This is a genomic window from Psychrobacter sp. bablab_jr014 (assembly GCF_016464015.1).
GTDB lineage: Bacteria > Pseudomonadota > Gammaproteobacteria > Pseudomonadales > Moraxellaceae > Psychrobacter.
Window position 1 is genome coordinate 1 of sequence record NZ_JACDXT010000005.1, and the last position, 115,343, is coordinate 115,343.

General features: G+C 48.4%; 100 protein-coding genes and 7 tRNA genes (1 of these 107 running past the window's edge). 62 read left to right on the forward strand and 45 right to left on the reverse strand.

The window, feature by feature from the left end:
* Nucleotides 1-343: 343 nt before the first annotated feature.
* The 4 genes from JIE71_RS01010 (at nucleotide 344) to JIE71_RS01025 (ending at nucleotide 3,386) form a co-directional block, all read left to right on the forward strand.
* Nucleotides 344-1,507, forward strand: a complete 1,164-nt coding sequence (locus JIE71_RS01010; RefSeq protein ID WP_199506876.1) for a homoserine kinase — start codon at nucleotides 344-346, stop codon at nucleotides 1,505-1,507.
* A 196-nt stretch (nucleotides 1,508-1,703) separates the two neighbouring features.
* Entirely contained in the window at nucleotides 1,704-2,024 is a 321-nt protein-coding gene (locus JIE71_RS01015; protein WP_228284483.1) for a hypothetical protein, read from the forward strand.
* A gap of 6 nt (nucleotides 2,025-2,030) precedes the next feature.
* Nucleotides 2,031-2,927 (forward strand): class II glutamine amidotransferase, encoded by an 897-nt coding sequence (locus JIE71_RS01020; RefSeq protein WP_199506877.1) that lies wholly within the window; start codon nucleotides 2,031-2,033, stop codon nucleotides 2,925-2,927.
* A gap of 27 nt (nucleotides 2,928-2,954) precedes the next feature.
* On the forward strand, nucleotides 2,955-3,386 hold the full coding sequence (locus JIE71_RS01025) for a hypothetical protein (protein WP_199506878.1): 432 nt from the start codon (nucleotides 2,955-2,957) through the stop codon (nucleotides 3,384-3,386).
* Here JIE71_RS01025 and JIE71_RS01030 read toward each other — a convergent pair.
* A complete protein-coding gene (locus tag JIE71_RS01030) occupies nucleotides 3,383-3,892 on the reverse strand; it encodes a YchJ family protein (RefSeq protein ID WP_199506879.1) in 510 nt (169 codons plus the stop codon). The two genes, JIE71_RS01025 and JIE71_RS01030, sit on opposite strands and share 4 nt — an antisense overlap.
* Before the next feature lie 26 nt (nucleotides 3,893-3,918).
* Complete coding sequence (locus JIE71_RS01035) at nucleotides 3,919-4,644, reverse strand: metal-dependent hydrolase (protein ID WP_199506880.1); 726 nt, start codon at nucleotides 4,642-4,644, stop codon at nucleotides 3,919-3,921.
* Between the two features lie 42 nt (nucleotides 4,645-4,686).
* Here JIE71_RS01035 and JIE71_RS01040 point away from each other — a divergent pair, with 42 nt between their 5' ends.
* A complete protein-coding gene (locus JIE71_RS01040; protein ID WP_199506881.1) occupies nucleotides 4,687-5,742 on the forward strand; it encodes a DUF3025 domain-containing protein in 1,056 nt (351 codons plus the stop codon).
* A 397-nt stretch (nucleotides 5,743-6,139) separates the two neighbouring features.
* Nucleotides 6,140-8,980, forward strand: a complete 2,841-nt coding sequence (acnA, locus tag JIE71_RS01045; RefSeq protein WP_199506882.1) for an aconitate hydratase AcnA — start codon at nucleotides 6,140-6,142, stop codon at nucleotides 8,978-8,980.
* Nucleotides 8,981-9,107: 127 nt separating this feature from the next.
* On the opposite strand, the gene JIE71_RS01050 is transcribed toward acnA, so the two are convergent.
* The 4 genes from JIE71_RS01050 to JIE71_RS01065 all read right to left on the reverse strand — a co-directional run bounded on the left by JIE71_RS01050 (nucleotide 9,108) and on the right by JIE71_RS01065 (nucleotide 10,834).
* The gene (locus JIE71_RS01050) at nucleotides 9,108-9,758 is read right to left on the reverse strand and encodes a LysE family translocator (RefSeq protein ID WP_199507005.1); all 651 of its coding nucleotides are present in this window, start codon (nucleotides 9,756-9,758) and stop codon (nucleotides 9,108-9,110) included.
* A 274-nt stretch (nucleotides 9,759-10,032) separates the two neighbouring features.
* Nucleotides 10,033-10,108: transfer RNA gene (locus JIE71_RS01055), tRNA-Glu, on the reverse strand.
* Between the two features lie 135 nt (nucleotides 10,109-10,243).
* A tRNA-Ala gene (locus JIE71_RS01060) sits at nucleotides 10,244-10,319 on the reverse strand.
* An 83-nt stretch (nucleotides 10,320-10,402) separates the two neighbouring features.
* Nucleotides 10,403-10,834: an Lrp/AsnC family transcriptional regulator gene (locus JIE71_RS01065; protein ID WP_199506883.1), complete on the reverse strand. Its 432-nt coding sequence runs from the start codon at nucleotides 10,832-10,834 to the stop codon at nucleotides 10,403-10,405.
* A gap of 189 nt (nucleotides 10,835-11,023) precedes the next feature.
* Here JIE71_RS01065 and ctlX point away from each other — a divergent pair, with 189 nt between their 5' ends.
* From ctlX to alr, 10 genes are all read left to right on the forward strand, one after another.
* Entirely contained in the window at nucleotides 11,024-11,944 is a 921-nt protein-coding gene (ctlX, locus tag JIE71_RS01070) for a citrulline utilization hydrolase CtlX (RefSeq protein ID WP_199506884.1), read from the forward strand.
* A gap of 63 nt (nucleotides 11,945-12,007) precedes the next feature.
* The gene (locus tag JIE71_RS01075; protein WP_199506885.1) at nucleotides 12,008-12,448 is read left to right on the forward strand and encodes a universal stress protein; all 441 of its coding nucleotides are present in this window, start codon (nucleotides 12,008-12,010) and stop codon (nucleotides 12,446-12,448) included.
* A 9-nt stretch (nucleotides 12,449-12,457) separates the two neighbouring features.
* Nucleotides 12,458-12,625: a hypothetical protein gene (locus tag JIE71_RS01080; protein WP_199506886.1), complete on the forward strand. Its 168-nt coding sequence runs from the start codon at nucleotides 12,458-12,460 to the stop codon at nucleotides 12,623-12,625.
* Between the two features lie 9 nt (nucleotides 12,626-12,634).
* Nucleotides 12,635-13,978, forward strand: a complete 1,344-nt coding sequence (locus JIE71_RS01085; protein WP_323126902.1) for an alanine/glycine:cation symporter family protein — start codon at nucleotides 12,635-12,637, stop codon at nucleotides 13,976-13,978.
* Between the two features lie 328 nt (nucleotides 13,979-14,306).
* Nucleotides 14,307-15,386 (forward strand): ornithine cyclodeaminase, encoded by a 1,080-nt coding sequence (locus JIE71_RS01090; RefSeq protein WP_199506888.1) that lies wholly within the window; start codon nucleotides 14,307-14,309, stop codon nucleotides 15,384-15,386.
* A gap of 337 nt (nucleotides 15,387-15,723) precedes the next feature.
* Nucleotides 15,724-17,139 (forward strand): Na+/H+ antiporter NhaC, encoded by a 1,416-nt coding sequence (gene nhaC, locus JIE71_RS01095; protein WP_199506889.1) that lies wholly within the window; start codon nucleotides 15,724-15,726, stop codon nucleotides 17,137-17,139.
* Nucleotides 17,140-17,195: 56 nt separating this feature from the next.
* Nucleotides 17,196-18,272, forward strand: coding sequence for an alanine/ornithine racemase family PLP-dependent enzyme (locus tag JIE71_RS01100; RefSeq protein ID WP_199506890.1), 1,077 nt, complete (start codon nucleotides 17,196-17,198; stop codon nucleotides 18,270-18,272).
* Nucleotides 18,273-18,391: 119 nt separating this feature from the next.
* Complete coding sequence (locus JIE71_RS01105; protein ID WP_199506891.1) at nucleotides 18,392-19,354, forward strand: arginase; 963 nt, start codon at nucleotides 18,392-18,394, stop codon at nucleotides 19,352-19,354.
* 198 nt (nucleotides 19,355-19,552) lie between these two features.
* Nucleotides 19,553-20,953, forward strand: a complete 1,401-nt coding sequence (locus tag JIE71_RS01110) for a YjiH family protein (RefSeq protein ID WP_199506892.1) — start codon at nucleotides 19,553-19,555, stop codon at nucleotides 20,951-20,953.
* 329 nt (nucleotides 20,954-21,282) lie between these two features.
* Nucleotides 21,283-22,593, forward strand: coding sequence for an alanine racemase (gene alr / locus JIE71_RS01115; RefSeq protein ID WP_199506893.1), 1,311 nt, complete (start codon nucleotides 21,283-21,285; stop codon nucleotides 22,591-22,593).
* A 136-nt stretch (nucleotides 22,594-22,729) separates the two neighbouring features.
* Here the strand turns inward: alr and gltX are convergent, their stop codons facing one another.
* Complete coding sequence (gene gltX, locus JIE71_RS01120; protein ID WP_416231994.1) at nucleotides 22,730-24,256, reverse strand: glutamate--tRNA ligase; 1,527 nt, start codon at nucleotides 24,254-24,256, stop codon at nucleotides 22,730-22,732.
* A gap of 263 nt (nucleotides 24,257-24,519) precedes the next feature.
* Between gltX and rsmH the strand changes: the two genes are divergently transcribed.
* The 8 genes from rsmH to JIE71_RS01155 all read left to right on the forward strand — a co-directional run bounded on the left by rsmH (nucleotide 24,520) and on the right by JIE71_RS01155 (nucleotide 33,756).
* Nucleotides 24,520-25,530 (forward strand): 16S rRNA (cytosine(1402)-N(4))-methyltransferase RsmH, encoded by a 1,011-nt coding sequence (rsmH, locus tag JIE71_RS01125; RefSeq protein ID WP_416231995.1) that lies wholly within the window; start codon nucleotides 24,520-24,522, stop codon nucleotides 25,528-25,530.
* Between the two features lie 34 nt (nucleotides 25,531-25,564).
* Nucleotides 25,565-25,687, forward strand: coding sequence for a hypothetical protein (locus tag JIE71_RS12480; protein WP_266095939.1), 123 nt, complete (start codon nucleotides 25,565-25,567; stop codon nucleotides 25,685-25,687).
* 37 nt (nucleotides 25,688-25,724) lie between these two features.
* The gene (locus JIE71_RS01130) at nucleotides 25,725-26,198 is read left to right on the forward strand and encodes a cell division protein FtsL (RefSeq protein ID WP_199506895.1); all 474 of its coding nucleotides are present in this window, start codon (nucleotides 25,725-25,727) and stop codon (nucleotides 26,196-26,198) included.
* Nucleotides 26,198-28,282, forward strand: coding sequence for a peptidoglycan D,D-transpeptidase FtsI family protein (locus JIE71_RS01135; protein ID WP_199506896.1), 2,085 nt, complete (start codon nucleotides 26,198-26,200; stop codon nucleotides 28,280-28,282). Before JIE71_RS01130 ends, JIE71_RS01135 begins: the two co-directional genes overlap by 1 nt.
* Before the next feature lie 53 nt (nucleotides 28,283-28,335).
* On the forward strand, nucleotides 28,336-29,952 hold the full coding sequence (locus tag JIE71_RS01140; protein WP_199506897.1) for a UDP-N-acetylmuramoyl-L-alanyl-D-glutamate--2,6-diaminopimelate ligase: 1,617 nt from the start codon (nucleotides 28,336-28,338) through the stop codon (nucleotides 29,950-29,952).
* A 72-nt stretch (nucleotides 29,953-30,024) separates the two neighbouring features.
* Nucleotides 30,025-31,452, forward strand: a complete 1,428-nt coding sequence (locus JIE71_RS01145) for a UDP-N-acetylmuramoyl-tripeptide--D-alanyl-D-alanine ligase (RefSeq protein WP_199506898.1) — start codon at nucleotides 30,025-30,027, stop codon at nucleotides 31,450-31,452.
* A 3-nt stretch (nucleotides 31,453-31,455) separates the two neighbouring features.
* On the forward strand, nucleotides 31,456-32,574 hold the full coding sequence (mraY, locus tag JIE71_RS01150; RefSeq protein WP_199506899.1) for a phospho-N-acetylmuramoyl-pentapeptide-transferase: 1,119 nt from the start codon (nucleotides 31,456-31,458) through the stop codon (nucleotides 32,572-32,574).
* Between the two features lie 255 nt (nucleotides 32,575-32,829).
* Entirely contained in the window at nucleotides 32,830-33,756 is a 927-nt protein-coding gene (locus JIE71_RS01155; protein ID WP_228284486.1) for a putative RNA methyltransferase, read from the forward strand.
* A 4-nt stretch (nucleotides 33,757-33,760) separates the two neighbouring features.
* Here the strand turns inward: JIE71_RS01155 and JIE71_RS01160 are convergent, their stop codons facing one another.
* The gene (locus tag JIE71_RS01160; RefSeq protein ID WP_199506901.1) at nucleotides 33,761-34,543 is read right to left on the reverse strand and encodes a YdcF family protein; all 783 of its coding nucleotides are present in this window, start codon (nucleotides 34,541-34,543) and stop codon (nucleotides 33,761-33,763) included.
* Between the two features lie 273 nt (nucleotides 34,544-34,816).
* On the opposite strand from JIE71_RS01160, the gene JIE71_RS01165 reads away from it, so the two are divergent.
* Nucleotides 34,817-35,134, forward strand: coding sequence for a hypothetical protein (locus JIE71_RS01165; RefSeq protein WP_199506902.1), 318 nt, complete (start codon nucleotides 34,817-34,819; stop codon nucleotides 35,132-35,134).
* A 100-nt stretch (nucleotides 35,135-35,234) separates the two neighbouring features.
* Here the strand turns inward: JIE71_RS01165 and JIE71_RS01170 are convergent, their stop codons facing one another.
* From JIE71_RS01170 to JIE71_RS01180, 3 genes are all read right to left on the reverse strand, one after another.
* Nucleotides 35,235-35,666, reverse strand: coding sequence for a hypothetical protein (locus JIE71_RS01170; protein WP_199506903.1), 432 nt, complete (start codon nucleotides 35,664-35,666; stop codon nucleotides 35,235-35,237).
* 315 nt (nucleotides 35,667-35,981) lie between these two features.
* Complete coding sequence (locus tag JIE71_RS01175) at nucleotides 35,982-37,037, reverse strand: thioredoxin fold domain-containing protein (RefSeq protein WP_199506904.1); 1,056 nt, start codon at nucleotides 37,035-37,037, stop codon at nucleotides 35,982-35,984.
* A 326-nt stretch (nucleotides 37,038-37,363) separates the two neighbouring features.
* Nucleotides 37,364-37,454 (reverse strand) — tRNA-Ser (locus JIE71_RS01180).
* Between the two features lie 184 nt (nucleotides 37,455-37,638).
* Between JIE71_RS01180 and JIE71_RS01185 the strand changes: the two genes are divergently transcribed.
* The 3 genes from JIE71_RS01185 (at nucleotide 37,639) to JIE71_RS01195 (ending at nucleotide 39,425) form a co-directional block, all read left to right on the forward strand.
* Nucleotides 37,639-38,529: a DNA/RNA non-specific endonuclease gene (locus JIE71_RS01185; RefSeq protein WP_228284487.1), complete on the forward strand. Its 891-nt coding sequence runs from the start codon at nucleotides 37,639-37,641 to the stop codon at nucleotides 38,527-38,529.
* Between the two features lie 42 nt (nucleotides 38,530-38,571).
* Nucleotides 38,572-38,823 carry a hypothetical protein gene (locus tag JIE71_RS01190; protein ID WP_199506906.1) on the forward strand — a complete coding sequence of 84 codons (252 nt, stop codon included), beginning with the start codon at nucleotides 38,572-38,574 and terminating at the stop codon, nucleotides 38,821-38,823.
* Between the two features lie 218 nt (nucleotides 38,824-39,041).
* Nucleotides 39,042-39,425 (forward strand): DUF2147 domain-containing protein, encoded by a 384-nt coding sequence (locus JIE71_RS01195; protein ID WP_199506907.1) that lies wholly within the window; start codon nucleotides 39,042-39,044, stop codon nucleotides 39,423-39,425.
* A 105-nt stretch (nucleotides 39,426-39,530) separates the two neighbouring features.
* Here JIE71_RS01195 and JIE71_RS01200 read toward each other — a convergent pair whose 3' ends face one another.
* Together JIE71_RS01200 and JIE71_RS01205 are read right to left on the reverse strand one after the other, a co-directional pair.
* Entirely contained in the window at nucleotides 39,531-41,561 is a 2,031-nt protein-coding gene (locus JIE71_RS01200) for a cation:proton antiporter (RefSeq protein WP_199506908.1), read from the reverse strand.
* Nucleotides 41,562-41,829: 268 nt separating this feature from the next.
* Nucleotides 41,830-41,970, reverse strand: coding sequence for a hypothetical protein (locus JIE71_RS01205; protein WP_199506909.1), 141 nt, complete (start codon nucleotides 41,968-41,970; stop codon nucleotides 41,830-41,832).
* A gap of 44 nt (nucleotides 41,971-42,014) precedes the next feature.
* Between JIE71_RS01205 and JIE71_RS01210 the strand changes: the two genes are divergently transcribed.
* The 6 genes from JIE71_RS01210 (at nucleotide 42,015) to JIE71_RS01235 (ending at nucleotide 47,055) form a co-directional block, all read left to right on the forward strand.
* Nucleotides 42,015-43,445, forward strand: coding sequence for a Do family serine endopeptidase (locus JIE71_RS01210; protein WP_199506910.1), 1,431 nt, complete (start codon nucleotides 42,015-42,017; stop codon nucleotides 43,443-43,445).
* A 293-nt stretch (nucleotides 43,446-43,738) separates the two neighbouring features.
* Complete coding sequence (dapA, locus tag JIE71_RS01215) at nucleotides 43,739-44,644, forward strand: 4-hydroxy-tetrahydrodipicolinate synthase (RefSeq protein ID WP_199506911.1); 906 nt, start codon at nucleotides 43,739-43,741, stop codon at nucleotides 44,642-44,644.
* A 91-nt stretch (nucleotides 44,645-44,735) separates the two neighbouring features.
* A complete protein-coding gene (locus tag JIE71_RS01220) occupies nucleotides 44,736-45,053 on the forward strand; it encodes a hypothetical protein (protein ID WP_199506912.1) in 318 nt (105 codons plus the stop codon).
* Nucleotides 45,054-45,166: 113 nt separating this feature from the next.
* Nucleotides 45,167-45,880: a phosphoribosylaminoimidazolesuccinocarboxamide synthase gene (gene purC, locus JIE71_RS01225; RefSeq protein WP_199506913.1), complete on the forward strand. Its 714-nt coding sequence runs from the start codon at nucleotides 45,167-45,169 to the stop codon at nucleotides 45,878-45,880.
* Between the two features lie 193 nt (nucleotides 45,881-46,073).
* Nucleotides 46,074-46,703 carry a DNA-3-methyladenine glycosylase gene (locus JIE71_RS01230; protein WP_199506914.1) on the forward strand — a complete coding sequence of 210 codons (630 nt, stop codon included), beginning with the start codon at nucleotides 46,074-46,076 and terminating at the stop codon, nucleotides 46,701-46,703.
* A gap of 40 nt (nucleotides 46,704-46,743) precedes the next feature.
* Nucleotides 46,744-47,055 (forward strand): YqfO family protein, encoded by a 312-nt coding sequence (locus JIE71_RS01235; RefSeq protein ID WP_199506915.1) that lies wholly within the window; start codon nucleotides 46,744-46,746, stop codon nucleotides 47,053-47,055.
* Nucleotides 47,056-47,152: 97 nt separating this feature from the next.
* Here the strand turns inward: JIE71_RS01235 and JIE71_RS01240 are convergent, their stop codons facing one another.
* From JIE71_RS01240 to JIE71_RS01255, 4 genes are all read right to left on the reverse strand, one after another.
* On the reverse strand, nucleotides 47,153-47,578 hold the full coding sequence (locus JIE71_RS01240) for a hypothetical protein (RefSeq protein WP_199506916.1): 426 nt from the start codon (nucleotides 47,576-47,578) through the stop codon (nucleotides 47,153-47,155).
* A 780-nt stretch (nucleotides 47,579-48,358) separates the two neighbouring features.
* Nucleotides 48,359-48,562: a CsbD family protein gene (locus tag JIE71_RS01245; protein WP_199506917.1), complete on the reverse strand. Its 204-nt coding sequence runs from the start codon at nucleotides 48,560-48,562 to the stop codon at nucleotides 48,359-48,361.
* Nucleotides 48,563-48,914: 352 nt separating this feature from the next.
* On the reverse strand, nucleotides 48,915-50,246 hold the full coding sequence (locus JIE71_RS01250; protein ID WP_199506918.1) for a D-amino acid dehydrogenase: 1,332 nt from the start codon (nucleotides 50,244-50,246) through the stop codon (nucleotides 48,915-48,917).
* A gap of 75 nt (nucleotides 50,247-50,321) precedes the next feature.
* Entirely contained in the window at nucleotides 50,322-51,068 is a 747-nt protein-coding gene (locus tag JIE71_RS01255; RefSeq protein WP_199506919.1) for a YgfZ/GcvT domain-containing protein, read from the reverse strand.
* A 290-nt stretch (nucleotides 51,069-51,358) separates the two neighbouring features.
* Here JIE71_RS01255 and JIE71_RS01260 point away from each other — a divergent pair, with 290 nt between their 5' ends.
* The 7 genes from JIE71_RS01260 (at nucleotide 51,359) to JIE71_RS01290 (ending at nucleotide 59,127) form a co-directional block, all read left to right on the forward strand.
* Complete coding sequence (locus JIE71_RS01260; RefSeq protein ID WP_199506920.1) at nucleotides 51,359-51,709, forward strand: zinc ribbon domain-containing protein YjdM; 351 nt, start codon at nucleotides 51,359-51,361, stop codon at nucleotides 51,707-51,709.
* Between the two features lie 60 nt (nucleotides 51,710-51,769).
* Nucleotides 51,770-53,074, forward strand: coding sequence for a glutamate-1-semialdehyde 2,1-aminomutase (gene hemL / locus JIE71_RS01265; protein WP_199506921.1), 1,305 nt, complete (start codon nucleotides 51,770-51,772; stop codon nucleotides 53,072-53,074).
* Nucleotides 53,075-53,334: 260 nt separating this feature from the next.
* Nucleotides 53,335-54,867 carry an exopolyphosphatase gene (gene ppx, locus JIE71_RS01270; protein ID WP_199506922.1) on the forward strand — a complete coding sequence of 511 codons (1,533 nt, stop codon included), beginning with the start codon at nucleotides 53,335-53,337 and terminating at the stop codon, nucleotides 54,865-54,867.
* 190 nt (nucleotides 54,868-55,057) lie between these two features.
* Complete coding sequence (locus JIE71_RS01275; RefSeq protein ID WP_199506923.1) at nucleotides 55,058-55,864, forward strand: acetyl-CoA carboxylase carboxyltransferase subunit alpha; 807 nt, start codon at nucleotides 55,058-55,060, stop codon at nucleotides 55,862-55,864.
* Between the two features lie 52 nt (nucleotides 55,865-55,916).
* On the forward strand, nucleotides 55,917-57,383 hold the full coding sequence (gene tilS, locus JIE71_RS01280) for a tRNA lysidine(34) synthetase TilS (RefSeq protein WP_199506924.1): 1,467 nt from the start codon (nucleotides 55,917-55,919) through the stop codon (nucleotides 57,381-57,383).
* Between the two features lie 226 nt (nucleotides 57,384-57,609).
* Nucleotides 57,610-58,440: a pyrroline-5-carboxylate reductase gene (proC, locus tag JIE71_RS01285; protein WP_199506925.1), complete on the forward strand. Its 831-nt coding sequence runs from the start codon at nucleotides 57,610-57,612 to the stop codon at nucleotides 58,438-58,440.
* A 117-nt stretch (nucleotides 58,441-58,557) separates the two neighbouring features.
* Nucleotides 58,558-59,127, forward strand: coding sequence for a YggT family protein (locus JIE71_RS01290; RefSeq protein WP_199506926.1), 570 nt, complete (start codon nucleotides 58,558-58,560; stop codon nucleotides 59,125-59,127).
* A gap of 158 nt (nucleotides 59,128-59,285) precedes the next feature.
* Here the strand turns inward: JIE71_RS01290 and JIE71_RS01295 are convergent, their stop codons facing one another.
* A complete protein-coding gene (locus JIE71_RS01295) occupies nucleotides 59,286-60,071 on the reverse strand; it encodes a hydroxymethylpyrimidine/phosphomethylpyrimidine kinase (protein WP_199506927.1) in 786 nt (261 codons plus the stop codon).
* 319 nt (nucleotides 60,072-60,390) lie between these two features.
* Between JIE71_RS01295 and JIE71_RS01300 the strand changes: the two genes are divergently transcribed.
* The 3 genes from JIE71_RS01300 (at nucleotide 60,391) to JIE71_RS01310 (ending at nucleotide 61,766) form a co-directional block, all read left to right on the forward strand.
* Nucleotides 60,391-60,480: transfer RNA gene (locus JIE71_RS01300), tRNA-Ser, on the forward strand.
* 170 nt (nucleotides 60,481-60,650) lie between these two features.
* Nucleotides 60,651-60,727 (forward strand) — tRNA-Arg (locus tag JIE71_RS01305).
* Between the two features lie 400 nt (nucleotides 60,728-61,127).
* Nucleotides 61,128-61,766 (forward strand): RDD family protein, encoded by a 639-nt coding sequence (locus JIE71_RS01310; protein WP_199506928.1) that lies wholly within the window; start codon nucleotides 61,128-61,130, stop codon nucleotides 61,764-61,766.
* Between the two features lie 85 nt (nucleotides 61,767-61,851).
* On the opposite strand, the gene JIE71_RS01315 is transcribed toward JIE71_RS01310, so the two are convergent.
* Nucleotides 61,852-62,835 (reverse strand): calcium/sodium antiporter, encoded by a 984-nt coding sequence (locus JIE71_RS01315; RefSeq protein WP_199506929.1) that lies wholly within the window; start codon nucleotides 62,833-62,835, stop codon nucleotides 61,852-61,854.
* A gap of 275 nt (nucleotides 62,836-63,110) precedes the next feature.
* Between JIE71_RS01315 and JIE71_RS01320 the strand changes: the two genes are divergently transcribed.
* The 4 genes from JIE71_RS01320 to JIE71_RS01335 all read left to right on the forward strand — a co-directional run bounded on the left by JIE71_RS01320 (nucleotide 63,111) and on the right by JIE71_RS01335 (nucleotide 68,058).
* Complete coding sequence (locus JIE71_RS01320) at nucleotides 63,111-64,691, forward strand: ABC transporter substrate-binding protein (protein WP_199506930.1); 1,581 nt, start codon at nucleotides 63,111-63,113, stop codon at nucleotides 64,689-64,691.
* A gap of 128 nt (nucleotides 64,692-64,819) precedes the next feature.
* Entirely contained in the window at nucleotides 64,820-65,749 is a 930-nt protein-coding gene (locus JIE71_RS01325) for an ABC transporter permease (RefSeq protein ID WP_199506931.1), read from the forward strand.
* Between the two features lie 81 nt (nucleotides 65,750-65,830).
* A complete protein-coding gene (locus JIE71_RS01330) occupies nucleotides 65,831-66,634 on the forward strand; it encodes an ABC transporter permease (RefSeq protein ID WP_199506932.1) in 804 nt (267 codons plus the stop codon).
* A complete protein-coding gene (locus JIE71_RS01335; protein ID WP_199506933.1) occupies nucleotides 66,631-68,058 on the forward strand; it encodes an ABC transporter ATP-binding protein in 1,428 nt (475 codons plus the stop codon). The genes JIE71_RS01330 and JIE71_RS01335 overlap by 4 nt, the downstream gene beginning before the upstream one ends.
* Nucleotides 68,059-68,313: 255 nt before the next feature.
* Here the strand turns inward: JIE71_RS01335 and panD are convergent, their stop codons facing one another.
* From panD to JIE71_RS01380, 9 genes are all read right to left on the reverse strand, one after another.
* A complete protein-coding gene (gene panD / locus JIE71_RS01340; RefSeq protein WP_199506934.1) occupies nucleotides 68,314-68,694 on the reverse strand; it encodes an aspartate 1-decarboxylase in 381 nt (126 codons plus the stop codon).
* 157 nt (nucleotides 68,695-68,851) lie between these two features.
* On the reverse strand, nucleotides 68,852-69,433 hold the full coding sequence (pth, locus tag JIE71_RS01345) for an aminoacyl-tRNA hydrolase (RefSeq protein ID WP_199506935.1): 582 nt from the start codon (nucleotides 69,431-69,433) through the stop codon (nucleotides 68,852-68,854).
* Between the two features lie 226 nt (nucleotides 69,434-69,659).
* On the reverse strand, nucleotides 69,660-70,322 hold the full coding sequence (locus JIE71_RS01350) for a 50S ribosomal protein L25/general stress protein Ctc (protein WP_199506936.1): 663 nt from the start codon (nucleotides 70,320-70,322) through the stop codon (nucleotides 69,660-69,662).
* 213 nt (nucleotides 70,323-70,535) lie between these two features.
* Nucleotides 70,536-71,480, reverse strand: coding sequence for a ribose-phosphate pyrophosphokinase (locus tag JIE71_RS01355; RefSeq protein ID WP_199506937.1), 945 nt, complete (start codon nucleotides 71,478-71,480; stop codon nucleotides 70,536-70,538).
* A 95-nt stretch (nucleotides 71,481-71,575) separates the two neighbouring features.
* Nucleotides 71,576-71,651, reverse strand: a tRNA-Gln gene (locus tag JIE71_RS01360).
* 189 nt (nucleotides 71,652-71,840) lie between these two features.
* Nucleotides 71,841-71,916 (reverse strand) — tRNA-Gln (locus tag JIE71_RS01365).
* A 173-nt stretch (nucleotides 71,917-72,089) separates the two neighbouring features.
* A complete protein-coding gene (ispE, locus tag JIE71_RS01370) occupies nucleotides 72,090-73,031 on the reverse strand; it encodes a 4-(cytidine 5'-diphospho)-2-C-methyl-D-erythritol kinase (protein WP_199506938.1) in 942 nt (313 codons plus the stop codon).
* Between the two features lie 208 nt (nucleotides 73,032-73,239).
* Entirely contained in the window at nucleotides 73,240-73,863 is a 624-nt protein-coding gene (gene lolB / locus JIE71_RS01375; RefSeq protein WP_416231992.1) for a lipoprotein insertase outer membrane protein LolB, read from the reverse strand.
* Between the two features lie 163 nt (nucleotides 73,864-74,026).
* Nucleotides 74,027-75,889: a hypothetical protein gene (locus JIE71_RS01380; RefSeq protein ID WP_228284488.1), complete on the reverse strand. Its 1,863-nt coding sequence runs from the start codon at nucleotides 75,887-75,889 to the stop codon at nucleotides 74,027-74,029.
* Between the two features lie 377 nt (nucleotides 75,890-76,266).
* Here JIE71_RS01380 and hemA point away from each other — a divergent pair, with 377 nt between their 5' ends.
* Nucleotides 76,267-77,634 (forward strand): glutamyl-tRNA reductase, encoded by a 1,368-nt coding sequence (gene hemA, locus JIE71_RS01385; protein WP_199506939.1) that lies wholly within the window; start codon nucleotides 76,267-76,269, stop codon nucleotides 77,632-77,634.
* Nucleotides 77,635-77,793: 159 nt separating this feature from the next.
* Here the strand turns inward: hemA and JIE71_RS12545 are convergent, their stop codons facing one another.
* Complete coding sequence (locus JIE71_RS12545; RefSeq protein ID WP_416231993.1) at nucleotides 77,794-77,901, reverse strand: hypothetical protein; 108 nt, start codon at nucleotides 77,899-77,901, stop codon at nucleotides 77,794-77,796.
* Between JIE71_RS12545 and JIE71_RS01390 the strand changes: the two genes are divergently transcribed.
* The 3 genes from JIE71_RS01390 to JIE71_RS01400 all read left to right on the forward strand — a co-directional run bounded on the left by JIE71_RS01390 (nucleotide 77,900) and on the right by JIE71_RS01400 (nucleotide 80,117).
* Nucleotides 77,900-79,039, forward strand: a complete 1,140-nt coding sequence (locus JIE71_RS01390) for an aminotransferase class V-fold PLP-dependent enzyme (protein WP_199506940.1) — start codon at nucleotides 77,900-77,902, stop codon at nucleotides 79,037-79,039. The genes JIE71_RS12545 and JIE71_RS01390 overlap by 2 nt on opposite strands.
* Nucleotides 79,040-79,195: 156 nt before the next feature.
* Complete coding sequence (locus tag JIE71_RS01395; RefSeq protein WP_199506941.1) at nucleotides 79,196-79,630, forward strand: YeeE/YedE family protein; 435 nt, start codon at nucleotides 79,196-79,198, stop codon at nucleotides 79,628-79,630.
* A gap of 64 nt (nucleotides 79,631-79,694) precedes the next feature.
* The gene (locus tag JIE71_RS01400) at nucleotides 79,695-80,117 is read left to right on the forward strand and encodes a DUF6691 family protein (RefSeq protein WP_199506942.1); all 423 of its coding nucleotides are present in this window, start codon (nucleotides 79,695-79,697) and stop codon (nucleotides 80,115-80,117) included.
* Nucleotides 80,118-80,140: 23 nt separating this feature from the next.
* Here the strand turns inward: JIE71_RS01400 and JIE71_RS01405 are convergent, their stop codons facing one another.
* On the reverse strand, nucleotides 80,141-81,793 hold the full coding sequence (locus tag JIE71_RS01405) for an AMP-binding protein (protein WP_199506943.1): 1,653 nt from the start codon (nucleotides 81,791-81,793) through the stop codon (nucleotides 80,141-80,143).
* 496 nt (nucleotides 81,794-82,289) lie between these two features.
* On the opposite strand from JIE71_RS01405, the gene JIE71_RS01410 reads away from it, so the two are divergent.
* A complete protein-coding gene (locus JIE71_RS01410) occupies nucleotides 82,290-84,434 on the forward strand; it encodes an NADPH-dependent 2,4-dienoyl-CoA reductase (protein WP_199506944.1) in 2,145 nt (714 codons plus the stop codon).
* A gap of 68 nt (nucleotides 84,435-84,502) precedes the next feature.
* Here JIE71_RS01410 and JIE71_RS01415 read toward each other — a convergent pair whose 3' ends face one another.
* From JIE71_RS01415 to JIE71_RS01430, 4 genes are all read right to left on the reverse strand, one after another.
* Complete coding sequence (locus JIE71_RS01415) at nucleotides 84,503-85,072, reverse strand: carboxypeptidase-like regulatory domain-containing protein (protein WP_199506945.1); 570 nt, start codon at nucleotides 85,070-85,072, stop codon at nucleotides 84,503-84,505.
* On the reverse strand, nucleotides 85,059-85,607 hold the full coding sequence (locus tag JIE71_RS01420; RefSeq protein WP_199506946.1) for a hypothetical protein: 549 nt from the start codon (nucleotides 85,605-85,607) through the stop codon (nucleotides 85,059-85,061). The genes JIE71_RS01415 and JIE71_RS01420 overlap by 14 nt, the downstream gene beginning before the upstream one ends.
* Before the next feature lie 15 nt (nucleotides 85,608-85,622).
* A complete protein-coding gene (locus tag JIE71_RS01425; protein ID WP_199506947.1) occupies nucleotides 85,623-87,092 on the reverse strand; it encodes a PAAR domain-containing protein in 1,470 nt (489 codons plus the stop codon).
* Between the two features lie 208 nt (nucleotides 87,093-87,300).
* The gene (locus JIE71_RS01430) at nucleotides 87,301-88,317 is read right to left on the reverse strand and encodes a lipoate--protein ligase (RefSeq protein ID WP_199506948.1); all 1,017 of its coding nucleotides are present in this window, start codon (nucleotides 88,315-88,317) and stop codon (nucleotides 87,301-87,303) included.
* A gap of 488 nt (nucleotides 88,318-88,805) precedes the next feature.
* Here JIE71_RS01430 and JIE71_RS01435 point away from each other — a divergent pair, with 488 nt between their 5' ends.
* Nucleotides 88,806-89,918 (forward strand): alkene reductase, encoded by a 1,113-nt coding sequence (locus JIE71_RS01435; protein ID WP_199506949.1) that lies wholly within the window; start codon nucleotides 88,806-88,808, stop codon nucleotides 89,916-89,918.
* 123 nt (nucleotides 89,919-90,041) lie between these two features.
* On the opposite strand, the gene JIE71_RS01440 is transcribed toward JIE71_RS01435, so the two are convergent.
* The gene (locus JIE71_RS01440) at nucleotides 90,042-91,019 is read right to left on the reverse strand and encodes a pirin family protein (protein WP_199506950.1); all 978 of its coding nucleotides are present in this window, start codon (nucleotides 91,017-91,019) and stop codon (nucleotides 90,042-90,044) included.
* Nucleotides 91,020-91,295: 276 nt separating this feature from the next.
* Nucleotides 91,296-92,570, reverse strand: coding sequence for an NAD(P)/FAD-dependent oxidoreductase (locus JIE71_RS01445; RefSeq protein WP_199506951.1), 1,275 nt, complete (start codon nucleotides 92,568-92,570; stop codon nucleotides 91,296-91,298).
* Between the two features lie 392 nt (nucleotides 92,571-92,962).
* On the opposite strand from JIE71_RS01445, the gene acs reads away from it, so the two are divergent.
* From acs to JIE71_RS01465, 4 genes are all read left to right on the forward strand, one after another.
* Entirely contained in the window at nucleotides 92,963-94,930 is a 1,968-nt protein-coding gene (gene acs / locus JIE71_RS01450) for an acetate--CoA ligase (protein WP_199506952.1), read from the forward strand.
* A gap of 152 nt (nucleotides 94,931-95,082) precedes the next feature.
* On the forward strand, nucleotides 95,083-96,219 hold the full coding sequence (locus JIE71_RS01455; protein WP_199506953.1) for an NAD(P)/FAD-dependent oxidoreductase: 1,137 nt from the start codon (nucleotides 95,083-95,085) through the stop codon (nucleotides 96,217-96,219).
* 358 nt (nucleotides 96,220-96,577) lie between these two features.
* A complete protein-coding gene (gene pgsA / locus JIE71_RS01460) occupies nucleotides 96,578-97,243 on the forward strand; it encodes a CDP-diacylglycerol--glycerol-3-phosphate 3-phosphatidyltransferase (protein WP_199506954.1) in 666 nt (221 codons plus the stop codon).
* 402 nt (nucleotides 97,244-97,645) lie between these two features.
* Entirely contained in the window at nucleotides 97,646-98,383 is a 738-nt protein-coding gene (locus JIE71_RS01465; RefSeq protein ID WP_228284489.1) for a hypothetical protein, read from the forward strand.
* A 99-nt stretch (nucleotides 98,384-98,482) separates the two neighbouring features.
* Here the strand turns inward: JIE71_RS01465 and JIE71_RS01470 are convergent, their stop codons facing one another.
* A complete protein-coding gene (locus JIE71_RS01470) occupies nucleotides 98,483-98,977 on the reverse strand; it encodes a pyridoxamine 5'-phosphate oxidase family protein (RefSeq protein WP_199506956.1) in 495 nt (164 codons plus the stop codon).
* A gap of 443 nt (nucleotides 98,978-99,420) precedes the next feature.
* Here JIE71_RS01470 and purL point away from each other — a divergent pair, with 443 nt between their 5' ends.
* Nucleotides 99,421-103,410, forward strand: coding sequence for a phosphoribosylformylglycinamidine synthase (gene purL / locus JIE71_RS01475; RefSeq protein ID WP_199506957.1), 3,990 nt, complete (start codon nucleotides 99,421-99,423; stop codon nucleotides 103,408-103,410).
* A 122-nt stretch (nucleotides 103,411-103,532) separates the two neighbouring features.
* On the opposite strand, the gene JIE71_RS01480 is transcribed toward purL, so the two are convergent.
* The 8 genes from JIE71_RS01480 to JIE71_RS01515 form a co-directional block, all read right to left on the reverse strand.
* The gene (locus JIE71_RS01480; RefSeq protein ID WP_199506958.1) at nucleotides 103,533-104,024 is read right to left on the reverse strand and encodes a hypothetical protein; all 492 of its coding nucleotides are present in this window, start codon (nucleotides 104,022-104,024) and stop codon (nucleotides 103,533-103,535) included.
* 38 nt (nucleotides 104,025-104,062) lie between these two features.
* Nucleotides 104,063-104,707: a hypothetical protein gene (locus tag JIE71_RS01485; RefSeq protein WP_199506959.1), complete on the reverse strand. Its 645-nt coding sequence runs from the start codon at nucleotides 104,705-104,707 to the stop codon at nucleotides 104,063-104,065.
* A 493-nt stretch (nucleotides 104,708-105,200) separates the two neighbouring features.
* Nucleotides 105,201-106,031, reverse strand: coding sequence for an N-acetylmuramoyl-L-alanine amidase (locus JIE71_RS01490; protein ID WP_199506960.1), 831 nt, complete (start codon nucleotides 106,029-106,031; stop codon nucleotides 105,201-105,203).
* Nucleotides 106,032-106,074: 43 nt separating this feature from the next.
* Entirely contained in the window at nucleotides 106,075-106,821 is a 747-nt protein-coding gene (locus tag JIE71_RS01495) for an MOSC domain-containing protein (RefSeq protein ID WP_199506961.1), read from the reverse strand.
* Between the two features lie 406 nt (nucleotides 106,822-107,227).
* Nucleotides 107,228-107,629, reverse strand: coding sequence for a ribosome silencing factor (gene rsfS / locus JIE71_RS01500; RefSeq protein WP_199506962.1), 402 nt, complete (start codon nucleotides 107,627-107,629; stop codon nucleotides 107,228-107,230).
* A gap of 130 nt (nucleotides 107,630-107,759) precedes the next feature.
* Nucleotides 107,760-108,506, reverse strand: a complete 747-nt coding sequence (nadD, locus tag JIE71_RS01505) for a nicotinate (nicotinamide) nucleotide adenylyltransferase (RefSeq protein ID WP_199506963.1) — start codon at nucleotides 108,504-108,506, stop codon at nucleotides 107,760-107,762.
* 115 nt (nucleotides 108,507-108,621) lie between these two features.
* Nucleotides 108,622-110,769: a phosphate acetyltransferase gene (pta, locus tag JIE71_RS01510; RefSeq protein WP_199506964.1), complete on the reverse strand. Its 2,148-nt coding sequence runs from the start codon at nucleotides 110,767-110,769 to the stop codon at nucleotides 108,622-108,624.
* Between the two features lie 113 nt (nucleotides 110,770-110,882).
* A complete protein-coding gene (locus JIE71_RS01515; RefSeq protein WP_199506965.1) occupies nucleotides 110,883-112,094 on the reverse strand; it encodes an acetate/propionate family kinase in 1,212 nt (403 codons plus the stop codon).
* 781 nt (nucleotides 112,095-112,875) lie between these two features.
* Here JIE71_RS01515 and lptM point away from each other — a divergent pair.
* From lptM to dapF, 3 genes are all read left to right on the forward strand, one after another.
* On the forward strand, nucleotides 112,876-113,133 hold the full coding sequence (gene lptM / locus JIE71_RS01520; protein ID WP_199506966.1) for an LPS translocon maturation chaperone LptM: 258 nt from the start codon (nucleotides 112,876-112,878) through the stop codon (nucleotides 113,131-113,133).
* A gap of 136 nt (nucleotides 113,134-113,269) precedes the next feature.
* Nucleotides 113,270-114,613 carry a diaminopimelate decarboxylase gene (gene lysA / locus JIE71_RS01525; RefSeq protein WP_199506967.1) on the forward strand — a complete coding sequence of 448 codons (1,344 nt, stop codon included), beginning with the start codon at nucleotides 113,270-113,272 and terminating at the stop codon, nucleotides 114,611-114,613.
* A 417-nt stretch (nucleotides 114,614-115,030) separates the two neighbouring features.
* Nucleotides 115,031-115,343, forward strand: partial view of a diaminopimelate epimerase gene (gene dapF / locus JIE71_RS01530; protein WP_199506968.1) — the beginning only. It continues 575 nt past the right edge of the window; only the first 313 of its 888 coding nucleotides appear in the window; its start codon is at nucleotides 115,031-115,033; its stop codon lies off the right edge, out of view.

A 115,343-nucleotide genomic window follows, 5' to 3' on the forward strand; every position in this document is an offset into this window, starting at 1 on the left:
ATTGTTCCAGACAAGGCGCAAAGCGACGATAATGCAGATGCCTTAGCGAGATTTGTAACGCAGTATGGGGCAATTTTAGCATCAGCCCGCAGGGACAGGACTCTTTTTTGCCGCTTCATCGTTAAAAATAAACGCTTAGAGTGACTAAACTTATTATTTTTAACCTCGAATCGCCTAAAAAATAGTCGCTGTCAGTGCCATGGTCGAATGTTCAACACGCCCTAATCCTAATAAGCAACAAAAACACACCCTAGTATGCCGCATTGCCGCCATGTATTATTAGCCCTTACAATCCTTATTTATACGCTTCGTTTACCTTTTTAACCATCATAAGTGAGTTGTTATGTCCGTTTATACCCAGTTGACTGATGATCAGTTTGCCGCTTTTTGCCAAAGCTTTGGTGTGTCTTTTGCCCGTGCGATTCCGATTACCCAAGGCGTAAAAAATTCCAACTGGTTTATTCAGACGACCGATGATGCAGACGGCAGCTACTCATACGTGTTTACCTTGTTCGAAGAGCGACCGCCAAGCGATATCGAAAAGATGGCAGTGATTTTAAATCAGCTGGCGGGCAAATTGCCTGTCGCCGCGCCGCTGCCTGTGCTGAGCAGTAAGAGCGAGGACGTGCAGCGTTACGTGATGCGTTATGAAAACAAAGCCATCACCGTCGTGCCCTGCCTAGCAGGGACGCACCCGACGCGTAACAGCGCTGCCATGTGCCGCGATATGGGCGCAGCGCTCGCGGTATTGCATAAAACCTTGCAAGACTTGACGCCCGCTGAAGACTATGGCGTGCCGCTGTATCCGTGGGCGGACGTGCGTGACCGCGAGATGCAATATATGCCAAGCGATGAAGCAATGCTGATGAGCGACATTTGGCAAGCCTATAGTGACTTACCGCTCGATACCTTACCGCAAGGGCTGTGCCATTTGGACATGTTTGCGGACAATACCTTGTGGGACCTACAAACAGGCGATGAGCGCTTGACAGGTTTGCTCGATTTTACCGAAGTCAGTGTCGAGCATTACGTGATGGACATTGCCATTACCATCAATGATTTTTGTACCACGTGGGGCAATGCCACCGAAGGCGAATCGGTCGATTTTGACCGCCACAAGATGCGCGCCTTTTTAGAAGGCTATGAATCAGAGCGTCCTCTGAGTGCTGCCGAGCGCCGTACCTTGCCGATTTTCTTAGCCAAAGCGGCCGTGATTTTTTGGTTATTGCGCCTCAACGTCATCCATTACAACCGCACCGAAGGGCGCACGGGCGACAACATTATGGTCAAAAACCCTGACCTGATGAAACGCCTTGCTGCCTATCATTGGGCGAATGTGGAAAAAGCGCACAACAGCGTCTTTATTCTGCTCGCAAAAACGGATGCAGATGCGGCGGGCAACATCATCGGCGTGTTTAGCAACAAAGCACAAGCTGAGGAAGCACAAGCCAAACTCGGCAGCCACAGCGTGATTGAAGAGCACACGCTCAATCAAGCCATCGCATAATATTTATAACTCATATAGTCAAAATGATTTGAGAAAAAATAGCGAAATGAAATGAATTTTTTGTAGCATCAAAAGACGAAGTCACAGCAAGCAAAAAAATTTATTTCATAGAGCGGTTTATAATTTTTTATCTTTTTCTTCAGGTTTGATTATATAGTAGATATTAGAAAAGCATCATCATAAAAGGGGATAAGCGATGAGTACACACATTGACGACTGGCAAAAGCTGGCACAATACGATACCAATCTGCAAGGCGAGCTGCACGCCACCTTGCTACAAAACAACGGTATCCGCGTCTCAACCCAAGCGCTCAGCGCCATCCCTGGTATGAATTCAGGCGCGGTGCTGTGGGTGCAGGACACTGACTTGGCGCGCGCGCAAGCCATTTTGGCAAACATCAATACCGATAGCGTTGTCGATTTGGATGATGTTGACAATGAAGATAATGACAGCGATGACATTGATTTTAATAGTGTCGGTTTTGAATCGCATGACGATGTGCAAGGAAAAGGGTAAGTGGTTATGTGTCAGCTGTTAGGAATGAACTGTAATACCCCAACCGATATTGGCTTTAGCTTTGCAGGCTTTCGTAAGCGCGGCGGCATGACCGACCGCCATGAAGACGGCTTTGGCATCGCCTTTTTTGAGCGCAGCGAGTGCGGCGATGATAATGCCTCGACAGGGCTGCGGATGTTTCATGACAATCGCCCAAGCTATGAGTCGCCCGTTGCCGACCTTGTCAATCATTATCCGATTAAGGCAATGAACGTGATTGCCCATATCCGTAAAGCCACGCAAGGGCAAAACTGCCTTGCCAACACGCACCCGTTCGTCCGCGAAGTGTGGGGCGAGCAGTGGGTGTTTGCGCACAATGGGCAGATGAACAAAGAGTTCATCAAGCGCTGTCAGCGTCTGCAAGACAATGGCAACGCCGCGCACTGTCAGCCCGTTGGCTCGACCGATTCAGAAATGGCGTTTTGTTATTTGATTAACCGCCTCAAAAGCAGCTTTAAAACCCGCCCTGATGACAAGACCTTGTTTAACTTTTTGACCACTCAGTGCCGTTATTTGTCCGCCAATGGCTTGTTTAATTGTCTGATATCCAATGGACGCTGGCAGCTGGCGTACGCGGGCAGCTTGCTGTTTTATCTCACGCGTAAAGCGCCTTTTGGCGAGGCAAAACTCTCTGATGACGAGCTGGCGATTAACTTTAGCGATGTCACCACCGATACCGATAAGGTGACGATTTTGGTGACCGTGCCATTGACTGAAAATGAGAAATGGCAGCAGCTCGCCGTCAATGAATGCTTAATCTTTCGAGATGGTGACGTCATTTATAAAGACAGCCCAAGTCAGCGCAAGTTTTTGACCGTTGAGGAAGGGATTGCGATTGCAAGGGAAGTTGGGGCGAGTGTTTAGGAATGATATTTGGCAATAGGCGTCTTAATGATTGATTTTTTTGTAAAAGAAGCCATTAGCGATGAAAGGGCTAGTTTGTTACTACAGAAAACTTTCGGCTTACCAGAAAATAAGGTTACGGTATTAAGCTTGCAAGAGATGGAAGCCTTAGAAAATCAACTTCCAAAATCTTGCGACTGTCTCGGAGTAAAAAGTCTTATAGAGGGTGATGCTTGTACACTATTACAAATTCATCGAATTGACATTCCACTTGATATTTTTTTGGAAAGACTCCAATCTTTTTGCAAGGCTGAGTCTATAACCTGCTACGTACCCTCTGAAAGCGTTTATGCCAATAGTTACTACAACTACTACGAAATTACACCAGATTGCGAAATGATTGAAGTATCTGAATGGCTTAAAGACGACAACGAAGATAATAAACAAATATATTTTCATAATAAGTTAACAAAAAACTAATCCAAATAACCCCCACAACACCGTTTAAACTTCTCCCCTGAGCCACAAATACACGGCTGTTTTTGGCTCATATTCATACGCACCGTCGGGTCGATAAAGTACCAGCGTGCTTGCTTGTCTTTATCCATAATCTTCACAAAGGCTGACAGCTCGTGATGCGCCTGCACACCGCTATCGGTATGAAAATAGGCTTTAAACTCTACCTGCGCGTGGCGTTTGCCCAGTTTAGGTCGATGCTGCACAATCTCAAGTCCCGCCCAGTCCGTGTCTTTGCCCCATTGCGCTATCGCGTCCCTATCCAGCAGCGCTTGTTGCGTGGGCACGGTGGTCGCTACGATATATTCAGGCAGCTGCAACACAAAGGCGCTATAGCGGCTGCACATCAGGCGCTCGGCATCGGGCGCGGCAAGTGATTCGTGATATGGCTGGCAGCAGTCTTCATAAGACGCGCTGCTATCTTGCGTACTAACAGACGGCGGCGTGATACGGCAGGGACACACGGGCATAAGCGCTCCTTGATAGATGAATAAAACTAGCCTTTGTGCGTCCACCACGTCTCAAGCAGTGTCGGCAGCAAGCCTTGGCGCAACTGTTGCCAGTGGGTGGGGTCACTGACATCGTCCACAAACGGCGCAAAAGGCGGCGCGGCATAAATCAGTAATGCCAGTACGCCATAAATCAGCAGATACCACCATTTATCCTTGTGCTGATAAAACTTCATCGCCGTGCCAGCTGAGCGTTTGAGGCGCATGCCTGTCAGATTGACGCTGTAGATTTCATCCAGTGCCAAATGCACCATCGCGCCACCGAACACAAACAGACCATAAAACCAGCTGTCGCTCAAATCCGCCTCAAAGCCATAATAACAAAGCCCTGTCAGACCGAGACCCAATATTGCCATATACGGCACGGAATGTATCACCCCGCGATGCACGGTCATCTTAGTAAATACATGAAACACGGTGTAGCGGATAAACACATAGCCCGCTATCCACAGTACGATAAGGGACACGAGGCTGAGCGTACTGCGCCAATGCATCACCAAACCAAAGGCAAACACCAGCGCCCCGATATCAAAGCCAAGTTTAATCGGTGTGGAATGGTCGGAGTCCAAATCAGGCAACAAACCGCCCGCCGTGCCGAGCGCGACACAAATCAAAAACTCGCTATCATCAATCAAGCCTGCCTTGTATATCGTCAGCGCGACCGTACTGCTGATTAAAAATGCGCCGTTTAAATGGGTGTTAAAGTTTGCCATAGCAAGAGAGAACCTAGCGGTAAAAAAGCGCATTATGATACCATGCTGCCGCCCGTCGTACCTAAAGCTTTGCTTGTGCTTGACGGGGACTTTGCTGGCGTTGTGTTACTGCGCGCACAGTTCGCCACCGCTATTTTTATTTATTCACGCGCCATAGAGAAGTTGGTTATGAATGATGTTGCCAAACCCGCAGTTGTTCCGTTAGACCCGATATTTACCCAGATTGACTGGTCAGCGCCATGGCTACAGCATTTATGCGCCCGCGAGATATTGGCAAATGGTGTGCAAACGTATACCACAACCGAGGCAGCAGACGCGCCGCCCGCCATTATCGCCAGCATTTTAAATCAAGCGCGCACGCTGAGCGAAACTGCGCTTATCACTCAGCCAACTGCTGGCGAGTCAGCGCACAAGATTGAATTTGTGGCGCAAGATGCTTTACTTGAGGGCATGGCGTACGAGACCTTTATTGCTAAGACGGGCAACATTCCCACACGCGACAATCTGCATGATTTGTTTAACGGCAGTATTTGGCTCAGTTTTCCTAAGACCAAAGCGCTGCTGAATCATCATCACATGCGCCACATGGCGGCAAGCGTCGATATTGCAAAGACAGGTCGCGGGCGGGTGCGCGATACGATTACCGTCTTTGATGAAAACGGTGCGATTTTGGTAACTTGCCGCCCTAAGATTGGGCAAGCGCTTAAAGGCTTTGATTGGCAGGCGTGTTTGGTTGCGCCGCGTGCGCTGTGGGATGATATTAGCGCTCCACGTGCTGACGCCAGTGCGGCGGTATATGTGTTCGGGCATGCGCTGCTTGAGCAGCTGATTGCCCCGCGTAAGCCCTTATGCGCGCACAGCGTGATTATCAATGTCACGCCTGACTTTTTTGCCTTATCATTGGCGGCGCGGATGCAGGTACTCGATGACAAATTGGCAGCATATATGGACGAATTGCTGTCCGATGCGGATGTCAAACCGTGTGATTTATCACCGTTACCAATTTTGGGTGTGCCGCATTATGCTGCGGACAACCGCGACCCTGCCTTTTATGAGGATAGCTTTGTGTTTCGCAGTGGTCGGCGTAAAAAGCAATAGGCAGCGCTTCTTGCTGACATCGAATTTTATGATGCGTGTCGTCACTTTTATTTTCTTATCATAAAGACCAGCGGTCAGATAACGCGCCTTATCGTGCTTCTTGCTGCCATTTTCCTGCCTTTTGTTACGTTTTTCCCACGATTTATAACGACTCACTACCCAATCTAGCGCGCATATTTGTTACGGTAAAGACTACTTATACTTGATAGGTAATAAACATGTGCAGTCGTACTTACCGCCTGCCGTTTTGACAATTTTATAATAACGAACTGAACCTATAGTTTTTAACATCAGCCACTTACTCACCGCATTTTTTGGTATTGGCTTGTCTGCCATGTTTTGATAATAAAAGCGATAACCAAAACCCACCAATGATGCGCCAGACAAGGAAGCGATTATGAGCGACATTTTTAATATCAAAGACACCTTAGACGTCGATGGCAAAAGCCATAATTACTATAGCCTACCCAAGCTCACCGAAAAGTACGAGCATATCAATACCCTCCCATACTGCATGAAAATCGTCCTAGAGAACCTGCTGCGTAATGAAGACGGCGGGCAATCGGTCGGTAAAGAGCATATTGAAGCGGTCGCTAATTGGGATGCAGGTGCTGCGCCAAGTAAAGAAATTGCCTTTATGCCCGCGCGTGTGGTTCTACAGGATTTTACAGGCGTGCCATCGGTCGTTGACCTAGCGGCGATGCGTGATGCAGTTGTAAAATTAGGCGGAGAAGCGGAGCAGATTAATCCATTTATCCCAAGCGAACTGGTCGTTGACCACTCAGTGCAGGTGGATGTGTATGGTCGTGAAGACGCGCTTGATTTAAACAAAAAAATTGAATTTAAACGCAATAATGAGCGTTATGAATTTTTGCATTGGGGTAAGCAAGCCTTTGAAAACTTCGTCGTCGTGCCACCTGCGACAGGTATCGTGCATCAGGTCAACCTTGAGTATCTGGCACGCGTAGTAATGGCTGCAGAAGTCGATGGCGATAATGGTAAAGAGCTGACCGTATATCCAGACACAGTATTTGGTACAGACAGCCACACCACCATGATTAATGGTATTGGCGTGCTCGGCTGGGGCGTGGGTGGTATCGAAGCTGAAGCGGCAATGCTCGGCCAGCCATCATCGATGCTGATTCCGCAAGTGGTCGGCTTTGAGTTGACAGGTGCGCTGTCTGAAGGCGTGACCGCAACTGACTTGGTACTGCGTGTAGTCGAGATGCTGCGCGCGCATGGCGTGGTAGGTAAATTTGTTGAGTTTTATGGGGACGGCCTGCACAACATGCCGCTTGCTGATCGTGCAACCATCGCTAACATGGCACCTGAGTACGGCGCGACCTGTGGTATCTTCCCAATTGACCAAGTGGCCATTGAATATCTGCGCCTCTCAGGTCGTGAAGAAGCGCAAATTGAATTGGTCGAAAAATATGCCAAAGCACAAGGCTTGTGGCACGATAGCGACACGCCAAACGCTACCTATTCAAGCAATTTATACTTAGACCTTGGCACTGTTGAGCCATCGCTTGCAGGGCCAAAACTGCCCCATCAGCGTATCGCTTTGTCAGACATGCATCAAAGCTTTGGCGACACACTTGCCAGCATGACCGAAGATCGTAAGGCGGAAGTAGAGGGCAAAGTACGCTTTGACCAAGAAGGCGGTGAGCAAGAGCAGGCGGAGCATCTAGCGGCTGAACCTACCGAGATGGAAACAGGCGATAAAGAAGATGCGCCAGTAAAAGACGTCTTTTCAACCGTTAATATCAATGATAGCGAGCACGAATTGCGTGATGGCTCTGTCGTTATCGCAGCGATTACTTCTTGTACCAACACCTCAAACCCAGCAGTGATGATTGGTGCAGGTTTGGTTGCCAAAAATGCAGCAGAAAAAGGGCTTAAAGCCAAGCCGTGGGTAAAAACCTCACTGGCACCTGGCTCTAAAGTGGTCACCGACTATCTTGAGCGTACTGCATTGATGGACGAGCTAGAAAAAGTTGGTTTCTTCCTTGTCGGTTACGGCTGTACCACCTGTATTGGTAACTCAGGGCCACTGCTTGAGAGCATCGAACAGGGTATCGAAGAGAATGATTTGGTAGTCGCTTCAGTGTTATCAGGTAACCGAAACTTTGAGGGACGTATTCACTCACATGTTAAGACCAACTATTTGGCATCACCACCGCTGGTCGTCGCGTACGCACTGGCAGGTACAGTCAATATCGACCTAACCACCCAGCCTATTGGGCAAGACAACGATGGCAACGATGTGTATCTAAAAGACATCTGGCCAACCTCTGCTCAGATTGATGAGCTGATTGCCAAAAATATCGATGCCGATATGTTCCATAAAAACTATGGCGAAGTCTTTGACGGTAGTAACGAATGGAACGCCATCACCTCAGCGGACAGCCAGCTGTATCCGTGGGATGAATCGTCTACGTATATCAAAAACCCACCGTTCTTTGATGGCATGACTATGGAGCCAGAAGGCATTCCTGATATCAATGATGCTCGCATTTTGGGGCTATTCGGTGACTCTATTACCACAGACCACATCTCACCTGCGGGCAGTATCGACCCTGATTCGCCAGCAGGTCAATACTTGCAGTCGCGCGGCGTTATGGAAGCGGACTTCAACAGCTATGGCTCACGCCGTGGTAACGATGCGGTGATGACTCGCGGTACCTTTGCCAATATTCGCATCAAAAACTTGATGATGAATGGCAAAGAAGGCGGCTACACCTATTATTTTGATGGTGACAGCGCAAGTCTTGATGACGGACAAGAAATGCCTATTTATGATGCGGCGATGAAGTATAAAGAAGAGGGGCGTACACTGGTCGTCTTAGGTGGTGAGCAGTACGGTACAGGCTCTAGCCGTGACTGGGCAGCTAAGGGTACGATTTTACTTGGTGTAAAAGCAGTATTGGCAGGCTCATTCGAGCGTATCCACCGTTCAAATCTTGTTGGTATGGGTGTCTTGCCATTGACCTTTAAAGATGGTGAAAGTATCCAGTCGCACAACCTTGATGGCTCAGAAGTGCTCAGCATTACAGGTCTTGATAATGGAGAAAGCCGCACAGCAACCGTTACTGCAACGCGTGCCGATGGCTCAAGCGAAACCTTTGAGGTTAACGTTATGCTACAAACGCCAAAAGAGCGCGAGTACGTGCGTCATGGTGGCGTGTTGCATTATGTCTTGCGTCAATTGGCGAGTGATAGCAAAGATGCGGCGTGATTGAGCACATGACCGCTTAATATTTTAAAAACAATAAGAAACCGAGCCTTGTGTGATACAGGGCTCGGTTTTCCTACATTCAATGGCTCAGTCATGCGTATAATTCTTATAAAACCTTAGTTGCACTTTACGCCTTCTCAGTAAGCAACTTGATCCCCAAGCCAAAAAACACCGCGCCGCTGATTCGGTTCATGATGGTTTCGATAGCAGGATTGGCACGCATGCGGGCACTAAAGCGTGAAGACAATAAAGACAAGCACACACACCATAAAAATCCCATCGTGGCAAAGGTTAAGCCAAGCAGTAAAAAAGACAGCGTGCTGTGCGCATAGCTTGGATTGATAAATTGTGGTAAAAAGGCAAGGAAAAACAGCGCTACCTTTGGGTTTAAGACATTGGTCAACACGCCTTGTCTATAAATATGCCAGCCTGTATTGGTCACGGTGGTTGTGCCTGTATTTTCTGCCAAACCCATAGCTATCGCGCCAGATTTGGTACTAACAATCATCTTTAGACCCAAATAGCACAAGTAGGCTGCCCCCAAATACTTAACAATCATGAACGCCAGTGGCGAGCTGGCGAGCAGTACTGACAGACCAAATGCCGCCAGCAGCGTGTGTACTAAAATGCCCGAAGTAATACCGAAAACAGAATGTAACCCTGCGCTACGCCCTTGCGACACACTGCGAGTAATGATGTAAATACTGTCTGTACCAGGCGTGATATTAAGAATAAGCGCGGCGATGATAAAGCCAAAATAGTTTTCGATACCGAACATAACGCGTCCCTGTTTAATAGAGTCCATAAGATAGCAGCGCTACTTACATATAGGCGTGAGAAGGATTTTAAAGCATCATGGTTGATAGTAAAACGGATAAATAATAGTGGCAATAGACGTTATGGTATAAATGTAGATTTTGGATAGGGCAGTCACGACAACTGTAGTCAAAGGAAACAAACACAAAAAAGCCCAATCAAACGATTGGGCTTTTTTGTTAGCGTGTGGATAGTCTTATCTGTCTAAAACAGTGCTGACCATTGACGCCGAATAGTGGCGTCCCCACGGGGATTCGAACCCCGGTTACCGCCGTGAAAGGGCGATGTCCTAGGCCTCTAGACGATGGGGACGCAATAGAGATTATAGAATATATCTATAATAACAATATCAGACTGCTATAAAAGCGTTGCCTAGGTGCTGATACTGTACTGTTAACTATAATTTACATTATATTAGCAAGGCTAACCTTAAAAGTAAATAGTAGATGGTGGAGCTAAACGGAGTCGAACCGTTGACCCCTTGCATGCCATGCAAGTGCTCTACCAACTGAGCTATAGCCCCTCGCTAACAGTGATGCGTATTTTAGGGAAAGGCGTATAGATTGTCAACACTTTATTTTAAAAAAATCACGATTTTTTGATTTTTTATAAACTGGACAGCAAAACGCTGGTTTCGCTGTTCAAAATACCATCCACTTCGCGCACTTGGCGCAGTACTTCATCGAACTCACTCAGGCTGGTGGTGTGTATTTCCGCTACCAAGTCCCACGCACCGTTTGTGGTATGTAGCTTAATCAGTTGCGGTATGCCGCGTAGCTTTCTAATGACTTGTGAAGTAGATTTTCCCGTTACCTCAATCATCATCATGGCTTTGATAGTTTCTTTATCCAGTGCCTCATGCACACGGATGGTAAAGCCCAAAATAGCGCCGCTATGTATCAACCTATCTAAACGGTTTTGTATCGTGGCGCGAGAGACTTTGAGCTTTTTTGCTAAATAAGAGACAGTTGCTCGACCATCTTGGCGCAGCTCAGCGATAAGTTCGTTGTCTAGAGAGTCGTAAATGTAGTGTCCCATAGAAGTGTCCTCGTTGTTAACTTATAAGGTAATAATAACTGTATTTTTGCAAAGTGCTAATTACATTCTTTCAATATGTCAAAAAAACATATCTATTTGATGACTTATTGACATTTTAACTTTCAGACTAGCTTGATACGATATTTTTATCTTAATCGATTCAACCATTAAAACGAGAAGGAGTGTGAAATGATGTTGTTGGAAGATTCAGTACAAGCCCCTAATGCCGTTATTATGATACGACCTCATCATTTCGTTTCTAATCCAGAAACAATGATTGACAATTCATTCCAGAATCGTCGAGTCGATAACAGTATTACTTTGTCTGCAAAAGCATTCAATGAAGTCACACAGGCTGCTAAAAGATTGAGTACTCAAGGTATAGAGGTTCATTTATTTGAAGACCAGCTAAAAGATACGCCCGATTCCGTATTTCCAAATAATTGGTTTAGCACGCATCATGACGGGTATTTAATCAAATATCCTATGTACGCTAAAAACCGTCGATTAGAATATCGTCAGGATGTTATTGATTTAATTAATAAAAAATATGGTGTGAGAGAAGAGGTTGACTTAAGAAGCTATTCTAATGAAGGTGTGTATTTAGAAGGCACAGGATCAATTGTATTTGATCATAATAATAAACTGGCTTATGCTTGCCGATCTAAACGCACCGATGAACATCTCCTAGATATGGTGTGTTACAAATTAGGTTATAGCGCAGTAGTTTTTGATGCTTTTGATAAAAATGGTATCCCTATCTATCATACAAATGTACTTATGTGTATAGGTACAGATTTCGTGATGATCAGTTTAGACATGGTTGCTGATCATGATAAAACAAGATTGGTCAATATTTTTAATACAAACAATCAAAAAATTATTGCACTGTCAGAAAGTCAGATTCAAAGATTTTGCGGCAATGCTATAGAATTACAAGGTAATAATGGGTTGGTATTAGCGCTGTCACAGACAGCCTATAATGCGTTGACGCCATCTCAAAAGCAAGACTTGGAAACTTTCGTAACTTTGGTTCCTCTTAACGTACCAACAATAGAGTCAGCAGGTGGGTCAGTACGCTGTATGATTGCAGGAATACATCACGCCTAAAGACAATAGAGCACTATCTGTTTTGACAAACAGGTAGTGTTTTTTTTAGAAAAGGACTTCATTATGAGAATGATTTACGTCGTAGGAGTAGACGGTAGCGAAGGAAGCCATAGAGCATTAGATTTTGCTAAAACACAAGCAAAACTAATGAGTAAGGATGTGGACTTGATTCTAGTATGCGTCGTCGAATGGTCACCTTATCAATTTCAAACACCTGAGGAAAATGAAAATAGGAAGAGAAGGAAAATAGAAGAAGTTGAGTTTGCTAATAAAAGAGTGATAGCGCCTTTAATGGAAATGCTTAGAAAAGAAGGCCTTCAAGCAGAAGCCTTTGTCGCTCATGGTAATTTCGTTGATGTGTTGAATGAGATTGCGGAACAAAAGAACGCGAGTCAAATATTTATATCTAAATTTTCTGCAAAAAAACGTAGACAAAGAATGTTTGGTGATGCTACCGCACAAATCATTATTAATACCAATATACCCGTTACTATAGTGAACTAAGGATGCTATATGAAAAAGTATGTATTACAATTTCTATTTTTAATTGCCTTTTTTATTAATAATCCAGCCTTTGCAGAATCTGCTTTAGAAAAAAGTATCAATGAAAACTTTGCAACATATACAGGGTGGTTTGTTAGTCTGATCTTTGCACCTCTACCAGGAACAGAGTTTCCCTAGATTGTTTTGGTGCTTGTTACAGGAGCTGTATTGTTTTCCCTGTATTTTGGTTTCGTTCAGTTCCGATGGATGAGACATTCAATAAGGCTGGTACGTGGAGATTTTTCGGATCCAAATGATGCAGGTGAAGTAAGTCACTTTCAGGCGCTAACAACGGCATTATCCAGTACTGTTGGTTTGGGCAATATTGCAGGTGTTGCGGTTGCTATCAGTATTGGTGGACCTGGCGCGACATTTTGGATGATACTGGCAGGACTTCTAGGGATGGCGTCGAAGTTTGTCGAATGTACACTAGCGGTCAAATACCGTATTGAAAGTGCTGAAGGGAAAGTCTCTGGTGGTCCTATGTACTATTTAGCCAAAGGCTTTAAAGAGCGAAATTTACCTTTTGGTGGTGTGCTATCCTTTTTATTCGCTATATTCTGCGTCCTTGCCTCTTTTGGTGGGGGAAACATGTTTCAATCGAATCAAGCCCATCAACAACTGACTGCTGTATTAGGCAGTTATCCGAGTTGGATCACAGGTTTGGTTTTTGCCGTACTGGTGTTTGCAGTTATCGTTGGTGGTATTAAATCGATAGCTCGTGTTAGTGAAAAAATTGTTCCCTTTATGGCGGTGCTTTATGTGGGTACATGTTTGGTGATTCTAGTAGCGAATGCTGGTGCTATTGGGTGGGCATTTGGACAGATTTTTGAAGGTGCTTTTACAGGTTTGGGCGTTACAGGCGGTTTCGTTGGTGCACTGATTCAGGGTTTTAAGCGTGCTGCATTCTCCAATGAGGCAGGGGTTGGGTCGTCTGCTATTGCGCATGCCGCTGTGAAAACCGATAAGCCTGTTACTGAAGGATTTGTCGCGCTTTTAGAACCTTTTATCGATACTGTTGTTATTTGTACTATGACAGCTTTGGTAATTATTATTACAGGTCAACTTGTTATTGACCCTCAGACACATTTATATGTTTTAAACGAAGCAGGTCATATTCAAACAGTGGGTGGCTATAGTGGTGTTGCACTAACTTCTGCTGCGTTTTCTAGCGTGTTTGGTTGGTTTCCGTATGTATTAATGGTTGCTGTAGTACTTTTTGCTTTTTCTACAATGATCAGCTGGTCATATTATGGGCTAAAGGCTTGGACATATTTATTAGGGCATAGTACAAAAAGCGAATATGCTTATAAGATTATCTTTTGTTTGTTCTCCTTCATAGGTGCTATTGTCAGTCTTGGACCAGTCATTGATTTTTCAGACTCAGTGTTGTTTTCAATGGCTGTAGTTAACATCATTGGATTGATATTCCTTATGCCTATCGTTAAAAGGGAGCTTCATGAATATAAGATGCAAATAAAGAAAAAATGATATTTCTATATAAAGGGCAGTCGGTCTTCATAGATCTGACTGCCTTATTTTTTGATAAGCCGAAATAAAGCTCAGTAATGTCATAAATTTGCTCAATCTCATACTAAGCTACCTGCAACTCAAGTATTTTCTTAAAAGTGGATAAAAGTTTATAAGTATACATATTGTAATACAATTGTTATCAAAATGACAAAAAAAGATGCTTATTTTACTAATTGTTGACATTTTAACTGGCATTTATAGTTGCTAGCATATTGTTTATGGATTCAATGAAAATTATTTATGAAACATCAGCTATTCATAGCTGCTATGAAAAGGAGTCAGACATATGTCTAAATTTATCGTTTCACAAAAAGAAGGTGTCCCATTCGTCAGTGTTGAAGCCATGGCTGCTTTGATTCGTGAGCATGGCATCGAGCAAACCATCACCGAACTGGTCGATGCTTTAGAAAAAGATTTTGCTCGTTGGGAGGACTTTGAAAAATCCAGTCGCTTTGCGTCACATTCAAAAGATGGTGTCATTGAACTGATGCCTGTCAGTGATGGTGAGATGTTCGCATGCAAATACGTTAATGGTCATCCCATCAATACCAAGCGCGATTTGCAAACCGTCGCAGCCTTTGGCGTCTTATCTGATGTCGATACAGGCTATCCGATTTTACTTACCGAAATGTGCATTTTGACCGCGCTGCGTACTGCGGCCACCTCGGCACTTGTTGCTAAACACTGCGCACAAAAAGACGCGCAAACACTGGCGCTCATCGGTAATGGCGCACAATGTGAGTTTCAGGCACTGGGTATGAAAGCCGTCATCGGTATCTCAAAAGTACGTCTATATGACGTGGATGCTGATGCTACCAAAAAAGTAGCAGACAACCTTGCTGATTCTGGCCTAGACATCACCATCTGCAACAGCGCAGAAGAAGCGGTTGAGGGTGCGGACATCATCACTACCTGTACGGCGGATAAGAAAAACGCCACCATTTTGCGCGATGACATGATCAAAAAAGGCGTGTATCTGAATGCTATTGGTGGTGACTGCCCAGGCAAAACCGAGCTGGACGCCGATATTTTACGCCGTGCTGATCATGTGGTTGTAGAGTTTGAACCACAAACACGTATCGAAGGTGACATTCAACAGCTCGACGCTGATTTCCCTGTGACCGAGTTTCACCATATCGTCAAAGGTGACAAAGCTATTCGCAGTACCGCTGATAACTTGGTCGTGTTCGATGGGGTGGGCTTTGCCTCAGAAGACTTTACCGCCCTAGTGTACTTGCGCGACCTGATTAAAGAAAAGCAGCGCTATGAATTGCTAGACCTCATCACGCAGCAACAAGACCCAAAAAACTTGTTTTCTGTGGTTAGTGGAACAACAAGCTCTCAAGAACTTCCTCTTTGTGGTTAGAGAAGTAGAGTAAGTGCAGGGCAGTGTTTTTTGTGACATGTCACACTTTATTGTTGTGACTCCCCGTTGTTTAGTGTCTCGCTTAAAGATGCGTTGAAATAGGAGTTTTTAACGTATCCCATGTAAATGAGGCACCGCTAAGTAAGCTTATTTTTTATTTTATTGAGTTAGGTGGGTGCAGTACTGATGCCCACCTATATTTGAGCCGATGTTTCACTGTGTAGGGTTGGGCAAACACAGTAGCTTGTATAACGCATATATGTGGCTTATTTTGCATTTATTGATTACTTGTTCAGGATGAAGCGGCTCATAAGCCAAAATATAGGGATTTATAGTAATGAATGTTGATAAAAACATACCTTTCTTTTGGGCAGTCTTGCCCATTATAGCGATGGTAGTTGCAATGTTGATCACCATCGTTGTCTTTGAAGGCGCACCGCATGTGCCCCTAGCCTTTGGTACTATAGTCGCATCATTAGTAGCATGGCGACAAGGTTTTGAATGGCAAGAGATTGAATCAAGTATCTACAAAGGTATACGTCTAGCATTACCCGCTATCGTGATCATCATTTTAGTCGGTCTAGCCATTGGTGCGTGGATGGGCGGTGGTGTAGTAGCGACGATGGTCTATTACGGTCTAAGCTTACTACGTCCCGATTTATTTTTAATCTCCATAACCTTAATGTGTGCAGTGGTATCTATAGCAATTGGTAGCTCATGGTCAACGATGGGTACGATAGGTATTGCAGGTATGGGTATTGGTGCAGGCATGGGTATTCCAGCAGGAATGATTGCAGGTGCGGTCATTAGCGGGGCTTATTTCGGTGATAAGATGTCACCATTATCAGACACGACTAACCTTGCCTCAGGCTTGACAGACACCGATCTATTTGTACATATCAAAAACATGTTTTATACCACTGTTCCAGGGCTGTTAATTGCTTTGGGCGTCTACTGGTATTTGGGTACAAGCTTTTCAGGAGCAGCAGAGCTGACCAATATTGCCAATACAATGACCGCTCTAGAACAAAGTTTTGTCATTTCACCTTGGTTACTGCTTGTACCTCTTATCGTTATTGTCATGGTTGCTAATAAAATTCCTGCGCTGCCAGCACTGACCTTTGGTATCTTTTTAGGTTTTTTATGCCAAATCTTTGTTCAAGGAGATACGACCGCCGTATCTATGAACACTTTACAAAACGGCTATGTCATTGAAACAGGCAACGACGTTATTGACACACTATTTAATCGCGGTGGTATTGACTCAATGATGTATACGGTGTCTATGACTATCGTAGCCATGACTTTTGGCGGTGTGCTCGAAAATACAGGCATGCTCAATTCCATTGTTAAAAAAATGGCAAGCCTGACCAAGTCTGCTAAAACACTCATTCCGACTACCATTGCTTCTTGCTTTATTACTAACGCTACGTGCTCTGAGCAGTACATATCTGTCGTTGTCCCTGCACGTATGTTCTCAAATGTCTATCGTGAGCGCGGGCTAGCCTCTAAAAACCTTTCTAGAGCCTTGGAAGATGGCGGCACACTCACTTCGGTTTTCATTCCTTGGAACACCTGTGGGGTATTTATCTTAGCGACTTTAGGTGTCGGTGTCGTAGAGTACGCTCCTTATGCTGTTCTCAATTTCACTGTACCTATTATTTCTATCTTATATGCGATTACAGGTTTTTCAATTGCCAAAATTAAGCCAGAAGAGCAATCGCTTGTTTCAGCAAGTAGTAAGCAATCGTAAAGCAGCGAGACTTATAAACAATAGCTTATGTACGTTGAAAATATGAGGTGATTGCGGTGAAAAAGTATCCAAGATTGCTGTGGAATGAAAAAAAGCTCCGTGCCAATGTGCGTTTTTTGAATAATTTGTTCAACTCTTATGAGAATCCTATCAAATGGATACCTGTGACCAAGGGTATCTGTGCTTACCCCGATATTATCCGCGTATTGATCGATGAAGGGGTATCAGAAATTGCTGATTCGAGAATAGAGAATATAAAAGTTATTAAAGAAGTGGCAGCATCGTGCAAGACACTGCTATTGCGCTTACCAAGTATTTATGAAGTACCTGAAGTGATTGAGCACGCAGATATTAGTTTGGTATCAGAAACTGAGACTTTATTAAAATTACAAGAGAGTGCCAAAGCAGTAGGCGTTAAGCACAGTATTATTTTAATGATAGAGCTGGGTGATTTACGCGAAGGTATATTACCTGATGATGTATTAGCAATGGGGCGTTTTATTTTGCAACAGGACCATCTGCAGTGGTTAGGAATTGGAACAAATTTGGCTTGTTACAGTGGTGTTTTACCTACACGCGAAAAAATGGAGCGCTTAGTTGAGATGAAGAGAAACATTGCTAATGAGTTGGAGCACGACCTCATGGTAGTTTCGGGGGGTAACTCCAGCACATTGTCACTGATGCTTGAACATGATTTGCCAAAAGGCATCAACCAGCTACGTTTAGGTGAGTCATTGTTGCTGGGTAACGACACAGCATCAGGACGTCCTATTTTAGGTATGCATAGCGATGTATTCAAGCTTGAAGCTGAAGTGATTGAGGTCAAGGTAAAGTCATCAATGCCGCAAGGTAAACAAGGTAAAAATGCGTTTGGTCATAGCGTTGTACTTGAAGACCTTGGTCAACATAGTCGCGCTATTGTTGCCATTGGCAGGCAAGACGTTGTTATAGAGGACATTGAGCCGATAGATGAGCGCATAAGAATTCTTGGAGGCAGTAGTGATCATATGATTTTGGATGTGCAAGAGGTTGATATCAAAGTGGGTGATATTGTGGCATTTAGTATTCGTTACTCATCCTTATTACAGGCAATGACCTCGCCTTATATCCGAAAAGAAAAGCTTATTACTTAGTAATGCTAGAAAATTACACAGTATAACTTTGAGTATTTACAGCTGTGTCTTTTTGAATACTAAGACATTTATTTTAACACGTTAAATGATACAAAAATCTATTCATTAAGGAGAAAGCCATGAATGATCTCGCTAAAAACGTACGCATCGTCGAAGTGTATTCAGACGTCGCAGGACATAAAAAAGGGGCGTCACTCGGTATCGATGCCTTGCGCGATTCATCAAAAGCCATCAACGCTGAGTACTATGAAACGCTGCAATTTGACCGTATCAAAAACGACTATATCGAAGAAGGCGGCGAGTCACGCTTTAAACACGCCAAATACGCTGACGTGATTGAGCCTGTCATCTCAAAGCTTGCACACAAAATCAAAGACATTCGAGACGAAAAAAAGTTTCCTATCGTCATTGCAGGTGACCATTCTAGCTGCGCAGGCACGATGCATGGTCTAAAAATGGCGCATCCTGATGCCGAAATCGGCGTGATCTATATCGACGCGCATGCTGATATCCATTCGCCCTATACCAGTGGTTCAGGCAATATGCACGGCATGCCGCTCGCGATGGCGTGCGCGATTGACAATCTAGAATCTCAGCGCAATGAGCTGTCTGATGAAGAAAAGGAATATTGGGAGCGCTTAAAACATATGGTCTCTGATGAGCCGTCTATTAAGCCTGAAAATATTGTCTTCTGTGCGGTGCGCGATTATCAGCAAGAAGAAATGGACTTAATCAAGCGCCATAAAATCCCGCTATACAGCGTGGCGGAAATTACTAAAAAAGGCATCAGCGCGACGGTCGAAGAAATCTTTAAAAAGCTCGAATACTGCGACCATATCTACGTGTCGTTCGATGTGGACAGCGTTGACCCCTTGTATGTGCCAGGCACAGGAACGCCTGCGCGTAACGGACTGTCATACGAGCAAGCCATGCAGCTCAACATTGAGCTGATTAAAAACGAGAAAGTGTGCTGCTGGGAGATGGCAGAAATCAACCCGCTGTACAACAACTCACAAGACGACTCAGACCGCATTTTTAAGATTTTAGAAAGAGTCACGCAGTCTTTGTTAAACCACTATTAACACACGTCTTAAATATAGGGATATAGGGTATTTATAGTCAGTACGATACAAAGAGAGATGGCATTTAATGGTGTAAATGCGTTAAAGTGTGTCCTTTTTTATTTAGCCCTGACTATAACATGAGTTAAAACGCCAGCACGGCGCGTTTACCCACAACGCGCCTTACTGGTTAAAGGCAGACAGGGAGTCGAAGGTAACATGGATATCAAAACTCATGCGTCAGATAAAACGCTTAGCAGTAATAGCATTGGCAAGTTTTTAAGGTTCTTTATCCCCTCGATGTTGGGGCTTTTCATTTTTGTTTTTCCCATTCCGTATATCGATGGCAAGTTCGTTAGCTATGCTGACGGCTTTACCATTCCCATCGCTGTGCTCAAAGACATTATCCAAGGCTATTTGCATGACTTTTTGCCGCTTTTGGTGGTCATCTCCATCATGACGACATTGGTCGGTAGCTTATATACCAAAATTTTCAAACCTGATTTTATTGTGAATAACCGTTTTTTAAACAATTTGCTCAATGTCAAAACCTCGTGGCTGATGCTGCGTATATTGGGTGCATTTTTTGCGGTAGCGACGTATTTTCAATACGGCTCTGAGATGATTTACTCGGACAGTATTGGTGGTTTGGTACTGTATGAGCTGATGCCGATTTTGTTTATCGTGTTTTTCTTAGCGGGTTTGCTGCTGCCGTTGCTGCTTGATTTTGGCCTGTTAGAATTCGTCGGTGTGCTATTGAGTAAAGTCATGCGCCCTTTGTTTGGCTTGCCAGGACGCTCATCGGTGGATTGTCTCGCGTCATGGCTTGGTGATGGTACGATTGGCGTGCTGCTGACCGACAAGCAGTTACAAAGTGGCTTTTATACCAAGCGCGAAGCGGCGATTATTGCTACCAGCTTTTCGGCAGTGTCGGTGACGTTTTGTTTGGTGGTCATCTCGCAGGTCAAGTTAGAGAGCTACTTTCTCAATATGATTGGTGTGGTCGCGCTGTGCGGTATCGTTTGCGCGCTTGTCGTGCCCAAGCTGTTTCCGTTATCGAGAATTGCTGATACTTATATTGTCGATAATAACGATGCTAACAGCGAAGCGATTCCTGAAGGTAAAAAGCTGTTCAACCATAGCTTAGATATGGCGGTCGAAAAGGCTGAGAAAAGCCCAAGTGTCGGCACGTTTTTAAGCGATGGGCTAAAAAATATCTTAGATATGTGGATTGGCATTTTGCCTGTCGTGATGGCCATCGGTACGCTTGGTTTGATTGTTGCAGAAAAGACGCCTGTTTTTGATTATTTGGGCATGCCGTTTATCCCGTTTTTAGAATTGCTGAACATTCCATTTGCCCAAGAGATGTCCAAGACCATTATGGTTGGCTTTGCTGATATGTTCTTGCCTGCGATTATTGGCTCATCGATTGAGTCGGAGCTGACGCGCTTTGTGATTGCTTGCTTGTCAGTATCGCAGCTGATTTATATGTCAGAGGTGGGTGGGCTGATTTTGGGTACAAAAATCCCTGTAAGCTTTTTTCAATTACTGATCATCTTTTTGTTAAGAACGCTGATTTCCTTACCGATTATTGCCTTGTGCGCGCATATGATTTTCTAAATGGGATTTTCTAAAAAATGGATGCATTAGGTCTGAGCAAAAAACCAGCAGTAAAATCTAGCTATAGTTAAGTCTAAATAAAAGAGATACAGGACAGTACATTTGTTTGATTCAACGCTATTTTTCTTGCTTGCAGTGACTACGTCTTTTGATGCTGCGAAAAATAACGTTGAATCTCCTTATATCGATTTTGTAGTGAACTGACTATATCAATAAAAATACGTTACCTTTGAATTTATAACCACTGCGTTAAGCTAGATAAATGGTATGATAACTTTTGTTTTTATCAGTTAGCCAGTTAATTTATTAATCAGTAATCAAGGATGATGATGACCACATTGAATATTAAACCCCGTTTTTTATCGCTTGCCATTGCCGCAGTTGCTTACGGGGTAAGTGTGCCTTTCACTTTTGCCCACGCCGCACCAGCGTTAACTTATACTGGCGACTCTCCACAGACCAATACCCATCATATCTATAATTCCCACAATACTCGCGCGCTTAATATCAACAATGCCAATGCTTGGCTTGAGGTGGACGCTGACGCTTATGGCGACAACATTGAGGCCATGCGTCATCACTTAAATGGGCAGGCTGAGATTTGTGCCATATTAAAGGCAGATGCTTATGGGTTTGGTATTAACAACTTAATGCCCACTGTCATACAGCACAATGTGCCGTGTATCGGCATTTCCAGTAATGAAGAGATTCGCATTGCTCGCAGCCATGGCTATAAAGGGCGCATCATGCGTGTGCGCGCTGCTACCAATGCTGAAATTGAAGACGCTATGCAATATGGCGTTGAAGAGTTAATTGGCAGTCTAGAACAAGCAAAAATTGTCAATGAGCTTGCTAAAAAGGCCAGTAAAAACATTAAGTTTCATATGGCGTTAAACGCTGGCGGCATGGATCGTAACGGTATTGATCTTAGCATTAACCGTTTGCAGCAAGATGCTATCGCGATAACCAAGATGAGTAACCTTGACATTGTTGGCATTATGACTCACTTTCCCGAAGAAGATCGCGAAGATGTGCTAAAAGGGCTAACAACTTTTAAACAGCAAACCGATTGGCTGATAAAAGCCGCTAATTTAGATAGAAATGATTTGACAATTCACGCCGCCAACTCGTTTGTGTCATTAAATGTGCCAGAGGGCTGGTTTGATATGGTGCGCCCAGGGGCGATATTATTTGGCGAGCCATATTTTGAGCGTAAAGATTTTAAATTTATCATGAGTTTTAAAAGCCGAGTTGCAAGCGTTAATTATTACCCCAAAGGCTCAACGGTTGGCTATGACCGCACTTATAAATTAACACGCGACAGCTATTTAGCAAACTTGCCATTTGGTTATTCTGATGGCTATCGCCGTACCTTTACCAATAAAGGGCACGTGCTCATCAATGGTCATAAAGTACCAGTGGTAGGCAAAATATCAATGAATACCACGATGGTGGATGTAACCGATTACCCAGATATTAAATCGGGCGATGAAGTGGTCATATTTGGTAAACAAGGCAATGTGGAGGTGACTCAAAACGAGGTGGAAGACATTGTAGATACCTTATTTACCGAAATATATGCCAATTGGGGCAATGCCAATCCTAAATTTTTAAAAACACCCACAGCAACCATGCCTTAAGCTTTAATTAGGGTAGGTCAGCTAATATAACCGTTTATGAAACATAAACGATACTGCCTTCATATATCAAAAAAGGGATTCTGCCACTGCAAAATCCCTTTTTTATTACACTTACTTAGATAATATGTCTTATCGATTACTCAGCCGCCAAAAAATCAGGCAGCTCTGCCGCTTGTTTCTCTAGCTTTTTCAGTTTTTTCTTGCCGAGACCGCCAAGCACGTCAACCGCGTGACGCAAGCGGGTCAAGGTCATGTCCGCGCCGATGATGGCCATGGAGTTCATGACAGGCGTCGATGAGGTGCTGCCCGCGATGGCGATAAAGAACGGCGCCATAAAGTCGCGCATCTTGATATCGAGCGCGCCCGCCAAGCCTTTTAGCGTGGTGTAGATGTTGTGCTCTGACCAAACAGGCAAGGTCTCCAGCTGCCAAAGTGCCAGCTGTAGCAGCTCGGTGATTTGCTCAGGGGTCAGTGATTTGTGCGCAAAGTCTTCGCTGGTAATCTCAGGCAGATTTTGGAAATAAAAACCGCCCCAGTTGACCGCGTCAGAGAGCAGCTCGATACGTGGCTGAATCGCCGCCGCGATGGCAGTCAGCTTGTCACTGTCGCTCGCCCAATCGAGGATTTTTTGCTTGAGCACTTCAGGAGGCAATTCGCGCAGCCATTCAGCGTTTAACCAGCTGAGCTTTTGCGTGTCAAAGATAGGTCCGCCGAGCGAGACGCGCTGCACGTCAAAGCTGTCAATCATTTCTTCTAAGGTGAACTTTTCGGCTTCATCGGGCAGTGAGTAGCCCATACGACCTAGGTAGTTGAGTAGCGCTTCTGGCAATACGCCTGCATCACGATAGTAGGTGATGGAGGTGGGGTTTTTGCGCTTAGACAGTTTTGATTTGTCAGGGTTGCGCAGTAGCGGCATGTGGCAGAGGGTCGGCATTTCCCAGCCAAAGTAGTCATATAGCAGCTGATGCTTGGGCGCCGAGTTGAGCCATTCTTCACCGCGCAATACGTGGGTAATTTCCATCAAATGGTCATCGACGACGTTGGCAAGGTGATAGGTGGGCAGGCCGTCGGTTTTTAAGAGAACCTGCATATCAACTTGCGCCCATGGAATCTCAACCGTGCCGCGCAGCATGTCGTGGACTTTACAGATGCCTTCAGACGGTACGCGCATACGGATGACGTAGGGTTTGCCCTCAGCGACGAGTTTGTCTGATTCTTCGCGTGACAAGTCAGCATAGCGTCCGTCATAGCGCGGGGTTTCGCCATTTGCCATTTGAGCGGCGCGCATCGCGTCCAATTCTTCAGGTGTGCAAAAACAGCGGAAGGCGTGACCTGCGTCCAATAGTTGCTCGGCGTACTGTTTATAAATGTCAGCGCGCTCGCTTTGCCGGTATGGCGCGTGTGGTCCGCCGATGTCTGGACCTTCGCTCCAATCCAAGCCAACCCAGCGTAGCGCGTCCAAAATCATCTGTTCTGATTGCGCGGTGGAGCGCGTTTGGTCGGTGTCCTCAATACGCAAAATAAACTCGCCGCCATGTGATTTGGCAAAGGCTAAGTTAAATAGGGCGATATACGCGGTGCCGACGTGCGGAAAGCCTGTGGGGGAGGGGGCAATACGGGTGCGAACAGGGCGCTGGGTGGTCGTTTCTGTGGTCTGTGTCATCATGGTCTCACGTCATGTTTTTTTGGGTGAAAGAAAATCAAACTCAAGAATCTGCCTAGTATAGCAGGGATAGGCAATATTTTTGTCGAAAACACCAGTTGCCGCTTGACTACAGGCTTATCCTTGCGATAATAAGACGAGAATAAATGATAACTTGTTTATTTCTCTCCGATTATTGACCGTTTCGGTCATCACTTACTGAGTAGCTTGTGTCCCCATTCAATGCCGACGCCCATTCTGCCCCTACCGCTGACAATACCGCTATGCCCGCAACTGATATGCCAACCTCAAAAGACACTGTAATGCCACCTGAATTCATACACGATACTGTCCTGCTGCATGAGACGGTTGCCGCTGTTTTGGGCAAAAAATCCTTGCCAAAGACGCCCGATGCCGTACGCAGCAGCGGGGTGTTTATTGATGCGACCTTTGGTCGTGGCGGGCACAGCCGCTTATTACTCGAGCACTTAGCAGATGATGCGACATTGATTGTGTTTGATAAAGACCCTGAGGCAATTGCCGTTGCCGAGGCGCTGGCGCGTACCGATGCGCGTGTGCGTATCGTACATGACAGCTTTGCCAGCATGACGGACAGCCTAAAAGCATTGGGCATCGAAAAAGTTGATGGCATTATGGCGGATTTAGGCGTATCGTCGCCGCAGCTCGATGATGGCAGTCGCGGTTTTAGCTTTATGCGTGATGGCGCGGTGGACATGCGTATGGACACCAGTCGCGGTGAGCCTGTTTCCGCGTGGCTTGAGCGTGTCGATGCCGATACCTTAGCCGATGTGCTGTACGAATTTGGCGAAGAACGGCACAGTCGCCGTATTGCGCGTGCGATTAAGGCGATGGACAGTTATGATTCGACTTTGGCACTGGCAGCGGTGATTAAAGAGGCGCATCCGAATTGGCAAAAGGGCAAACACCCTGCGACGCAAAGCTTTCAAGCGCTGCGTATTTTTATTAATAATGAGCTTGGTGATGTCGATGACTTTTTGGCACAGAGTATCGGCGTGCTTGCCGAAGGCGGACAGTTGGCGGTGATCAGCTTTCATTCATTAGAAGATCGCCGTATTAAGCAGTTTTTGCAGCGTCACAGTAAAGGACAATACCCTGAAGACCAAGCGCTGCCAATGCCGCCAAAACGTCCGCGTTATTTTAATAAACCGTTTCGCGTTGCGCCGAGCAGCAGCGAAGTGAAAGGCAATCCGCGCGCCCGCAGTGCGTGGTTACGTGGGGCGATGCGTAGCGCCACCGAGTACGTGCCAGAGTAAGGCTGGGTACAATGCACAGCGCAGGTGACGCAGCGTGGGTGATACAACACCAACGCGACTGTTAAAAAGCGGTAAGTATCGACTGGTAGGCTCGCCGATTGGTTGCCTACTGTCACCGATATTCGGTGATAGTGGCGCAAGTATGGGCTGGGTTTGATTTATCTTTTGTATTTGGGTTCATTTTTGAGATCGTCATGGCAATATCTGGCAAACCGAACAACCGTCACCGCGCAACTGCACCATCGTCTACTGATGTCGGTGAGATTTTCGTTCAACGCTTTCATGTGGTGCGTATCTATGCCGTCATCATGTTGGTGCTTGCGGTCTTCATTATTTGGACAGGCATCAAGACGGCAGAGTCGGTGCAGCAGTATCATCAAGATTATAAAAGCTTGCAAGATATGAAAAAGCAAGAGCGCAAACTACAAATCGAGCGCCAGCGTCTGTTGATTGAGCAGCAAACCTTCAGCGCCACCCCGCAAATTGCAGGTCGCGCTGTGGCAGAGCTTGGCATGTACAGCCCCACTTTAAAAGACAAACTCATCATCCAACCTGGCGCGCCTGTGCGTCCTCTCGTGCCTGAGACTGCCATCGAATCTGATGATCCCGAAGCCGAAAAGCCTGAGACCATTGGCAATACTGATTTGACTGAAGCAGAGGGCGCATAATGAGCGATAAGCAAGATAAAAAACCGAACAACAAAGGCACCAGTAAATCATCCAGCGCCCGCGTCACCAAACCACTACGTCGTCCAAGTCGCAAAAAGGCGGATGATAAAAAACACGACACCCAAGGCAACAAGTCGCGCTCGGGTAAGCTGGGTCGTTTGGGCAAGAATAAAAACAAAGCAGATGGCGCGTATAGCAGTGTCAAAAATCCAAAAAAAGGCGTATTTAACAAACCCTCAGGGGCGTCCTCACGTGGCGGTGTCGAAACCGACAAGAACCGCTTTCGTACCGTTTGGGGCTTGGCACTCGTCGCGCTGGTTGCCTTGATTTGTCGCGCCTTTTATTTGCAGGTAGCCAATGCGCAGTTTTATCAAGACAAGGGCGATGAGCTGATCACCAGCGTGCGCATGCAAAAATCCTATCGCGGTATGATTACCGACCGCAATAACCAACCACTCGCGGTCAGTGCGCCGCTTGCGACCGTGTCCTTTAGTCCGCACGATTATGCGCGCGAATATTATGAGCTAAATCGTATTATCGTAGCGAACCCTGACAGTCCAAAAATGCAGGCAAGAATGCAAAAGCGCTTGGATGAAATGGACTTAAACCGTTTGGCGGCAGCGGCCAATGTGCCTGTGGCTGATTTGCAAAAGGCTGTCGCGTTACGCAGTGATATCGACTATACCGACGAAGACGCGGTAAAAGCGGCGCTGCCTTCAGGTGCAGGCTCGCATTATTTCCCGCTACTGACCAAAGTTACCCCCGAGATTGCCCAAAGCGTCAGCTCGCTGGACTTTGTGGGTGTATATGAAAAGAATTTCTTTCAGCGCTACTACCCGCAGCCGCAGCCAAACGCACAGCTGCTCGGCTTTATGGGGCAAAATGCCAGCGACCCTGAAGGCGGCTATGTCGGTCGTGCGGGCATTGAACGTCAGTATGAATCAACGCTGTCGGGCGAAGACGGCAAAGTCTTGGTATTAAAAGACGCCAAACAAAACAGCCTAAAAGAACTCAAACAAATCAAGCCTGAAGTGGCGGGTCAAGACATTGCCTTAACCATCGATTCACGCTTGCAATATATTTTATATAAAGAATTGGAGGAAGCGGGGCGCTTGCATGAAGCGCGCTGGGCGACGGGTATGGTCGTTGATGTGCAAACGGGTGAAGTGCTCGCGCTCTCAACGTGGCCGTCGTTTAACTCGAACAACTTAAACGAGATGACGGGCGAAAACCAGCGTAACCGTGCGCTGCTTGACGTGTTTGAGCCAGGCTCCGTTATGAAACCTTTTACGGTCGCTGCGGCGCTCGACTCAGGACTCTATAGCCCAACCTCTTTGATTGATACCAACCCAGGCTATATCCGCGTCAAGGGCTATACCATCCGCGACCACACTAACTATGGCATTATTAACTTTAGTACCTTACTACAAAAATCAAGTAACGTCGCCTCGACCAAAATTGCACTGTCATTGCCGCCTGATGGCATCAGTAAAATGCAAAAAGAATTTGGCTTTGGTAAAAAGACCGCGCTGAAATTCCCAGGCGAAGGCGTAGGTATTGTCGCGACCCCCAAAGAAAAAGAAACCTCGCGCCGTGCGACCATCAGTTATGGTTATGGCCTACAGGTAACGCTCGCGCAAATCGCACAGGCGTACTCTACCCTTGCAGCAGGCGGTGTTGAGCATCCTTTAACCTTGGTCAAAGATGATGACAAGCTGCCAGAAAGTCGCCGCATCATGGCGCACGACAAAGCCATGTCACTGGTCAATATGCTAGAAACCGTCACCGAACCAGGGGGCACAGCGACCGCTGCTGCCATTGATGGCTACCGCGTAGCAGGTAAAACAGGGACGGCGCGCCGTATCAACCCTGAGGGCGGCTATTATACCAATCAATACCGCAATACCTTTGCAGGTATAGTGCCTGCCTCCAATCCGCGTTTGGCGGGTGTCATATTGGTTGAAGACCCACGCGGCCTACATTATGCTGGCTTGACCGCAGCGCCTATCTTTCATAATGTCATGAAAGAGGCCTTGCGTCTGTACAACGTACCGCTCGATAAACCCTTAAAAACCAAAGATTAACATCGCGTCAGCCGTGTTTTATGACACGGCTGTTTTTATGATTGCCATAGGATATGCCCATGACCGCAGATGCCCCCGCCTCCCTTGTTTCTTTGCAGCAGCTTTACGATAGCAGCAGTGACCCGCGAGTATTATCTCTATTGGCAGCATTACAAGAGGCGGCAGGCAGTGATGGCTGGATGGCGCTAAAAGATATCGGTTTTTACGATTTTGGTTTAGACAGTCGCCAGATTGAGACAGGCACCGTGTTTGTCGCCCTAAAAAGCCAAACCCAGCAAGACGATAACAAAAGCTTTGGCTATTTGCAGCAAGCTGCGCAAACGGCCGCCTTTATCCTCACTGAAACCCTACCGACGGGAGCATTTGCCAATGAGGCCGATGCCTTGCAAGCGCTAGACACGCTGCCGTGTCCTGTATTGTATGTACCGAGCATTCGCACAGGATTGGGCAGTTTGATTCAGGCGCATTTACAAGCGAAACACGCGGTCACGCTGCCGCGCGTGGTCGCGGTGACAGGCACCAATGGCAAAACGACAGTGAGCCAACTGATTGCCCAACTGATGGCATTGTCGGGCAGTAGTAGCACGGTGATGGGTACGGCGGGCAATGGACGCTTGGGCGCATTGACGCAGGCCAGTCACACCACAGGCGATGCGCGTGCGGTGCAGCAGTTCTTATACAACATGGGCGAGGAGGGCGCGGACATTTTGGCGCTGGAAGCCAGCTCGCATGGACTTGACCAATCGCGCTTGCAAGGCGTGCCTGTCCAAGTGGCGGTCTATACCAATCTGAGCCGCGACCATTTGGACTACCATAGCGATATGGATGACTACGCGCGCGCCAAAGCGAAGCTGTTTGACCGCAGTCACTTTCCGACATTGACCCATGCCATTATCAATAGTGATGATGACTACAGCTCTGTCATGCAGGCGCAAGCGCAGGCAGGCGACGTGACGGTATGGACATATAGTCTCACTGACAGTGGGGCTGATTTTTATATTGAGTCTATGACACCAAGCCTCGACGGCGTACAGTTGCGCATTTACAGCCCCTTTGGCGTCTTGCGTGTACACAGTCCGTTATTGGGCAAATTTAATGTGGCAAATTTGGTCGCCGCATTGGCAGCGGCGGCGGCATTGGGCGCGGATATTGATGCGTTAAGTGACCAGCTTGAAAAGTTAAAAGGTGCGACAGGACGCATGCAGCGCGTCGCCTCAAAAGACGGCTGCTTTATCGTTGATTATGCGCACACGCCCGATGCCTTAACCCAAGTGCTTGCCAGCCTAAAAACGCATTGTGAGGGCAAACTGTGGGCGGTGTTTGGCTGCGGTGGCGACCGCGACACAGGCAAGCGTCCCTTAATGGCGCAAGCGGGACTCAGTGGCGCAGACTGTGTGATTTTGACCGCCGACAATCCGCGCAGCGAAGACCCGCAAGCAATTTTGGCAGACATGCAGGTCGGTATGAGTGAGGCGCAATATCAGCGCACCCATATCGAGCCTGACCGTGCGCACGCCATTGAATACGCCATTCGCCATGCTGGCACGGACGATATCGTGGTCATCGCGGGCAAAGGTCACGAAACCTATCAAGAAATCTGCGGCGTGCGCCACGACTTTGACGACAGTCAGGTAGTGATGCAAGCGCTAAAACGCTTTGAGCGCGTTTAATCACATATTATTCAAACACCGCCTACGGTAAATCACGATAATAGACAGACTAAGAAACACAAGGTACCTTTTATGAAAGCGGACAACAATCTACTACAGTCGCAAGGGCTGTACGTCTGGCAGGCCGATAACCTGCAAGACGCCACAGCATCCTTGGATAGCCATTGGCAAACGAGCGACAGCGCGCAGCTGACGCACTTGACCAGCAACCGTATCGCCACCGACACCCGTACCATCAATACGGGTGATATCTTTTTGGCATTAAGCGGCGATAACTTTGACGGTCATGATTACATCAATGTCGCCGCGTCAAAAGGCGCGGTCGCCGCCATTGTCTCGCGTCCTGTGTCCAGTAGTATTCCGCAGCTGGTGGTGACCGATACTCGCCTTGCCCTTGGGCAACTGGGCGCGTATCGTCGCAGCCAGCATCCGAATTTAACCGTCATTGCCATTACAGGCTCGAGCGGCAAAACCACGTGTAAAGAAATGCTGGGCAGTATCTTTGGGCGCTTAGCACCGACGCTCATCACGCGTGGCAATCTGAACAACGACTTGGGCGTGCCCATGATGCTGCTTGAGATATCTGACCATCATCGCTATGCGATCATGGAGCTGGGCGCCAACCATATCGGCGAGATTGCCTATACCACAGAGATGGTACGTCCTGATGTGGCTTGTATTTTAAATATCGGCACCGCGCATTTGGGTGAGTTTGGCAGCCGTGAAGGCATCTGCCAAACCAAGGCAGAGATTTATCATACCTTAAGTGACACGCAAGTGGCTGTTGTCCCCGATAAGGACGACTTTACCAATCAGCTGCGCCGTATTGCTGAAAAATATACCGACCGCGTGATTGGCTTTGGTAGCACCGATGTCAGCGCCAGTCACTTAGATGTAGAGCCTGAGCGTAGTGAGTTTAAGCTACACATCGGCAGTCAGGTCAAAGACATTCAATTGCCACTGGCAGGCGAGCACAATGTCAATAATGCATTAGCGGCTGCGGCCTGTGCTTATGCGCTTAACATTGATGTTGACGACATTGTGACGGGACTTGAGAATGCGCGTCCTGCCAAAGGTCGTCTGAACACGCAAATGCTTGGCAACCACCGCTTGATTGATGATACCTATAATGCCAATCCGCATTCGGTACGTGCGGCAGCAAAAGTGTTAGCAGCGCAGACAGGCACGCAAGTTATGGTCTTAGGCGATATTGCCGAACTTGGCGAAGCGGCGGTCAGTGAGCACCAAAGCCTTGGACGCACGATTGCAGCGCTTGGTATTGATGTGCTTTTATGCGTCGGTCAATATGCCAAATATAGCGTTATGGGCGCCAAAGAAGTCGGCAACATTGATGCACACGCGTTTGCAGACAAAGACAGCTTGCTTAAGCATTTGCAGCAGCAGCTACAGGCGCAGCAAACCGAGCCTGCTACGGTACTGTTCAAAGGGTCGCGCTCAATGGCGATGGAAACCCTCATTGATGCGCTAATAAAGGAGTAAGCGGTGTTAGTTTGGTTGTTTGGCTGGCTTGGTCAGTATTATACGCCGTTTTCTGCGGTGTCATCTTTAACATTACGGGCGCTGCTTGCGGTCGTCACCGCGCTTGGCTTTAGTATGGTCTTTGGCCGCCCTGTGATTAATCATTTGCGCGAGCTGAAATATGGACAGGCCATCCGTAACGATGGGCCTCAGTCGCACTTGTCAAAGACAGGCACGCCGACGATGGGTGGGGTGCTTATCTTGAGTGCCATTGGTGTTTCCACCTTATTGTGGGCGCGTCTGAACAATCCTTATGTCTGGATTCTTCTTGTCGTGATGGTCATCTTTGGCGCGGTCGGCTGGGCGGATGATTGGCTCAAGATTAAGTATAAAAACCCCACAGGTCTGGTTGCGCGCAAAAAGTACTTTTGGCTGTCGGTCGGCGCCCTGTTCGTCGGCGCCTCGCTGTATTACATTGCCACCCAGCAAGCAGACATGGTGACCACTAAAGAGATGCAGGACTTGTTGTTTCCTGTGTTTAAAAACTGGATGATTCCATTTTCGGCGATTCCGTTTGGCATTGGTTTTATTATCTTTACCTACTTTGTCATTAATGGCGCGTCCAACGCGGTCAACCTCACCGACGGCTTGGACGGCTTGGCGATTTTGCCAGTCGTATTGGTCGCCGCAGGTCTGGGCGTGATGTCGTATGTCTCAGGCGATGTGCGCTTTGCCGATTATTTGCATGTGCCGTATATCGCGTACAACTCCGAGGTGACCATTGTCTGCGGCGCGATGATTGGCGCAGGCTTGGGCTTTTTATGGTTTAACGCGCACCCCGCGCAGGTCTTTATGGGTGACGTGGGCGCATTGGCATTGGGCGCGATGCTCGGTACGATTGCAGTCATGACCCGTCAAGAGATTGCCTTTGCCATCATGGGCGGCCTGTTCGTTGCTGAAGCCTTGTCAGTTATGCTGCAGGTCGGCTCGTACAAACTGCGTAAAAAACGCGTGTTTCGTATGGCGCCCTTGCACCACCATTTCGAAGAAATTGGCTGGAAAGAAACCCAAGTGGTGGCGCGTTTTTGGATTATCGCCATCTTACTTGTGGTTTTGGGTTTGATGACCTTAAAGCTGCGCTAAGCCATCATCAATGTATTAACAACCATCCTTATCGAGGGTGGTTTTTTTATGCATGTTGTTAAAGGTTTTGTTAGGATGCAGTCGCGTTTAAATAACATTGCTATGACATAATCAAGCCAGTCGATTAAAGGCTATATTGAATAAGTATAAGACAAGCAGCGCTGCCTAAAGTGGGCAGATTTTGCTAAGATGCGGGTGTCTGACGGTTGCTGTCTTTTCACCGTATGTTTACCTTTTTTACTTTTGAGGCGAGTTATGTTTGTCTGTCCCTTGTGCCCATCGCCCTTAACGACTGATGCCAAAACGTGGCGCTGCGATGGTAGCGGCAACGCCAAAGGCACGCGCCATCCGTTTGATGTGGCGCGTCAAGGCTACGTCAACCTGCTGCCTGTACAACAAAAAAAGTCCAAAGCCCCAGGCGATAGCGAAGCCTCGATTGCTGCGCGTCAGCGGTTCTTGGCAGCGGGACATTATGCGCCCTTGCAAACCCTGATTTGTAATGCGCTAAAAAATTTGCATGTGAAAGATGGGAGTAATACAAGCATCAACGGCAGCTGGCTGGATATCGGCTGCGGGGAAGGGTACTACACCCAAGCGATTGCTCAGACGCTGGCGCAGACAGCTATAGCAAGCAGCCTTATTGGGCTGGACATCAGCAAACCTGCGGTCAGCACCTTTGCTAAAGCCGCCAAACAAACCCAACACCTTTGGTATCAAGTGGGTACAACCAACGCGCATTTGCCCATTTATCCGCTGGTGGCAAGCGCTGCGCATTTGCCTTTGCAGGCGGGCAGTGCGGTCGGCATCAGCAGTATTTTTAGCCCAATTTTGCCTGAAGTGTTTACCAAGGTATTAGCGGACAATGGCTATTTATTGATTGCCAAGCCCGATCACGGTCATTTAAGTGAAATGCGCGCCGCCTTATTCGATGACGTGCGCGAGCATGATTCAGACAAGTTTTTACCCAGCCTCACACCTTTTTTTGAGCTGATCGACACCCAGCATATCAGCGCGCCGCTGTCGTTGTCGGCGGCAGATTTGGCGGATTTAATGACCATGACGCCGTACGCCTACCGCGCACATGGGGCAAAGCGTGCGGCATTGCTAGCGCGTACTGCGGATACGCCATTTGTCACCGAAGCGAAGTTTGTCTTATACCTTTTACAAAAAAAGGCCGCTTAACCGTTTAATATTCGTTTAGCAGCCAACCACTAATAAAGGCAAAATACTCACGAAACCACGCGTTGTAACGGATAGATAACGGCGTCTCGCTCGCCACCGTCACCGTATTGCTAAAGCCCTGATGCCGTGCAATCGCAGCGGCGCGCACGGTATGAAAATCATTGGTCACAATGGCAATCGGCGCGTCTTTATCAATGCCATGCTCAGCAAGTAGCGGCGCACTGTAAGATAAATTGGTCTCGGTACTGGTACTTTTGCCCTCAATCAAAAGTCGCTCATGCGCGATGTGATGCGTATCTACCAGATAGCGCGCCATGACCTCGCCTTCGCTTTGGCTGCGCCCAAAGCCCAGTCCGCCACTGGTCACTACCCAAGCCGCTGGCTGCTGCTTTGCTAAGCCTGCTGCGGCGTCCAAGCGCGCAATGAGTGCTGCGCTGGGTTTGCCATCGACCGTGCCTGTACCGAGTACAATCATTGCATCAATGGGCGGTTGCGTGCCGCGACTCGCGTCAATACGCTGCTGCAATATCACAGCAAACACTATAAAGCTGATGAGCCATAGCCCAAATACGCCCCATGATGCCTGCCAGATGCGTCGAAGCGCTCGATTACGCGACAAAATCGTGCGAATCTTTGACCAGCCTAATCCATGAGCGACAAAAATGACGCCAATCAAAAACGGCAGCAGCGTCCCAAAATTAAACTTGTCTGCCGTCATCAGTGTCAAACACTGAAGCACAATCACCGCTCCAATGACGGTGAATAAAATACGCAGTAACGTAACCATACCCTCTCTTTTTTATTATCAAGTGCTTATTATCAAGAAACCGTTATTCATCGCTATAAAGCTACGCCAGTGACCCAAACGTAACCAATGACACGCGCTGCTATATATGCAAGCAACAATCGCAACCTTTCTTTAGTTTTCATAAGCCTACTTAATATTGCCATCCCATACTATAGGTGTTGTTGATAGGCATCAGCCGCAACCACCGCTAAACGTGATTGCAGCACAGGTCTATATCATTACTGTTTAATGTGGATTTAATAGGAAATACTTATGAAAAAAATAATTCTTGCCTCAATCTTAGCCGCGACTACTTGCTTTACCATGACTACCCAAGCCAATGCCGCGCCAAACAACCCCCATCACGTAGAAGAGCAGCAGCACAACAAAAAGGTTGAGCCAAAGAAAAAACAAGTCCAGCATAAAGCTGAGGCTAAAAAAAAACCAGCTCAACCCAAAGCAGCACCAAAAAAAGCGCAACCTCACAAAGTAACGCCAAAAAAAGCAGCCCCAAAGCCCGTACCACAACAGAAAAAAGTAGAACCAAAGCATGACCAGCAGCCCTCTAAGCCATTCGATGAGCGTCGCTAGTCAGACGGTATACAGTTTCTAATCTCCCAAAAACGGCATCTGTTATAGATGCCGTTTTTGTATAAGTAAAGAGTGTGTCAAAGAGTAGGCAGTCTTCAAACTAACGGATACGGCTCTGCGTTGGTGCGTCATCCATCTCAATGATTTCGATGTCCACATGGTCGTCATAGACATCAACGCTCAATAAAGGATTATTATCAATAATGGCTCGCTTGGCATAGGTAGGAATACTGCCCGCGCTCAAAAAGCGCTGCATCGTCGCGCGGGCATTTTTGTCTGCAAACGCGCAATCGCGCTCATCTTCGCTGTTAGTATAGGCAGAATAGACATAAAAGTTTGCACGGTCTTGGCGTAAAATATTGGCAACTGCGGTATTGGTATAGCCATTACCCAGATACTTACCTTGAGAGTTGTATTTGTCTTCTTCAGAAATGCGTGCCGTGTAATTGCACAAGTAATTGCTGGCAAGAGCGCTCGTGGTGGTGGCAACAAGAGCAGCAGCGATTGTCAATGCGCGAAAATAAAAAATCATAGTGGGGGGTCTATATCATAAATTTGGCAAACAATATTAAGGTATTCTTGATGAAAAACCAAACTAAAAGTTGTCAGATTCTTTTTATAAAAGTACTTTATGTTCTGAAAATAGATATTCCATTTACATTTTAGATAGCGGTGCAGTGTTACCGCCACTATAGTAAATCCCAAATAAAACTGATATAGCATCATAAACACACTCGATTAAATACTATTTTCCTTGCTTGCTGTGACTTCGTCTCCAGAGGCTGCGAAAAATAGTCTTTAATCTCTTTGTATCATTTTTAAATTGACTTGACTATACCAAAATATCCTAATCCACACCCAAGAACTCTAAAAATTCAGGACGCGCAAAGTTGGCTTGATACAGTACGCCATCGGCGCGGTAAATAGCGGGTGTCGCCATGATGGCCAAGCCAGCGGCGATAGTGCGATTGGGTGTAATGTTATCTGCATCACAACTGGCAGTCGCTGGTGGCATTGCGCCTAACAGCATGGCTTTATCAAACGCTTGGCGTCGACGTTTTGCATCGCCTTGGCACCAAATACTGCGCATCTGTTCTGGCGACTGCTCATAAATGGGGTAGCCTATCACATTGACCGTCACGCCTTTCGCGTTGAGCGTGGGTATCTGCTGATGAAACTGACGGCAATACGGACAGTTGACATCGTCAGCGACATAGATTACCGCCTTTTCGCGACTCGTTGCAGGATATTGAATCAGCTCCTTCGTATCGAGCGCCGCCAATACCGCTTGGTTTTTGCGCTGCTCAAACGTGGTATCAAGACCCATAAATCGACCGTTTTTAATGACCGATATCTCACTGTCGGTAATAAACTGCGCATCATCAGAGATTAAAAAGGGCACACCCTCTAACGTGGCGCCCCAAATCACACCGGGTACTGCCGTATAAAAAAACGGCGTTTGATCACTGATATGCTTAAGGGCGCTGGTGTTGGCAACTAAGGCGGATTTGACCGCTGGGCTGACGGGTTGACCAAGCTGTGAGGATTGACTGCGTGACGCAGGTTTGCCTACGGCTTGTTGGCTGGGGTTTTTCTGTAGTGCGCCTTGAATCACATATTTACCGTCTTTGGTGATATGTAGTGGAGGCTGTCCTACCAAATTGACTTGATACATATTGGGTAAGCCAGAGGGGACAATCGAGGTGATGTTGGCTTTGATACCCGCCTGCGTGAGCACTTGACGTAAGTGACTGTCCGTGACTTGGCTGACGGCGGCACTATTTTGCGTACTTTGCATTGTGTTTTGATGGGCAGTCGGCAAGTCGTTAGACTGCGCGCACGCCGTAGTCGCTACAGACGCCATACCCATCAGGCAGGCAAATTTAAGGGTAGATACACGCACAACAATCATCCTATATAGACCAAAAAATAAACAGCAAAAGGTTTAATAGAATTAATAATATTATATAAAATAATATATTAATTAAGATGATATAGAGTGTAGCATGAAGTAAAATTCTTATAGCGTGTAAGCGGCTACTTTTGCAAAGTGACTACGCTAAGACTACGGTATTTTAAGATAAAGGCAACACGATCTGTTCAGTGATATGATCAAGGTTATGACTGATTAGACATTATCAGAGGACAATGGACAAAATCGATAATATGGTATGAGTAGAAACCTTCTAAATAAGAAGATTTAAAAAGTCGGACAGCTTTTTTTAAGTTTGGCGGTGAAGGAGGGATTCGAACCCTCGATACGCTATTAACGTATACACACTTTCCAGGCGTGCGCTTTCGACCACTCAGCCACTTCACCCGCGCATATATCAGCGATAGAGATAGGCAGGACGCCTGCGCTGATTTAAGACGAACTAGTATAGCCGATGCGCGTGCTAAAGTCACCACCCGCGTGCCGCGTTTTTCATATCGCGTCAAGCTTTTCTTATCCCAGCGACACTGCTACGATAGCGCTATGCCTTTTGATTGCGATGCTTGCACTTATGATTCATGCCTTAACCGACCGCCCTTATCGCCTATTGCTCGCCAGTTTTAGCTTACTGTGCATAAGCATGCTGCCCGCTCATGCCGAGGGGTTTAGCGACTGTAGCGAGACTTTTTATAGCGGTATTTATCCTGAATTTACCAATACCAAGCTGGCGGCAGACACCCAGCCCTTATGCTTTGATGGTTTTGCGGTCATGTATTCGGCGCGCAGTCGCACGCCTTTGTGGTCAGCTGAACACTTGACCCGCGCGCGTATCGCGCAAGCCAAAACCATCGACCGCCAAGACAGCTTTCATGAAGAGAGCCGCCTGCCGCGCTCCGCCCGCGCAAGCTTGAGCGATTATTCAGGCTCAGGCTACGACCGTGGGCATCTGGCGCCCAATGGCGACATGGCGACCCGCAGCCAGCAGTACGACAGCTTTAGCCTTGCCAATATCGCGCCGCAGTCGCCGCGCAACAACCGCTATATTTGGCGCAATTTAGAGGAGGCGACCCGCGACCTTGCCGAGCAATACGGCGAGGTGTATACCGTTACAGGCGTGGCGTTTTTAAATGCGCAAGTGACCCAGCTTGATAAGCGCGTGCTCGTGCCCAGCCACTTTTACAAAGTGGTATACATTCCCACGCTAGACAGCGCAGGCGTGTATTACGCACCCAATGATGAGTCCGAGCGCGTGGAGGTGATTAGCCTTGATGACTTAGAGTCGCGTATTGGCGTCGATGTGCTGCCAGTATTGGCAGGGGCGCGCCGTGATGAGGCATTAGATTTGCCATTAAAGGCGGGGGAGCCGATGGGCGCACCGACCACAGAGAGTAGCGAGACGCCAAGCTGGATGCTTTTTGTCGCCGCCTTGTTAAAATGGCTGATTCATCAGCTCAGTGCTTAACGCCTTTTTGCCTTTTATTTCATTTTAGTCAAGGAGCTTCCCATGATTGACCCTTTTGCCAACAATCACCAAAGCATGCAGGTCGGCAACTTGGTGATTGAAAACCAAACCGACAAAGTCACTATTTATGGCGATATCGACATCACGCGGGATGAGGCAGGACGCGAAGCGATTGAAGCGCTGCATCAGCTCACGAGCGCTATTTTAAACGCGCTAGATACGCAAAATTTGGATGCGCCGTCAAACGATAATAATGACCGCAGCGATACGACTATCGCCAATCCTTTCTTGTAACTGTTTGATATAGTGGTGTTTCTACAGCAATAACGTTTTAAAAAAAATTACTGGGCAAAGGCAGTATTTTGTCTATACTAGGATTGAGACAAGCGCTTTTGGCTGTTACTGCTCATTATTCATAGTCAGCAACAGGCATCATAAACGCAGTACCCACTCACAAATACGGCTTGGGTTATTGCCAAAGGCGTTCACTATCGCAGACAAGGAGTCGTATTATGAAGCTATTCACCAAAACCGCACTGGCCGCGACCACCATGGGCATCGCCAGTATGGCATTCGCAGCAGACCCACTTGCCAACACCACATGGCAAACCTATGACGAAGGTCAACCAAAAGCCGTCATCAAAATCACCGAATCAGGCGGCGTACTGACAGGTAAAATCATCAGCACCGCGACCGAAAAAGGTAAAAAATACGTCGGCATGACTGTGATTACGGGGCTAAAAGCCGATGGCAATGGCAAATACAGCGGCGGTAAAATCACTGACCCTGAGAAAAACAAAGCCTACCGCATGACCGCAGAAGTGAAAGGCAACACCATGGACGTCAAAGGTCATTTAGGTCCATTCTCACGTACGCAAACGTGGAAGAAAAAATAACTTGAGCAAGCTGCCCTAATAGATGAACCGAAAAAACCCAGCTTATATATAAGCTGGGTTTTTTTATGAAAGCGAATAAGGCGTGACGGTTTATTTTAGCAGCACTTACTCTTTATCCTTAGTCGTGTTATCGGTTGTTTCCGTGTCAGGCAGACGACTTGGGTCAAGGTTGCCGTCTTTGGTTTTTGGTGCGCTCGCGTCTTTTTCGGCCGCTTTATCCGCCGTTTTTTCAGTAGGTTTATCGCTTGCCGTGTCGGGTGTTTTGATCTTCTCTGGCGCTTTACTGTCCGCTTCAAACTGCGCATCCGCGATAGCGCGCGCTTGTTCTTGCTTGGCCGTTACGTCCACAGGTTTTGGTTGCACGTCGTCATCGACCACCAGCGCGACAAGCTTACGATCACGCGGCACATTGCCATCGAATTTATCGGTAATCACGCTCAGCTTACCTTCTTTATCGAGCGTGTATAGCGGCACGAATTGCTTGTTGTCCGCCTTATACTGTGCATAGCTATAACTGTCGGTGATGTTGGTAATTTTGATGCGTGCCTTTTTGGATATCATGCTGGCAAGCTTGGTATAAGTAGCATCCTTACCAAACAGCCACTGCGATTGAAAATTGGACTGCTTGTCTTCGCGCTCGCTTTTGGTCTTTTCGTCGCTAAATTTTAGGCGGTAAATTTTTTGTTCACCAAACTCATGACGGTAATGAATCTCAGATAAGGTGTTCAGCTCCTTATCCATACTCATGGCGAATAAGTGCCCAATACCAATCAAATCAAGGTTATGATCGGCATGGTCAGACACAGGATTGCCAAAATAAGTACGCAAACCGCTCATACGCGCGCGCGCAATGTTGGTGTAGTTGTTGTGTGCGACCACCACGTCAAAGCCTTGGTCTTTTAAGGAATTGGCGACCATCAGCGCCACAGGGTTGGAGCCAACGACCAAAATACCATTGGTGGCAGGCTCGCGTACGCCCAAGAAATTGGCGACCATTTTTGCGCCCAAGCCCTGAATCATTACCGTGCCGATGATGACCATAAATACCAGCGGTACGAGCAGTTCAACGCCTTGCAAATCATACTCTTGCAAACGAATGGCAAATAAGGACGAAATCGCCGCGGCGACAATACCGCGCGGGCCAATCCAGCTGATCATCATCTTTTCGCTGGTCTTAAGATTGGAGCCGATAGACGACGCCCAAACGGCTAAGGGACGCGCCACAAACATCACAATGGCGAGCAGCACCAAGCCCGCAAAGCCGACACTTAATAGGCTCTCTAACTGTACGCGCGCGGCAAGAATAATAAACAGTACCGAGATGAGCAGTACGGTCAACGACTCATTAAATTCCAAAATGGTATCGCGCGGGAACTTAGGCCAGTTGGCAAGTGCCACACCAAGGACGGTCACTGTCAATAGACCCGATTCGTGTTCGATATGGTTAGAGATTGAGAACAGCAGCAGCACATAGGCGAGAGTAAAGACGTTATTTAAGTACTCAGGCACCATGTGACGGCGCATCAAAAACGCCAGCACGTATGCGCCGACCATACCGAGTACGGTCGCCAGCACCACAATCTTGGCAAACAGTAAGATACTGCTCGCCTCACCGCCTGAGATGATGTACTCGTACACCAAAACCACCGCAATCGCCCCGATAGGGTCAATGATGATGCCTTCCCATTTAAGGATATTGGAGATGGTTTTGTTGGGGCGCACACTGCGCAGCAGCGGCACAATCACCGTTGGCCCCGTCACGCACACAAGCGAACCAAAGAGCAGGGCAATGAGCGGATCAACGTCAAACAACAGATAGGTTGAGAGCGCAACCACCGCAATGGTGATGAGCACCCCGACCGAGACCAGCATTTGTACCACCGTACCGTGCTGCTTAATCTCATCAAACTCCAAAGTGAGCGAGCCTTCAAAAAGAATAATCGCAACGCCCAAGGAGATGATGGGGAACATCAGCTCGCCGAGTACCAAATCGGGATCAAAATACCCGAGGACAGGACCGACAATAATACCAATCAATAATAAAAACAAAATGGACGGTTGCTTTAAATACCAAGCCAACCATTGGGCGGCAATACCAATCCCAACCACGCCGGACAATAACAGGGCGGTATCCATAGAGGAAATCCTTTTATACACTTGACATATTTAGACATAACAGCACATCGCTGATATGTGTTGACGACGACAGTACAGTGCATCCATACCGCGGACATCGTACAGAAAACGCATACAACCTATCAGTAACAATCCGCAGGCACAGCGCCAGCACCGCACTTTTCGCGTGTGCTGATGGTAGGAATATCAATATGATAGCCGACCATCATATCACGAATTGATTTTCCTTGTATGACAGGCGCGCTGTAGGCGTATGGATAGGCTATGGCTATAACAAGTAGCGCTCACCAAGCAGACGATACGCACGAAAGGCAAATATTGCAATAAAGATACCAATCAAAACGTGAATGGGGGCATCTTCCCCTATAGCAACCGTTGTAGAATGCGGTATGATAGGAACCAATATCATTACCCGCTCTGTATAAATACAAACGCCACTTATAAGAGGACATTATGGATACTGCACCGACTTTTACTCTGCCGCGCTGGTTTGTCAGTGGCGCATTGTCATTAGCGCTAGGTACCAGCGTATTTACTGGCGGTAGCTTGACTTTGCAAACCGCACACGCTGCTGTGCAGACCGCTGACTTTTCAGACTTGGTACAACAAGTGACCCCAGGGGTGGCACGCGTGAATGTGACCAAAACGGTAAGCGCAGACGAGTTGGTACAAGCGCAAACGGCCGAGCTCTTGCGTCAGTTTTTTGGCGATAGGGTGCAGATTCCTGAGCAGCAAACCCCTGCGATTGAGCACGCCTATGGCACAGGATTTTTTGTGACGAGTGATGGCTACATGCTCACCAACCACCATGTGATTGAGGGCGCGGACAAAATCACAGTGACCCTAAACGACCGTACCGAGCTGGACGCCAAACTGATAGGCAGCGATGAGCGTTCGGATGTGGCGGTGCTAAAGATTGATGGCAGACTGTTCCCCGCGCTACCGATTGGCGACTCCAATCAGCTCAAAGTTGGCGAGCCTGTGCTGGCTATTGGCTCGCCGTTTGGCTTTGATTATTCTGCGTCATCGGGCATTGTCAGTGCCAAGTCGCGCAGTTTTTCGCGCGAGACCAGCGTGCCTTTTATCCAAACCGACGTGGCGCTCAACCCAGGCAACTCAGGTGGCCCTTTATTTAATCAAAGTGGCGAAGTGATTGGCATCAACTCACGTATCTTTAGTGGTACTGGCGGCTATATGGGTTTGTCGTTCTCGATTCCGATTGATGCGGCGATGGATATTTATGAGCAGTTAAAAGACAATGGTAAAGTGGCGCGCGCATATATGGGTGTTTATCCGCAAGATATCGACCGCAACTTGGCAGAAGCCTATAAACTTGAGCGACCACAAGGCGCACTATTGACCCGCGTGTCGCCCGACTCACCCGCGCAAAAGGCGGGACTAAAGGCAGGGGACATTATCCTAAGTTATAATGACCAAACCATCATGCGCGCCTCGGACTTATTAAACTTACTCAATCGCGCACGACCGAATGACCGCTTTAGCGCCGTGGTTCAGCGCAATGGCAAGTCCATGACCGTACGTGGCACGCTCAGCGATGCACCTAATGATGTACAGGCCAAAGGCAAGCAACAAGACAACGAAATCCGCTTGGGACTGCGTCTACGTAACTTGACGCGCGAAGAGCTGGCGGACATTGCTAAAGACGATCAAACAGGCGTACTGATTACCGCTGTAGATCCAACAGGACTGGCAGCGCGCTCAGGACTACAAGCAGGTGATGTGATTACAGCGTTACATCAACAGCCGATTGAGAGCGTTGCGGATGTCTCGGACGCAATTTCGTCTCTGCCAAAGACAGGCGTAGTAACAATAGAAGTGATTCGCCAAGGCATTCCTGCCATTATTGGTTTGCGCATTGAATAATGGGTGATGGGCGCTACTGATAGACCGTAAAGAGCAAGTAACGAATCAATCTATACGAGTGATAAATGGTGATAAAAAAGTCGCCAACAAAGCTGTCACATACAAGTTGTAATTGGCAATGGTGGGCATATTAAAATATGCTACACTAGCAGACAGTTTTTGGTCATGATTGCTGGGTACTGCGCCATTCATGCAGCGTGATTGACCGTTAATATACGACAACAATGAATCAAGGTTTTGTCCTTGTCCACGACCTATCTTTAATAGCTAGGATAATAGAGTAAGGCACGGTTATGAGCACAGCATACGACGATATAAAAACCCGACTACAAGGCTCGATGGTAGCCTTGGTGACGCCCATGCATCCTGATGGCGAGGTCGATTATAAACGTCTGGCTAAACTTATCGACTGGCAAATTGAAGAAGGCACGCACTGCCTTATCGCTGTGGGCACAACGGGCGAGTCTGCCACGTTGTCTGTCCAAGAGCACAGTGATGTGATTCGCTTTTTTATCAAGCACGTTAATGGCCGCGTGCCTGTCATTGCAGGTACAGGCGCGAACAGCACGGCTGAAGCCATTGCCTTGACCAAAGAAGCAGCAGAAGCGGGCGCAGATTGTGCGCTACTTGTTGCCCCTTACTACAACAAGCCACCTCAAGAAGGTCTGTATCAGCATTTTAAAGCGATTGCCGAAGCGGTCGATATTCCGCAGATGCTCTATAACGTTCCAGGACGCAGTGTCGTTGACATCGCTCAAGAGACCGTCCTGCGCTTAGCCGATATTGACAACATCGTTGCCATCAAAGATGCAACGGGTTCTGTAGAGCGCGGCGCACAACTGATTAAAGCAGTTGGCGAGCGTATGGTGGTGTTGTCAGGTGATGATGGCACGGCGTTTGAGCTGATGCGTCATGGCGCAAAAGGCAATATCTCAGTGACCGCCAACATCGCCCCAAAAGCGATGAGCGAAACATTCTCAGCCGCGCTACGTGGCGATTTTGATGCTGCTGAAGCCGCGCACACACCGATTGCTCATCTGCATCGCGACCTATTCATTGAATCTAGCCCCATTCCCGTCAAGTACGCCCTACATAAAATGGGTCGTATCGACACTGGCATTCGCCTGCCATTGGTATGGCTAAACAGCAAGTATCATCAGACCATTGATGATGCGTTGACTCAGGCAAATTTGCTATAACGCCCTTCGGCAGCCCCTCGCAGCGCTTGTAAATAGCTATCTATAATGCATGCGCTGCTTGCCATCGAAAGTAGACTGTAGAGATACCACGATGAACACATCATTTACCCAAAAACGTACTTTATCTGCGCTGACGTGTATTTTACTTGGCAGCACCCTTGTATTAAGTGGCTGCCAAACAGCAAAAGGCTGGCTCGGTCAGCGCGATGATGGCAGCCTTGATTATCAAGACAGTCAAAAGCTTGCGCCAATTGAATTGCCTGCTCAGCAGCCCGCTGCGCCATTTGTGCCGTTATATCAGACGCCAAATGTCGGCAACAATACGCTGCCGCTGACCAACGAATCAGGCAAACAATATCAGTTGCCACGCCCAGAGCGTACGGTGAGCGTCGCTCCTGCTGCCGAATAAGTCATTCCTTATGGTCACACGCGCCCGAGAATTCATTGCAACGCTGCGATGTACGGACGCGGTGGCCGTTTCTGCGTTGTATCCTTTAAGCTTGAACGAACAGGACCTCTCTTATGCAAAAACAACAACTGCTCTATAAAGGTAAGGCAAAATCTGTCTATGAGACCGATGAGCATGACTATTTGATTCTTCATTTCCGTGATGACACATCTGCCTTTAATGGCGAGCGTGTTGAACAGCTGGCGCGTAAAGGTCAGGTGAATAACCGCTTTAACGCCTTTATCATGCAAAAACTGGCAGATGCTGGCATTGAGACGCATTTTGAAAAGCAGTTGTCAGAAGATGAAGTATTGGTTAAGCGCTTGGACATGATTCCTGTAGAGTGCGTGGTACGCAACTTTGCCGCAGGCAGTATTGTGCGCCGTTTGGGTCTTGAAGAAGGCCAAACCCTAAATCCACCAACGTACGAGCTGTTTTATAAAGACGACGCCCTTGGTGATCCACTGATTAACGAATCATTGTCATTGTCTCTAGGCTGGGCGACCGAAGCACAGCTTGAGCAAATGAAAGCGCTTACCTTTAAAGTCAACGAAGTATTGACCGAGCTGTTTGCTGCAGGCGATATGCTGCTTGTTGATTTTAAACTTGAATTTGGCGTGTTCCACGACCGCGTGGTCTTGGGTGATGAGTTCTCACCAGACGGCTGCCGTATTTGGGACAAAACCACCAAGAAAAAACTCGATAAAGACCGTTTCCGCCAGTCACTCGGCGACGTTATCGAAGCCTACGAAGAAGTGGCGACCCGTATTGGTGTGCCATTAGACTAAGCTATTGATGCTTTGTGTCAAATAAAAAACTGAGCCTTGTGCTCAGTTTTTTTTGTTTAAAATTCACGTGCAGCTGTTTGAATAAACACAAACCTGCCATATCCTTACAGCGTCTTACGGTATTGAATCTTAAGCTGTGCTAGCGTGATAACCATCGCTTTGATAATAATTATAAGACAACTAAGGACACGCTATGAGCGCAAACCCAAACATATTAGCCCCCAACTGGTTTATCCGCCCAACCTGCGTGGTCGCCGCCGACCTTATCGGCAAAATACTGTGCCGCCACATGACCGATACGGACGGTCAGGACAAAGTACTGCGTATGCGTATCACCGAGACCGAGGGCTATATCGGACTACAAGACACCGCCTGCCACGCGCATGCAGGCACGCGTACCCCGCGCACCGAGATTATGTACGCTGAGGGCGGCGTGTTTTATATTTATCTCACCTATGGCATCCACCATATGCTGAACTTAGTCACCAGCGAAGCCGAATCACCCGAGTCGGTGCTGATACGGGCAGGGTTTTTGACTGAGGAGAGTAACCGCTTGCTTGATGAGATGGATAAGTCACCGCGCGAGCAACTGACACACCCTAGCCAATTTGCAGGGCCAGGGAAATTGACCAAGCGCCTAGCGGTCAGCCGCGACTTATCGGGTTTGCCGATTGCGCCTGAAACAGGATTATGGGTCGAAGATGATGGCTGTCGACCACCTGTCGCCTTGCGCCCACGTATTGGTATTGATTACGCAGGGGAGGCAAAAGATTGGCTACTACGTTATATATGGCCTGAACACCCCTCATTATCCAAGCCATGATTTATATTCAAAATACCACTCAAACAAAAAAGGAAAAAATATGTATAAGCTGACCGTATTCATCCCTGATGACGCGCTAGAGACCGTCAAGTCCGCGCTGTTTGCCGCAGGGGCGGGCAAGATTGGGAATTATTCTGACTGCTGCTGGCAAGTCAAAGGCACGGGACAATTTAAACCACTAGCAGGCAGTCAGCCGCATATTGGTGCGCAGGACAAGATTGAACAGGTGGAAGAATGGCGGGTCGAGATGGTGGTGTCTGATATCCATATTCATACAGTCATCAAGGCATTAAAAGACGCGCATCCATACGAGACACCCGCCTATGACGTCATCAAAGTCATTGATATTTAACCCATCAATACAATAAAAACAACCCATAAAAAAAGGTCAAATAAGCTAAGGACAACTTATTTGACCAAGAAAAGCGTTAAGAGTGTGCTAACTAATATTAGTGATGCTTGTTGCCGTGTTTGTGGCCTTTATCATGCTTATGACCGTTGTTGTGCTTGTTACCGTGTTTTTTACCGTTTGAGCGGTCATAAGCGCGGCCACTGACGAGACGTAGCGATGGATAGGTGTAAATCATTTCATAATCTTGGTTGTTTCTGCGTGCATGTGCCAAAATGCGGTCGTTATTGCCTTTGACCTTACGCACGTCCATCACTTTATAACCACTACGTTCTAAGCGAGCGCGTAGCTCTTGGCTGACGTGACCGAAATTCGCTTTATTACCATCTCGATAGACCCCGTTACCGTCATATTTATCATGACCATCATAGTAGGGCGTACTGACACACCCTGCGGTAATACCCAGTAGGGCAGTCATGCATCCAGTGGCCACCATCTTGGGCAGTGAAATATTAAAAAAGGACATGGTACATACTCCTACAGTATATTAACAATAATGTTCTCGGCAGCACGTTGCTGATTTTATACGTACGCTATGCTGTGTATCTTGTTATTATGTTAAGGGTAAATGCTTGAAAATACGTGTTATTAGCGTTAAAGAGTTGTAACGGGTGGCGCTGATTTAGTGATTATGTGATGGTTTTCTATACTCCTTTGTTACCAGAAACGGTTCAAAAACTTATCTATGTAAGCATATGCTTACAAGCAATGACGAAAATGCGACTTAACATTCGTTACGCATTTTGACATTATAGTCACACGGCATAAGGGACTGTGACTCAAGGATTGAGTAGACCGTATTAAGGATAATGACTTATCTATCAGCGTCAGGAAGATACTGATACATAAGGTAAGGACACACCCTATACCCAATGACAAACGATTTGTTCACGGGTGCTGTAATGAAATGGGGCAGGAAGCCCGACTATCGCAAGCAGTAGAATGTCATGCAAGGATGTATGAAAATTCATCGTGATAGGTAATAAGGATGGTTAACAATAAAACCGCATAACAATCTACTTGCTATGCGGTTTTATTGTCTTTGCTGTACGTATGGCTTTATTATTGTTTTTATATCAGCCAAGCGGCTTATCAAATAACTATAGTGTATAAGTGTCTTAGATTTCAGTTTAACAATATAATACATCTTTTAAAAAAGACTGCCTTAACAGCCTTTTTTATACTTAATCAGTTATAAATAAATGATTGATAAAATATTGTATTGCTTGTCTTATTTTAATAACGATTAGTAGTCGTTAGTGGCACGCCAGTCATCCACTTCGCGCTCTGCTTGGTCTTGGGCGTGACCATAACGTTCTTGCAAACGGCCAACCAGTTTATCACGGCTGCCTTCAATGTAATCTAAATCGTCATCGGTAAGCTCACCCCACTTTTGCTTGACTGAGCCTTTCATTTGGTTCCAGTTACCTTTCATTATGTTCTTGTTCATGATTATCGTCCTTATTTTAATTTTATAAAAACAGACATTATCAATAGCGTATTTAAGATTATTGATAATTGGGCGTTAAACATTTTATGCCTAACTGCTTATTAAGTAATATAAAAAAAATCAGTAAGCCTGTCTGTAGGCGCAATGTTTGTAGTGTATCTTAATAACGGGTAAATGCGAACGAATGTTATTAATCGTCTTTGAATGTAGCAAAGGGCGCACCTTATGCTATAAATAAGTAAATGACGCATGAGTTGGCATGGTTTTTTAGTCTGTGACCGTTATCAACTCTCACAGTATAAGCGGCCACAAACCAAAAATATCAATAATAAAAGGCACTTAGCTAAAAATCCTACTGCGCTACAAAATCAAAGTCCACATCAGGGGTTTGCCCTTGTATCAAGAGGCTAATGGCTTTGGCTGAGCCGCAAGCGTGTGTCCAACCGAGTGTACCGTGTCCTGTGTTTAACCACAGATTGTCGAAGCGGGCAGGCTTTTGCTGCTGCTGTGCGTAGCTGCCGTGCCTGACCTGCCCTATATGCGCGCGCCCAATCAACGGCACATTTGAGGGGGTCATTGGGCGCAGTCCTGTCCAGTATTGCACTGAGGAGGCGATGATGCCTTTTGGGAACAGCTGCTGCACGCGCCTTGTAATCGCTTCGCAGCGGGTGGCATTCAGCTCTAAATTAAAGCCGTTAAATTCCGCCGTGCCTGCCACACGCAATTTGTCACCGAGGCGTGACATGACGAGCTTATATTCATCATCAATCATACTGACAAAGGGTGCAAGGTGCGGGGCGCGGGGATTGACCTGATAGGTGGCGGAGTAGCCTTTGGCGGGAAAGATGGGCAACTGAATGTCCAGCGGCGCGACCAGTTCAGGACTGTAGCTGCCCAAAGCCAGCACGTAGCTGTCCGCGCAAAAACTCTGCGCGTTTTCACCCTTTGGACGAATGGTCAGGCTATGAACGCGCGGCGTATTGCTGTCCGTATCTTTATTTATTGCCACAATCTCGGTGTCGTACAAAAACTGCACGCCTGCATCCGCGCAGTGCGCCGCTAGACGCTGGGTAAATAAGTGCGCGTTGCCCGATTCGTCATTACTGGTATAGGTTGCGCCGACCAGCTTGTGCGCGATGGGATAAAGCGCAGGCTCAAGATTAACCGCATTATTAATGTCAATAATCTGTCGCTCACATCCAAGACTTTGCATGCGCATGGTGGGCGCGATAGCCGCATCAAACTCGGCCTGACTGGTATAAAAGTGCATGATGCCGCGGGTTTGCTGCTCATAGTCAATACCGATATTGGCGCGCAGCGCTTGCAAGGCGGCACGCGAGTACAGACCCAAATGTACCATTTGCACAAGATTGGCATCGGCACGATCGGCGCGGCACTCTTGCAAAAACTGTATTGCCCATTTCATCTGCGCTTTGTCCGCTCGCAAACGAAAGAGTAGCGGTGCGTCTTCTTTTAACAGCCATTTTAGGGCTTTTTTTGGTGTGGCGGGGGTCGCCCATGGTGTGGCGTGCGAGACTGAAATCTGCCCGCCATTGGCAAACGAGGTCTGCATTGCGGCAGCAGATTCGCGCTCTATCACGGTCACATCATAGCCTGCCTGACGTAAATACCATGCGGTGGTCACACCCACCACGCCTGCACCCAATACCGCAATATGTGTCATAGTTGCTCACTCATGTAGACGATTGGTCTTAGTGGGCGCCATACAAGCGCCGTATAAGACACCAACGATAAAAAATTACTTACTGCGTGCCACGTCTGCTTGTAGCGCAGCAGGCAAGTCCAGCACTTGCAACTCACTGTCAGCCAGCTTATCAGGACGGGCGGTCACTAAAGCGACAAAACCATCATCAACAGCACGGACATTGACCACGTGGGCGTGTTCAAGTTTGTCGCCCGCGTTTGGTGCTGCGCCTGTGCCCTTAACATAATGCAAAAAGGCTTTGGGTGCGGCTTTAAAATAAATGCGCGCAATCACTTCTTGCCCCAAGTAGCAGCCCTTATCATAATCGACACCGCCGCGCTGATGCAGGCGCAGCTCTTGCGGCTGGAACATGTCTTGGGTCGCGGCAGTAATCCAATAATTGCCCGTCTCAAGGCTACGCGCCACCCATGCCGCTGTGTCCTCTGCGCGGTTGTGGTCTTCAAGATGGCTAAAGGTTGGCTCACCGCTCAACACACACGGGTAAATAGGCTCAGGCGCGCTGGTGGTAAATTTAGAAAACGCACCAAACTTACGCAAATGCTGCTGCAGGGCATCGCCACAGTCGGCGCTGATGACAATATCAAAGTGCTTTTCGGCTTGTTTTTTAATCCAAATGCCAAAGCTGATGCGGCCTTTTAGATTACTAATCGCGGTCGGCTGATAGCTCAAACCCAATTTGCTGACATCGCAGGTCAATTGCCCTTGCAAAAACTTTTCAGCATCTTCGCCTTGGAGACTTAATTGTACAAACTGAGGTTGCTCGGCGGTTATATCATTCATAAATCGTGTCCTTATTGTCTTATCATTCTTGTGCGTACGCTAGATGTACTATGATGGGTATCAATGACGCAAAATCCATATTAGCGGCGCAAAAAATCTGTGCGCTCTATCATAACAAAATATGATAACAAGATATGGACGCTAAAATGCGCTGAATTGGTGAAAGCGCGCCACATAGGCTACAATAAGCGCATAACCATACCGCCATTGGGGCGGTCAGTTCTTGCTCTCAGCGTCCGCTGTCAGCCATTTTTAGCAGTCACTTTAATTGAAAAACTATCGAGGATACTATGAGTCTACCAGCCTGTCCTGCCTGCGCGGCAACCTATACCTACGAAGACGGTACGCTACTGGTGTGCCCGATGTGCGCCCACGAGTGGACGGCAGCGGATACTGACAGCGCAAACGACGACGCTGAGGCGGTGATTCGTGATGCGGTTGGTAATGTGTTACAAGATGGTGACGCAGTAACCGTGATTAAGGATTTAAAAGTCAAGGGATCGTCCACACCTATTAAGGTAGGCACAAAAGTCAAAAGCATTCGCCTGCTACACGACGCGCCCGATGACCACGATATTGATTGTAAAGTCGATGGCTTTGGCGCTATGAAGCTAAAGTCTTCGGTGGTAAAAAAGGCGTAAACCCTACTCATGCCTTAATCTGGCAGCACATCATTTAAGACAAACGATAAGAGACGCATTATGAGCACCAAGAACGAACAACTCTTTGCCCAAGCCCGTAAGCACATTCCAGGCGGCGTGAATTCACCTGTCCGCGCCTTTGCCGGGGTTGGTGGTACGCCGATTTTTATTCACCGCGCTGAGGGCAGCAAAATTTACGACACCGAAGACAATGCCTATATTGACTATGTTGGCTCGTGGGGGCCTATGATTTTGGGTCACGCCCATCCAAAGGTGATTGATGCGGTGAAAAGCGCTGCTGATGATGGTTTGAGCTTTGGTACGCCAACGCCGTTTGAAACCACCGTCGCCGATAAAATTTGCGAAATCGTTCCCAGTGTCGAGATGGTACGTATGACCAACTCAGGCACCGAGGCGACCATGAGCGCGATTCGTTTGGCGCGTGGCTACACAGGGCGCGACAAGATTGTCAAATTTGAAGGCTGCTATCACGGGCACTCAGACAGCTTATTGGTCAAGGCAGGCTCAGGCATGCTCGATATCGGTGAGCCAACGTCAAAAGGCGTACCTGCGGATTTTGCCAAGCACACCATCACCTTGCCATATAATGACCCGCAAGCCATCAAAGAATGCTTTGAAAAGTGGGGCGATGAGATTGCTGGCGTCATCGTGGAGCCTATCGCAGGCAACATGAACATGATTATCCCTGAGCAAGACTTTCACGACACCTTGCGTGAGCAATGCACCACACACGGCGCGGTACTCATTTTTGATGAAGTCATGACGGGCTTTCGCGTGGGTCTGGGCGGCGCACAAGCGCACTTTGGTATTGAGCCTGACTTGACGTGCTTTGGCAAGATCATTGGCGCAGGCCTACCCGTTGGTGCGTTCGGCGGTAAAGAAGAAATCATGTCGTGCATCGCGCCCCTTGGCGGCGTGTATCAAGCGGGCACACTCTCAGGCAACCCACTTGCCATGCGTGCAGGCATCGCCATGTTTGAAGACTTAACTGTTGATGGTTTTTATGACACGTTAGCGGCGAAAGTCGAGCAGCTGGTATCGGGCATCCAAGCTGCCGCTGACCGTCATGGCATTGCCCTGCGCACTAATACATTGGGCGGCATGTTTGGCATGTTCTTCGTGCAAGACGAAAACAGCGCCACGCCGAGCAACTTTCATGAAGTCACGCAGTGCGACATGACCATTTTTAATACCTTTTTCCATGGTATGTTAGAGCAGGGTATCTATCTTGCGCCATCGGCGTACGAGGCGGGCTTTATCTCAAGCAAGCACACTGATGCCGATATCGAAGCGACCATCAACGCGGCGGATGCGGTGTTTGCGCGTATGGCGAGCGCAGCGTAATTATCCTTTAATCTTGAGCAATGAGTAAAAGCAGCACTTATTAAGTGCTGTTTTTTTGTGTGCGCATGTAGCCGCTTGATTACCCGTGCCATTGCCTGCTTGCCTGTATTTGGTAGAAATGCTTTAATGACCAAACTTACCGCGCTTCGGTAGGCTGGGCGGCGTTAACATTAAAGCGCTTCCTGTCATTGTGGTCTTGATTCCCAACCTGCGCAAAGTTTTGCTATTGTTGCGCCCTTGATTAGGTGACCCCTTTAGTTATGCATACTCTTGACTCTGCTACGACGCCGCTTGATGATGACGAGCTGATGGCCGCCATTGATATTGGTTCTAACAGTTTTCACTTAGCGATTGCACGCCTTGACCATGATGAGGTCAGAAAAGTCGTGTCTATGTCCGAAAAGGTACAGCTGGCAGCAGGTTTGGATGCCAACAACTATTTGACTGACGAAGCCATCACCCGCGGTATTGATTGCTTAAAACGCTTTAGCGCCCAGCTGGAGTCTATTGCCCCAACCCGCATTCGTATTGTCGCGACCAATGCCCTGCGCCGTGCCAAAAACGCCGCCGAATTTATCAAACAAGCCAATGCCATTTTGCCAAAGCCCATTGAGGTGATTGCTGGGCGTGAAGAGGCGCGTTTGATTTATTTGGGTGTCTCGCACACCAATGCCAGTAGTGATAAGCGTCTTGTGTTTGATATTGGTGGCGGCTCGACCGAATTTATTATTGGTCAAGGTTTTGAGCCGATTTTGACCGAAAGCCTGCAAATGGGCTGTGTGGCTTTTACCAAGCAGTTTTTTGCGGACGGCAACATTACTGAATCTGCCTTTGCCCACGCTTTTGCCGCGGCGCGCCGTGAAGTGTTGGTGATTCATGGGCAATACCAAAAGGCAGGCTGGAGCAGCGTTGTTGGCTCAAGTGGCACCATCAAAGCCGTGCGCAACGTGCTCGTGGATAAAGGCTGGGCAGATGACCAAGAGTGCGTCACCTATAGCGGCGTTAAAAAACTTGAAAAGCTGCTGCTAAAGATTGGTCACACCGATAAGATTGATTTGGTCGGCGTTAAAGAACACCGTAAAGCGGTCTTTCCCGCGGGTGTGGCGGTACTGCGTGCGACCATGGAAGTCTTGGGTATCGAAGCGCTCAGCTATTCAGATGGCGCGCTGCGTGAAGGCGTGATGTACGACATGCTTGGGCGTTTTGCCAGTGAAGATGTGCGCGACCGCAGTGTCGAGGCGCTGATGACCCGCTATTCGGTGGATAAAAAACAAGCCAAACAAGTGGTACGAACCAGCCTGCGCCTGTTTGAACAGGTCGAAGACACGCTGAATCTCAGCCAAGATGATAAAGATTTACTGCGCCGTGCCGCGTTTTTGTATGAGATTGGTCTTGCCATCAGTCACAGCAACTATCATCGTCATGGCGCGTATTTGTTAGAGCACGCGGACATTCCAGGGTTTTCGCAAGTCGACCAAAAGCGCATGGCACAGCTTGTCTTGACCCATCGCCGCAAGTTAAAAGCCGATATTTTAGAGCAAACCCAAGCTGCAGGCGGCAAGTCGCTGGTTTATTTGTGTTTGCTGCTCCGCCTTGCTGCACTGACGCATCATAGCCGCACCCGTTATAAGCCGCCCATTATGACCCTTACTGTCACCGACGAGGGCGTATGGCAGGTGCGTGTCAATACTGACTATGAGCATCATCGCTTCTTGTTGTCTGATTTAACGGCAGATATTGAGCAGTTTGCCAAATGGGGCGTGACGTTGTGCGTCGCCAACGCGGACAGCTAAGCGCTTTTTGTATATCAGCCAGCGACTGTGCGGCTGATTGGCAACAAAAGCCAGCAGCCGAGTAATGCCTCGGCAAATGAGATATGCTACTATAGGCCATATTGAGTTTACAGTTGTACTTTTTTAATCGCACATCATCTTGTTACCAGCGCCTTATTTGCCGCGCTGCTACAATAAAAAGGAATCGTCTATGAGTACCGTCTGGGATAGCGTTCAGCTGGCACGTCATGCCAAGCGTCCATTGTTTATGGACTACGTTAATAAGCTGTTTACAGAGTTTGACATGTTACACGGTGACCGTGCGTATGCCGATGACAAAGCCATCTTAGGTGGCCTTGCGCGTATTGATGGCAAACCTGTCATGGTGGTCGGTCAACATCGTGGTCGCAGCACCCGCGAACGTATTGAGCACAACTTTGGTATGGCGAACCCTGAAGGCTATCGCAAAATTATTCGTCTCGTCAAAATGGCAGAGCGCTTTAACATTCCTGTGATGACCTTTGTTGATACCCAAGGCGCGTATCCTGGTGTGGGCGCAGAAGAGCGCGGTCAAGCGCAAGCGATTGCTGAGAGCATTGCGGTATTCTCAAGTCTAAAAGTACCTGTGATTGTCACCGTGATTGGTGAAGGCGGCTCAGGTGGCGCGCTGGCTATCGGTATGGGCGACAAAATCAACATGCTACAAAACAGCATCTATTCGGTCATCTCACCAGAAGGCTGCGCCTCTATTCTTTGGAAAACTGCAGAAAAAGCCCCAGACGCTAGCGAAGCGCTCAAGCTAAACGCCGTCAACCTGCACGACTTGGGTTTGATTGATGAAGTCATCAACGAAGGCGAAGGCGCGCATGTGCATCCTCAGCCTGTGATGGATGACCTAAAAGCGTTACTGCTAAAACAGCTGGATGAATTGATGGATATGGATGCCGATGCCCGCTGTGAACAGCGCTATCAGAAGTTTAAAGCCTTTAATTCTGACGTGATGTTGACGAGCGCATAAGGCGTTCGCGCAGTCAATACAGCAGTGATAGGTAGGGTGAATGATGAACAGCATGAGCAGCATCCTGCCATATCCTATTAAAACGCACGCCAATACGATGGATGTACAGCATCCTCTAGCGCGTGCGTTGTTGCGTAGTTTTGCTGAGAACCATGACATGCTGCGCGGTCGGCGTGTCTGGCTTGCATGTAGCGGTGGGCGCGATTCTATGGCGCTTGCGGCGGTGTGTGTGGCATTGTACCGTCAAGGGGCTTTGCCGTTTTTGCCGCAGATGCTCCATGTCGACCACGGTATGCAAACTGTCAGCAAAACGTGGGCGATGCACGTGCAAGCATGGGCGGAGGCACAAGGGCTGCCGTGTCGCGTTCTCTGCACGCACGTCTTAGGTCATGATGAACAAGCGGCGCGCCATGCCCGCTATCATGCGATGCAGGCGCACATGGCGAAAGACGATGTGCTGATGCTTGCGCACCACAGCGATGACCAAGCCGAAACCCTGCTCATGCGTTTGATACAAGGCGCAGGCGTGCAAGGGCTGGCGGGTATGCAGCCATGGCGTGTACAAATGACGGACGCAGGCCGCTATCAGCTGTGGCGACCGTGGCTTAACGTACGTCGTGATGATATCAGCGACTATGCCAAGCTGCAGCAGCTTCCCTATATCAATGATCCCACCAACGACACAGGCGATAATCAGCGCAGCCAGTTGCGCCGTCATATTATGCCTGCATTGACCGCGCTCAATCCCCAAGCCATTGACAATATAACCCGCAGTGCTGCGCTGTTACGTGATGCAGCGGATACCGTACAGGCGCAAGCCGATACAGACATCGAGCAGGCGGCGCTTCACTTTATTGAGCATCCGCCTGTGCAGCGCGCTTTATCTGTGCCTGCTTTGCAGCTTTTGCCAATGTCGCGTTTGCGTCAATGTTTGCATACATGGCTATCGTTTGATGAGCCGCTACCACCGTCAAAACAGCGCGTGGATGATGTGATTGCTTTAATACAGCGAGAGAGCAGCAATCATCAGACCGATATCTATTGGCAAGGTGCCAAGCACAGTTATCATATCCGCCGTTATCAAGATACCCTTTATCGTTTAGACCATACATGGCTGGCATGGCTGGATATGCCTATCAAGCCGCAGCAATTTGACCTAGATGATGCTTTTGACCACAATCAATCTGCTTTGATTTTACGGGCAGATGATAAATACCGCTGGCAAATCAGCGTGCAACCTGCCAAGGCCATCACAGACAGCCGCGTACATGTTCAAGCGCTAACGCGACAAACCAAAGTACAAACCATCTGCATGACCCATCCCCAACGCGGCAAAAAGCTGTATCAATATTTGGGCATTCCTGCCTGGCTGCGTGATAGCGTTGCCATCATCAGCGTAACGAACGCTCACGGTCAGCACCTACCGATTGCCCTTGTCAGTCCTTACCAAACGTGGCCTTTAATGAACAAAGCGGCTGCGCCTATTGCTTACAACAATGACCTTTTAATAGCGCCTTAATGGCTTACTTCCTTGTTTGCCTTTGATTTATCTCATTTTTACCACCATCATTTAAAGTGAAGACACGCCCTAGTCTTATACACATGAAGCGCTAATGAATAGCGTGATTCTGTGTCTGACAAGCTGCCAAAACATCGATAAGCGTCATATCGATATGCTACACTAAGTGTCATTTTATAACGCGCTGTGGCGTGCACTTTTTTATATTTGCCAATAGGGGACAGCTATGTCAGTACTAGATGACAAAAAAATCAGCTTTATCGGTGCAGGTAATATGGCACAAGCACTTATCAGTGGTCTTGTGGCGTGTGGTGTGAAGCCAAGTAATATTACTGCTGCCGATCCGAGTGCCGACGTGCGCGAGCAGCTAGCTGCCAAAGGGCTACAAACCGTTGACCCAACCGCCGACGCGACCAAAGCTGTGGTTGATGCCGATGTTGTGGTGCTGGCAGTGAAGCCCCAAGTCATGAAAGCAGTTGTCAGCGGCTTTAAAGACGTGCTGGACAAGCAACTGATCGTATCGGTTGCCGCAGGTCTGTCTACTGAGATTATCTCGGACATGCTTGGCGGATATCAGACCATCGTCCGCGCCATGCCTAACACGCCATCAATGATTCAGATGGGCGCGACAGGCTTGTATGCGACAGATGATATCACTAGCGAACAAAAAGACCTTGCTGAAGCGGTCATGGCGGCGTCAGGTTTGGTCATGTGGGTAGAAGACGAAGAGCACATGCACGCGGTAACGGCAGTGTCTGGTTCAGCGCCTGCGTATATGTTTTACTTTATCGAATCCATGGTCGATGGCGCGGTTGCGCTTGGCTTAAACAAAGAACAAGCCTCAGCCCTAGCGATGCAAACCATGCTGGGTGCGGCGACCATGAGCCTACAAAGCGAAGACAGCCCAGCAGAACTGCGCCGTAAAGTGACCTCACCAAACGGCACGACCCAAGCGGCCATCGAATCCATGCAAGCGAACGAAATCGGCCGTCAGATTGCTGAAGCCATGACTGCTTGCTATAAGCGCAGCCAAGCGCTGAGCGAAGAGATGAAGTAAACTATCTATGGCGTATGGTGAGGTAGCGATAGGCGCTAGGCTCACTGTTTAAAAGTCTTACTGTGATGCGCTCGCAAAGCTAAGCGCAGCGCATCATAGTGCATTGAGTAGCTATTCATGAATGACGTGTTATTAACGACTTTTGATTTGGTAACCACCTTAGCGATGATGCTGGTGTTTATCCGTTTTATGCTGCAATTTGCAGGTCTGGACGCGCGTGACCCTGTCGCGCACGCGGCCTATCGTGCGACGCATATTGTCGATGTGTTCGGACGGATTTTTCCGACGGTCGGTCATGGGCGCATCAATACCGCAGCGATTGTATTGATGTTTTTGATTCGCTTGATTGATATTTCAGGCAAAGCGGCACTGACCCATCACGGTATCGGGCCAATCTCGCTATTCTTTACAGGCACGCTTAGTCTGATACTCGACTTTTTGCAGATGTGCCGCTATTTGGTTATTGGCTCCATTATCGTCAGTTGGATTGTGGTATTGACCAACAACATGCACCCGATTTTGGGACTGATTATCCGTGTGGCAGAGCCAATTTTGGCGCCGTTTCGCCGCATCACGCCCAATCTCGGTATGATTGACTTATCGCCAATGGTCGCATTTTTTGTATTTTATTTGCTTGAGATGATTATTGGTAGCATTGCAGGCAACATGATGCCAATGCTCGGTTAAGTATTAAATTTCTTAGAATCAGATAAATATTAAAAGCAAAAAACGCGCTCAGTGATTGGGCGCGTTTTTTATTTATCCAATTATATGTAGCAGCAACTGCCATGCAAAAGAACACCGAGCGCCACAAAAATAGACGTAGCAGCTTCCTAAAAACGGCCTTAAAAGCGCATTGGAATCTTTTGTGCGTCCAAATCATTAGGATGCGGTACATCAGCGGCTTGCAAGGTGGGAATAATCCATGCGTCTGCTGCCTTAATAGCATCCACGAGCGTGTCTCCAAGAGCCAAGCGCCCCGCGATAAAGCTGGCAAGTGAGCAGCCTGATCCATGAAATTCCCCTGCCAAGCGTGGCAAAATACTCTCGTGTACCATCTTGCCTTGGATATACAGGTATTGATGAATGTCGCCGCTGTCGTAGTCGTGCGAGGTCTTGACCAGCACCGCATGTACACCGTTATCACATAAATGCACTGCCGCCTCGTGCAAATCCTCTTTGCCCGATAAGGCACGCAGCTCATGCGAATTTGGCGTGATGACGGTCGCGTAGGGCAATAATGGCTCAAAGGCTTGTACCAACGTCTCAGGGTCACCCAAACTGCCGCCGCTATTGGCGACCAGTACAGGGTCGAGCACAAATGGTGTGCCCGCCTTGATAATTTCCTCAGCAAACAGTTGGGTCAACAGCTCGATATTGTCGGTCGTGCCCAGCATCCCTGATTTAATCGCTGCCACAGGCAAATCATCAAGTACGGCAACCGCTTGGGCACGCACATCGGCGGCTGATGTCGCGGTGAAGCCAAACACCGCTTGCGAGCTTTGAAAGGTGAGTGCCGTACAGGCGATAGCCGCATGCGCACCTGACTGCCCAATCGATTCAATATCGGCCTGTATCCCCGCACCACCTGAAGGGTCGAGTCCTGAAAAGCACAGCACCACTGGACGCATGATTGCTCCTTGTTGTTAAAGAAAGTTATTAAAAAAGGGCTATTAAAAAATTGGTGTTAAAAAGAGAACAAAACAATAGCCCCAGTCTAGCACACGCCATCTGTCTACGACATCTGTTGGTACATCGTTTATTTGCTATAAAAGATGACGACGACCGCAGGTAAAGACACCGTCTATAAGGGTTTTGCTGTTAACTTTAAAATAAGGGCAAAAGAAAATACCGACAGCGCTTGCATTTTATTTTTGCTTTGATATAATCATTGCCCACAACGTAGGACGTATCTTTAGCAAAGATGCACAAAAAGTCTTATCTTGTTTCGGTGAAGTGGGTGAGTGGCTGAAACCAGTTCCCTGCTAAGGAACCATACGTTAACGCGTATCGAGGGTTCGAATCCCTCCTTCACCGCCATCATTTAGCTGTTATGGCACTGAATAAATGATTGGAAACACCATTTTTATTAAAATCAAAAAAATCTGACTTTAATAAAAAAAGTGATTGACAATAAAAATATTCACTATATAATAGCCAACGAAATTTACAAGAAGTGGTTAACACAGACGGTAAATACGATGCAAAAAGCGCCTGTAGCTCAGTTGGATAGAGCACTTGGCTACGAACTAAGGGGTCGGGAGTTCGAATCTCTCCAGGCGCACCATTGCATTGACAGCGTTTTTAACGCACTAAATGAATCGCCATGTCAAATGACATTAAGGCGATTTTTTTACGTCTGTCGTTTTTGTTTTTATTCCCCATCATTTTTTGCCTGCTTTTTTCTTTTATTGCCAACTCATTTTAAAATGAATACAGTTATGCTGGCATAACTTTTACGAGGCCTCTGGAACGGCTAGCGTACAGCAAGCGAGTAAAATTTGTGCCAGCAGCCCGCCATAATGTTGTACTACATATTATCGTCCCGTTTGTTTTACAGCAGCTCACCGTTTTTTATTTATCCCCCATTTGCGTCAGTGGCACTTACCCGCGCTATAGTTACCGATAGCGGCGCAAAATACGCTACAATATCCGCCATTATTTATTGCTGGTAATGAGCTTGTATCATGTCAAAACGTAAATCTGCCGCCAAAGCCAAAGCGCCGCGTGCTACCAAAGCCCCTATCGAAGAACCTGTCATCGCCAAACCGACGACGCGGGTGGTGGCGATTGTTTATGACGGGATGCTGATTTTGGCATTGCTGTTTTTGGTGGGCACAGTGCTGACGGTCATCGGTACGCTATTGACCATGCAAACGGGAGTCAGCTCAGATGAGGCGCGCACCTTGCCCACATGGTATCAAAATGTGGTGATGACGCCTGCGTTTGTCTTAACCTTGGTGGGTTTTTATGGGCTGTTTTGGCGACGCGGCGGACAGACGCTCGGCATGCAGACGTGGCAGCTTAAGACAGTTAATGAAGAAGGCAAGCTACTATCGTGGGGCGCGGCGTTTAAGCGTATCTTGGCGGCGTGTTTGATGCCTGCGATTTTTGCGTTTATTGGCGGTTTGGTTGATGGTTCGCGCGCGGCGATACTCACCAGTGCGTTTTTGGGCTTTATGTTTAACTATGTGTTTTGCCGATTTAATCGCCGAGGTCTTGCGGTACAAGACATGCTGTCCAACACGGTAACCCTGAAAATGCCCAAGCAGGCGCATGAGGGTTTGTGGAAAACCATCCGCAACCGTAAAGAAACCAAAGAATAAGCGCATCAGCAACAGCGCATAAAAAAAGCCGTCCTCATAATATAGGATGGCTTTTTTGTTTGGGCGTCTTTATGATGGCTTATGCTTATAAGCTTACGCTTTGTATCAGCCATGTGGTGTAGCCCAAAAAGCACAGTAGCAGCGTAGAGCCTGAGAGGCGACCAAAGCGGCGCTTGGTCATCACAGCAACCGCACATAGGCCGAGCAGTAGCAGCGTCAATCCTGCCATCACCAGTACATCACGCGAGAACATGGCGCTGCTGACTGAAATGGGGGCAATCACTGCTGCCAAACCCACCACGCCTAAAGTGTTAAAAACATTCGAGCCGACGATGTTGCCCAATGCCATGCCATGCTCGCCACGGCGGGCAGCGGTGATGCTGGCGACCAGTTCGGGCAATGACGTCCCAACAGCAACAATGGTCAGACCAATAATCAATTCACTCAGACCCCACAAGGTCGCAAGCTCAATCGCACCCCAAACCACCGCGCGCGAGCTGATAACCAATAACAGCAAGCCAATCACGAGCGAAACGGTACTGCTTTTTACTTGCGCTTCAGACAGCTCATTTGCAGGCTCGGCAGTCGCTGTGGTATCTGCAAGTTGTGCGGCTACTTGTTCACGCTTGCCCAAGACAATCTGCATGCCAAGCACACCTATCAGCATCAGCACCAGTAGCACACCATCTACCAAAGTCACGACACCATCATATAGCTGCCATGCGGCCACGCCTGTCACGATTAACAATAAAGGCAAATCGCGTTTTACCACACCGCGCTCAACCAGCACGGGACTAATCAGCACGGTCAAACCAAGTATGAGCGCAATATTCATAATATTGGAGCCATAAGCATTACCCAGCGCCAGCTCAGGGCTGCCATCCAAGGCGGCTAAGGCTGAAACCACCATCTCAGGCGCAGAGGTACCCAGCCCAAGAATCAAAACCCCAATCAAAAAACTGGGGACATTAAACTTTTGGGCAATCACGGTTGCCCCATCAATGAATTTATCCGCACTCCAGACCAGTACTGCCAAGCCTGCCACGATGGCAAAGACCGCAAGCCCCATGAGATTTTTACTCCTTATTACGCTGCTTTAAATACAGTCAGTGTCAAGGCGACACCAAACTATGAAAAATGGTTAAAAACAACAACCTATGTGTTTGAAAACCGATAATAGCACGACTATTTGTATCGCCTTTTACATAAGCGTAAGTTTTTTGCTAACGATGACCTCTTTACTTATTTATCACGATTTTACTTTTTATCTCTTAAATATTTCTTTTTTAAAAATTTTGATATAGTATAACATTGCTTTTATGTTATGTTATAACGGAACTAAGTATGAAAAAAACGGTCATTGTGTCTGCTTTACTGATACTGGCAGGGCTAGCGTGGTATGTGCTGAGTATGAACAGTACCGCAAAAACAGAGGCGGACAATACAAATACCGCTACAACAAAAACAAAGACAGGTAGCGAACAAGACTTGATTGTGGTCACGCCATGGGAGTTGACCTCACTCGAACCCAGTACCACAGGCTTTATTTTTCAGCGGATGCAGCTGGCAGAAACCTTAGTCGATGCCAATCAAGATGCCCAGTTGCAACCGATGCTGGCAAAAAGCTGGTCGAGCAATGAGGCAGGAGATGTGTGGACGTTCGTACTGCGTGATGGCGTGCAGTTTCATAATGGCACGCCGCTGACAGCAGATGATGTGGTCAAAAGCTTGACCGTCGCGCTACAAAAACCGACCGCGCTCAAGGCAGCACAAATTGCCGATATTCGCGCTGTTGATGATAAGAGGGTCGAGCTGACATTGGGCAAGCCACTGATGTCGTTGCCCGCCTATTTGGCTCACGCGACCAGCATTATTTTGGCAAACGAATCGTTTGCAGATAACGGCGAAGTCACAGAACTGATTGGTACAGGCCCGTATCAATTGATGGCCTTTGAGCCACCACAAAAGCTTGAGCAGCAAGCATTCGCCAACTATTGGGGCACACCTGCCAAGATTGGAAATATCAGCTATTTGGCCAACAGCCGCAGTGAGACGCGTACCCTGCTGGCACAAAGTAAGCCCAACTATTTGGTATTTACCCTAGATCCTGCGAGCCTCAACCGCCTGCAACAAGACCCCAATGTACAAGTGCTGTCCAAGTCATTGGCACGCACCATTCAGTACAAAGTCAATGCCGATAATCCGCTGTTTAATGATGTCAACGTGCGCCAAGCGCTGAGCGATGCCATCGACCGCCAAGGTATCGCCCAATCCGTGATGCACTCTAAACAAGCCGTTGCCGAGCAGATTTTGCCATCTATTTTTGCCGATTGGCAAATCCAACCCTCAACCAAACAGCCTGACCCTGCCGCGATTAAGCAGCGCCTCATTGATTTGGGCTTTACTACCGATGACCAAGGCATGCTACAAAAAGACGGCAAGCCCTTTAAATTCACCTTGCGCACTTTTTCGGACCGTCCTGAGCTGCCATTGATTGCCACTGCCTTACAAGCGCAGTGGAAAAAAATCGGCGTTGCAGTCGATGTGTCGGTAGGCAACTTTTCTGAGATTCCTTCAGGGCATCAAGATGGCAGCCTAGAGATGGCGCTGTATGCGCGCAACTATGGCATGACGCCCGACCCTGTTGGCTCGCTGCTTGAAGACTTTGCGCCCGCGGGTAGTGATTGGGGCGTCATGAACTGGCAGTCGCCAGAGCTGACCAAAGATTTGCAGGTCTTAGAAACCAGCAAAGCGCCTGAAAAGGCAATCAAACAGCAGGTCTCCAAGATCATTTATGAGGCGCGCCCTGTCACGCCTGTGGTGTATTACCAACAAAACGCCGCCGCGCATAATTCTTTACAAGGCCTCGAGATTGACGCGTTAGAGCGCAATTTTTATCTAAACAAGTTGTCGTGGGCAGAATAGTGCTTTGAGCAGCACAGCGTCTGTATGTAGGTAATACAACGTACAGACGCTGGTATGCATGGATATTCAGACAAGCCAAGTCAAGCATAAGTGGATAAGAACCAATTAAAAACAAATGATGGGATGCTATGCCAAAGCTCATTTTACGTTATGTATTACAGCTGCTGCTGGTCGTATGGTCGGTGGGGACGCTGACCTTTGTGTTGACGCGCAGCTTGCCTGGCGATATGGCATATCGCATTACCGCCAGTCGTTATGGCTATGATCAGACAGATGCCGCTGCCGCCGCGCTGGTGCGCTCGGAGCTGGGACTGGATCAGCCGTGGTGGCACAGCTATATCAGCTGGTTTGGGGACTTGCTACAGCTCAAACTCGGTAACTCTTTGGTCAGTGGCGACCCTGTATGGGCGGAGATTGCGCATCAGTTTGGGCATACGCTGGCGTTGGCGCTCGTTGCGCTAGCAATGTCATTTTTTATTGGGCCGCCGCTTGGGCTACTCGCCGCGCAAAAGCCTAATGGCATCATTGACCGTTTGAGTTTGGTGGTCAGTACGGTGGTGCGCTCGTCACCGATTTTTATTGTCGGTATTGTGCTGATGTTGCTCTTTGCGGTGGAGGCCAAATGGCTACCTGCGGCAGGGTACGGCACGCCTGAACATTATATTTTGCCTGCACTGACGTTGGCCATTGGCTTATCGGCAGTGTCGATGCGTGTCAGTCGGCATGCGATGGTACAGGTACAGACCTCGGAGTATTACACGTTTTCGCGCTTAAAGGGGCTGAGCGAATGGACGACCTTTTGTCGCCATGGTCTGCGTAACGTGGCGATTCCAATTTTGACATACCACGCAGTGCAGCTGGTATTTTTGATTGAGGGCGTGGTGATTGTCGAGAGCCTGTTTGCGTGGCCAGGTAGTGGACACGCGCTGGTACATGCCATCGTTGCGCGTGATGTGCCGATGATTCAGGGTACAGCGCTCGTGATGGGGGCGATGTTTGTGATACTCAACATCGTGGTGGATTTACTCAGTGCGCTGATCGACCCGCGTGTGGCGTGATATATATGCCGCTGATGCCTTTATTTTTTTATCTTCTTATCAGTATGCGTTGATTAAGACGCTGAGGTTATGACTGTTTTGATGACTGCTTTTATTTCTATCAAAGACTTGTCCTTTGGCCAAAAGGTAGGTGGCGGGTTGTTCTTACTGCTGCTGGCATTTGCTTTTTTGCAGCCGCTGTATTATCCCATGGATGCCAGTACGCAAAATCTGGATAACACACTACAGGCGGCGAGCGTCAATCACTGGCTGGGTACTGACCATTTTGGCCGTGATATGCTGGCGCGTATTGCCTCGGCGATTCGTTTGTCGCTGACACTGATTGTACTGTCGGTCAGTTTTGCGCTGTTTTTTGGTTTGTTAGCAGGCGTGACCAGTGGCTATTTTGGCGGCTGGATAGACGCGGGGTGTAGCTTTGTGTGCGATATCATTATGGCACTGCCTGGGCTATTGTTTGTATTGCTGTTCGCTGCCATCGCGCCCAATTCGTTTTGGGCGATGTATTTGGGCATCTCGCTCGTGCTGTGGGTGGAGTTTTTTCGTATGGTGCGGGCGATGACGCGCACCATTGCCAAAAGTGGCGAGGTTGAATGCTCACGCCTGATGGGTATGGACTTTTTGTACTGTTTTAAGCGCCACTTTTTGCCCAAAATCTTACCTGTATTGGCGACGCTGAGCGCTTTTGCGGCAGCCAATGCAGTGCTGGCGTTGGCGACTTTGGGCTTTGTCAATGTGGGCTTGCGTCCACCGACTGCCGAGCTGGGTCTGATGATGACCGAGCTGTTTCCTTATTATTACCAAGCGCCGTGGGTATTTTTGCAGCCCATTATTGCGGTATTTATTTTGGTCTTTAGCCTACAACTACTCTCAGGAAAAATACAATGACATCAATCAGCGATACGGTATTGGTCAGTACGGACACGCTGACTGTACAGACGAGGGCAGGACAAGTACTGGTTGAGCCAATCAGTGTGACGCTACATGCGGGACAAAACCTGACCATTTTGGGGGAGACAGGCTCGGGCAAGAGCTTGCTGGCACAGGCGATTATCGGGGCATTGCCAAGCGAGCTGGTGACGACGGGGCGCATCTTGATTGAAAATCAGGCGTTAAGTGCCCGCCAGATGCGTGCCTATTGGGGCAGACGTATGGCGATGCTGCCGCAAGAGCCGAGCCGCTCCTTAGACCCGACCATGACCATTGCCCATCAGGTGTGGGAAAGCTGTCATTTGGTCGCCAAGCACAGCGCGGCAAAAAGTCGCACTTTGGCACAAGACAAGCTCACTGCGTTGGGGCTGGGCAAATTTACCCATTATTATCCGCATCAGCTCTCAGGCGGCATGGCGCAGCGCGCTTCTTTTGCCGTGACCATGGCGGGCGACGCGTACATCGTGATTGCCGATGAGCCGACCAAGGGGCTGGATGAAGCGAACAAACAAGCGGTGATAGCGCTGCTCCAACAAGTCGCCAAAGACGGCGGCACACTGCTCACCATCACCCATGATATTGATGTGGCAAAGGCGTTAAGCGCGGGTAGCAATGACCGCATCATGGTGATGAAAAAGGGCAAACTCTTGGAGCAAGGTCTGGGCGCGCAAGTGTTAGAGCATCCGACCTCAGACTATGCCAAGCAGTTAATGGCAGCTGCGCCACACCGCTGGCAAGCCCAAGACAAGACGCGTACCGAAGCGTCGCCGCTATTAGAAGTGCGCGACTTGGCGTTGGCACGTGGTAAGCGGGTATTGTTTGATAAGCTAAATATCACTCTGCGCCCCTCTGAAGTGCTGGGCGTGGTCGGCGGTAGCGGTATTGGCAAAAGCTCCTTTGGTGATGCGCTGTGTGGACTCTTAACCCCAGCAGGTGGCAGCATTGACTGGCAACAGCGACCCAAAGCACATCAAGTGCTCAAGCTGTATCAAGACCCGCCTGCCGCCTTTGCCCCGCACGTACCGCTACAAACCTTGCTCGATGATGTCATCCGTAAGCACAATCTAGACGCCAGCCGCATACCGTCCTTACTTGCCGCGCTCAAGTTGGACAAGGCTATTTTAAGCCGTAACGCGCTGAACGTGTCGGGCGGTGAACTACAGCGGGTAGCGATTTTGCGCGCGCTGTTGTTTGAGCCTGTCTTATTGTTCGCCGATGAAGTCACCTCGCGCCTTGATCCGATTACCCAAAAAGAGACGCTCGATTTGCTGATAGCACAGTGCCAAACGCAAAACTGTACGCTGGTGCTGGTCAGTCACGACCATGACGTGCTCAGGCACTATTGTCATCAGCTGATAGATTTGGAAGCGCTGGCGGCGTAGCTATATAGTTAAGTCCTTGTAAAGTGGAGATAGTGAGATTAAACGCTGTTTTTCGCAGCATCAAAAGACAGAGCCACAGCAAGCAAGAAAAGCAGCGTTTCATCGCGAGTATCTGTCTTGAGGTAGCTTTTTATTTACTGCTGACTATAAAAACCCAGCATAAAAAATGATTAATATAAAAAAAGGGACGCACTCCATCAGAATGCGCCCCTTTATGTTTCATCCGATTTTTAGCACTTTTAGCAATAAACCGTCTTATGCCACTTGTACAGGAATGATGTTCGCGGTGTCTTTGACCGTGTTGTCTTCATTGCAGTACACCAGCTTTGGCAAATGCTGGTCGGCTTCGGCTTCATCCATCTGCGCGTAGGCACAGATAATCACGATATCGCCAAGGTCTGCCATGTGCGCCGCAGCGCCATTTAGCGAGATGATGCCTGAGCCTGCTTCAGCGCGGATGACGTAGGTGCGAAAGCGCTTGCCATTGGTCACGTTGTAGATATCAATCGATTCATTCTCACGCAGACCCGCGAGGTCAAGTAGGTCGCTGTCGATACCACAAGAGCCTTCGTAGTGCAGCTCGGCATGGGTCACGCGTGCGCGGTGGAGTTTGCATTTCAGCATGTTTAAAAGCATGGCTAACGTCCTTTGTGTCACAATGTTTAAAACAGAGGTCAAAAGTAATAGGAACCAGTCCTAAATAAGTCGAGATTATACGCAGCCTATGCCCAACACGCCAGTATCACCGAGCGCTGTCTATGGGCGGGCGCGTCACCCTCGCCATCATAGCGGGTCAGTCAGGCAGTTTAAAACCATTAATCTGTGAGCGCGCACGTTCAGTATCACCATGGAGCAGGAGCGGCAAGGCATCAAATGCCGCCGTCAAGGCGCTATCAATCGCCGCTTGCTCGCCCTCAGGCGCTTTGGATAATACATGACCGCTAACCTTGGACTTGTGCCCAGGATGCCCAATGCCGATACGCAGACGATGAAAGTCACTGCCAATATGCGGCGTGATGTCGCGTAGCCCATTATGCCCGCCATGTCCGCCGCCCGTTTTTAGCTTAATGCTGCCCGCTGGAATGTCCAGCTCATCATGGGCAATCAGTAGCTGACTGTTATCAATGTCATAAAAATTGACCATCGGCACGACCGACTGTCCCGACTTATTCATAAAGGTCAAGGGCAGCAGCAAACGCACATCATGCCCATGTATGCGTCCACGTCCAGCAACGCCATGGAACTTTTTTTCAGGGGTCAATTCAATATTGAACTGGTGTGCCAAATGCTGCACAAACCAAAACCCAGCATTGTGGCGGGTATACATATACTGCTGACCAGGGTTACCAAGACCGACGATGAGCTTTAAAGACATGACAATACTCTATGGCTGGAGGGTGAATAAAATGAGCGAACAAAGACAATTAAAAATAGGGGCGTGTATAGAGCGTGTCTAATAAGATATTGATAGCATCAAAACCTACACGCTAAAAAAAACAGCAGGAGAGATTATCCCCTGCTGCCATGACAAGCCAAAGCTTGTCGTATGACGCATGACCTGTGGCAACAATGTGCCGCCACAAGACCATATTGTGACGTGATTACTCTTCGTCGTTTTGCTCAGTAGCAGGTACGTCATCAGCATCAACGTCGTCAGCATCGTCTTCAACAGGCTCAACCGTTGGTGGCTGCATGTTAACGATAGTGCGGTCAGTACCGTCTTCTAGCTCAAGCTCATGAATCACAGTGCCTTCTGGCAATACGATGTCTGATAGACGGTAAGTGTCGCCGATTTCCATGTTAGACACGTCAACTTCTAGGTATTCTGGAAGTTGTGATGGTAGGCAAACCACTTCAACGTCAGAAACAAGCGTAGATAGAACGCCGCCGTTTTTGGTGCCTGGTGCGTCTTCTTTACCAACGAAATGAACAGGTACGTTCATGTGGATGGTCTGACCCTTAACGATACGTTGGAAATCAACGTGCATTGGGTAGCCTTTTGCTGGATGACGCTGCAAGTCTTTGATAACGGCCTGATGTACTTCGCCGTTGACTTCGATTTTTAGAATGTGTGAGAAAAAGGCTTCGAATTCTAGCGCTTTTACCAATTCGTTGTTACGCAAAGCGATAGCGGTAGGCTCAGCGTCGCCACCGTAGATGATTGCAGGAACTAGGTTCTGCTTACGTAGGCGGCGGCTCGCACCTTTACCTTGCTGCTCAACAGAACGATCAACTGCAGTGAGTTCAAAATGATTCGTGCTCATGGATATAATCCTATAAAAAATAATAAAAGCGGCGCTTAAGGCTGCAAATTTGCGACCAATTCGACAGCGGGCGCGCTAAGATGTGCTGCAACCGACCAAATGGTCAGTACAGGCGCGCATTATACGCGTTTTTTTAACAAAAATAAAGGTTTAAAGCCCCGAGAGCCATGTGGCCATCGAGGCTTTTTACACAAAGTATGTTCTCAGTGCAGCTTATTCAAACATCGCGCTGATAGATTCTTCGTTGTTGATACGACGTAAGCTTTCAGCCAGCATCGAGGCGATAGATACTTGGCGGATTTTGCCGCAAGCTTTTGCTGCATCTGATAGTGGAATGGTGTCGGTCACAACCACTTCGTCGAGCGCTGACTCGTTGATGTTGTTTAGCGCATTGCCTGACAATACAGGGTGCGTGATGTAGGCAAGCACGCGGCGCGCACCATTGTCTTTTAGCGCGGCAGCAGCTTTGCACAGTGTACCTGCAGTATCGACCATGTCATCGACGATGACGCAATCACGGTCACGGACATCACCAATGATGTGCATCACTTGTGATTCATTGGCACGGGCACGGCGCTTGTCAATAATCGCCATGTCAGTATCGCCCAGTTGTTTCGCCATCGCACGCGCCCGCACCACGCCGCCCACGTCAGGTGAGACGACCATGATGTTGTCGTATTCTTGCTTTTTCAAATCATTCAATAGCACAGGCGTGCCGTAGATGTTGTCTACAGGAATATCAAAGAAGCCCTGAATCTGATCTGAGTGCAAATCAACGGTCATGACGCGGTCGATGCTGACGATGTTTAGCATATCGGCGACGACTTTAGCAGAGATAGGCACACGGGCTGAACGAGGACGACGGTCTTGACGCGCATAACCGAAATAAGGAATCACGGCAGTGATACGGCCTGCGCTAGAGCGGCGCAAGGCATCCGCCATCATCATGATTTCCATCAGGTTATCATTGGTCGGTGAGCAGGTCGGCTGCATGATAAAGACGTCTTTACCACGAACGTGCTCTTTGATTTCTACGGCGATTTCGCCATCAGAAAAGCGGGTAACATCTGCTTTGCCAAGCGGAATGTGTAGATGGTCGGCTACGGTTTTCGCTAATTCAGGGTGAGCATTACCTGTAAAAATCGCCAAATAAGGCATGACTGAAGTCCTATTGATTGACTCAAGCAGCGACCGCTAAGCAGTGACAAACTGCTCAAATTAAGAAAGAAAAGATGGTGAAGTACTGCAGAAAATGGCAGGGGTAGCTGGACTCGAACCAACGGATGTCAGGATCAAAACCTGATGCCTTACCAACTTGGCTATACCCCTGTATTGTATACCGCTTTAATGATAAGTCGTGAGGATGTCTTATCATGCAGTGTTTGCCGTAGTTTACGGCGTTCCCAAACAGTATGACGTTCGTTGCGAACTATACCGAAGATGAGAAGGTGTTGTCAATTGCTATCCAAAGATTGCTACAAAAAGCGGCAATCAAGGCAATAGCAATAAAACAAAATATGGCAGGGGTAGCTGGACTCGAACCAACGGATGTCAGGATCAAAACCTGATGCCTTACCAACTTGGCTATACCCCTATTGTGGCGACCTATTATAAGTAAATTTTTAGATTTTGCAACCCATTTTTGATTTTTTCTGGGATTTCTTTATCGTTATCAGATGATGGCGTCAGTTTATTTTCATACAACTTGAGAATTAACAACAGTAAGATGAGCTGTACTTAGCGCCTCAAGTTACAAAAATGCGTATCTTACAAACTCCCCACCACATAACCCTGACAAGGCGCGTCTTTTACCCATCTTGCCAGTAGCGCCTTATCGTCCGCAAGATGCGCAGCAATCGGCAAAAATACCGCGCTGCCTGAGCCTGTCATGCGCGCGTGACCACCTGCTGTTGCCTCAAGCGTATGCAAATAATCGAGCGCCGCTTGTACAGGAGGCGCAAGCTCAGTCACGACAGGGGTGAAGACATTGTGATAGCGTGGACTGAGCGCCTCAGTAAACTGAGCTGTTTCGCTGATGACCGTTTGCGTATCAATCGGGGCAATATCGCGGCGCAGTTTGGGATGCGCGAATAGGGCAGCGGTGCTCGCGTGCGCGTTGGGTGTTAATAATAAATAGGTCTGCGCAGGCAAATCAATCGGCGTCAATACCTCGCCAATACCTGTGGCAATCGCGTCTTGACCAAAGATAAATATTGGCACATCTGCGCCCAAGCTGCGCCCGATGCTCAGTAGTGTCTCTGTCTGATACTTTAATTGCCACAAGGTATTAAGCGTCTGTAAGGTAGTCGCGGCATTGGACGAGCCGCCGCCCAAACCTGCGCCCATGGGCAAGCGCTTATCAATGGCAATCTTGATGGTAGCAAGGGTATCGGGTAAGCGCTTATCTTCAATAGCAGTACGTAATAAAGCGTGCGCTGCCTTAAAAATCAGATTATCACCGATATTTTGAGTAATAGCTTCTGCGCCGTCAATCGTGACGAGAGCGCGGCATAATGCCTCACTGTCGTTTATAAAAGGCTGGGTCGCCCCCGTATCACCGACCGTAAACTGCATCGTATCGCCAAAATCTAGCAGCCGAAACACAGTCTGTAAGTCGTGATAGCCGTCACTACGCTTGCCTGTGATGTGCAAAAACAGATTGATCTTGGCAGGAGAAAAGCGGGTGATAATGCTTGGCGTGCGGTTCATAGCAGTCGGTAGCCCAAATAATAGATATGGCAAAAAGAAAGGTGAGAAAAGATTGTAACCGCTTCGCGCGGTGGGGCAAAGATACAACGGATAAAAAGCGTGAATAACAAAAATACCAGTATAAAAAAGGCAGCCGTTTATATAAAGGCTGCCTGTTTAATCACATTTTTTAGCGCGTGTTTGTACAAACTTGGCTGAGTTTTGCCAATCAGTTTTGATGGTTAATGGTCATCACAACTTTATAGCCTTGGCTTTGACGCGCCGTAATTTTGCTCGGCTTGGTGTCGTTGCCTGAGTAGCTAAAGCTCGCTTGCCATTCGCCATTGACTGCGCTGATGAGGCGGTTTTGCGCGTCAGTCTCGCTATTGCTATCTGAGGGTGCGGAGCGACCAGAAATCCAGTACGGCATTTGTGAGATGGGCGCTTGCCAGCCAGTAGCTTTTTGCAGCAAGGTTTCAGGGTCGTCTGCGGTCATCGTGCCTGTTTTTTCGCTGACAAGGGTTGCCGTTGAGCCATTGTATTCGATGTTGGTTTTGCCAATGCCCAGTGCGCCAATCAGCTCGATGGCAAAGCGGTCATCCTCTTGCGCCCACGCATAAAACGCACTGCCGCCTGTAGTGCCACTGTCACTTGGTACGGTCACGCCGATTTTACCATTGATATTAAAGTTCTCTAGCTTTTGCGGAATGCTGGTGGTGGGTGCGGTGGTGGCTTTGCCTGCCTGCATGGACTGACAGCCTGCAAGGGTCGCGATGGCTAATGTACCCAGCAAAACATGACGACAAAGACGCGCGGGCGTCCGCGCCACAAAAGTAGATAGATTCTGCTGCATAATCGTTCCTCAAAATGTTATCAAGTTCTTATAAAGTAATGCATTAATAGAATATTATTCAGCTTAGCCTACGCGGGTTTTGTTGCGCGGTTATGCGTGAGTGTTTATTTTTTTTGTATTGCCAGCATCATAAAATCTCCCAGCATGCTCAAACCATGCCAACTTAATACTGTTGCACGCGGTCATTGATATTGTGCTGACCAAACGCAAAGCGCCGCTGCAAATCTTCGAGCAGACTTTGCACTTTGGCCGTCTCGCCCATACCTTGATAAGCGCGCAGCAACAACACGCCTGAGCTTAAGGTGGGTAAGACATCGTACGGCGTTTGTAGATAGTCGATGACCTGCATATAGTCTTGCTGATTAAGCGCATTTTCGGCGAGTAGGTTGAGCGCTTCAAGATGTAAATTGCTGTCATAGCGCGGGTCGTCATAGCGCACATTAATGATGCTTTGGGCAATGGTCAGCCCTTGTGATATGGTGCTTTCATGCGCCATGAGCAGCTGCGCGTAGCTGAGCTGATAGGCAAGATTGCTTGCATCAATATTTTGTAGATGCTGCAGCAAAGCGCGCTTAATGACATAGTCTTGCTGATTGTCCAAGAGCTGTACGCGAGCAAACAAAATCATCTCATTATTAGGATACTGACGATTGGCTACGGTCAGTAGGTGCAAAGCCTCATCGGTTTTTTGTCGTTGGCGCAAAATATCAGCTTGCAAGACATAGGTGTCAGGCGCAAAGACGCTAAATTGTGCCCGCAGCTTAACCACGGTAGCGATGGCCGCATCGAAGTTGTCTTCTAACAGCTCAAACGCCACCACTTTTTCACGCGCCGCCAGTACCAAGTCTTCACGCATCACCGCGTTTAAATAACGCTTTGCCATATCAATATTCTGCTGACGCTCGGCACTGATACCCAGATAATAATAGGCTTGGTCGGTATACATAGGCTGAGATACTAAGGTGTTGAGCAGCTGCTCAGCGCGGCGGTATTCTTCAATATCAAGTCCCACCAAAGCAGCAAGTAAGGTAATCTCAGCATCGTCGATAAAGCGCTCGTGCGCGTTTAATAACAGCGCCCACGCCTCGTGACTGCGCTTTAAATCAAGCAAATAGCGAATCTGATACAAGTACAAGCTCTTGCTGGCAGGATTGCGCAGACGTGCTTGGTCGATATAGGACAGCGCAGCATCAGGGCTGTCCATTTTGCGCAAAATATCGGTTTTTAAAGTAATAAAGGGTGCGTAATTGGGCTGGCGTGCTAAGGCACGGTCAATATGTACCAGTGCGTCTTTGGGTGCGTTTGCTTGTAGCAGCAGACCTGCTTTTAATACCGATAGCGAAGCGTTTTGGGTACTGTCAATCGGCTCTAAAGCGATAAGTAGGGCGCGTTGGTCGGCTTCGGTAGTTGGGTAAATACCAATGAGAATCTCGCTCAAATCGGCGCGTGGGTCATAGCGTAAGATGCGATTCAAGGTTTTGCCCGCCAGCTCGTAATTGTGCGCCTTTAATGCCAAATGCGCGACATAAAACCACGCTGGCACGTGGTCGGGGTTTCTGTCCTGCCATGCTTTGGCAAAACGCAGCGAGGTGTTGACATCATCGTATTGCAGCGACAAGCCAAGCGCGCGCTCAAACACGGCTGTAGCGTCCTCTTTTAACGATTGCTGCTTGTATAATTGTAAGGCGCGCTCAGGGTCGCCGCGGTCGGCGGCAAATTCTGCCGCTAACAAAGCATAAAGACTGGGTTGATTGCTTGGGTCACTGTCTGTCATTGTCTCGGCATTAACAACAGGCTCAACAGGCGCGGGCGACTCTACAGGCGCAACCGTACTACTGGGCGTTTTATGACCCAGTAGGCTACTTAACAAGGACGCATGCGCAGGCGCACTACAATACAGCCCTAATGCCAAAGCAAAGGCGCTAGGACGCTGAACTTGTGTGGCTAAAAATGACCAGATTTGCGCTTTGGTAACCCAGCGCGTCGAGGTACAGACGGTATACCACAAAGACCCAAGAGGCATCATAACTCGCATTCTTTATCAAAAAAACAGTGCAATAACAAGATTATAAAAGTTTAATGACACATTAAACAATGGTACTCGTGTTACATGCTTTGGTCATCTGTGTTACAAGTGCGACACATATAGGTGGTGACGATAGACGCGCAGGAGTATTAAATAAATCTGCCAATAATGCTATAATATTCCGCTTTATACACATCTTATACTATCTATAGCCACCCATATCTCCGATGTCTGGACGCCGCACATGATTTGCGCGCTCGGCAGCAGGCGATAGCGGTGGCTTATGTATCACGCATACGCATATCGGACGCCGCTACCAAGCTATAGGATTGGCTGGCGAGGCGATACCCCCGCGTTACAGTTATGGTTTATCAATAATGAGATTAGTGGTCATTGGCGTCAATCACAAAACTGCACCAGTCGCTTTGCGTGAGCGCTTGGCGTTTGTGGGTGACGAGGTGACAGAGGCGCTGAGCGGCCTAAAAACCCGCAGTGACGGCAGCGTCATTGTCTCGACCTGTAACCGTACTGAGCTGTATGCACTCGTACCGTATGAACAAGACAGCGATACAGACAGTGACAGCAATACATCCCGCCATAAAAAAAGCACGCAAAGCGCAAGTGGTAGCGTCAGTCATGCTGCCATGCAGCGGCATATTGGCCTATTAAAGCAGTGGCTGGCAGACTTTAAGCATTTGGCACTTGGTGAAATTGACCCTTATCTGTACGTTTATCAAGACACGCACGCGCTGACCCATTGGCTACGTGTGGCAGCAGGTCTGGACTCGATGATACTGGGTGAGCCACAAATCTTGGGGCAAATCAAAAAAGCAGTACAGACTGCGCAACAAGAGCAAGCGCTTAGCAATCAGCTCGGTTGGGTGATTGACCAAATGTTTGCCGCAGCAAAACAAGTGCGTAATGATACCAGTGTCGGCGCGCAAGCAGTATCGCTCGGCTTTGCAGCAGCGAAATTGGTCACGCAAATCTTTGATGATATGTCAAAGCGCACGCTGCTCGTGGTCGCGGCAGGCGAGATGAACCGTCTGGTCGCCACGCACATCGCGGGGCTGGGTGTTGGGCGCGTGATTATCTGTAACCGCAACCCTGAACGCGCCGAACTCCTCGCCGCCGAGTTGCGCCAAGCGGGGCGCGAGGTGCGTACCGAGCCGCTATCGGCATTGCCTGAAGTGCTGGCAGAAGCGGACATCGTGAGCAGCTGTAGCGGCAGTATGGACGCGCTGATTGACAAAAGCATGACCCTGCGCGCTCTAAAGCGCCGCCGCTATCAGCCGATATTGATGATTGATTTGGCCGTGCCGCGCGACATCGATCCGACCATCAGCCGCATTGATGATGTGTATCTGTACTCGGTTGATGATTTGCAGCACGTGATTGCGGGTAATATCGAGCAGCGCCGCCAAGCCGCTGTAGACGCCGAGCTGCTGGTCAGTCAGCTGGTGGTAGAAATTGAGCGCCGCTTTCAGGTGCGCCAAGTGGGCAAAGACATTCAGCAATACCGTGAGCGCACGCACCAGCAGGTCGAAACGATTCTGAGTGCGGCACTGGCACAGTTTGAACAAGGCGACAGCCAAGCTGAAGACATCGTGACCGAGCTGTCCCGCCGCCTGACCCAAACCTTGACCCACGCGCCATCAAAGCTGATGCGCAAAGCGGCGCGCGAGGGCGACAGCGAGCTGTTGGACTTTGTGGTCTCGGGGCTGAATGATGCTTATCGCCGCTAACTGTTAATGTGTCGTTTCCTTTTTTAATTTTGCTTATACGCTGCTTTTTTATCGCAGCGTTTTTTATTTGTGCCCGCTGACCTTTCTTCTTATCTATACCTTCTTTTCTTAACCTCAAAATGATAAATGCCCAGCGTGTAACCGCCAGTCACGCGGCTCTCAATTGTCATGCCTAGCTATCGGTGCTACCATCAAAGACGCAATAAATGACGATAATTGTCCCTTAATAACTTTCCGAATAAACAATGAAAACAAGGAGTGTGCCATGCCTGCGTTACGCCACGATGTTGATCCTGATGGCTTGTTAGAATATTCCGTGGTCTATACTGACCGCGCGCTCAACCACATGTCGGCGATCTTTCAGACGGTGATGACTGATCTGTCACGCGAGCTAAAATCGGTGTACCACGCGGCGGGCGTGGCGATTGTGCCAGGCTCGGGCACGTATGCGATGGAGGCGGTGGCGCGCCAGCTGGCGGCGGATAAGAAGTGCTTGATTGTGCGTAATGGTTGGTTTAGCTACCGCTGGACGCAGATTATTGAACGCGGCAAGATTACGGACGACACCACCGTACTGACTGCCGAGCGCAAGGACGATACCGCCCAAGCGCCATTTGCACCTGTCGAGATTGACACGGTGGTCGCGTGTATTAAAGCGGACAAGCCTGCGGTGGTGTTCGCGCCACATGTGGAGACCTCGGCGGGCATTATCCTGCCTGATGACTATATTAAGGCACTGGCAGAAGCGGTACACAGCGTGGGCGGGCTGCTGGTCATTGACTGTATCGCCTCAGGCTGCGTGTGGCTAGATATGGAGGCCTTGGGCATTGATGTGCTGATTAGTGCGCCGCAAAAAGGCTGGAGCAGCACGCCGTGCGCGGGATTGGTGATGCTAAGCGAGCGGGCGATTGAGGCAGTGGACACGACCGAATCGGACAGCTTTAGCATTGATTTAAAACAGTGGCTAAACATCATGCGCGCCTATGAAAACGGTGGTCATGCCTATCACGCGACCATGCCGACCGACGGCTTGCGCCAGTTCCGTGACGTGCTGATGGAAGCAAAAAATATCGGTTTTGATAAGCTATATGACGCGCAGTGGGCGCTTGGTGAGCGTATCCGCGAGCGCTGCGAAGCACAAGGCTTTGCCAGTGTCGCCGCCGATGGCTACCGCGCGCCTGGAGTGGTGGTATCATATACCGAGCGCGAGGACATTCATAAGGGTCGCGCCTTTATTGATGCAGGCGTACAAATCGCCGCTGGTGTACCGCTAAAATGTGACGAGCCTGAGAGCTTTCAGACCTTTCGCATTGGGCTATTTGGTTTAGACAAATTGACCGACGTGGACGGCGCGGTACAGCGCTTTGCTGATGCGCTTGATACGGTGTGCGCTTCTGCATCTTGATACGCCGCCTTATTTTTCTGATGATTAAAAAATAAAAAGTACCAAGTCATACAGGCTTGGTATTTTTTTACTTTTATATTATACTTTATTATATAATGTATTATTATAATACGTTAAAATAAACGATGTTAAGACAAGCAATCTGAGGGTAGCGCGATGATTGAAATAGACTGGCAAGCCTTTACGCCCACCTCGTTAGTGGGCGGACTTATTATAGGTGTCGCCACGGTACTGCTACTGCTCGGCATCGGGCGCGTGGCGGGTATTAGCGGCATTACCGCAAGTCTGCTCAAGCCCAAGCGGGTCGAGCTGTGGCAGGTATTGTTCGTGCTAGGGCTGTTCTTATCGCCATGGTGGTATACCCTGAGCGCGCCATTGCCTGAGGTGACGGTGACTGATTCGATGTGGCTGCTGATTGTCGCAGGACTGCTCGTCGGCTTTGGCACGCGCCTTGGCTCGGGCTGTACCAGCGGGCATGGTATCTGCGGCAATGCGCGTCTGTCGCCGCGTTCGATGGTGGCGACACTGACCTTTATGCTGCTTGGTATTTTGACCGTGACTGTGATGCGTCATGGGCTGGGGATACTATGAATAAGGTCATGCAAAAACAAATAGCACAGCACAAAGTTAGCCTAAACAGTAAGGAGCGCGGACAATGCTAAAAAATATCATCGGTTTGGTGGCTGGCTTGGTGTTCGGTTATGGTTTGCTGATATCGGGGATGACAGACCCTGCCAAGGTACGGGGCTTTTTGGACGTGTTCGGAGCGTGGGATATTTCCTTGGCGCTGGTGATGGGTGGAGCGCTGATACCCGCATTTATCGGCGTATGGCTGGCGCGGCGACAACAAGTCAGCTGGGCCGGCGAGACGATTGAGCTGCCCAGCAAGCGTACCTTGAGCAAACCTTTAATCCTCGGTGCGATGCTCTTTGGTATCGGCTGGGGGCTGGTTGGCATCTGTCCTGGACCTGCGTGGGTACTGCTCGGCACAGGACAGTGGCAAGCGCTGGTGTTTATCCCCGCGATGCTGGCAGGGATGCTACTCTATCAATGGCTTGAACCGCGTATCAGTGGCTAGGGCGTGTCTTAGTCTACATGACGCTAAGCACTCGTCTCGGCGGTATAGTCAATGGACTTGGCGGCTTGTCTGAGCTCAAATTTTTGTACCTTGCCCGTGCTGGTCTTGGGGATGGTGGCAAAGACAATGTGCTTGGGCACTTTAAAGCCTGCCAAGTGTGCGCGGCAATGCGCTTGTACCTCATCGCGGGTCAGATGCGTGCCTTGATGCAGCTCAATAAAGGCAACGGGCACTTCGCCCCATTTGTCATCAGGGGCAGCGACCACCGCGCAGCTTTGTACTGCAGGCAGGGCGTACAATGTATTCTCAACCTCGATGCTGGAGATGTTCTCTCCCCCTGAAATGATGACGTCTTTGAGCCTGTCCATGATTTTGATATAGCAATCGGGCTGTTTGACGCCCAAATCCCCTGTACGAAACCAACCGTCCGCGAATGCCGCTTCAGTTGCTTTACGGTTTTTTAAGTAGCCTTTCATCACCAGATTGCCGCGTAAAGCCAGCTCGCCGACTTCTTTGCCGTCACTTGCTACAGGGTTACTCGTGCCTTGTTGAAACACCTCAAAGCCCGCCATCAGATGCGATACCATCCCTTGGCGCGATTTTTTTTGCGCGCGCTCGGCGGTAGTTAATGCTGCCCATTCAGGATGCTCGGCGCAAATGGTCACAGGGCCGTATACTTCGGTTAAGCCATAAACGTGAGTGATGTGAAAGCCCATCGCCTCCATATTGCTCAGCATCGCCTCAGACGGTGGCGCACCTGCGACCCAGCCTTTGACAGGGTGGCTGATGGCGTCTTTTAATGCCTGATCGCCACTGGCAATGATGCTGTGTACCACAGGCGCGGCGCAATAATGGGTCACGCCATACTTAGCAATTAGGCGCAAAATCGTATCGGCATCAATCTTACGCAAGCAGACATTGACGCCCGCGCGCTCGGCGATGCTCCACGGAAAGCACCAGCCATTACAATGAAATAGCGGCAGCGTCCACAGATATATCGGATGCTTAGGCATGTCCCAATCTAAAATATTCGATAAGGCGTTTAACGTCGCGCCGCGATGGTGATACACCACGCCTTTAGGCTTGCCCGTCGTGCCTGAGGTGTAATTAAGCGCAATCGCGTCCCACTCATCTTGCGGCAGCTCCCAATTGTCCAAATCGGTTGCGCTGGCTACCAGCGCTTCATAGCTCATTAGCCCAAAGTCGTCCGTCTCAATCGCCGCATCGGTCGCTTGAATGATCATCAGCTGCGGAAAAGTTTCGGTCAGTAAGTCCACATAATCGGCAAACTCACTGTCGAGTATCAAGACCTTTGCCTCCGCATGCTGCAAGCAAAAACTGAGCGCATTGATATCCATGCGCGTGTTCAGCGTACACAGCACCGCGCCCGACATCGGCACGCCAAACGCACATTCCACCATCGCAGGCGTGTTCGGCAGCATTACCGCTACTGTATCGTTTTTATCGATACCCAGCTGCCGTAGACCGTCCGCCAGCTGGCGACAGCGCGTGTACGTCTCGCCCCATGTCTGCGTCAGCGCAGGATGGGTCAAATCATCATAAATAATCGCCGTCTGCTCAGGGTAGACCTGCGCGCTACGGATAAGAAAATCAATCGGCGTTAAGGGTTGGTAGTTGGCGTTATTTTTGCCAAGCGCGGTATGAAAGTCGGTCATGGGACAGTCCTTTGTCAATGAATATAAGCAGTCCGTTGCTCAAAATAGGTCACCATGGGTAAAGTATAGAGGTCAAATCGCAAACACGGCAAAAACCGCAGCACAGCGCGTTGTCTCCTTTTTTAACCAATGGCTACTCTCTACTGTGCGTAAATTTTTTGATAAAAACAACCAAAAATAGTCGATTCACGGTGTTATAAAAAAATGTTTTTTATCATAAATAAAAATAATGCAGCAGAACGGCTACACAACATCGCGCCGCACTCCTTATAGTAAAGAGTCACAAGACAAAGTAAATGCAGCGAAAACAAATATAAAAAGCATACATTACTGTGCCGCAAAAAAATACTCACTCGCCAGTCGTTTAACACCATAGTGAGCCTTGTAGTCGCTATGCTAGGATAAAATTAAGTTAACCAACGACAATAATCCGTAACGACAGGCAACGCCAAAACCGCGCCATTACCATCAACTTCGGGACGATAAGGACATCATCATGGATGCACGCTCAGCTGCTCAGGCAAACACCGCCGCCAACGACTCGCACATACCGACGCACAACAGCGACTACCCGCATCTGTTTACACCCCTTGACTTGGGCTTTACCACCCTAAAAAACCGCGTGGTCATGGGCTCGATGCACACAGGATTAGAAGACCGCTTTTATAATTATGGCAAGCTCGCCGCTTACTTTGCCGAGCGTGCCAAAGGCGGCGTGGGTATGATGATAACGGGCGGCATCTCGCCCAATCGCGAAGGCTGGCTATTGCCCGTAGGCGGGACGATGAACACCAAAATGGACGTCATCCACCACCAGCGCTTAACCCGCGCGGTACACAAGCACGACAGCAAAATCTTGATGCAAATCCTGCACAGTGGGCGCTATGGCTACCATCCGTTTGTGGTCGCGCCAAGCCCGATTAAATCGCCCATCTCGCCCTTTAAACCGCGCAAAATGAGCGCAAAAAACATCCAGCAAACCATCAGCGATTACGCCCGCGCCGCCACACTCGCTAAGCAAGCAGGCTATGACGGTGTCGAGGTCATGGGCTCAGAAGGTTATTTAATTAATCAGTTTTTATCGCGCCATGTAAATAAGCGCAAAGACGAATACGGCGGCGATATTGACGGGCGCATGCGCTTTGCTGTAGAGATTGTGCAGGCGGTGCGTGCGGCGGTCGGTGAAGATTTTATTATCGTCTTTCGCTTGTCCATGCTCGACTTGGTCAAAGACGGCAATACCATGGCAGAAGTCATTGCTGTGGCGCAGGCATTGGAAGCGGCGGGCGTGACTATTATTAACACAGGCATTGGCTGGCACGAAGCGCGCGTGCCGACCATCGTCACCAGTGTCCCGCGCGCCGCGTTTGCCGACTTTGCTGCCGAAGTGCGCCGCCATGTCAGCATCCCTGTGATGGCAGCGAACCGTATCAACATGCCGCACACCGCCGAGCATATCGTACAGTCGGGGCAGGCGGATTTGATACAAATGGCGCGCCCACTACTCGCCGACCCCAACTGGGCGAACAAAGCGCAAGCGGGACAAAGCGAGCGCATCAATACCTGCATCGCTTGTAACCAAGCCTGCCTTGACCATACCTTTGAACACAAGCGCTCGACGTGTTTGGTCAATCCGCAAGCCTGCTATGAAACCGAGCTGGTCTACAAAAAAGCCAAACGTCCCAAAAAAGTCGCCGTGGTCGGTGGTGGAGTTGCGGGCATGTCGGCGGCGTGCGTTGCCGCCCAGCGCGGGCACGAGGTGACGTTATATGAGGCAAAATCGCGCCTCGGCGGGCAGTTTAATTACGCCAAAGTCATTCCTGGTAAAGAAGAGTTTTTTGAGACCATTCGCTACTATCGCAATGAGCTTGAGCATCTTGGTGTTGAGGTTAAATTAAACACCGCGGTCGATAGCGATATGCTGGAGGCGAGCAACTATCATCACGTCATCATTGCCACAGGCGTCGTACCGCGTAGCCTTGAGGGTAAGCTGGAGGGCGCAGAGCTGCCGCATGTCTTAAGCTATGCCGAGCTGCTGTCAGGAGAGCATGAGACTGGCGCGACGGTCGCAGTGATTGGTGCGGGCGGGATTGGCTTTGATGTCAGTGAATACTTGACCGCTAAGCATACGCAAGTGCTGACTGATACCATGCTTGCAGACCCAAGCTACCGCCCCAAACCCCAATCGGTGGCAGAGTGGCGCGAGGAGTGGGGCGTCACCCAAGACGCTGATTACGACAGCGCAGGCGGACTGCACAAACCTGAAGGCATTACACCAAAACGCCAAGTCTACTTGATGCAGCGCAGCAAAGGGCGCTTGGGTAAAGGACTCAACAAAACCACAGGCTGGGTACACCGCGCGCACATCAAATCGCACGGCGTCATTGAAATCTCAGGCGTGAACTATGAAAAAATTACCAACGAAGGCATCTGGGTGACCAACGCACAAGGGCACAGCCAACTGCTACGCGTGGATAATGTCATCGTCTGCGCGGGGCAAGAATCGGTGGTGGACTTGATGCCCAAAGTTGGGGACGCGCCCAAAGCGCAATATCACGTCATCGGCGGGGCAAAGCTTGCGGCTGAGCTGGACGCCAAACGCGCCATTCGTGATGGGGCAGAAGTCGCGGCGGGGATTTAGGGTGTAATATGATACTAGACTTTTACTTTAATCATTCATAAAGCAGTTTAGATGATAAGTAAAGAAGACTATTCTACAGAACGATTTGGACTAACTTGCTTATAAGTTTTACCTTCTGGTACGGGTATGCAATCGACTTCTTTTTGAGACTCAGTAGGTTTACAGTATCTCATCGTCTTAGTATATTGATATACCCTATCATAGACATGCTCACCTGCTGCTAGTGGCGTAAGGTATACACTACCCATATTTATTGACACTGGTGTATTGATATCCAAAGCTGGCGTAAGTAAAGCTATGCCATCCACGTTAAATAAGCGACGCTGATATCCGTCGCCTTCAATCATGATATCAGCGTATTCATAAATGAATTGCAGCTGTTCTCTATTGCGTCTATGTCTTTTATCATCTGAGACGACCATGGGTGGCAAGGTAAACTTGCCTGTGCTGTCAGAAGTCGTTTGATGTTCATCCGTTAAGTAAATACTTACATCAGCAACAGGTTGCTGAGTTTCACTGTCTAGCAACTGGCCTGAAAGTGCTGGCGTGACGTAGTAATCAGTAGGCTCTAGTATCAAGCAAGCACTTAATGGAACCGTTAGCACACCGATAAAGGCAAATAGTTTATAAGGCTTCATTTGTAACTCCATCTGGTAGTGGCATACAGTTGACTTCTTTTTGAGACTCATTAGGCTGACAAAATGTCATGTCATCAATGTACTCATCTTCAACATCGTTAATATCCACACCTTCTGGTAGCGGCTCTAAAAACACCTTACCCAAATGAATATGATATGGTACTTCTTCGGTATACTTTACTTCTAAAAATTTGAAGCCAGAATTGCTAAAGACTTTTCTTCTATAGCCTTCTTTATATAAATCCAAACCACCTTCAGTCATGAGGTTTATCCCCCTGCCAGTATCAGAGGTGGTATAATCCTCTTTATAAGAAGGTAGTCTAAAGTACCCATTATGATCAGTCATTGTTGTATCTGCACTGGTTTGTAAAAGAGAAACGTTTTCTATGGGCTTATTGGTGGTTTTATCCAAGACTTGCCCAGTAATAATTGGGGAGGCATAGCCATAGATGTCTTGTCCTGCTGAGCAGCTTAAAATACACAAAGAAACAAAAGTGCCAATAATTAAACTGCTTGATGTCCTAAATATGCTCATAAACGTGCTACCTTTTTATAAAGTAAGTTGCGATATCGCTAATAATCCAAGTACATCTTCTTCACTAGCGACCACTTTATCGTCATAATCCTGTGGATTCTGTTCAGCATATTTCATTAAATCATACTCACTACCTGTAGCAGTGTATGTGCCATTCACTGCTTGTAAGATAGTAGACGAGCCTTTATGAGTTTTGGAATAATGCTGCCCGCCATTGGCCAGTAATATCTCATGACCTATTTCATGTGCAAATACTCTTTTGAAAATCTTATCAGCGCTACTTTTCTGCCGAAATCTCCATACTTGCTTACCGTGCGAATCAGTGAGTAGCAAATATCCAATATTATAATAAGTCATCCTTGATGCTTCCCAGTATCTAGAGCGTCCAGGTACACTATTAGTATTAAAGATAATATTCATTTTAGGCATGCTATTACGATCAGTAATCTCACACTTGGTAGATACTTGAAACTTCTCTCCATGAACATCGATATCAAGTCGTTTACTTTTAATTGTATTGTGCTGACGGCTCCAGTAGCGGCTGACGCCTTGCTTAACCAAACTCTCAACCTCACTGTTGGTCAAATAATCAGACATCTTATCCCTAAAGATTATAGGTCTATTGAGTTGATTTTGAGTTTGATTGCTAACCACCCTGTCAGGCACTATATCCCACTTCAATTCAGATATACTGACTCTGAGATTTGCAACTATGCGCTTTGCTTGTCTATCTATACTAATATCTATCCAATCTTGTTTTTTAAACTTAAATACAACTTTTTCTATATCGCTAGCTATAGTATTGCTACTCAAATCTGTAGCAGATACTTTTAGATCGACGCCAGCTAATAGAGCCTTGCTAGCATAGATATCACCAATAAAGCCATCCCACTCTAACGTAATAATATCACCTTTATTAAAAGTGCCAGATTTGGATGATAGGGGCGTTGGTGTCCCTGATACATCCAGCTTGAAGTTTTTGAATGAACCACTCTGCACTTTGACTTTGATATATATTTTGTCATATTTATCAGGAGCTGCATTTCTTGATGATTGTCCATGATGTCCTACATGGTTACGTGTTTTAATACCATAGGGAGAAAACAAGTTGTTATTTAAATATACATCCTCAATACTAAAGTAACTACCACTATCACTTCCTTGATTTACGTCACCATAAGTCGCCATGTATTGCTCAGGTCGTTCAACTCCCATTACATCAAAATCCGACTCTGCAAAAGCTTGTTGAACAGCAATCAGCTTAGAGCCGCAGCTCGTTATGTCACCAGCACGTGCCACAGGTGCACCATCAATGACAAAGGCTGGGTCACCTGTGACAATCGTGACGACTTTTTTGCATTTTTTGCACTGTACTTTGTCACCTTTACGCGCTACAGGAATACCATTAACCAATGTGTGTGCAGAACCCGTAATGACTGTGCCACCATGATCTGTTTTTGCGCCTACTGTAATATATGCAGCCATGTCTAACTTCCAATGTATGCTATGGTTGATGACAAAAAAATATCGCGAGTATCAATAAACGCGATATCTTTATGTCAAACTTAAGTCTGCTTATTATTGTAATAGATATTAAGATTTTAGTATACAAAAGTTCTAAATATTATTGGTTAGACGAGGGGTTTGAATAGGAACACACTGAATAGTTATAAAAACTTGCATCTATAACCAGTCACCTAACCACTTCTCCAATCATCCACCCTTTAACATCACCCACTTGCGCGGCGAATTCAGGATGCGTATTTGCTAATGTATCCAAACATGCTGTAATGCCGTCTTGGCTGTATTTTGCGCCCGTCAAAGCTGCTTTTAACGCATCAATCAGCTCGACATTTAGCGCATCAGAAAAGATAACCACCTCACTAATCTGCGCCTGCGTCACGTCCAAATGCACATCCATCATGCCCCAATCAAAGCGCGTTTCGATATGGTGGGTAAATTCAGGCGTTTTGCCAAAACGCCAGTCCCAGTCCGCCATCTGTTGATAATAGGCGTTGAGCGTGGGCTGCTGAGCGAGGGTGGCTTCATCGAGCTGCTCGACCTTTGCTGTCTCGCCATAATAGGCACAAAACGCGTCAATAATCGCACTGGATAAGAGTTCATGGGTGATGCTGTCATTAAATTCGCTCAAATTCGCCACACGGGCGCGCACCGATTTGATGCCCTTTGCTTTGAGCTTTAAGGGATGCGGGTTGAGGTAGTCGCCGAGCTTTTGCATATTGGCATTAACGAGTAGCGTGCCGTGATGAAAGCTGCGCTCGGCAGTGTGTTTAAAGGCACTGCCCGATATTTTGCGCTCACCGACCTGCATATCATTGCGCCCCGACAGCGTTGCTTCGATGCCGAGCGACTTTAGCGCGTTGATAATAATGGTAAAGTTCGCCATCTGGTCGTAGTCGGCTTTGGGCGACAAAAAAGTAAAGTTGGTATTGCCAAGGTCATGAAACACCGCACCGCCGCCGCTTTGTCGCCGCGCCAAAAATACATCGTCCGCCTGCATCTTATCGACCTTGCATTCTACCCATGGATTTTGCGCGCGCCCGATGACCACCGTTTCGCTATTGCGCCACAAAAACAGCGTGTGCGTGCTGGGGTCGCTGTCCTTACCAAGGCTTTGAAACAGCCAATCTTCGGTCGCAAGGTTAAACCACGGATTGGTGATGGCAGATTGTAAGATGCGTAGGGTCATGGGTTGTCCTGTTATCGTGTTCTTATAAATGTACAAAGGTAAAGGTGATATGACCTATAGTAGCAGGTCGTGTTTGTAGATGAGTGCTCGTTGCATTCAAGCAAAGGATACGCCTTAATATAGTCAGTTCACGATAAAATCGATACAGCGAGATTAGACAGTACTTTCATTGCTGGCTATGATGGTCTAGTAGATGAAATTTTATTGTTTATAAAGTCAACATTAAGCTTGTCTTCTATTCTCATAATTAATTTTTATAAGGTTCGTATATTAAACACTTGTCTTTCAATATCTAAAAAATCAGAGTAAACCCTTACTGTCAGTAGCTGTTTCCGTTTGTAATGCTGACTTGAATGCTACCTGATTCGCCCTATTAAAGGCGAGTATAAAATTAGTTTTACTAATGATTTTATAAGATTTTCTACATAAATTTGATACTTTTTATTATCAGTGCTCAGCATTGATATATAAAATAATAAGGATTCCTTATGGCACATGACATTCTCTTTGAACCTGTACAAATGGGCGAGCAGACGCTAAAAAACCGCATTTTAATGGCACCATTGACCCGCTTGCGTGCGGTTGAGCCAGGAGATGTGCCCATCACATGGGCGTCAGAATATTACGCGCAGCGTGCAGGTGCAGGGCTGGTGATTACTGAAGCGACACAGGTCTCATTTCAGGCAAAAGGCTACGCAGGTGCGCCAGGTTTGCACACCGATGACCAAGTGACCGCGTGGAAAGCGATTGTCGATAATGTACATGCCAAAGGCGGCAAAATCGTCGTGCAGCTGTGGCATACGGGCCTTGTGTCGCATGCGAGCGTACAGCCTGAGCGTAAAGCGCCGATTTCGGCATCGGATGTCGATGTGGGTATTCGCACCTCATTGCGTGATAGCGACAACCAAGCGATTCGTGTGGATGCCACGCCGCCACGTCCTGCCAGCCTTGAAGAGATTGAGCAAGTGATTGCCGATTTTGCCCACGCGACCAAATGCGCGCAAGAGGCGGGCTTTGACGGCATTGAGATTCATGGCGCGCACGGTTATCTACTGCATCAATTTTGGGCCGAGCACACCAATAAGCGCGATGACAACTATGGCGGCAGTCGTGAAAACCGCGCTCGTCTGATGCTTGGTGTTATTGATGCGTGTGTTGACGCGTGGGACGCGGCGCACGTGGGTATCCGCATCTCGCCACTCGGCACATTTAATAATGTCGAAGGAGGCTATGAAGAAGACGACAACATCTGGCTGATTGAGCAAATCAACAAGCGCAAACTCATGTACTTGCACATCTCAGAGCCAGATTGGGCGGGCGGCACGCCATACAGTGACGACTTCCGTCAGCGCGTACGCGATGCTTTTGGTCAGCTAATCATTGCTGCAGGTGGCTATGATGCGGACAAAGCAGAAAAGAACATCAAAGCAGGCTATATCGACGCCGTTGCCTTTGGTCGTGACTATATTGCCAACCCTGATTTGGCGGAGCGCATTCGTATAGGCGCGCCATTGAACGAGCAGCACCCTGAGAGCTTTTATGGGGGCAGCACCGAAGGCTATACCGACTATCCATATTTAGAAGAACAAAAAGCTGGATAAGCGCCAAGCGTCTTAATACGCCGACAAGCTGTATTTTCTTAATAAAAAACCGCCTGCGCAAAAAGTAGGCGGTTTTTTTGTGGATTGTGACGGCTCACCTTATCGATAGTACCAAAGACTGGTCTATACGATCGCAGGCGCGTTGCCAAACACGCCGTTTTTATAATCGTGAAAGGCTTGCTCCAGCTCAATCCGCGTATTCATAACAAAAGGCCCATGCGCGGCGATAGGTTCGCCAAGCGGTTGACCACTCAGTAGCAACAGCTTAGTGCTAGAGTGGTTCGCCAGCATGTCCGCTGTGATAGACAAGCGTACCGTGTCATATCCATTGGGGTCAACTGCGCCATCTATCAATGCGCTACAGGTCGGTGCAGCAAACTGTACCAAAGTCCCCGCACGGGCACGTGCGCCTTGTACCAGTACTTCACCTTCTTGCATTAAGATAAGTAGCGTATGACATTTAGGTACGTGTAGCTCAATAGTACCGATAGCATCAAGGGTAATATCCCACAGATTAATGGGCGAAAATGTGTCAATTTTAGCTTGTGCTTGTGCACACTCGCCAGCAATCAGGGTCACTGTGCCCAGCGACCTAGTGATGTCGTCATTATCATACAAAGGCAGGTTTGGCATTTGTTCTCGTTTGAGGCTTTGATAGCGCGGCGCGGTATGTTTATGCGCTTTAGGCAAATTGACCCACAGCTGCACGGTATTAAACACCCCACCTTCGCGGCTAAACTTAGGGGAATGAAATTCCTCATGCATGATACCGCTGCCTGCCGTTATCCATTGTATATCTCCATCTCGTAACGTGCCTTGACCGCCAATCGTATCAAAGTGACTCAGCTCGCCATGATAGATGACGGTAACGATATCAAAGCCTTTGTGCGGATGCAGACCGATACCATGCGGACGTTCTTCATAGTCAGGGTTAGGGGCAAAATAGGTGGGCTCGCCATAGTCGAGCAGTAAGAAAGGATCGGTATGCGTATGGTTAAACTGAGAGGTACCTGCTAAATGATTGATCACAGTCTTGACATAAAAGCCATCACCAATCCATTGGCTGGGTACATTATCATGCAGATGTTCAATTGCGCGCATAGGTCAGCATCTCATAAAACGTTGTAAAGCTGTATTAATGAATCAGACCTATCATAAAATAAAAATTACATAGTAATGTATAAAATGCTCGAAAAAAGTTGTTTTTTACAAAAAAACAAGTAACGTTTACTATTGCTTAAGGATTCACATCTGCCGATAGACTATCAGCTCATATAAATCAGCGGCTCAAAAACGAGGCAGTCAATGACTCATCGATTGGTATTTACAGACTCAATTCGCAAATAGCGCATCGATGAGCGCCTTTAAAGACCGTGATTACTTTTTAGCCGCCAACGCTTGCGCGCACGCGTAGCTACTTGCCCATGCCCATTGAAAGTTATAACCACCGAGCCAACCTGTGACATCCAGCACTTCACCAATAAAATACAAGCCCTTTTGCTGCTTACTTTCCATAGTTTTGGACGATACCTCATCGGTATTGACCCCGCCGCGTGTCACCTCAGCGGTGCGGTAGCCTTCGGTACCTGACGGCTTAAGCGTCCAGCCGTTTAATGTCTCGCCGAGCAGACGCAGCTGTTCGTCTTTGATATTGGCCAGCTCAGTATCACGATAGTCGTGCCATAGGTGCGTTTGTAGGGCGCTTAATAGTTTTTTGGGCAGCTTGTCTTCTGTATATTCTGCCAGCACTGTGCGTACCAGCTGTTTTGGATGCTGCTGCTTATGTGTTAATAATAATTCGCTGACGTCCGTCATGGGGAACAAATTAATCGTAATGGTTTCGCCTGTGTGCCAATAGTTTGACAGCTGGAGCATACTTGGGCCTGAGAGTCCGCGGTGGGTAAAGAGCAGCGGCAAGCGAAATGAAGCGCGCTCATTGCTCGCCACGACAGGGATACTCACGCCTGACAAACTGCGTATCAGCTCGCCGATTTGGTCGGTAAAGGTAAAGGGCACAAGGCTTGCGCTGCATGGCTCAATCTGATGTCCAAACTGCTCTGCCAACTGATAACCCAGTCCGCTTGCGCCCATGGTCGGGATAGACAGTCCGCCTGTGGCTACGACGACGGCGCGACTGTGATACGTCGTTCCAGTCTTATCCGTCACGGTAGATTTTTTATTGGCTTTGGGCGTGGTGCGAATGGCAAAGTGCGTGCCATCTGCCCCGTCCGCATTATCAGCGCTGAGGCTGTCAATCTGGGTATTCAAGCGTATCTCAATGCCAGCGCCTTGGCACTCGTTAAGCAGCATGGTCAAGATATCTTGCGCTGAATCATCACAAAACAGCTGCCCGTGCTCGCGCTCGTGATAGGCGATTTTGTGCCGCTCAACCATGGCGATAAATTCCCAGCTTGGGTAACGGCTCAGTGCCGACTTACAAAAATGGCTGTTGGCGCTGATAAAGTGCTCAGGCGCGACAAAATAATTGGTAAAGTTGCAGCGTCCGCCACCAGACATCAGAATTTTTTTGCCTGCTTTGTTGGCGTGGTCGAGCACCAAAACACGCAGACCGCGTTGCCCTGCATGTAGCGCGCAATATAGTCCCGATGCACCTGCACCAATAATAATGACGTCATAAGAGGTTGGGGTCATGAAGATACCTAACAAATAATTTTTTTAAAAAATAGTGAATATCAATAAATACGGTATTGGCGGGCGATTTCAAAACTCCCCATATATAGCAAGGGTTTGCGCGATTTGGGGGAAGGTTTTGTCTATTGTAGCATTTTGAGCAATGCCTTGTGACAACGGGGTTTGCGTGATTTTTCTGCGCCGTTTGGTAGTTGTGTTACCGCCCCTTGCAACCCCTTAACTTATTTGTCAAACTATAGTCGACACGCTACTGTGCTGTACGTGACATTGGTATAAGGAAATCTTTGGTACAGCGTACAGTTGTGTCGGTATGTCTGACGACATTTTCTTAACGCGCCTGCGTTGATGCCGACATTCAAAAGAAATAACGATAATCGAAAAGGAATTTGACCATGACTCAAAAGACGTTCCCCGTAACCGAAGCGTTTGCAAAAGCCGCGAATACCAATCCTGAACAATATCAAGCGCAATACGCTCAATCTGTCAATTCAGCAGAGGGTAGAGATGCTTTTTGGGGTGAGCGGGCAAAGCTAATCGATTGGATTAAAGAACCTACAGTGGTCAGTAATGTCAGCTACGATCTAGAAGATTTTCGCATTAAGTGGTTCGAAGATGGCGTGCTCAATATCTCTGTTAACTGTCTTGACCGCCATGTCAAAACCCAACCATTAAAGCCTGCCATCATTTGGGAAGGCGACCACCCCTCACAGCACAAAATCATCTCATTTAAAGAACTGCATGCCGAAGTCTGCCGCTTGGGCAATGCCATGCGTAAACTGGGCGTTAAAAAAGGCGATCGCGTTACCTTATATATGCCAATGGTGCCTGAAGCAATGATTTCTATGCTCGCCTGTGCGCGTATTGGCGCTGTGCATTCGGTCGTTTTTGGTGGCTTTTCTGCAGACAGCCTTGCCAATCGTATCGTAGACAGCCAATCAAAGCTGGTCATTACTGCTGACGAAGGCTTGCGCGGTGGCAAGCACACACCACTAAAAATGAACGTCGATCGCGCCCTTGATGTAGAAGGGACAGACTGCGTTGAAAAAGTCATTGTGGTACACCGTACGGGCACTTCTATTCCTATGAGTGGTCGCCGTGACGCATGGTATCACTCGCTGGTTGATGGTCAAAGCGAAGTGTGCGAGCCAGAACCCATGAATGCCGAAGATCCTTTATTCTTGCTCTACACCTCAGGATCGACAGGCAAACCAAAAGGCGTCCTGCACACGACAGGCGGCTACATTACTTATGCCTTATCGACATTCCGCGACGTCTTTGATGTCAAAGAAGACGACGTGTATTGGTGTACTGCTGATGTGGGCTGGATTACAGGTCACACTTACACTACTTACGCGCCGCTTGCGAACGGTACGACAACGGTCATGTTCGAAGGCGTGCCAGAGTTTCCAACGTGGGCGCGTGTGGGCAATATCATTGACAAGCATGATGTGAGCATTTTATACACCGCACCGACTGCCATCCGCGCCATGATGAAAGAAGGCGATGCTTTCGTGCGTGAGTCTGCGCGTAACAGCCTGCGTCTGCTCGGTAGTGTGGGCGAGCCGATTAACCCTGAAGCGTGGGATTGGTACTATCATGTGGTGGGCAATGCGCGCTGTCCTATCGTCGATACATGGTGGCAGACCGAAACGGGCGGTATCTTGATGGCACCGCTACCTAATACGGTGGACTTGAAGCCAGGCGCTGCGATGAACCCGCTATATGGTATCCGACCGAATTTGGTCGATGAAAAGGGCAACATCTTAGAAGGCGCAACCGAAGGCAACTTGGTTATCAGCGACAGCTGGCCAGGTCAGATGCGCACCATTTATGGCAATCATCAGCGCTTTTTAGAGGCTTATTTTAGTACCTATAAAGGTCACTACTTTACAGGCGACGGCGCGCAGCGTGATGAAGACGGTCACTACTGGATTACAGGCCGTGTCGATGACGTCTTAAACGTCTCAGGTCACCGCCTCGGTACAGCTGAAATTGAAAGCGCCTTGGTTGCGCACCCTGCGACCGCAGAAGCGGCCATTGTAGGTATGCCGCATCCGATTCGCGGTGAGGGGATTTGCGCCTTTATTATCCTAAAATCAGGTGAGCAGGACAGCAGCAATTTACGTGCTGAGCTGAACCGCCATGTGCGTACCGAGATTGGCCCGATTGCAGGACTGGATTCTATCTATATCGTTGATGCACTGCCCAAAACGCGCTCTGGCAAAATCATGCGCCGCATCTTGCGTAAGCTGGCCGCTGGTCAAGACGACCAGTTGGGAGATTTGTCGACCTTGGCAGACAGCGATGTGGTTGAAACCTTGATTGAGGTGGTCAAAAAAGACCGTCTAGAGAAGGCATAAAGGTCATTGAAACGATTAAAGCGTCAATCAATCACAAAACGTTGACAATTTGCGCACCATAAGCCAATAACAAAGCCATGCATCGTCGGATAGCATGGCTTTTTATTTTTAGATGAATGGTATAAGCACTATCATAAATAGAGGCGTACATCATGACGGATACCAGTGCTCAGACAACACGTATTGCCATTATTGGTGGCGGACTGACAGGGCTAATCAGCGCCGCGCTACTACAGCGTGAATGGACAACGCAGCGTAACCATCCTTTGCGTATTACCGTCTTTGAAAAGTCACGTGGCGTTGGGCGCATGGCGACCCGTTATCGTAAACCGCAGACGAGCAGTAAGCAAGAGTGGCAATGGGCGATGGGGGTACAAAGCTTTAGCGCAAAATCAGACGCCTTTAAAGCCTTCATCGCACCATTTATTGATGCCAATATTCTAGCGCCGTGGCAGAGCCGTATTGCACATATTAAAGAAGCGCAAACTAAGACCGTAGATAGTATCAGCGCAAATATTAGAACGGAGACACCTGAGCATCCGCGCTATATCAGTAGCCCAAAAATGACCAGTTGGGGACGCGCCATTGCCGATAGTTTGACGCATACCGAGATTCAGTTTAAGACACGCATTGCGCCGCTGACTGACAGCATTTTAGATAATCAAGGTGCAACGCCGCGCACCAAGCTGTATGACGAGGAAGGCAGTAGCGTCGGTGTCTTTGACTGGTTTATTTGTACCGCGCCCAATGTACAGGCAGCAGAACTGTTTGCAGACACAAGTTTTACTGCTAAAGATAAGATATTAATCCCCAGCATGCAGGCATGTTATACCCTGATGCTGGGCTGGCAAGACAAAGCGCATCTGCCGTCATGCTTGCAAGAGAACATGCGTCAGTGGTCGGTATTGTCGCTCGCTGATGGTATTTTAGACAAGGTCTTTATTGAACATGACAAGCCTGAACACGGCCATCTGCTGCCGAGCGTAACCATTCATGCGGACAATGCGTGGTCGGAGGTGCACGTAGATGATGACCAAGAGAGCGTACACACCCATCTGCTTAAAGCGGCGCAGCAGGTACTTGGCTGGACGAGCAACACCGCGCCTAACCACATTGATTTACACCGCTGGCGCTATGCCGCAACAACAGGCGAGCGCCTGAATGATGTGCCATTGATAGATAAGAATAAACGCTGGCTGGTCACAGGCGATTGGTGCGGTGCGGGCAGTATTGAGGCTTGCTATCAAATGGCAGCAGCAAGCATCACGGCTGTCATATCCGCATCATAAAGCGTCGTTATTATCAAAAAAGAACATTGAAAAAAGCGTAATGAAAAAGCATCAAGAAACGGATGAATAATAAGACATTATCGTAAGACAAAAAAAAGCCCGCAGAGGAGGAACTGCGGACTGAGGAAAGCATGACATTACTGGTTTTGTCGTCCCTTTGCCTTACTTACCATAATGCCGTTAATCCTAATAAAATCAAGCGCTTGTCATCTTTGCTTACAACTTCTTAAGACCAGCGTATTTGCGGCATTGTGTTTTTAGCCAAGTGTTTGGCGGATTGCCCACAGATGGCATGACGTTCAGATGGAAAAGTGCTAAGCTATTTGCCATTACTATGACCACCATACAATGAGTTACCATGACCGAGCGCTCGCAACCCAGTAATCAAAACGCGCAAAGCATTTTTAATTTGCCGAACAATCTGACCATCGCGCGTATCGTGATGATACCGCTGTTCATTGCGATTGCGTACTGGCCGCCTGCGCTTGGTATTGGTGTGCCGCTGATTCCTGACAATGTCATCGCCCGTGTGGGCATGAATGAGTTTAGCGACAGCTTACTGCGTCATGTGTTGCTGACCTTTGTGTTTGTACTCGCGGCAGTGACCGATTGGCTCGATGGTTACTTGGCGCGTAAGATGAACATCACCTCAGCCTTTGGGCGCTTTCTTGACCCTGTTGCCGACAAATTGATGGTCGCCGCCGCGCTCATTATTTTGGTGCAGTGGCACCCGAACATCATTATGGCGATTGCCGCGATTGTGATTATCTCGCGTGAGATTGCCGTTTCGGCATTGCGCGAATGGATGGCAGAGCTGGGCAACCGTACCAGCGTGGCGGTGTCGTATGTCGGCAAGCTCAAAACCACCTTTCAGATGATTGCCATCACGGTGCTGTTGTTAAATTGGGAATCGCTTGAATTGGTCGGCTATCTGCTGATGGTCGCCGCAGTGATATTAACCCTATGGTCGATGATGATTTATTTAAAAGCAGCATGGCCGTATCTTAAACAAAGCGGTAGTTAGGGCGTGTCCCTAATTCAAGCGTTTATGACTAAATGGGCTAAAAATGGCTAAATCTTTGGCAAACGGTGTCAAATAGCTGGCCAATATCTTGATATTACCTGCGCTATTTTCCTTGTTTGCCTGCGATTTATCTCATTTTTATCACCATTTTTAAAATAGGGACACGCCCTAGTCAGCCCTGCAAAATAAATAGATAAAAAAAGCCAATCGCCATAAACGATTGGCTTTTTTAATGGGAAATTATAAGAAAAGGCAAACAAAAGATTGTTATATAGATTAAATAAAAGTAAAAATTACGTTATAATGTATTTTTTAGCAAACAAAAGAAAAGATAATTATTTTATTATTTTGATTTTAAGATATAGGGCAGAGAACAGTATGCGCTTTAGCAAAAGTAAGTTGATGATAACAACAGTCGGACTGGCGCTTGTGGCAGGGTGCTCATCAAATTCCAATTACCAAGTCAGTGAAAGTAACGCGCCAAGTATGCAGACAGCAGATGCGTCAGAACGTCTCGGTACGACATGGGGCGATGAGGTCAGCTCTAGTGTGCGCAGTGTCGATTTGCGCCGCGTCGATCAGACGCCAGTGGCACAGACACAGCTCAACTATGCCGACAAATATTATTATGGACAGCAAATCAACAGCATGTCGCTATTGGGTGGTAAGGTTGAGATGTCCGTATTGGCTGACCGTGGCACACTGCCTATTTATCGTGATAATGGACAATATTATTTACAAGGCCATGCAGGCCAAGCCTATCGCTTGTATTATACGAACAACAGTAACCATACGTACGAGGTTGTTGCCAGCGTCGATGGGCTGAATGTTTTAAATGGTGAGGCTGCCAGTCGTTCTGCCAGTGGCTATGTGTTGTACCCACATGACGAGTTAGTTATTGAAGGCTTTCGCAAAAGCCAAAATGCGGTCGCATCCTTTATCTTTAGTACACCAAACGATGCGTATGCCGCCAACACGCCATCAGGTTCAATCGATAATACGGGCGTTATTGGCACGGTGATGTATGAGCTGTATGACCCAAACAAACCGCGTCCCTATTCACGTAATACCCAAGCACGCACACCGAACGCTTATCCAGCTGATGGCGGCAATCAGCGCTATGCCCAGCCGCCACAATAAAACGCCTTATAAATATAAACCATAAAAATCGCCCACAAAAAAAGCCCGCTATCCTAACGGGCTTTTTTATCAGCTGTGCTTGACGCATCACGGCACAGATTAGAATGCGATTGAGTGGTTTTCGCCAACATTATCCGCTTTTTTGCCATCTTGTACGGCGGCAGCGGTCATTTTGAACATATTGACGACCGAGCTGCCGCTGAGCCAGTATTCTGCGCCGTGCGGTACAACTTTAATCAGCTGTACATTGGCATCTTCTTTACCTTGCTCAAAAAAGGCATTGTATACCGGTGACCACAGTTCTTCTAGTTTTTCTTGGTCATCGACCAGCTCGGCTTTACCTGTGATAGACACGTAGTCTTTGTCGTCTTGGCTGACGTAGGCGAGGTTAACTTGCGCTTGTTTTTGGATGTCTTTCACGGTTTCGGTGGTTTTGTCACCGATGAACCAAATTTCTTTTGCGCCCAGACTCGTTTCTGAGGTAGTCATTGGGCAAGCGTGGAGGTGGTCTTCAAAAGTGCGCGTGGTCATCATCGCATATTTGATGTCTTTGATGATGTCCTGAATCTTATCAATATGTTCTTGCTTATTCATAATCTTTGTCCTTATTCATTGTCATTGTTATGTCGTTAGGGATGTCTTAATAAACTGGATACAGCATAGCGAGCAATACCGCCGCGTTTATATAGGCGCGCAGTAATGCGATGTTAGCGTTTGTAAGGTTTACGCATGTTTGGTAAAAAGTGCCTAAGAAATAGACAGATAGCGCAAAACTTATGGCACAAAAGGGATGAAAATAAAAAATAACGGATGCATAAGCGAAGAAGAAAAACGAAAGCACGGCAATACCAAAAAAAATAGAAAAGGCTAAAAAATAGTAGGCAAAAACGCCAGTCTGTTAGCAAAATTTGTCTAAAATCATGCAGTCGCATGAATTTGAGGTGCTTTGTACCTGTTTCTTAGTGGGCTTCTTGTTATAATGCGCAGACCATTTACTTTGCATGGCAGTGATGCCTTGATCTTACGGATTATGCCTTATGATGACCATCGCCGGACTTTCTTTTCTGACCGATTTTCAGACGCAGCAGCTCATCAGCCAGTTTCAACAAAAAACTGAGCTGAACATCACGCAGATTAGCACGCAGCAAGTGTATGTGTTGCCTACCACCTTAAATAGCGACGACGAAAAAAAAGCCCTTGACCTATTAGGATTGGCGGAAAAAGGCAGCATCAATGCCCCTGCTGATAATGAGCGTCAAGTCATCGTCAGCCCGCGCTTTGGCACGATTTCTCCGTGGGCGAGTAAAGCGACCGATATTTTTAATAACTGCGAGATTGACGTCAGCCGCATCGAGCGCGTGATTGTCTATACGCTGAGTACTGAAGCGGGCAGCAGCTTGCCAAGTCAATTGCCAGCCGCCGCGGAGCAGCTGCTCTTTGACCGTATGACCCAAAGTTTGGTCTACGATTTGGACGCGACCAGCAAGCTGTTTGACGACCATGCGCCAGCGCCGTTAAACCACGTTGACGTGATGGGCGAAGGTCGCAGCGCATTGGAGTCTGCAAACACCCAGTTTGGCTTTGCTTTGTCTGGCGAAGACATCGACTATCTGATGAATGCTTATGTCAATGAATTGGGTCGCAATCCAACAGACGTTGAGCTGATGATGTTCGCGCAAGCCAACTCAGAGCATTGCCGTCATAAAATCTTTAATGCCCAGTGGACAATCGATGGCGAAGTACAGCCAAAATCATTGTTCCAAATGATTAAAAACACCCATCAGAACAACCCGCAAGGCATCTTGTCTGCGTATAAAGACAACGCGGCGGTGATGGAAGGCGCAGAAGGCTTGCGTTTTTATCCGCTACCGACTGACTTTACTGACGTGAATGCCACGCATCAGTATGGTTTTCATCAAGAAAATATCGATATCCTGATGAAGGTCGAGACGCACAACCACCCAACCGCGATTGCCCCGTATGCAGGCGCAGCGACAGGCTCAGGCGGTGAGATTCGTGACGAAGGCGCGACAGGTCGCGGCGGTAAGCCAAAGGCGGGCATGGCGGGCTTCCACGTCTCGCATCTACACATTCCAGAGCTGCCAGAAAAATGGGAGCAGTCAGGCGCGGTCAATACCAAAGACTACGGCAAGCCTGAGCGTATGGCGAGCAGCCTTGAGATTATGACCGAAGCGCCACTGGGTAGCGCCAACTTCTCAAACGAGTTTGGGCGTCCGAACCTATGCGGCTACTTCCGCAGCTTCCAACTCGACACCTCAGCGGCAAAAGACGGCAGCGAAATGCGCGGCTATCACAAGCCCATCATGCTGGCAGGCGGCTACGGCAACATCAAGCGCAACCTGATTGAAAAGAACGCCATTGCCGAAGGCGATCTACTCATCGTGCTTGGCGGTCCAGCGATGCAAATCGGCTTGGGCGGCGGCGCGGCGTCATCGGTAGACAGTGGTGAGCTGGATGAAGGTCTGGACTTTGCCTCTGTACAGCGTGACAACGCTGAGATGGAGCGTCGCTGTCAAGAAGTCATCGATCGCTGCTGGGCGCTCGCTGGCGCGGACAAAGACGGCAATGACAATGCGGACAACAACCCCATCGTCTCGATTCATGACGTGGGCGCGGGCGGTCTGTCAAACGCCATGCCTGAGCTCGTCAACGACCACGACATGGGCGCGCACCTCAACTTGCGCAAAGTGCCATCACTTGAGGCAGGAATGTCACCGATGGCCATTTGGTCAAACGAAGCGCAAGAGCGTTATGTACTCGCGATTCGCCCTCAAAGCCGTGAGCAATTTGACGCCATCTGTGCGCGTGAGCGCTGCCCGTACGCCATCTTGGGCGAGGCGACCGAAGTGCGTCAGCTGATCGTTGATGACGCATTGTTGCCAGAGCAGCCTGTCGATATGCCGATGCAAGTATTGCTCGGCGGTACGCCGAAGATGCAGCGCAGCTTTAGCCGCGAAGAGAGCAGCCATCCTGCGCTTGATCTGTCAGACGTCGATATCAAAACTGCCGTCACTGACGTATTGCGTCACCCAACTGTCGCCAGCAAGTCTTTCTTAATCAGCATTGGCGATCGCTCAATCACAGGTATGGTGGTGCGCGATCAGTATGTCGGTCGCTATCAAGTACCTGTCGCCGACTGCGCGGTAACCGCATCAGCGCTGCTCGGTCTAGACGGTCAGCCAATGACGGGTGAAGCGATGAGCGTGGGCGAGCGTACGCCTGTTGCCCTAATCAGCCCAAAAGCCTCAGCACGTCTTGCGGTCGGTGAAGCCATCACCAACATCGCAGGCGCGTCTGTCCGTCAGCTGTCTGACATCACCATGTCAGCAAACTGGATGGCAGCCTGTGGCGATGATACTGAGGACGCGGCACTGTTTGACGCAGTACACGCCATCGGCGAAGAGCTGTGCCCAGCACTTGGCATCGCGATTCCTGTCGGTAAAGACTCGCTATCGATGCGTGCCAACTGGAGTGATGACGCGGGTGACAAATCGGTCGTCTCGCCAATGAGCCTTGTCATCACTGCCTTTGCCCCTGTCAGTGACGTGAGCCGCACACTCACGCCTGAGCTGGTCAACGGCGACAGCGCGCTATATCGTCTGGATTTATCAAAAGGTCAGCTGCGCCTTGGTGGCTCAATCCTTGCGCAAACCATGAGCCAGCTCGGTAACGACTGCCCAGACTTGGCGGAGGCGAGCGACCTTGTGAACTTCTTTAACTTTATCCAAGCGGGTAATGCAGCAGGCGTTATCAGTGCCTATCACGACATTGGTGATGGTGGCTTACTGGCAAGTGTCGCGGAAATGCAATTCACCAGCCGTCAGGGCATCAAGCTGTCATTAACCGATGACAACCTGCTCGGTCAGCTGTTCAGTGAAGAGCTGGGCGCGGTCATTCAGGTCTTACCTGAACACATCGACGCCGTGACCGCCCTTGCGGACAAGCACAACGTCACCGATATGCTGAGCCTCATCGGTCACAGCTGTGAAGGCGACCGCCTGATCATCGAGACGCCAACGCAGCAAGGCGACGCCGCGCTGGACTTTGCGCGCAGTGAGCTACAGCAAGCGTGGACGCAGGTCAGCTACGAGATTGCCCGCCGCCGTGACAACCCAGAGAGCGTGCAGCAAGAATTTGACCTCATCAGTGATACGAGCCATCAAGGTCTGATTGCCGCGCCGAACTTTGAGCTGGATAAAGCCATCGAAGCGCCGTATCTCAACAGCCGCACCAGCCGTCCAAAGGTCGCCATCTTGCGCGAGCAGGGCGTCAATGGTCAGCTAGAGATGGCAGCAGGCTTTACCCAAGCAGGCTTTGAAGCGGTCGATGTACACATGAGCGACCTACTCAAAGGGCGCGTTGATCTACGTGACTTTGACGGTCTGGTCGCCTGTGGTGGCTTTAGTTACGGTGATGTACTGGGCGCAGGCTCAGGCTGGGCGAACTCTATCTTGTTCCATGACGAGCTGCGTATGCAATTCGTGCGCTTCTTCGCTCGCCCTGAAACCTTTAGCCTTGGCGTGTGTAACGGGTGTCAGATGATGTCACAGTTAAAAGACCTTATCCCTGGCGCGGACAATTTCCCACGCTTTATCGCCAATAAGTCAGCGCGCTTTGAAGGGCGTACGGTCAACGTCAAGATTGAGCGCACCAAGTCGATCTTGCTCAAAGGCATGCAAGACAGCATCCTACCGATTGCGGTCGCGCACGGTGAAGGCTACGCGACGCTAAACGCCACCGACATCGACGGTATGGAAAAACACGGTCAGCTGGCGATGCGCTATGTGGACAGCCAAGGTCGCCCAACTGAAACCTACCCGCTGAACCCGAACGGCTCTATCGGCGGTGTCACGGGTCTGTGTAGCACTGACGGGCGCGTGACCATCATGATGCCGCACCCTGAGCGTAACCTACGCGCCTACAACCACAGCTGGAAACCACAAGAGTGGGACAACGATGGCGCGTGGATGCGTATGTTCCGCAATGCGCGTGCATGGCTGCGCTAAGCTAAGCGTATACAGTGATTGAGTAATAAAAAAAGGTGGGCTAAGGCTCACCTTTTTTGTGTTTAAATATTAAAGCTATCTCTAAATTCTATAAAAAACAGGTACTAATAGTTAATCAGCTATTATTTTACGCATTTGATATTGTGATCTAAGCTTGCTTTTCTAAGAAGATCGAACTTTTCCATTTCCATCTTTTGCTTGTAGGTTGTAGAGCGCAAATATCCCGATGTTTTATTATAAAAACTCACTTGAGTTTTACTGTCATCAATCTCGGAAAATACGGTATGTTCTGACACATTAGCACCTTCTAAGATACTTAATGTCGCTAGCTTATTTTTTCTATCTAAGTTTGATGAGACACTTATGTCAGGCGTGGTATTGGTGATGGTAACTGGCGTACCATTTGCATAAACGGTGATGGGATAACTGACGCCGCTTTTTGTTGCACAGCGTAAATAGTAGTCTTTAGCATTGGCATAGGCATCTATATAGTTGACAGGCAGTTGAACCGTCTGCGGTGTGGTTTTTTCCAGTTTGTCCAAGCTGCTGGTCGTCGCACAGCCTACTAGGGTAAGAGATAAGGTAAACAAGGACAATAAGGCGGCTTTATTCATAATGCTAAATCCATAAACGGTAAAAGAATGAAACACAATCAATTAACTTTTTGACTGATTACTTTATCTTTGAAGATACCAATTTCTTTACTGGCAATTTCATCTTTTAAAATAATGGAGTCTCTATCCATTCTCGAGAGTCTATTATCCTGTTCATAGGTATAAACATGAATGGATAGAACACCTTCTTTCACTTTAAAAACACTGATATAGTCAGTACTTGGCTTATAATCTATTGCAGGTAATACGATATCACTCTTCTTCCTATCCCTAGTCGTTAGTTGACCAAGTTCAACAACATGTTTACCAGCAGGAATTTTAACTTTCGCTGTTGCCATTTTCGCTGCATGAATATACCACCCAGAGTCAAAAAATATTGAATGGGCGTATTTTTTTACAGGTATACCATCAACAGCGTAAATGCCATATGGATTAGGAGCATAGAAATTATCAGTTCGATAGTCTCTGACCAACTGTAAATTGGTAAAAGTAGCATATTTTTTAGATGAGTCTGTTACCAATTGGTCAGAGTAAACAGCGACTTTTTGTTCTTCAGATAAGCCTTTGACGTCTAGTCGAGAGCTTTCATTTTGTGGCGTGGCTGCTGTATTTCCTGACATGGTCGTACAGGCGCTGAGCGCGGTAGCCGCTAGCATAATGGCGGACAGGTATCTTATTTTCATAATTTCCTTGACTGTTTAGATCGATAACATGAGATAAGGAACGATTGTGTTTAGTTATGAGATCAACAACTAAAACTGGAGATAAGAAATAAGGACTGCGTATAAACTTTTTAAAGCAGCAAGATATTTCTAAACAAAATTATATCGAATATTGTCGATTTTACTATCATTTTTATAGACACTTGCGCATATATGTTGAGTGATACAGATGCAGAAATTACTTTTATGCTAAAAATCAAAAACTTAGCGGATTAATATTTAAAATACTTTAAAATTAATAACTGGAGGTGCTTAATGATTGTATCTGTAGTACAAGAAGAAGCGACAGGGTGTTGTTCTAGACTCAGCCAACTATTTACCATCTAATGTGCGAACGGATTTTAATGCTATGCAGCCACAATGGTATATAGAGGTCACGCGTAGCTAATGGTCTGATATCTTCGAATCATTTTTAATAATGTATGCACTATAAGACGAGTTAATAAGCAGCACCTCAACCCCCATACTTCCTATTCAATGCCTGCAATATCGCATACGTCTCCGCATCTATCTCCCCTGTCGGCTGCTCTGGACGAAAGTGCAGCTGAAAGGCATAGACCACATCGCGGCTGGCTTTGTCCCATGTATCGGTGTCGTTCATCGGGTAGCCATAGTCCCGAAAGGCTTGCTTGATTTCCTGTACGCTCGGCGCGACCAAGGTACGCCGATTTAGAAATTCTGCCTTGTCCGCCTCGTCATACCACGCGCCAATGCCGTATTCTTGATACAGGTGCTGCCACGGGAACTGTGCGCCAGGGTCGATTTTGCGCGAGGGTGCCATGTCCGAGTGGGCGATGATGTGCGTGGGGTCGATGCGGTAGCGGGTGGCGAGATCATTGACCAGTTGGGCGACTTTTTTGATTTGTAGCGCATCAAAGGGGACAAAATGCGCGTACGGGTGATAGCCTTTTTGTCCGCGATATTCGGGCGCGATGCCCTCATTGACGATTTCGATGCCGATGGACGTATCGTTGAGTACGCTGCGCCCCGCAAAGCTGCCAGCCCCCGCGTGCCAAGCGCGTTCGCTGTTGGGCACGAGCTGATAGATGCGCGCATCGGGTTGTTTGAGGATCAGATAGTGCGCACTGACGCGCTCTTCGGTTAGGATGCGTAGCGACTCGGCATCGTTTTCGGCAGTGTAGTGCAGGATGATAAACTGGATGCGCTCGTTTTTGCCTGTGGCTTGGTAGCTGGTGCTGTCGATGCTATAGCGCGGTGCAGGTGTGGTGCAGCCGATTAAGGTCAGGGCGCAGGCACTGGCAAGTAAAATGAGGCGTTTGGTCATGGCGAGCGTCCGTATTTTGAGCATGGGTTTGGTTAGGTTTGGCTTAAGACTGCGGCGCTATGTCTTGATCGCTCTTTTTAATCTTCTTCTTAAGCCCTTTTTTCCAGCTCTCCTCCAAGCATTCAATCGCAAGCCACGACTCGATGACCTCGGGCGCGTGCTTTTCTTTACTGTTGGTCAGTTGCCACAAGGCGGCTAGCGTGGCAAACGGATAGGGGCGCTCGATTAGATATACAGGGATGTCAGCGGTAATTTCGCCTTTTTGCACGACTTCATAATACCAGCCTGAGATGCCTTGTTTGCTTATCCATGCGGCGATGTTGGGCACTTTGGTATAGTTGCCGATTTTATCATTGATTTTGTAGCAGGGGCGGCGCGGCTGCACCACACGCAGGCGTACAGCGTCGGCTGACGCATCGCCGTATTGATAGACATCGCCGATGCAGACGTTGCGTTCATCAAGCGCGGGCATGTCGCCTATCGGCATGGTTGTCAGGTTTTCGCCCAAGCTGCCAATTTCTACGTTTAAATCAAACTGTTCATTAATACGCGCATAGGTGGCGGTGGGCATTTCGTGCACCGCTTTCAGCACGCCGCCGTGATGTTTATAGTCGGCTTGCTCATCAGTGACCAGCCCCAAGTTATTGACAGCGATAGGGGCGTTGACGGGCGTTTTATTAATGGCGCTCAGCTCGCCACGGGTAAAGGGCACCGCTTTGCCTGCGCGCACACAGGTGAGTAGAGCGATGGGCTGGGATAGGTCGCTGGTGTTTGCGTGAGTGCTTGGCATGAGTAATCCTTAGAATAAGAAGACAATAAGCAGAGGGCTAAAAAGTGCGGAGAGAGGATTTGTTGCGATGATTGATGACAGTAGCGTTTGATGATAACAAGCGATTAAACATTTATCTAATATGATCTCATGTCCTATTGTACAACGCCGAGCTTCATAACAAGCAAAAAAAAGACCAGCGGTATAGGCTGGTCTTTTTATGAGGTGGCCAGTGTGTACTGGCAGCGGATGGCTTAGGGCGTGTCATTAATTAGATAGCGAGACTTAAAATGAGATAAATCGTAGTCAAACAAGGAAAAAATTGCAGAGAATATAGACATATTCACAAAATTTTTGACGCTGTTTGGCAAGATTTAGCCCGTTTAAGACCGCTAAATGAGTCAATGGGCTAATTGATGAGACGTCCTTAGTTGCGGCGACCTGCTTTTTTCTCACGTGGGGTTGCGACCAGCTCCGCGAGGCTTTCAGACGATGACCACAGACCTTCTAGGTCGTAGAATTCGCGTGCTTGAGGCATCATCATATGCACGACGACTGCGCCTAGATCAATCAGCGTCCAGTCAGAGTCGTTGCCGCCTTCGCGACCTAATGGCATAAAGCCTGCTTTTTTGGCTTCAGCGCCAAGGCTGTCGGCGAGGGCGCGTACGTGACGCTTTGAAGTACCGTCAGCGATGACGATGCGTTCCATCACGTCGGTGAGGTTTTCGACATTGAGCACGGTGATGTTTTTGGCTTTCATGTCTTCTAGGGTTTCTTTAACGAGGGCTAGGCATTCATTCAGACGAGCTTCGGTCATGGTTTCGGTCATAGATATCAGTCTCTTTTGGTATCGGTAACTTTATGGTCATCTTTTGGCCCATTATCAAGAGCATGGATAAGACGAACAAGAATACAGTGAGCCAGCCACGTGCGGTATGCAGGGCTGCAATGCGTTGATTTTAACGGAATTTGCCTGCGGAATATAGTTGATGCTCAATAATATATTGATAAACACGGCGATGTAGGATGCTGGGTGCATTTTGAGATGCGCTATCAGGGTCGCTGAGCGCTTCGCGTACGCGTGTGCTGGACATGGCAGGTATCGGGCGGGGATCGATATAGATCATCCCTTTGCCTGTTTTCCATGGCGTGAGCAGGGAGGTGACTTCGGGTACGATGCGCGATTGTAAAGGCTTTGGTAGCGCTTTGCTTAATTCGTACGCGTCAATACTGCCTGTATAGGCACGGTCTGTCGTCTCAAGACTGCGGTCAAATATCCACAGATGCACATGATTGACCAGCGCCAAGCCTTCGCGCCATTTATCGAGTGTGCGTGCGCTGTCCATGCCCATAATAAATATTAAGCAGTCGTGTGGATAGCGCTCGCGTAAGGTGCGCACGCTGTCAATACTATAGACAGGCGGCGTCTGCCACAGCTCCAGCTCACTGACTTCGATGGTCGTGCCCATGATGGCTTGGCGTATCATGGCCAAACGGTGGCTGGGAGCGCTGCTCTCGTCTTTGAATGGCGAGCGCGCATTAGGCAAGAGGGAGACAGAGACCGTTTGCTGCGGGGCATGCCAGCGCTGTAATGTCGCGTACACGGCCTGCGCCATTTGCAAATGCCCTTGATGAATCGGGTCAAAAGAGCCGCCCAAGTAGGCACGAATCGCAGGCGGGCAGAGCAGTGGAGCAGCAGTTGGCATGGGATATCACTTGTGATCAAAAAATAAAAGCGCGTATAAAAACGCGCCTATGATAGCAAATTTATGACAATAAAAAGGGTACAGCCAGTCATTAATCGTGCTGTACCCACCATTGTTAAATGGCGTCACTGTCTGCCTGAATGGCAGTCAAGGCGATGGTGTAGATAATGTCATCCACCAAGGCCCCGCGTGATAAATCATTGACAGGCTTATTTAACCCTTGCAGCATGGGGCCGACACTGACCACATTGGCGCTACGCTGCACCGCTTTGTAGGTCGTGTTGCCTGTATTTAAGTCAGGGAAAATAAACACGTTGGCTTGACCTGCTACGGGTGAGTTGGGTGCTTTTTGTTTGCCCACGCTCATGACTGAGGCGGCATCGTATTGTAGCGGGCCATCAACCATCAAGTCAGGCGCCCGCTCACGTACAATACGTGTGGCCTCAGTGACTTTATCCACGTCCGCGCCCGTGCCTGATGAGCCTGTCGAATAGCTGATCATCGCGACTTTTGGCTCAATACCAAAGGCGGTCGCCGACTGCGCCGATTGAATGGCAATCTCGGCAAGCTCAGCCGCGCTTGGGTCAGGGTTAATTGCGCAATCGCCATACACCACCACTTGTTCAGGCAGCAGCATAAAAAATACCGACGATACTAAGGAATACTGCGGCGCAGTCTTAATCAACTGAAAGGCGGGGCGTACGGTGTTGGCAGTGGTGTGTACTGCGCCTGAGACAAGACCATCGACTTCGCCAAGCTGAAGCATAATTGTCCCCAAAAACACCGTATCGAGCAGCTGCTCAGCGGCGACAGGCTCGCTGGTTTTGCCACGGCGGCGCTCGACCACCGCCTTGATGTATTTAGGCATATCCACATCAGCAGGGTCGATAATTTCTAAGCCCTCAGGCATCGTCAAATCACGATTTTTAATCACTTGCTCGACGTCTGCACGCTTGGCGAGCAGCACGCAGTTGGCGATACCGCGACTTTGACAAATACACGCCGCTTCAACCGTACGCGGTTCGTCGCCTTCGGGCAGGACGATGCGTTTTTTGGCGTGTTGGGCTTTTTTGACCAGCTGATGACGAAACGCAGACGGCGATAAGCGCGGGGTGTAGCTGTGGCTAAAGTAATCTTTTATCCAGCTTAAGTCCAAATGCGCCGCCACATAGCGGGTGACTTCTTGTGCGCGGTCAATATCATCGCTCGGTATCTCAGCGCTGATGTTAAGTAAGTTTTGTACCGTCTCAAAGCTGTCGGTCTCAACCTGCATAATCGGTATGCCTGTCTTGAGCGCCGATTGCCACAGCTCCGTAACCGTATCGTTGGGCGCGATGCCGCCTGTCAACACCAAACCTGCCAAAGGGATACCGTTGATGCACGCCAGCGCCGCTGCCAGCAGTAGCTCATCACGATCCCCAGGCACGACAATCAACGTGCCACGTTTAAACACCGAATCCACTCGCGCGACCGAACGCGCGGTTAGGCTGATGTTATTCACACGGCGCGACTTTGCCTCACCGACATTGATCCATGTCGCACCAAGCGCCATGGCAATATCCCAAGTACGCGGCACGGATAAGGAGTTGCTAAACGGCACAACGCCAATCAAGCGAAACTGCTCGGTATAAAAGTACGGCGACTGCTTTTGTACCGCACGGATAAAGGTATCATCGAGACTGACCATCGCCTCACCAGGCGCGACAGGCTGACTCTCAAAGGTGTTTGGCACATCATGCACCCGCATCAAAATACAGCCAAGTGTACGGTCGCTGGCGACGCTGCCAAAATCGCGCGCGTGTACGTCGAGCTTGTCCGCGAGCTGTTCAGGGTGCTGCATATCAACGGTGCTGACAAAAATAACTTTGGCATCTAACGCATGCGCCAGCGCGCGGTTAATCTGCGAGGCGTAAGACGCTTCGGTAGTCGGCACCAAGCCTTCACAAATCACCACGTCATAATCATCACCCAACTGATGATAGTTGACCACCACTTCTTCCATCAAGTCATCCATATTGTCATCGCCCAGCATTCGCTCAACGTGTTGGCGATTGATAGACGGCGGCGGCTGTAGCCCAAACGCATGGGTAATCAGCGTGCTGGTACTGTCTAAGCTATTTTGCCTGTCTAAGGTGTCCTCTTGCAAAAACGGCTTCATAAAACCCGCTTTGATACCGTTATAATCAAACGCGCGAATCAGTCCGAGCGCCGCTGAGGTCACGCCGATACCGCGACTGATGGGAACAAGTAAAATGGTCTGCATAACAGCTCCTAAACAGATGGCACAGTCCACCTGATGGCAGAAATAAAGGTCGAAAAGTAAATCAGGCGAGGGCATAAGTTGCCCATGATCCAGCGATCACACCAATGAGCAGGCTAAAGCGCCTCCATGCCCAATGCCGCGCGCGTCTCTTGCGCGATGCGGCATTCTTCATCGGTCGGTATCACCCACAGCTCAAGGGCGCTGTCTTCGGCATGAAAACTGCCCTCAGCACCGCGAATCAGCGCATTATTTTTATCATCATCAATCTTAATACCAAAGTGACGCATGACCTTTAAAATACGCGCACGCGTGTCGGCGGCATTTTCACCGATGCCGCCTGTAAACACAATACCTGTCAGCTCAGGCAGGGCGCAGCTGAGCGATGCCAAATATTTGCCCGCGCGATAGCAAAACATCTCAATCGCTAGCGCCGCATCGTCATCGCCATCGGCTGCTGCTTGCTCAATCATACGCATGTCATTGGACAGCCCTGAAATGCCAAACAGCCCGCTTTGGTTGTTGAGCATATCGTTGACTTCTTCAAGGCTCATGTTCAGCGTGCGCTTTAGGTGAATGTGCAAGCTTGGGTCCACATCACCACTACGCGTGCCCATCATCAGACCCTCAAGCGGCGTCAAGCCCATGCTGGTGTCCAGACTCTCGCCATCATAGACCGCAGTTGCCGAGCAGCCATTACCCAGATGCGCGGTCAGCCAGCCGTGCTTGCCTGTCTTATCGGTTAGTTGGCTTGCGCGGTCAGAAACATAGGCGTGTGAGGTGCCATGAGCACCATAACGGCGGATACGGTGCTCATCATACAGCGCTTTGGGCACAGGATAGCGGTAGGCCACAGGCGGCATGGTCTGGTGAAATGCGGTATCAAACACCACCGCTTGTGGTACATTAGGATAAATGGCTTCAACCGCTTCTACGCCCAGCGCATTGGCAGGGTTGTGCAGGGGTGCTAAGATTTTTAGGCGCTTGATTTCTGCCAATACGTGCGGGGTCACGCGCTCGGCTGCCGAAAATTCGCGTCCGCCATGCACCACACGGTGCCCGACCGCTACAAAATGATACTGCTCAAGCAAGCCCAAAATCTTTTGTAAGGCCAACTGGTGCTGACCGCCAGGGATGCTAATCTCTTGCGACTCCCCTGCCAAATTCTTGTGCTTAATGTGCGCCGTGTCCAAGCCGAGGTTTTCTGCCAAGCCTGTGATGCGCGTGCGGTTGTCAGAGCTAATCAGCGCGTATTTGATAGAAGACGACCCACAGTTAAGCACCAATGTGGGGTCAATGAGATCATTTGTAGTGGAGCGGTCAGTCATAGTATGTCCTTATAAAATGAATGGTACAGCGAGCGTCTTATTACACGTATTTAAGCGCTTTAGGCAGGCATTATTGCTGCGCTGCTAAGTCATCAAGCGCCAAAGCGTTACGCATAAAATACGCGCATTTTTATTGTTATAGTCAGGTCTTTTTAAAATAGGTATCGCGAAAAAAGCCGTGTCATCAGGTCTATTGATTAAGGCATAGCCTCTAATCTTGAATCTATAGCAAAGCCCAAATAAAACTGATATAGCATCAAAAACACGCAAGATTAAAGGCTATTTTCCTTGCTTGCTGTGACTTCGTCTCCAGATGCTGCGAAAAATAGCCTTTAATCTTGCTGTATCATTTTTAAATTGACTTGACTATAACTACATAAATATAAAATAGCCAAGTAGCATACGCTACTATTGGCATATACAAACTGCCAAATCACTATAAGCGGGCATGAACCCTGCCGTCAAGTAGCAAAACGTGAGGTTGGGCGCGTCTGTACGGCTTTATGGTCGGCGCTTGATGCGTGTGGACGGTCACCGTTATGAACGCATAAGCGTTTGAATTGAAGACACGCCCTAAAACATCAAACAACAAAATTGTTGTTTAATCCCTGCAATCCACGCAAAGTATTGTCGATTAATGCTATGATAAAACGCCTATACACAGCGCCTCTATTTGGCGCTGTTATTGTACCAAAATAGGTCGCCGAGGCTGATAAATAGCGGTTGGTGAATCGCGGCTGATGAATTATAGGTACGCTGCTATCTTTTGTAAGGGTGTGTTATGTCGTCTTCTATTAAAAATAAGCCATCTGTTGATGTGCGTGTGCTGCGTCTTATTGGCATGCTATGTATTGGCAGCAGCTTGGTTGTCGGCTGCGGTCAAAAGGGCGACTTGTATTTGCCTGCAGGCAGTGCCAGCTCTGAGAGTAAGCAAATGATTGAAAGTGGCAGCAGTCCACAAGATGATGCCTTTGCGCGTGTGGACGATGAGCCGATGACGGACTTGCCAAGCGCGAGCAGCGACCCCAACGACTATTAATGCCGGTTGATTTATTTCGCGTCAGATCTTAATGGCTTAGATCTTAATATTTGAGGTCTTAATAGCTCAGGTCTTAAAAATATAGGCGAGAATGCGCCGTAATTTTTGAATGTTTGAACAACTTAGAGATATCGTTATGAGTAATTGTGAAGCTGCCACTGTGAGCACCCAAACTGAGGCAGGATTGTATATTGATGCTAATGCCTTAACCCAGCATTTGCCAGCGCTTAGCTATCAAGGCGATGCGCTACAGATTGAGTCGGTCAGTATTAAGGATTTGGCACAGACTTACGGCACGCCCTGCTATGTGTATTCAAAACAGGCAATACTAGACGTGTACCATGCCTATAGCACGCATTTTGCCAAGATTGACCATCAGATTTGCTATGCGGTAAAGGCCAATTCAAACCTTGCTGTCTTAAGCGTATTGGCAGAGGCGGGCGCAGGCTTTGATATCGTATCACGCGGCGAGCTGATGCGTGTATTGGCCGCAGGCGGGCAGGCGTCACGTGTGGTCTTTTCAGGCGTGGGCAAAACACCAGCGGACATCGAATATGCGCTGGGTCAAGGCATCGGCTGCTTTAATGTAGAATCTATCAGCGAGCTGTCTATCATCAATGACGTGGCACAAAAGCTGGACAAAAAAGCGCCAATTTCACTGCGCGTCAATCCTGATGTGGATGCCAATACCCACCCATACATTTCGACAGGTCTAAAAGACAACAAATTCGGCATCTCTCACGATAAGGCAATTGCGGTTTATAAAGATGCCGCGCAAATGTCGCACATTGATATTCTAGGTATCGACTGCCATATTGGTTCACAGTTGACGCAGGTTGAGCCATTTGTTGCCGCGCTTGATAAATTGATTGAGCTGATTGAGCAGCTACGCGCTAAAGGCATTGCGCTCAAACACATTGATTTGGGCGGCGGCTTGGGCGTGCGCTACATTGATGAGCAGCCTGTGAGCGTTGCTGATTTTGCCGCTGCTTTGTTGCCAAAATTGCAAGACTTGGGTTTGAGCGTGTTCTTTGAGCCAGGTCGCAGTATGGTAGCGAATGCAGGTATTTTGATTACTGAAGTCAATATCTTAAAGCCCACCGAGCACAAAAACTTTGCCATCGTGGATGCAGCGATGAACGATTTGATTCGTCCTGCCTTGTATCAAGCCGAAATGGCCGTTATCCCCAGTACCTTGCCTAAAAAGGATGTGGACGCTGAAAATGCAGAAGCGTGGGACATTGTTGGCGCGATTTGTGAAACGGGCGACTTTTTGGCAAAAAATCGCGTACTGTCATTGGCGGTCGGCGATTTGCTCGCGGTGACAGGTGCAGGCGCGTATGGGTTTAATATGAGCAGCAACTACAATACGCGTCCACGCGCTGCCGAAGTGATGGTATCAGGCAGTCAGCATCAGCTTATTAAGCCGCGCGAAACGGTTGAGGCACTCTACGCTGATGAGCAGCTGTGGCAAAGCTAGGGCGTGTCTTCAATTCAAACGTCTACGACTAAATGGGCTAAAAATGGCTAAATCTGCGGCAAACGGTGTCAAATAGCTGGTCAATATCTTGATATTATCTGCGCTATTTTCCTTGTTTGCCTGCAATTTATCTCATTTTTATCACCATTTTTAAAATGAAGACACACCTAACAAAAGCGACATTAAGCACTAAGCGATTGTGCAGCCTGATATGCGCTTTATTTACCATTGATAACTGACTTACGATTGTCCCATTGTTGCCAAAACGATGGGATTTTTCATCACTATACGCCAAGCTAACGATACCTCGAGATAACAATGGCTGCTGGGCGCAGCGCGATGACGGCGTGCATTACCATTGCAACATACAGCGTGCTACTATTAGGCACAGATAAAAACAGAACAGGATACATGGATATGTTAATTGAGTTTACCAAGATGCATGGGCTGGGCAATGACTTTATGGTTATTGACTTGGTCACGCAGCGCCTTGATTTAACTACTGAGCTGGTACAGCTTTTGGGTGACCGCCATTTGGGCATTGGTTTTGACCAGCTGCTTGTGGTAGAGCCACCGATGCGCCCTGATGTTGATTTTAGCTATCGTATTTTTAATACTGACGGTAGTGAAGTCGAGCAGTGCGGCAATGGCGCCCGCTGTTTTGCCCGTTTTGTACAAGCGCGCAAGCTGTCGTTTAAACAGCGCATCCGTGTGGAGACAGCAAGCGGCG

Excerpts from the sequence above, each read along its gene's own strand:
- JIE71_RS01310 (WP_199506928.1), top strand. The coding sequence starts at position 61,128 with ATGTCAAAACGTAAATCTGCCGCCAAAGCCAAAGCGCCGCGTGCTACC.
- JIE71_RS01380 (WP_228284488.1), bottom strand. The coding sequence starts at position 75,889 with ATGATGCCTCTTGGGTCTTTGTGGTATACCGTCTGTACCTCGACGCGC.
- nhaC (WP_199506889.1), top strand. The coding sequence starts at position 15,724 with ATGAATGTTGATAAAAACATACCTTTCTTTTGGGCAGTCTTGCCCATT.
- JIE71_RS01245 (WP_199506917.1), bottom strand. The coding sequence starts at position 48,562 with ATGAACAAGAACATAATGAAAGGTAACTGGAACCAAATGAAAGGCTCA.
- lolB (WP_416231992.1), bottom strand. The coding sequence starts at position 73,863 with ATGCAGCAGAATCTATCTACTTTTGTGGCGCGGACGCCCGCGCGTCTT.
- JIE71_RS01400 (WP_199506942.1), top strand. The coding sequence starts at position 79,695 with ATGCTAAAAAATATCATCGGTTTGGTGGCTGGCTTGGTGTTCGGTTAT.
- tilS (WP_199506924.1), top strand. The coding sequence starts at position 55,917 with ATGAGCAGCATCCTGCCATATCCTATTAAAACGCACGCCAATACGATG.
- JIE71_RS01425 (WP_199506947.1), bottom strand. The coding sequence starts at position 87,092 with ATGGCTGCATATATTACAGTAGGCGCAAAAACAGATCATGGTGGCACA.
- JIE71_RS01200 (WP_199506908.1), bottom strand. The coding sequence starts at position 41,561 with ATGGATACCGCCCTGTTATTGTCCGGCGTGGTTGGGATTGGTATTGCC.
- JIE71_RS01040 (WP_199506881.1), top strand. The coding sequence starts at position 4,687 with ATGCTGCCGCCCGTCGTACCTAAAGCTTTGCTTGTGCTTGACGGGGAC.
- JIE71_RS01065 (WP_199506883.1), bottom strand. The coding sequence starts at position 10,834 with ATGGGACACTACATTTACGACTCTCTAGACAACGAACTTATCGCTGAG.
- JIE71_RS01020 (WP_199506877.1), top strand. The coding sequence starts at position 2,031 with ATGTGTCAGCTGTTAGGAATGAACTGTAATACCCCAACCGATATTGGC.
- alr (WP_199506893.1), top strand. The coding sequence starts at position 21,283 with ATGACCACATTGAATATTAAACCCCGTTTTTTATCGCTTGCCATTGCC.
- nadD (WP_199506963.1), bottom strand. The coding sequence starts at position 108,506 with ATGCCAACTGCTGCTCCACTGCTCTGCCCGCCTGCGATTCGTGCCTAC.
- purL (WP_199506957.1), top strand. The coding sequence starts at position 99,421 with ATGATGACCATCGCCGGACTTTCTTTTCTGACCGATTTTCAGACGCAG.
- JIE71_RS01295 (WP_199506927.1), bottom strand. The coding sequence starts at position 60,071 with ATGCGTCCAGTGGTGCTGTGCTTTTCAGGACTCGACCCTTCAGGTGGT.
- JIE71_RS01155 (WP_228284486.1), top strand. The coding sequence starts at position 32,830 with ATGTTTGTCTGTCCCTTGTGCCCATCGCCCTTAACGACTGATGCCAAA.
- JIE71_RS01075 (WP_199506885.1), top strand. The coding sequence starts at position 12,008 with ATGAGAATGATTTACGTCGTAGGAGTAGACGGTAGCGAAGGAAGCCAT.
- JIE71_RS01130 (WP_199506895.1), top strand. The coding sequence starts at position 25,725 with ATGGCAATATCTGGCAAACCGAACAACCGTCACCGCGCAACTGCACCA.
- pgsA (WP_199506954.1), top strand. The coding sequence starts at position 96,578 with ATGACCGAGCGCTCGCAACCCAGTAATCAAAACGCGCAAAGCATTTTT.
- pta (WP_199506964.1), bottom strand. The coding sequence starts at position 110,769 with ATGCAGACCATTTTACTTGTTCCCATCAGTCGCGGTATCGGCGTGACC.
- JIE71_RS01220 (WP_199506912.1), top strand. The coding sequence starts at position 44,736 with ATGAACACATCATTTACCCAAAAACGTACTTTATCTGCGCTGACGTGT.
- JIE71_RS01515 (WP_199506965.1), bottom strand. The coding sequence starts at position 112,094 with ATGACTGACCGCTCCACTACAAATGATCTCATTGACCCCACATTGGTG.
- JIE71_RS01415 (WP_199506945.1), bottom strand. The coding sequence starts at position 85,072 with ATGAAGCCTTATAAACTATTTGCCTTTATCGGTGTGCTAACGGTTCCA.
- dapA (WP_199506911.1), top strand. The coding sequence starts at position 43,739 with ATGAGCACAGCATACGACGATATAAAAACCCGACTACAAGGCTCGATG.
- JIE71_RS01350 (WP_199506936.1), bottom strand. The coding sequence starts at position 70,322 with ATGAGCACGAATCATTTTGAACTCACTGCAGTTGATCGTTCTGTTGAG.
- JIE71_RS01035 (WP_199506880.1), bottom strand. The coding sequence starts at position 4,644 with ATGGCAAACTTTAACACCCATTTAAACGGCGCATTTTTAATCAGCAGT.
- JIE71_RS01315 (WP_199506929.1), bottom strand. The coding sequence starts at position 62,835 with ATGGGGCTTGCGGTCTTTGCCATCGTGGCAGGCTTGGCAGTACTGGTC.
- JIE71_RS01320 (WP_199506930.1), top strand. The coding sequence starts at position 63,111 with ATGAAAAAAACGGTCATTGTGTCTGCTTTACTGATACTGGCAGGGCTA.
- JIE71_RS01010 (WP_199506876.1), top strand. The coding sequence starts at position 344 with ATGTCCGTTTATACCCAGTTGACTGATGATCAGTTTGCCGCTTTTTGC.
- JIE71_RS01110 (WP_199506892.1), top strand. The coding sequence starts at position 19,553 with ATGGATATCAAAACTCATGCGTCAGATAAAACGCTTAGCAGTAATAGC.
- JIE71_RS01145 (WP_199506898.1), top strand. The coding sequence starts at position 30,025 with ATGAAAGCGGACAACAATCTACTACAGTCGCAAGGGCTGTACGTCTGG.
- JIE71_RS01205 (WP_199506909.1), bottom strand. The coding sequence starts at position 41,970 with ATGATATTGGTTCCTATCATACCGCATTCTACAACGGTTGCTATAGGG.
- JIE71_RS01445 (WP_199506951.1), bottom strand. The coding sequence starts at position 92,570 with ATGACCCCAACCTCTTATGACGTCATTATTATTGGTGCAGGTGCATCG.
- JIE71_RS01405 (WP_199506943.1), bottom strand. The coding sequence starts at position 81,793 with ATGACCGACTTTCATACCGCGCTTGGCAAAAATAACGCCAACTACCAA.
- JIE71_RS12545 (WP_416231993.1), bottom strand. The coding sequence starts at position 77,901 with ATGGCACACTCCTTGTTTTCATTGTTTATTCGGAAAGTTATTAAGGGA.
- panD (WP_199506934.1), bottom strand. The coding sequence starts at position 68,694 with ATGCTTTTAAACATGCTGAAATGCAAACTCCACCGCGCACGCGTGACC.
- JIE71_RS01260 (WP_199506920.1), top strand. The coding sequence starts at position 51,359 with ATGAGTCTACCAGCCTGTCCTGCCTGCGCGGCAACCTATACCTACGAA.
- JIE71_RS01430 (WP_199506948.1), bottom strand. The coding sequence starts at position 88,317 with ATGACCCTACGCATCTTACAATCTGCCATCACCAATCCGTGGTTTAAC.
- JIE71_RS01190 (WP_199506906.1), top strand. The coding sequence starts at position 38,572 with ATGATTGACCCTTTTGCCAACAATCACCAAAGCATGCAGGTCGGCAAC.
- JIE71_RS01390 (WP_199506940.1), top strand. The coding sequence starts at position 77,900 with ATGCCTGCGTTACGCCACGATGTTGATCCTGATGGCTTGTTAGAATAT.
- JIE71_RS01455 (WP_199506953.1), top strand. The coding sequence starts at position 95,083 with ATGACGGATACCAGTGCTCAGACAACACGTATTGCCATTATTGGTGGC.
- JIE71_RS01490 (WP_199506960.1), bottom strand. The coding sequence starts at position 106,031 with ATGACCAAACGCCTCATTTTACTTGCCAGTGCCTGCGCCCTGACCTTA.
- JIE71_RS01330 (WP_199506932.1), top strand. The coding sequence starts at position 65,831 with ATGACTGCTTTTATTTCTATCAAAGACTTGTCCTTTGGCCAAAAGGTA.
- JIE71_RS01050 (WP_199507005.1), bottom strand. The coding sequence starts at position 9,758 with ATGTTCGGTATCGAAAACTATTTTGGCTTTATCATCGCCGCGCTTATT.
- hemA (WP_199506939.1), top strand. The coding sequence starts at position 76,267 with ATGAGATTAGTGGTCATTGGCGTCAATCACAAAACTGCACCAGTCGCT.
- JIE71_RS01135 (WP_199506896.1), top strand. The coding sequence starts at position 26,198 with ATGAGCGATAAGCAAGATAAAAAACCGAACAACAAAGGCACCAGTAAA.
- JIE71_RS01025 (WP_199506878.1), top strand. The coding sequence starts at position 2,955 with ATGATTGATTTTTTTGTAAAAGAAGCCATTAGCGATGAAAGGGCTAGT.
- JIE71_RS01435 (WP_199506949.1), top strand. The coding sequence starts at position 88,806 with ATGGCACATGACATTCTCTTTGAACCTGTACAAATGGGCGAGCAGACG.
- JIE71_RS01230 (WP_199506914.1), top strand. The coding sequence starts at position 46,074 with ATGAGCGCAAACCCAAACATATTAGCCCCCAACTGGTTTATCCGCCCA.
- JIE71_RS01275 (WP_199506923.1), top strand. The coding sequence starts at position 55,058 with ATGAGTACCGTCTGGGATAGCGTTCAGCTGGCACGTCATGCCAAGCGT.
- JIE71_RS01140 (WP_199506897.1), top strand. The coding sequence starts at position 28,336 with ATGCCCATGACCGCAGATGCCCCCGCCTCCCTTGTTTCTTTGCAGCAG.
- rsfS (WP_199506962.1), bottom strand. The coding sequence starts at position 107,629 with ATGACCGAAACCATGACCGAAGCTCGTCTGAATGAATGCCTAGCCCTC.
- gltX (WP_416231994.1), bottom strand. The coding sequence starts at position 24,256 with ATGACACAGACCACAGAAACGACCACCCAGCGCCCTGTTCGCACCCGT.
- JIE71_RS01170 (WP_199506903.1), bottom strand. The coding sequence starts at position 35,666 with ATGATTTTTTATTTTCGCGCATTGACAATCGCTGCTGCTCTTGTTGCC.
- JIE71_RS01195 (WP_199506907.1), top strand. The coding sequence starts at position 39,042 with ATGAAGCTATTCACCAAAACCGCACTGGCCGCGACCACCATGGGCATC.
- JIE71_RS01015 (WP_228284483.1), top strand. The coding sequence starts at position 1,704 with ATGAGTACACACATTGACGACTGGCAAAAGCTGGCACAATACGATACC.
- JIE71_RS01495 (WP_199506961.1), bottom strand. The coding sequence starts at position 106,821 with ATGCCAAGCACTCACGCAAACACCAGCGACCTATCCCAGCCCATCGCT.
- JIE71_RS01030 (WP_199506879.1), bottom strand. The coding sequence starts at position 3,892 with ATGCCCGTGTGTCCCTGCCGTATCACGCCGCCGTCTGTTAGTACGCAA.
- JIE71_RS01410 (WP_199506944.1), top strand. The coding sequence starts at position 82,290 with ATGGATGCACGCTCAGCTGCTCAGGCAAACACCGCCGCCAACGACTCG.
- JIE71_RS01165 (WP_199506902.1), top strand. The coding sequence starts at position 34,817 with ATGAAAAAAATAATTCTTGCCTCAATCTTAGCCGCGACTACTTGCTTT.
- JIE71_RS01080 (WP_199506886.1), top strand. The coding sequence starts at position 12,458 with ATGAAAAAGTATGTATTACAATTTCTATTTTTAATTGCCTTTTTTATT.
- lptM (WP_199506966.1), top strand. The coding sequence starts at position 112,876 with ATGTCGTCTTCTATTAAAAATAAGCCATCTGTTGATGTGCGTGTGCTG.
- JIE71_RS01395 (WP_199506941.1), top strand. The coding sequence starts at position 79,196 with ATGATTGAAATAGACTGGCAAGCCTTTACGCCCACCTCGTTAGTGGGC.
- ispE (WP_199506938.1), bottom strand. The coding sequence starts at position 73,031 with ATGAACCGCACGCCAAGCATTATCACCCGCTTTTCTCCTGCCAAGATC.
- JIE71_RS01470 (WP_199506956.1), bottom strand. The coding sequence starts at position 98,977 with ATGAATAAGCAAGAACATATTGATAAGATTCAGGACATCATCAAAGAC.
- JIE71_RS01105 (WP_199506891.1), top strand. The coding sequence starts at position 18,392 with ATGAATGATCTCGCTAAAAACGTACGCATCGTCGAAGTGTATTCAGAC.
- JIE71_RS01485 (WP_199506959.1), bottom strand. The coding sequence starts at position 104,707 with ATGAAAATAAGATACCTGTCCGCCATTATGCTAGCGGCTACCGCGCTC.
- acs (WP_199506952.1), top strand. The coding sequence starts at position 92,963 with ATGACTCAAAAGACGTTCCCCGTAACCGAAGCGTTTGCAAAAGCCGCG.
- JIE71_RS01420 (WP_199506946.1), bottom strand. The coding sequence starts at position 85,607 with ATGAGCATATTTAGGACATCAAGCAGTTTAATTATTGGCACTTTTGTT.
- JIE71_RS01255 (WP_199506919.1), bottom strand. The coding sequence starts at position 51,068 with ATGAATGATATAACCGCCGAGCAACCTCAGTTTGTACAATTAAGTCTC.
- JIE71_RS01090 (WP_199506888.1), top strand. The coding sequence starts at position 14,307 with ATGTCTAAATTTATCGTTTCACAAAAAGAAGGTGTCCCATTCGTCAGT.
- rsmH (WP_416231995.1), top strand. The coding sequence starts at position 24,520 with ATGCCCGCAACTGATATGCCAACCTCAAAAGACACTGTAATGCCACCT.
- JIE71_RS01160 (WP_199506901.1), bottom strand. The coding sequence starts at position 34,543 with ATGGTTACGTTACTGCGTATTTTATTCACCGTCATTGGAGCGGTGATT.
- JIE71_RS01210 (WP_199506910.1), top strand. The coding sequence starts at position 42,015 with ATGGATACTGCACCGACTTTTACTCTGCCGCGCTGGTTTGTCAGTGGC.
- JIE71_RS01250 (WP_199506918.1), bottom strand. The coding sequence starts at position 50,246 with ATGACACATATTGCGGTATTGGGTGCAGGCGTGGTGGGTGTGACCACC.
- JIE71_RS01290 (WP_199506926.1), top strand. The coding sequence starts at position 58,558 with ATGAATGACGTGTTATTAACGACTTTTGATTTGGTAACCACCTTAGCG.
- JIE71_RS01325 (WP_199506931.1), top strand. The coding sequence starts at position 64,820 with ATGCCAAAGCTCATTTTACGTTATGTATTACAGCTGCTGCTGGTCGTA.
- ctlX (WP_199506884.1), top strand. The coding sequence starts at position 11,024 with ATGATGTTGTTGGAAGATTCAGTACAAGCCCCTAATGCCGTTATTATG.
- JIE71_RS01185 (WP_228284487.1), top strand. The coding sequence starts at position 37,639 with ATGATTCATGCCTTAACCGACCGCCCTTATCGCCTATTGCTCGCCAGT.
- lysA (WP_199506967.1), top strand. The coding sequence starts at position 113,270 with ATGAGTAATTGTGAAGCTGCCACTGTGAGCACCCAAACTGAGGCAGGA.
- JIE71_RS01335 (WP_199506933.1), top strand. The coding sequence starts at position 66,631 with ATGACATCAATCAGCGATACGGTATTGGTCAGTACGGACACGCTGACT.
- ppx (WP_199506922.1), top strand. The coding sequence starts at position 53,335 with ATGCATACTCTTGACTCTGCTACGACGCCGCTTGATGATGACGAGCTG.
- JIE71_RS01235 (WP_199506915.1), top strand. The coding sequence starts at position 46,744 with ATGTATAAGCTGACCGTATTCATCCCTGATGACGCGCTAGAGACCGTC.
- purC (WP_199506913.1), top strand. The coding sequence starts at position 45,167 with ATGCAAAAACAACAACTGCTCTATAAAGGTAAGGCAAAATCTGTCTAT.
- JIE71_RS01480 (WP_199506958.1), bottom strand. The coding sequence starts at position 104,024 with ATGAATAAAGCCGCCTTATTGTCCTTGTTTACCTTATCTCTTACCCTA.
- JIE71_RS01465 (WP_228284489.1), top strand. The coding sequence starts at position 97,646 with ATGATAACAACAGTCGGACTGGCGCTTGTGGCAGGGTGCTCATCAAAT.
- pth (WP_199506935.1), bottom strand. The coding sequence starts at position 69,433 with ATGTCTTTAAAGCTCATCGTCGGTCTTGGTAACCCTGGTCAGCAGTAT.
- JIE71_RS01355 (WP_199506937.1), bottom strand. The coding sequence starts at position 71,480 with ATGCCTTATTTGGCGATTTTTACAGGTAATGCTCACCCTGAATTAGCG.
- hemL (WP_199506921.1), top strand. The coding sequence starts at position 51,770 with ATGAGCACCAAGAACGAACAACTCTTTGCCCAAGCCCGTAAGCACATT.
- JIE71_RS01440 (WP_199506950.1), bottom strand. The coding sequence starts at position 91,019 with ATGCGCGCAATTGAACATCTGCATGATAATGTACCCAGCCAATGGATT.
- acnA (WP_199506882.1), top strand. The coding sequence starts at position 6,140 with ATGAGCGACATTTTTAATATCAAAGACACCTTAGACGTCGATGGCAAA.
- JIE71_RS01240 (WP_199506916.1), bottom strand. The coding sequence starts at position 47,578 with ATGTCCTTTTTTAATATTTCACTGCCCAAGATGGTGGCCACTGGATGC.
- proC (WP_199506925.1), top strand. The coding sequence starts at position 57,610 with ATGTCAGTACTAGATGACAAAAAAATCAGCTTTATCGGTGCAGGTAAT.